This window comes from Xanthomonas sp. Leaf148 (assembly GCF_001423585.1).
In the GTDB taxonomy this organism is placed as follows: domain Bacteria; phylum Pseudomonadota; class Gammaproteobacteria; order Xanthomonadales; family Xanthomonadaceae; genus Xanthomonas.
This window is the reverse complement of record NZ_LMOP01000009.1, coordinates 115,344-230,686: the sequence shown is the minus strand read 5'-3', so window position 1 is coordinate 230,686 and position 115,343 is coordinate 115,344. Positions and strand designations below refer to the sequence as shown.

Here is a 115,343-nt window from a genome sequence, read left to right as displayed (position 1 = left end):
ACCTTTTCCAGATCGGCACTGACTTTTTCGGCCTTGCCGGACTGGATCGGGAACACGCCCACCGACATGCCCGACAACCAGTCCACGTCGAAAATCTGCACGGTGCGCAGGTAGTTTTCGAGTTCGGCGCGGGTGCCGCCAAGGGTGATCACGTTGCGCGCGTTGTCGGTGCCGACGATGGCGTTGGGCCGTGCGTACGGCTCCAGCACCTTCTTCATTTCGCTGGCGGAAATGAACTTCAGCGGCACCACGCGCACTTCGAAACCGCGTGCGGCAGACGGCGATGCGGTGCTGGGCGCGACGGTGCCGGCCAGCGCCTGGTCGGCCGGCACGATGTTGTAGCGGCCACCGCTGAACACCATGCGCGCGTTGTTCCAGCCCAACACCATTTCCAGCAGGTTCAAGGCCTGCGCCGGCGAAACCGGATTGGGCGTGGCCAGGGTCACGGTGCCCTGCACGCCGGGCGCGATGACGTAGTTCTGGCCGAGCATGTCGCCCAGGATCGCCTTGACCACCGCCTGTACCGACTCGCCTTCGAAGTTGAAGGTGGCGCTGCCGCTGCTGGCCATGCCCAGCGTGGGCGACGGCGACGCCGCGGCGCTCTGGTTGATCATGGTGCCGCTGCCGCGCCGGATCACCGGGCTGGGCTTGGCGCTGGCGGCGGCATTGCCGTCGGCGCGTTGGTCGGCAACGGTCTGGGTGGCGCCGGCAGCGCCGACTTGTGGGTCCAGGCGCGCGTCGCGGCGCACGTCCGGCGGCGGAGTGGTGGCGCAACCGGCCAACAGGCCAATCAGCAGGGACACGGGAAACAGGCGCGGCGTCATGCGTTCACTCATTGGGTCTGACCGGGGGTAGAGCCGCTCTGGCGCTGCTGTTGCAGCTGGCGGCGTCGGGCTTCGATACGTTCGCGGATGGCACGCATCTGATCGTCGGAGGGGCGTGGAGCTTCCTGCGCGCCATCGCTGCGCTGCGGCGGCACCGTCGGCGGGGCTTGCCCGCCAGGTTGTTGCGCCGGCGGGGTGGCAGGCTGCGGCTGCGGCGGTTGCGCGACCGCGGCGGCATCGGGCGACGGCGGCACCGGCGGCAATGGCGGGAGCGTGCCCGGCGCACCACGCGCGGCGGCATTGGCGGTCGGCGGTTGACCGCCCTGGCCGTTGAACACGTGCAGCTCCAACGTCTGGGTGCCGCCGGGGCCTTCGATGGTGGCACTGCGTGGCTGCAGGGCCAGCAAGCGCCAGCCCTTGACCGCGTCGCCGCCGAGCTGCACGCGCACCGAATCCTGCGGGTCCAGGGTCAGCGTGGCCATCTTGAAGTTCTCGGTCAGCAGCACGCCGGTCAGGCGCACCGTCGAGGCCGCGCCGCTACCATCGGTGCCGGACAGGAAGAACGGATGCGGCAGGCGGTCTTCGGCGAATGCGGGATGCGCGGCGATCTCCGAATATTTTTCGAAGGCGCCCAACCGCTCCGGAGCAGGCGCCGGTAGCGTGGGCAGGCGCTGCACCAGTGCTGGGTCGTCCGGCAGCAGTTCCACCCGCTTGCCTAAGCCAGCCACGGCCAGGATGCACACCAGCAGTGCCCAGCCGACCACGGTGGCCAGCAACCAGGTGCGCAAACCGATCAGGTCAAGGCGCATTGCTGGCCTCCCCGGCGGCCGCGGCGGCAGGCGCGGCATCGGTGTTCAACGGCGCAGCGCTGGCGCCGGGCCGCAGATAGCCGGCCAGCTCGAACGCAATGTCGAGGCCGTTGCCGCTTTCGTTGGGCGAGAGTTGGTAGCGCTGCGCCATCACGTTGAGGTTGTCCACGAACAGCCGCGGAGTGCCGTTTTCCAGGCTGTACAACACCGAAGCCAGTTCCGGCGTGCCGCAGCGCAAGCGTACCTGCACCGCCACGCGGGTGAAGCGGTCCTTACTCTCCGGCTGCAGCGGCGAGCGGTTGCTGATGGCACAGCTGCGGTTGCCGGGGCTGGCTTCCACCACTGCGCGTTCCAGCCGCTGCACCAATCCGGCCGAGGCCAGCTCGGCGGAGGTTTCCGGCAAAAAGCCCGGGCGGCTTTCCAGCGTCTGCCGCGCCTGGCGCAGCCGCTGACTGACCTGCGGCGCCTGCTGCAATTGCACCCGCACGCGCAGCTCGCGCTCGCGCAGCGATTGCAGCTCGTCCTGCATGGCGATCATCGGCTGGGTGAACCACGGGTGCACCAGCACCAGGTACGCCACGCCGAGCACCAGCAGCAGCAGACCCAAAGCGATCCAGCGATCGCGCTTAACGCTGCGTGGCATCGGCCGCCTCCTTCGCATCGGGGCCAGCCAGTTCGGCGGTGATGGTGAAACGGTCGACGTTGCGACCGGCATCGCTCTGCAGCACGCCGGTCAGCGACGGCGTGCGCCATAGCGGCGAACCTTCCAGGCGACGCACCAGCGAGGAGGCTTCGTTGCTCAAACCGATCAGCTGCAATTGCCCGCCTTCGACCGAGAATTTTTCCAGATAGGTGCCGCCCGGCAGACGCCGGCTCAACTCGTCCCAGATTTCCACCGAGGTCGGGCGCGTGGCGCGTTGCTTCTGGAAGAAGGTAGCGCCTTCGACCAGATCCATCAGCTGCTGGCGTTCGGCAGCCACCTGGCGCGCGCGCGCGGCATTGGCCTGCACCTGCGCGCGCAGATCGTCGGCGGCCTGGCGGCGATTATCCAGCAGCAACCAACCGGCCACAGCCAGCAACACCACCGCGGTGGCGGTGAGCAGCAGGTTCCAGCGTTGCATCGGGTCGCTACGTCGCAGCCGGCGTGCCGGCGGCAGCAGGTTCACCCCCAACGGGGCGCCCTGCGCATCGGCCACATCGATGCCGGACAGCGCGTTGGTCCAGGCATCGGGCACACCGGCCGGGCCATCGATCATGCGCCGTGGCACCACGACCAGTTCCGCATCCAGTTGGCCGTCTTCGCGCACATCGAGCACGCGTGCGTCGAAATACACCTGGTCGGCGGTGAACGGGGTTTGCCGGTCGATTTCGAAACGCGCTACATCCTGCAGCCGCGCGGCGGCCGCTGCCGGCAGCCGCAACGGCCGCCGCAATGCATGCGCCGACGGCAACAGCCAATGCCGCGGCAGACCATCCAGCGCAGTCGGCAGCACGCCATTGACTTCCTGCGGCTGCACCGGCCACGGCAGGCTGGCGATCGCCTCACGGCTCTGATCGCGTTGACGCAGCAACTGCAACGTGTCGCCATCGAGCTGCAACAACAGGCGCGCCTGCGACAGGCCCAATTGCCATTGCCAGCGCTGCGGCAGCCACGCCAGCAGCGATTGCTGCCACCAACGCCAGAAGCCTCCGGCTCCCGGCATGGCGCGTACGCCGATACGACCCAAGGTGTCCCGCCATGCGGTCATTGCACTGCTGCTCCCTCTTCCCAACGCAACACGGTGTAGGCCGATCCCGGTACTGCGGACGCGCTTGTCGACACGACCGCCCGCAACACAGCCTCGCGTCCCTGACTTAGTCGCGCCCGGCTCTCGATACTATAAGTGTCAGACCCACCGACCGTCGCCTCGCTGCCCGGCAAACCCAGCGGCGCGTCACGCTGCGCCAGCAGTTGCCGCGCATCCAGGCCCATTGCAGTCAACACCGGGCCGGGTGCAAAACGCGCTTCGGGCCGCGAGCGGCCGCTGTACAAGGTGATGTTGGGCAGCAACTTGCGATACAACTCGCTGTCCATGCCCAGCACCAGGCGCAGTTCGCCCAACGTTTCGAACGGGCTGTCCTTTGCGCCATAGGGCAAGCCGGCATCGGCGTAATCGCGGTCTTCTGCGCCACCGCCGGGCTGGCTCAGCGAGTCGCCATCGCGCCAATCGACGATGGCACCAGCAATGCGCGTATCGCGGCCTTGTTCGCCGCCCACAGCACGCACCAGCCCGGCCAACAGCGCCGGCTCGGCCATGTTCAGATCCACCTTGCCGCTTTCGTCAGTGATACGGATCTCCACCGTGGCATCGTCCATCTGCCAACGATACCGTCGGCCATCTGCGCGCCAGCGTGCCTGGGTATCGGCGCTCTGCAAGCGGGACAGTGCGTATTCCAGGCCAGCGCGTGCGTATTCCTGCGCCTGCGCGCCATTGCGCAGCATAGTGCCTTGCAAGGCTTCCACGCGCGCGGTGAGCGCAAACGCGCCGATCATCGCGGTGAGCAAGGCGATCAACCACAACACCAGCACCAAGGCAGCGCCACGTATCCGGCTCATTGCCCCGCTCCGGGGTTGCTGGATTGCGGCAACGCCACGACCAGCGGCGGCCATGCAGCGTCGCCACTACGAATCTCGATCCGCACCAGCAGCGGCAGGCGGTCGTGCCATTCCCACTGCGGCAACCAGGCGCTCAGGCGGCCGTTCTGCGGATCCATGCCACGGTAACGAAAGCTCACCTGCTGCACGCCTTGCGCCAGCGGCTCCGGCGGCAATTTGGTGCCTTCTTCGATCGATTTGCCCGATTGCAGCATGGTCAACGCAATCTGCAAGGTGCGTTGCTCGCCATCGCCGACCACCGACAACTCGTGCAGATACGGGCCACCGCGTCCCAGATAATCCGGCACATCGGCGGCAAAGCGCATGCGCTGCGGTTCGCCGACAAACAACATCGGTTGCTGGCTTTGCGGGTCGATGCTCATTGCCAGCGGCAATGCAGCAGCCAACCGGCGGCGCAGGAATTCTTCCACCGCACGCACACGCTCGCTGCGCTGGGCAATCGCCTCGCCGCGCTGACTCACCGCGCTGGCCGAGCGCAATGTGGCGAAGGCCAAGGCCAGCCCGCCGACCAACAGCATCGTGGCCAGCAGCACTTCGATCAGGGTGAAACCGGCGCTGCGCGAACGGATCACAGCGCGCTGTCCTGTGCGGTGGCAGCCACCAGGCGCAAGGTGCGCCATTGCAGCATTTGATTGGGCGCCTCGCCCCAACGCACCACCAGGGTCAGTTGCAGCAATTTGTGCGCGCCAGGGGCCACCGGCGCCTGCGGATTACGCCGCGGTTCGTCGTAAGGGCGCACATCCATCGACCAACGGAAATGCCCGGCTTCGAACGTGCCTTGTTGTTGCTCGGGCACCAGCGGTTTGTCCATGCCTTGCAACGCCAGCAGCGATTGCGCGTGCAAGGTCGCACGCGTGCTGTCATCGGCCGCGCGCACCTGACGTGCCGCACCGGACAACGACCCCAGCAACAGGCTCAATGCCAGGGCGAGCAAGGCAAAAGCGACGATTACCTCGATCAGGGTGTAACCACGTTGCCGCTTCATGGCGCAGGCGTCCGCAGTGGGCCGGAACGCACTTCGCCGGTGATCCAGCCCACGTCCACGCGCCAGCGCGCGTCCTTGACCTGCAGATCGATGCGACCGCCCGTGGACGCCCCATCGGGGAAGAACTGGATGGCGCCCTGATCTTCCCGCGACTGCACCTGACGCGCGCCGGTGAAGCGCACCTGCAGCGACGACGGCAGGTCGCCGTGATGGCCGCCGGGCGCTTCCCAACGGCGCTGCAGCGGGTCGATCAGAAAGCGTTGCGGGGTGCCGGTGGCAATCGCCTGGGTGCGCGTATAGCGCAGTTGCGAAGCGATCGCCTTGCCGGCGGTGCGCAGCCGCATGCCATCAATGCCGCCGTTCAATGCGGCGGCGGCCAGCACACCGGCCATCGCGATCAACGCGATGACCAGCAGCATTTCGAGCAGCGAGCTGCCACGCGTGCGGGTACGGCCAGGACCGACTCCATGCGGATGACGCAACGGCTGACACGCAACGCGCATGGCGAGGACTTATTGGTACTTGATGTCCGAGTCGTAGCTGCTGCCGCCGGGGCGACCATCCTTGCCCAGGCTGATCAGATCGAACGGCTGACCATCGCCCGGCGCGCGGTACTCGATGGTGTGACCCCACGGGTCGTTAAGCTCCACCGCCTTGGCGTACGGGCCCAGCCAGCCACTGCTGCCGCCGGGCTGGGTCACCAGGTCATCGAGCTTGCTCGGCAACTTGCCGGTGTCGAGCTGAAAATTTTCGATCTTGCCGGCCAGGGTCTGGATCTGCGACTTGGCCAGATTGGCCTTGCCGCGATCGGCGCCACCAAGCACGCGGCTGCCGACCAAGGTGAGCACCGCGCCGATCAGCACGATGACGATGATGATTTCCAGCAAGCTCATGCCGGCCTGGCCTGCGCGCGACGGACTACGGGTGATGGAACGCTTGATCATGAACGATTTCCTTGCACGTCGATGAAGGATGCTGCCGCCACTAGATGACACGGCGGCCATTGCATTGGTTCCCGCGTAGGTGTCGTGCGGTCACCGGAACGTTGTTGTGAAGACGCCGCCTAATGAAAAGCGCCGCGTGCCGTTAATGGAGTGTACGAGCGATGCATGCCGATGCCGAGTCCCGCTTGCGCCCGCCTTGCAGCTGCGCAGGCGTGTTGCTCGCGCGCTCAACCGATCGCATTGGTGAGGTCATACAGCGGTACCAGTACCGAAATGATGACAAGCCCCACCACTGAGGCCAGGACCAGCGTGATCAGCGGTACCAATGCAGCCAGCGCACGGTCGATGGCTTGTGCAGTTTCCAGCTCGAAGGTGTCAGCGGTCTTGAGCAACATCGTGTCCAACGCGCCGGATTCTTCGCCCACCTGGATCATCTGCAGGGCCAATCGCGGAAAGCGCTTGCCGCGCGCCAGCGATATCGCCAGGCCATGCCCATTCTTGACATCGTCGGCAGCGTTGGCGACATCCTCGACCAACGCCAGATTGGACATCACGTTGCGCGCGATGCCGATCGCGGCAAGCAACGGCACGCCGTTGCGCAACAAGGTGCCCAACGTGCGCGTCAGCCGGGCGGTTTCCAGCCGCGCGATCAGGCTGCCGACCACTTTCTGGCGCAGCAACCATTCGTCCAGCGCTGCACGGAAGGCGGCATTGCGACGCTTGCGATCCAGCCACAACCCGAGCACAGCCGGCACCACGATCAGCACAAGCCACCAGTCGCGCACCAGCAGGCCCACACTCAACACCGCCTGGGTGAACCAGGGCAGCGCGACATCCAGGCTTTCGTACATCTGCGCGAACTGCGGCACCACGTAGCCCAGCAAAAACAACAAGGCGCACCCGACCACCGCCAGCAGAATCGCCGGGTAGATCAACGCATTGATCACCTTGCCCTTGAGCGCGCGGCTGCGCTCCAGGTAATCGGCCAACCGTTGCAAGGTGTCCTGCATGCTGCCGCCGGCTTCGCCGGCACGCACCATGTTGATGTACAGCTTGGAGAACAGCCCATGCTGACGTTCCAACGCGGACGACAGCGGCGCACCGCCGCGCACGGTGTCGCGGATGTCGCCGATGACGCGCCGGCTTTTTTCGTCTTCCGGCAGATCCATCAGGATCGACAACGCGCGATCCAGTGGTTGCCCGGCCCCAATCAAGGTGGCCAGCTGCTGGGTGAATTGCACCAGCGCGGCATTGTCGAACGGCTTCTTGCGCAGCAACATGCGCAGCGATGGCGAATCGCTTTCGCCGGTGGCCAGCCGCGTTTCCACCGGCAGATGGCCCTGCTCCTGCAGACGCAGCGCCACCTCGGCATCGCTACCCGCTTCCATCTGGCCGTCGAGCATTTCGCCGTGGGCGTCGAGCGCTTTGTAGCGGTAGAGCGGCATCAGGAACGGCCGGAGCCGGGGACCCGGGACCGGGGACCCGGGGAAAGCGGCGTACCGCAGCACTGGAATCCAGCAGCACGTCGGTCGGCGCATACGACAGCGACGACCAAGCACTTGCCTTGGCTGTTCCCGGGTCCCCGATCCCGGGTCCCCGGTCCCGACCACCCGGTCACTTCACCGATCATGCATCCTCCGTCACGCGCAGGACTTCTTCGATGGTGGTTTCGCCGCGCAAGGCCTTGGACAGGCCGTCTTCGTACATGGTGCGCATGCCGGCCTTGCGGGCGAGTTGTTCGATCTCGCCCATGCCGGCACGGCGCATCACCGCGCGCCGCAATTCGTCGTTCATCACCAGGAATTCGACGATGGTGGTACGGCCCAGATAGCCGGTCGGCGCGGCCGCCGAGGCACGCGGGCGATACAGGAAGATCTCGCCCTCCGGCTGCAGGCGACGCAGGTTGAAACGTTCGATTTCTTCCGGCGATGCGGGGTAGCGTTCGGCGTTGGCCAGGTCGAGTTTGCGCACCAGGCGCTGCGCCAGAATGCCGTTGATGGTGGAGGTGAGCAGGTAATCCTCCACGCCCATATCCAGCAAACGGGTGATGCCGCCGGCGGCGTTGTTGGTGTGCAGCGTGGACAGCACCAGATGGCCGGTGAGCGCGGACTGGATCGCAATGCGCGCGGTTTCCAGATCGCGCATTTCGCCGATCATGATGATGTCCGGGTCCTGACGCACGATGCTGCGCAGCGCATTGGCAAAATCCAGCCCGATCTGCGGCTTGGCCTGGATCTGATTGATGCCTTCGATCTGGTATTCCACCGGGTCTTCGACAGTGATGATCTTGACGTCGGAGGTATTGAGCTGACTCAGCGCGGTGTACAGCGTGGTGGTCTTGCCCGAGCCGGTGGGGCCGGTGACCAGCATGATGCCGTGCGGTTGTTCGAGCACCTTACGGAACTGCGGCAGAAAGTCTTCGGTAAAGCCCAGCTTGTAGAAGTCGAACACCACCGTTTCGCGATCGAGCAGGCGCATCACCACGCTCTCGCCGTGCGCGGTGGGCACGGTGCTGACGCGCAGATCCAGCTCCTTGCCCTGCACGCGCAACATGATGCGACCGTCCTGCGGCAGGCGGCGCTCGGCGATATTGAGCTTGGCCATGATCTTGATGCGACTGATCACCGCAGCGGTGAGTTTGGCCGGTGGGCTTTCGCCTTCCACCAGCACGCCATCAACGCGGTAACGCACCTTGAGGCGACTTTCGAACGGTTCGATATGGATGTCCGAGGCGCGCAATTCCACCGCGTGCTGGATCACCAGATTCACCAGACGAATCACCGGCGCTTCGGAGGCCAGATCGCGCAGCGCTTCGATGTCGTCGCTGCTGTTGGCATCGCCATCGGCGGTTTCGACGATGGTGCCCATTGCACTGCGGCCCTGGCCATACCAGCGTTCGATCAGATCGTCGATCTCCGAACGCAGGCCGACCTGCAGGAACAATGCACAGCCGGTGGCAAGACGCACCGCATCAATGGCGTAATCGTCGTATGGATCGGCGATCCACAAATCCAGCCGGCCATCGTGTTCGCCCACCGGGCACAGATGAAATTGTTTGAGAAAGCGCAGCGACAAGCCCTGCACGTCGGGCAGCATTTCCGGCGGGGTATCGCCGAGTTGGCGTGCATCCACCAACGGCAGGCCGAGCACATCGGCGCAGGTCTCTGCATGATCGCGTTCGGACACCAGGCCCAGGCGGCCGAGCAGGGCCAACAAGCCCATGCCGGATTCGGCCTGTAACTGGCGCGCGCGCAGCAGGTCGGAGTCCTTCAGACGACGGCGTTCAAGCAATGCTTCGACGATGCGCGTTTCCGCACTTCGATGCTCAATTGGATCGACGGCAACCGCGTTCACACTCGTCTCCACTGGTTCGGCGCCGACTGTAGCAGTTTGCCGCGACGATCAACCGCACGCATCTGAATCGTCCTGAAAAACAATGCCCCCGGTGATTAGCCGGGGGCATTGGTCACACTATTTCAGCACTTACTGTCGTGCAACGAGGGTCAGCTTCGCGTAATCGGATGCACCCACCAACTTGATGTAGTACGTGCCTGCCTTGGGGGCAGTGAAGCGGACGGTTTCGCTGTTGCCCGGACGCGTCGACTTGGCATCGAAACTGGTGGCGCTGGGCTCGGCTTCATAGCTGACGTACACCGACACATCGCCGGTACCGCCGTAGGTCATGAAGCTCAGCACCGCACCGGCCTTGGCTTCGAAGCTGTACAGCGTGGAGCTGCCGAAGGTGCCGCTCAGGCCGGTCAGCGGCGCCTTGTTGGTCAACGCGACGGCGGTCGGTGCGCAGGACTCGGTGGCCGGATCGCACGGCTCCACCAACACTGCTTCCAGCGCGGCCTTGGCGTCGACGATGCCGCTGCCGATCGGGGTGCTGGCCGGCGGGGTCACCGGGAAACGGCGGCTGGTCTGCTTGAGCAACGCTTCGACCGCAGCCGGGGTCAGCGGGCCGTCGCCCAGACCGATCGCCGCGCTCTGCACCAGCGCCACGACGCCAGCCACATGCGGGGACGCCATCGAGGTTCCGCCCATGCCCATGTAGCTATAGCTACCCGAGGTCGGCGTGGTCGCACCGTCGTAGCCGGCCTGCCAGATATAGCCGCCCGGATTGCCGTCCACACTGCCACCGCCGCCCGGGCCGGACAAATCGACCTTGCTGCCGTAGTTGGAGTAGTAAGTGATGCCACCGGTGATGCGGGTGGCACCGACGGTGACGGTGTTGTTGCAGCTGGCCGGCGAATGGTTGGCCGCGTCATCGCCGTCATTGCCGGCAGCGACCACGACAGTGGTGCCGCGCGCCACCGCACCGTTGATCGCCAGCTGGGTGGCCGAATCGCAGGCCCCACCGCCGCCCAGGCTCATGTTGATCACTTCGGCCGGGTTGGTGTTGGCGGGGACGCCTTCGACCGTGCCGCCGGATGCCCACACGATGGCGTCGGCGATGTCGGAGGTATAACCGCCGCAACGGCCGAGCACGCGTACCGGCAGGATGGACGACTTGGGTGCGACGCCGGCCATGCCGATGCCGTTATTGGTCGCTTCGGCCACGGTGCCCGAGACATGGGTGCCGTGCCAGGAGCTTTCCTGCGCCACCGAGCCGGTGTAGCAGACGTTGTCGGCTTCTTCCCAGTCGCCGTAATCCAGTGCACCGGGGACGCGGGCATCGGTCGGACGACGCGAGACTTCGGCATCGCTGATGAAGTCATAGCCCTGCAGCAGGTTGCCGGCAAAATCGGGATGGCCCGGCAGGATGCCGGTGTCCAGCACTGCCACCACCACACCGGCGCCCTGCGACAGATCCCATGCGGCCGGCGCATTGATACCGCCGCTGGGGTTGCTCAGGTGCCACTGGTACTGCGCATACAGCGGGTCGTTGGGAACCAGCTGCGGGCTCACATCGGTGGCGGCAACGCTTTTCTTGATCTCGACCGGACGCAGCATGCGATCGATCTGCACGTCGGCCACCGACGGATCGTTCTTCAGCTCGACCACCACCTTGTCCACCTGCGCGGCGGTCAACGTGCTGGACAGCTTGATCAGGTCCGAGCCGATACCGAGCTTGCGCACATACGTCGCCTTGGCGGCGGCTGCGCTGCTACGTGCGCCGTTACTGGCGCCGACGCGGCCGACAGCGGCCTGCACGGCATTGAGCTTGCTGCTGCGATCGGTCGCAGCGGCACTGTTGTCCTTGTAGCGCACGATCAGGCGGCTACTGAATTGGGCGCCGGCCGAAGCGGACTGGGTCGGTTCCTTGACCAGCAGTTTCGGTGCGGCTGCCAGGGTGCCGGATGCACCAAGGGCCATCATCAGGATGGCGCCGGTCAGCGGGGTGAGGCGGAAGGTCTTGTCGATCACGGTGAAATCCTCTTCGTGTTTTTCGTGAATCAGGCTTGGAACGGGGTCGACAACGCCGCGCAGCCGTGAGCCGGCCTGCGGCAGTTGATCGATCGCTCCTGGTACGGCCATCACTCCATGCGAATCCGTTGGCTGGCCTAGCCACGGTCCTTGCCCGCCCCCTCAGGCCTTACCGCGGCGGCGCACATCGGCGCCACCGCGTTTGATGCAACTGCGTACGCTGTTGCTGAGGGTTACCAGCCGAAACCGGCACCCACGCCGATCGAGCTGTCATCGCCGCTCAACGCACCGCCCACGGTCAACGTGGCGCGCGGGCTGATCGCACGCTGGTAGCCCACCGACAACGCAGACTCGCCGTTCTGGAAACCGACGCCGGCACCGACGCGGTTCTGCGAGGCGATACCGGCCACGCTGGCAGACATGTTCAACATTGCCGAGCTCATCGCGCCCTGACGATCCAGGCGACGGTTCTGCCGACGCAGACGGTCTTCGATATCGCCCTGATAGCTTTCGAAGCTGTCGGCCATCGCGCTGTAGCGGCTGTCGGTGTAGCTGTTGGCCGTAGCAATACCGCCATCCAACTGGCCCTTGTTCACCGCATCGGTGGCGCGCGTACCGGCCGCCACATTGGCCACCTGCCGCTCGCCGCCGACACTGCCCACCGACACCGTGTTGGCGCGGTCGGCGATCGAGCCCTGACCCAACGCGACCGCACCCTGTGCACTGGCACGTGCGCCCTGGCCGATAGCGGTACCGGATGCGGCGCTGACCTGCGCGCCCTCGCCCATCGCCACCGCATTGGTGGCCACCGCTGCAATCTGCGTGTTGGCGCCGACCGCCGTACTGCCGTCGGCATTGACGCGCGCATTGCTGCCGATGGCGGTGTCGTTGGGGCCGTGCGCGTAAGCGCTGCCGCCAATCGCCGTGCCGGTGACGTGGTTAGCCACTGCCGCCGTGCCCACCGCCGTCGAGGTTGCCGCCGGGGTGATGCTGCCGACCACCGCTGCCGTCGGCGTGCCTTGCACGCCGGCAGTCGCAGTGGCGGTGCTGACGTTGCTTGCCGCATCGCTAGCAGCAGGTGCAGCGACAGCCGGCACCGTGGCGGTCCGCAGCGATGCCGTGGTGCTGGCAACCGCAGTGCCACCACGTGCATCCAGTTGGGTGACCTTGGTGTCCAGCGCGGTCAATGCCGCGCCCACGTTGTTGTAGCTGGCGCCTTGAATCACGTAGGTCGGCGCAACGAAGACGCCTTGCGCGCCGATCGCCGCACCGCCACCAAGGAAGCTGGCGGCATTGCTGAGCGACTGGAACAACTGACCGCCGTTGATGGCATCGGTGCTGGCATCGGCAATCGCGCCGGCGCCCACGTTGACGATGCGACGCGTTGCCGGACCACCGCGGCCATTGCCGCTACCCACCGACACCGTATTGGCCTCGTAGGTGCGCGAACCCGAGCCCAACGCCACCGAATCGGCGCCGGTTGCACCGGCATTGGCACCCAACGCCACGCTGTTGACCGCACTCTGGCGGACGAAAGAGTTGTAGCCCAGCGCCACGCTCTTCTCGCCAATGGCATTGGTCTGTTGACCCATCGCAGTGCTGTTCATGCCACTGGCGCTGCTGTCCACGCCTACCGCACTGGCACCAGTGCCGGTGGCGCTGCTGCCGGAAGCAATGGCGACACTGCGTGCACCACTGGCAGTGGCACCCGCACCTGCGGCGGTCGCGCGATCACCGGTTGCCACGGCTACGCCGGCGCCGGTGGTCTTGACCATGCCGCTGGTGGTCTGCACATCGGCCGCCAATGCATCCAGCTGCCCCTTGTTGACCGCATCGCTGGAGGTCTGGCCGTCGCTGACGTTGACGATGCGACGCGTTGCCGGACCACCGCGACCATTGCCGCTACCCACCGACACCGTATTGGCGTCGTAGGTGCGCGAGCCCGAGCCCAAGGCGACCGAATCGGCACCGCTGGCACCGGCATTCGCACCCAGGGCCACCGCATTGCTGCCGCTTTCGCGCACGAAGGAGTTGTAGCCCAGCGCCACACCATTTTCGCCGATGGAATTGGTCTGACGGCCCATCGCGGTGCTGTTCACGCCGCTGGCGCTGCTGTCCACACCCATCGCGCTTGCACCGGTCGCCGACGCGCTGCTGCCGGAAGCGATGGCAACACTGCGTGCACCCGTGGCAACAGCACCGGAGCCGGCAGCCGTGCTGCGCTCGCCGGTTGCGGTGGCCACTGTATCGCCGGTGGTCTTGAACTTGCTGCTGGTGTTCTGCACATCGGCCGACACCGCATCCAGCTGACCCTTGTTGACCGCATCGGTCGCGGTCTGGCCATCGCTGACATTGACGATGCGACGCGTCGCCGGACCACCGCGGCCATTGCCGCTGCCGATCGACACCGTGTCGGCTTCATAGGTGCGCGAACCCGAGCCTAATGCCACCGAATCGGCACCGGTTGCGCCGGCGTTGGCACCCAGCGCCACACCGTTGACCGCGCTCTGGCGGACGAACGAGTTGTAGCCCACCGAGACCGCGTTTTCGCCGATCACATTGACCTGACGACCGACACCGGTGCTGTTGATGCCGGTAGCCGATGCATCCACGCCGATCACGCTGGCGCCGACCGCATCGGCGCGGCTGTTGCCACCCAGTGCCAGCGTGTTGTTGGCCAACGCCGCAGCGCTTTGGCCCAACGCGGTGGCATTGGTGCCGTCCGCATACGAGTTCCAGCCGATCGCGGTGGTGTAGTCCGCGGTTGCCCACGCACCCGCACCGAAGGCGGCCGCGCCGGTTCCCGAGGCACGCGCCGGGATGAAGCCGAAGAACGTGCTGCCACCGACCGCAACGCTTTCGTCGCCGGTGGCTTCGCTGAACTCACCCACGGCCACCGCGCTGGCGCCGGAGGCCAGCGATGCAGCACCAACGGCGGTGCTGTAATCGCTGGACGCCACCGCGCCGTAACCCAGTGCCGACGACAGCCGGCCGCTGGATTCGCTGTAGCCGCCAAATGCCGCGCTGCCGACGTTGGACGCCGCGCTGCGGAAGCCCGCAGCGGTGGCCTGGTTGTCCGATGCCACTGCCTCGCTGCCGAGCGCGGTGGTGTAGGTGGAGCTTGCCTGCGCGCCAGCGCCATTTGCGGTGGCGCCGATAGCGCTGGCCTGTGCATTGCTGCCGAATGCGCTGCTGTTTTCGGCCAACGCCTGCGCGTTGCTGCCGACCGCTGCGGCACTGGTGCCGCTCGCCAGCGCATTCAAGCCGACTGCGGTGGCCGCATCGGCCACTGCCTGTGCACCTGCGCCCAATGCAGTGGTGCCGTTGGCGGTGGCGTTGGCGCCCTCGCCTGCAGCCAATGCGTTATCGCCTGCGACGTACGCACCGGCATCGCTGTCGTCGCTGCCGCTGGCCTGGAAGTACTTGCTGGTGGTTGCACCGGCTTCGGCAACCGCATTGAGCTGATCCAGATTCACCGCATCGGTGCCCTGGGTGCCGGCCGCCACGTTGGTGATCTGACGCTCGTTGCCGGCGCTGCCGACGGACACCGCAAAGTCGCGATCGGCCACCGAATCGGCGCCCAATGCCACGCTGCTTTCGCCGGTGGATTCGGCAAAGTTACCCAGCGCGGTGCTGTTGAGGCCCGGTGCCCATGCAGCACCACCCACGGCGGTGGAGAAATCGCCGGAAGCTTCGGTCGGCAACAGGCCGAGCAAGGCGCCGCCGACCGACACGCTGTTGTAACCGCTGGCCACACTGCCCTGGCCGGCTGCAACGCTGTAGGCGCCAGTGGCGGTGGCATCGCTGCCCACGGCGACCGTGTTGGAGCCGCTGGCGGTGCTGAAGTTACCCAAGGCGGTGCTGTTGAAACCGCTCGCGGTGGAATACCCACCGACGGCGGTGGCGTAATTGGCCGTCGCCTGTGCGCCGAAGCCCAGTGCTGCGGCGGTGGTGCCATCGGCGACGCTTTCTGCGCCAATTGCCGTGGCCGATTCGCCGCTGGCGCTGGCGAAGTAACCCATCGCGGTGGATTCGCTGCCCTGTGCCTCGCTCAGCGCACCAACCGCCAGCGAGCCATCGCCATAGGCGCCTGCCGCTGCACCGAGCGCGGTGCTCTGCGCGCCGGCTGCTTCGCTCTCGCCACCCACGGCCACGGCATAGTCGCCGCTGGCCTGGCTGAAGGCGCCGTTGGACACGCTGCCGAAGCCGCTGGCTGCTGCGTTGTAACCGGCCGCATTGGCGTACTGCGCCGTTGCGTTGGCGCCGCTGCCGATGGCAACTGCACCGATCGCGGTGGCATTGCTGCTGGCACCGAACGCGCTGCTGTAGTCGCCTTCGGCGGTGGCATTGGAACCGGCCGCCGTTGCATCTTCGCCCTGTGCGACGGCAGTGCCGTCGCCGGTGCCTGCATACAGGCGCGCGGTGGTTTCGGCGGTGCCGGCCACTGCGTTGAGCTGATCCAGATTCACCGCATCGGTGCCTTCGGTACCGGCAGCGACATTGGTGATTTGACGTTCGCCGCCAACGGTACCCACGGAAACCGTGTTGGCGCGATCGGCAACAGCGTTCACGCCAAGCGCAACGCTGTTGTTCACCGCAACTTGCGCACCATCGCCGATCGCAACGCTATCGGTGCCTTCGACGAAGGTGTTGGCACCCAGCGCGAGCGAACGATCGCCGTAAGCATTGGCCTGCGACCCAATCGCAACTGCACGATTGCCGCCGGTGAACGCGGTATCGCCGATGGCAATCGAAGCATCGCCACCTGCGGCCGAGGTGATGCCAACTGCCACGCTGCCTCTGCCATACGCGGTGCTTTCCGCACCGATCGCGGTGCTGGTGTCGCCGAACGCCACGCTGGCAAACCCCAGCGCCGTGGATTCAAGCCCGTTGCCGATGCTTTCGAAACCGACCGCAGTCGCACCGCGGCCGAAGGCCACGCTGGTGCTGCCAAGTGCGGTGCCGTAGAAGCCCGACGCGGTGCTGTCTGCGCCCAGCGCAGTGGCATAACGGTCGCTGGCGATGCTGTTGAAACCCACCGCCGTGGCGTTGTTGAAGTTCGCAACTGCACCGCTGCCCACGGCAGTGGTGTTGATGTCCGATGCAATGCTGCTGGAACCCAGCGCAGTGCTGTAATCGGCAAGCGCTGATGCATTGGACCCTGCCGCGACGCTGTCCACGCCTTCGGCAACTGCAGCGCCCTCACCGGTGGCGACGAACGTGCGCGCGGTGGTGGAGGCGACATCGGAGACGGCGGTGAGCTGACCGAGATTCACTGCATCGGTGGCTTCGGTACCGGCAGCAACGCTGGTGATCTGACGCTCTGCGCCGGCCGCGCCGACCGACACGGTGTCGGCGCGCGTGGCGACCGAATTGGCGCCCAGCGCCACCGAGTTGGCGCCGCGTGCGGTGCTGTAGTAGCCCAGCGCCGTGCTCAGCTCACCGCTGGCCCAGGATTCAGGACCGACCGCGGTTGCGCCTTCGCCCGGTGCGTAGGCGAAGTAACCCACTGCCGTGGCTTCGGTGCCCGACGCCTCGCTCAACGTGCCGACAGCGGTGGTGTAGGTGCCCGATGCGATCGCACCGGCGCCGAGCGCAGTGGACGCTTCGCCGCTGGCCTGGGTCTGCACGAAGAAGCCCAGTCCGGGAATCAGATCCACCGGGCCGCCCACAGCCGTGCTGCTGGTGCCGCTGGCGCTGGTCTGGGTGCCGACGGCAGTGGCGTAATCGCCACCGGCGTTGGCCACTGCACCGAATGCCGATGCCTGCGCACCGGCGGCATACGCGCCGACGCCGAACGAGGACGCCGCGAAACCGTCGGCATTGGCGCTGGCGCCGACCGCCGTTCCGCCAACGCCGGCGCTGGTGGCACCGGTGGTGACCGGCACACCGCCATTGGTGATCAACGGCTGGCCATCTTCGTTGACCGCAGCGCCGCCCACAGCCACGCTGGCCGGGCCATTGGCCTGCGCGTTATGGCCGAACGCTGCGCTGTTCTGGCCGGAGGCCAGTGCATTGGCGCCCACGGCCGTCGCGTTCTCGGCGGTGGCATTGGCGCCGGTGCCGAGCGCGGTGGTTGCGGTACCGATCGCATTGGCGGCATCGCCTGCGGCCAGTGCGCTATTGCCATCGACATAGGCGCCGACGCTGTCGTCGCCCGGGCTTGCCTTGAAGAACAGCGCAGTGTCTTCGGCCACATCGGCCACGTCGCGCAGCTGCGCCACGTTGACCGCATCGGTGGCGTTGATGCCGGCACCGACGTTGGTGATGCGACGCGTTGCCGGGCCGCCGCGACCATTACCGCTACCGACCGACACCACGTCGTCTTCGTGAGTACGTGAGCCTGCGCCCAGCGCCACCGAATTGGCACCGGTGACGCCGGCATTGGCGCCCAGCGCCACACCGTTTTCGGCGGCCTGGCGCACAAAACTGTTGTAGCCGATGGCCACGGCGTTTTCGCCGATGGCGTTGGTCTGGCGTCCGATCGCGCTGCTATTCACACCGCTGGCGCTGCTGTCGGCACCGGTAGCGACCGCGCCGGTGGCGCTGGCCGTGCTGCCGGCACCGATGGCGGTCGCCTTGGCGGCAGGTGCAGAGGCACCGCGGCCGACTTCGACCGATTGCGCGTTGGCGGGGAGTGGCGTGACGAATCCGGCGCCGCCGAGCGCCAGGGTGATGGCGGCGGCCAATGCCAGGCTTTGGCGGCGGTCGATGAGCGAGGCTGGAGCAACGGCTCCGGTGCTGTCACCGCTGGCCAATTCCGAGGCCACGGCCCACACACCCAATGACTTGTTCCAGACCTTGCGATAAATCCGATTCATCGACGCACTACTCCTGAGTTGTTGGGACTGGTTTTTGGCGAGCGCCCACCCTCGGAAGGCCTTTCGGCCACGCGATTCCCCGTGGTTGTGCGCCTATGGGCCTTGCGGCGATGGACGGCTTGCGCCTGCACCCTGGATAGTCAAAAAGTGAACGCTACCCAACCATAGAACTGCGCGAAGTGTTAACAGTCGTCAAATCCGGCGTCAAGTTTTTGACAGAAAGCGAAGATAAGAGTGCTTTTCGTCACACTTCTGCTTGCTTTTATTAGATTTTTGATAATTCTTTGGAAAACAGCGACCTAGATCATGTCTCTCAAGACATTTCAAAGCTGAATAGCCATGTCTTTTGCGGACAAAAAAACCCGCTGGCGAGACGCCAACGGGCTTGGTTGCGCAAAAACACACCAGGAGAAGGTCAGATGGCCGGTCAGTCCGCTGCGTGTCGGCCGCGGTTGTCCGGCAGCTTCGCCGCTAGCAGCGCTGGATCCGTTTGCGCCAAGGAAATGACGACCGCGCCCTGCATCGATGCCAGGCGTCGACTCATTGGCGCTCCAGCAGGCTCACGCCGTCGAAGATGGCGCCATCACGTTTGAGCACGTAGGTACCTGCGCGCGGCGCGGTAAACTGCACCCGCTGGCTCGTGCCGCTACGTATTGGAGTCGTTGTCGTTGTCGTTGTCGTCGGCGCTGGGCACTGGGCACTGGGCACTGGGCACGCGGCCCAGTGCGCCATACAGCGACGCCTTGCCCACTGCAAACGACGCTGAGAAAGCTCAGTCACTGGCCTGCGGACGACCGGAGCGTGAACACATCCGCGTCCCCGGCCGCAGTGGACGCCCAGCGCTGGATCGTGCCGTTTTGCAGGACTTGGGCATCCTGCCTGCAGTTCAGATCATCGGCGTCGCAACCCCGCATCGCACGCGTCACCGCCGGTGCCGACCATTGCCGTCATGAGCGCGTCGACCGCCTTGGCACCGTCACCGATCGCGTTGGACACAACACCGGCGGCCTCGGTGGTTTGCTCGTTGCTGCCGACAACAAAGCCGAGCGCGTCGTAGTCGCACACCGTTGCAACCCCGCTAACCACCACTGCAGACGTATCGATCGCCATCGCATTGCGCCCCAATGCTGTGGCATCGCGCGCCAATGCCGGGCTGCCCGCTCCCAGCGCGCTGGCGCCATCGGCAAGCGCATTGCTTGCTGCCCCAAGAGCAATGACATCGCGCGCGTCGACGAATGGAAGTACGCCGGTGTCGTCTTCGGCCGGCATCGCCGCGCTGGACGAGAGCGCCGGCTCCACTGCACTGGCAACCGAACCCGTCGACGCGTCAGCGACAGCCGGTCACTGCGCACACAGACGTTAGCCATCGACCACGCTGTACGGCGTCGTCGGACTACGCGCCTGCGCCATTGCGGTGAATGTGATGGCACTGCCCGCCAGCACTATGCAGATGGCAGCGACCAGGCCGCGGCACACAGGCAGACGGCCCCGCGCCGGCATGTTCGAGATAATCGAATAATGCATCGCTTTACCGGAGAGCGGCCACCCTCGGCATTTTCGATACTCTTCATTTAACACTTACTTTTCAGCATTTCCGGGCGCGTGATAACCGACCACCGCACACCTGATTTCCGTGCGTCACGCCGAGGCTTTATCGAGCGCAGCAGCTCCCCTTCACCGAGATTTACCTTGAAAAATAAGCGCCACCGAGTACTTGGCAGACGTACCGCTTACACTAAAGACGTAACGCTAGATGAGTTTATTGAAAACCCGAACAACTAAATACGGAGCGCATCACGCACGCAAAAAACCTTTGATGCGAATAACTAGCAACTCTCAACTTTACTTCAAGCAAACCTTATTTTCTTTACGAAACCTGGTCGCAACTGCACAGCCAAGGCGGCATGACCAGGCGCGACACTGTGTCGATCGGCGAGTTACTGGGCCGCGTTGCCGTAACGCACCGCCCGGAACACATGGATGGACCGACCCGTACGCGCCAGCAGCCGGCCAGAACGCACGGGTTAAACGCCTCTTTCAGCGACAGCATCGCAGCACCGGTGCATGGCGACGCGCGATGCAACCCAATCCATCCAGACCGTCGCGCAGACACCTTGCGACGAGGTGGCATCAGACCGTGGGCACAAACGAAAACGGCCGTGTGCATCGCTGCACACGGCCGTCAGGGAGACGCGTGACGCGCGCTTAGCGCACGCGGCTCCGGATCACCTCACTCAACCGCACCACACCCGCGCATTACGGAACATCCGCAGCCATGGCGAGTCGTCGCCCCAGTCGGCCGGATGCCAACTCAGGTTTGCCGTGCGCGGCGTGCGCTCGGGATGCGGCATCAGGATGGTGGCGCGGCCATCGGTGCTGGTCAGCCCGGTGATGCCGTCCGGCGACCCGTTCGGGTTGAGCGGGTACTGCGATGCCACCGCGCCGTTGCCATCGATGAAACGCAGCGCCACGCGTGCGGCGGCCTGGTCCACGGCAGTCTCGAACTCCGCACGGCCTTCGCCATGCGCCACCGCCACCGGAATCCGCGAGCCCGCCATGCCGCGCAGGAAGATCGACGGCGACTCCACCACTTCCAGCAGCGCGGTGCGCGCTTCGAACTGCTCGCTGCGATTACGCAGGAAACGCGGCCAATGCCCGGCACCGGGAATGATGTCCTTGAGCTGGCTGAGCATCTGGCAGCCGTTGCACACACCCAGCGCGAACGTATCGCTACGTGCGAAAAACGCGGCAAACGCATCGCGCAACGCGGTGCGCTCCAGGATCGAGGTGGCCCAGCCGCGGCCGGCGCCCAGCACGTCGCCGTAGCTGAAACCGCCACAGGCGGCGAAGCCGGAAAATTGCGCCAGATCCACGCGCCCTTCGATCAGGTCGCTCATGTGCACATCGAATGCACTGAAGCCAGCACGTTCGAAGTTGTAGGCCATTTCGATCTGCCCGTTGACGCCCTGCTCGCGCAGGATCGCCACCTTGGGCCGCGCGCCGGTGGCCACGAACGGCGCGGCCACATCCTCGGACGGGTCGAACACCAACGTGGGACGCAGCCCGGGCGCCTGGAAATCGCGCGCCAGCGCGCGCTCTTCGTCGGCACTGTCGGGGTTGTCGCGCAGCTTCTGCATGGCGTGGGTCACCGACCACCACGCATCGAACAACTCCTCCCAACGCCATTCCGCCAGCACCCGCCCCTGCCCGCTCACCCGCACGCGCGGCGCGCCGGTGGGACGCGCGATACGCTGCGCGCACTCGGTCAGTGCATGGCGTTCGACCAGATCCGCAAACGCAGCGCGATCTTCGCTGGCGATCTGCACCACCGCACCGAGTTCTTCATTGAACAGGCTGCGGAACGCGTCGTCGCCCCAGGCATCCAGCGTGATATCCAGGCCCTGGCGCGAGGCAAAGGCCATCTCGCACAGCGCCGCAAACGCACCGCCATCGCTGCGATCGTGATACGCCAGCAACAGGCCGCTTTCGCGCGCATCGCGGATCAATTCGAAAAAACTGCGCAGCCGTTGTGCGTCCTCCAGATCCGGCACGTCGCCGCCGAACGCCGGCAAGGCCGCATCGTCGGCATACACCTGCGCCAACACCGACCCACCCAGGCGCTGCTTGCCGCCGCCCAGCCCGATCAACCACAGTTCGCTTTCTTCATCGTTGCGCAACAACGGCGTCAGCTGCGTCCGCACATCGCCGACCGGCGCGAAGGCGCTGATGATCAGCGACACAGGTGAAACACTTTTGTGGGTTTCACCGGGACCCGGGACCGGGGACCCGGGACCGGGGAAAGCGCCCTCTTCGGTGAGACCCGGCAAGGCGGCAGCTTGCTCTTCCCGGGTCCCCGGTCCCGGGTCCCCGGTCCCGGCCACAAGCCACTGCGCCTGCATCGACAGCGAGTCCTTGCCCACCGGCACGCTCAGCTCCAGCGCGGGGCACAGTTCCATGCCGATCGCACGTACCGCGTCGTACAACAAGGCGTCTTCGCCAGCGTGGCCGGCGGCGGCCATCCAGTTGGCCGACAGCTTGATGCTGTCCAGCGACTGCACCGGAGCAGCGCACAGATTGGTGATCGCTTCGCCCACCGCCATGCGCGCGGACGCGGCAGCGTTCAACAGCGCCAGCGGCGTGCGCTCGCCGATCGACATCGCCTCGCCGGAAAACGTCTCGAACCCGGCCAGGGTGATCGCGCAGTCAGCCAGCGGCAGCTGCCACGGGCCGATCATCTGTTCGCGCGCGGTCAAGCCACCCACGCTGCGGTCGCCGATGGTGACCAGAAAGCTCTTGGACGCCACCGTGGGATGCGCCAGCACGCGCAAACCGGCCTGCTGCAGATCCAGCGTCGCCGTCTGCAACACCGGCCACTGTGGTGCCGGCGGATGCACCGCATCGCGATGCATCTTCGGCGCCTTGCCGAAAAGCACGTCCATGGGCAGGTCGATGGGGAGCTGGGAATCGGGATTGGAGAATCGGGAATGGTTTGAAGCAGCAGCGTCGGCAACCGGCGTGGCGCCGTTGCCATTCCCGATTCCCGATTCCCGATTCCCGGCGTCAAGGACGCCGTATCCCACCACCAGCCGCTCCTCGGCCGTGGCGATGCCGACGGCGGCGAACGGGCAGCGTTCGCGGGCGCAGATCGCGGCAAACTCCTGCAGACGCACCTGCGGCACGCCCAGCACGTAGCGTTCCTGCGATTCGTTGCACCACAGTTCCAGCGGCGACAACGACGGGTCGTCGCTGAGCACGCGGCCCAGGTCGATGATGCCGCCCACGCCGGAGTCATGCAGCAGCTCGGGAATCGCGTTGGACAGGCCGCCTGCACCTACGTCGTGGAACCAGCGGATCGGGTTGTCGATGCCCAGCGCCACGCAGCGGTCGATGACCTCCTGGCAGCGGCGCTCCATTTCCGGGTTCTCGCGCTGCACGCTGGCAAAATCCAGCGCCTCGGCGCTATCGCCGGCGGCCACTGAACTGGCCGCACCGCCGCCCAGGCCGATCAGCATCGCCGGGCCGCCCAGCACGATCACCGCATCGCCTGGCTGCAGGCGCAGCTTTTCGACCTGATTGCGATCGATCGCGCCCAGGCCGCCGGCCAGCATGATCGGCTTGTCGTAGGCGCGGGTCAGGCCCGGGCCTTCGGCCAGTTCGAAGCTGCGGAAATACCCGAGCAGATTCGGCCGGCCGAATTCGTTGTTGAATGCGGCGCCGCCCAGCGGGCCGTCGAGCATGATGTCCAGGGCCGGAGCCATGCGCGGGTTCAGCGCGCGCGGCGCTTCCCACGGCTGAGGCAGGGTCGGAATACGCAGGTGCGACACCGTGAAACCGGTCAGGCCAGCCTTGGGCTTGCCGCCGCGTCCGGTGGCGCCTTCGTCGCGGATCTCGCCACCGGCACCGGTGGCCGCACCGGGAAACGGCGCGATCGCGGTCGGGTGATTATGCGTTTCCACCTTAATGGCGAATGCCGACGGCAGCACCGCTTCACTGCGGTACTGGCCGGTGGCCGGATCCGGGCGATAGCGCGCGGCCGGCACGCCTTCCACCACCGCCGCATTGTCGCTATAGGCCGACAACGTGTTTTGCGGGGTCTGCTGGTGGGTGTGCTTGATCATGCGGAACAGCGAGCGTTCCTGCGGCTTGCCGTCGATGGTCCAGCTGGCGTTGAAGATCTTGTGCCGGCAGTGCTCGGAATTGGCCTGCGCAAACATCATCAGCTCGACATCGGCCGGGTCGCGCCCCAGTTCGGCGAAGCGCTCGCGCAGGTAGTCGATCTCGTCCTGCGCCAGGGCCAGGCCCAGGTCGCGGTTGGCCTGCTCCAGCCCATCCAGCGGCACGCGCTGCAGATGGCCCGGGTCGGGCACGTTGAATAGCGCCTCGGCGGCGGCGGCCGAGCCGAGCAGCGATTGCGTCATCGGGTCGTGCAGCAGCTTGGCCACGGCGGCCCTGGTAGCTGCGTCGTCCGGCCAACCGACCAGATCGATGCGGGTGCCGCGCTCTACGCGCTGGATCGGCTGCCCGGCACCGCGCACCAGTTCGGTGGCCTTGCTCGACCACGGCGACAGCGTGCCCAGACGCGGCACCACGTAATGCGAGGACGCCTGTTCGTCGCGCGGCGCGGGGTCCGCTTCGGCCTGCAGGATCCGCTGCAAGGTGGCCTGATCGGGCGACTGCCCGGCCTCGGCGCGGATGAAATACACGTGCCAGGCGCCGGTAATGCGCAGCGCGGGGACGAGGGTTTGCAGGCGGGTTTCGAGCCGAGCGCGGCGGAACGGCGAAAGGGCGGAAGCGCCCTCGAGGACCATCATGTCCGGGGAACCGTGTCAGAAACGGGGCCGATCATTGTAGCGGAGGTTGGTCGGTGCGGGCCGGGATTGGGGATTGGGGATTGGGGATTGGGGATTGGGGATTGGGGATTGGGGATTGGGATCTGTGGTCTGTGGTCTGTGGTCTGTGGTCTGTGGTCTGTGGTCTGGGTCTGGGTCTGGGTCTGGGTCTGGGTAGTTGGAAGTCGGCTTCCAGGCTGGATGCTTGCCTGGCATCGCTCCAGTCAGCCACTGACCACTGCCTTTTTCCGCACGGCAATGCCGCTAAAACGACGAAGGGCCGGATGCATGCGCATCCAGCCCTTCCTCAAGCGTGTCCCGTCGTGGCGACGCGCCTTACCGGCGCGCCACTACTGCCAGACTCACATATTCCAGCTTAGCGGCTGCCACCGGCGGTGGTGACGGCGCGCTTTTCCAACGCTTCGCGCAGCTGCGCCGGCGGCAGGTAACCACCCAGCTGGGTGCCGTCGGGCGCAAAGATCGCCGGGGTGCCGTTGACGCCAAGACGCTGACCCAGCGTGTATTCCATCGACACCGGGTTCTTGCAGTCCTTGGCATTGACTGGCTGGCCCGACTTGGCCGCCGTCAAGGCCTGCTTGCGGTCGGCCGCGCACCACACGGCGATCATTTCCTTGTGGTCCTGGCTACCCAGGCCCATGCGCGGGAAGGCCAGATATTCGACCGCGATGCCCTGCTTGTTGAGCTCGCCGATCTCGCTGTGCAGCTTGCGGCAGTAGCCGCATTCCACGTCGGTGAACACGGTGACGGTGTACTTGGGGTTGGCCGGTGCGAACACGATGCGGTCGGCCTTGGGCACGGTGTCCAGCTGCTTGCGGCGGTACGCCAGCAGGCCCGGGCTAGCGGCAAACTGCTTGTTCTGGATGTCGAACGGCTGCGCCTGGATCAGATAACGGCCGTCATCGCTGACGTACAGCACCTGTCCACCGACCACCACCTCGCGGAACCCGGGGAACGGCGCGGCGCCGATGTAATCCGGCTTGAAGTCCGGATCCAGTGCCTTGAGGGCGGCGCCGACGCGCTGATCCACATTGCCAGTCGCGGCGGCGGGGGCAGCGGCGGCTGGCTTGGCGCCGGCGGCGCTTGCCGCAGGCTGCGACGATTGTGCGCAGGCGGTAAGGCTGAGCGCGCCCAGCAGCGCGGCGATAACAAGACGATACATTCACGCATCCAGTGGAATCGGGGTGATTGGATTCTCGCACAGGGCGGATGAAGCCAGGCAGCGGCCGCGACAGTTTGTTCGTTCGCCGGCCGGTGGGTTCGTGGCGCCTCCAGTGCAGACGAGCGGATTGTTGCGCTTGGCACTGCCAAGTCAGCGTTTGGCGCATTGAAGCGGGATTGGGTGCGGCGGGATTTCCGGTGAAGGCCGTCGCGCCCGGGTGCGCTCCTACGTGTGTGATCCATGGCGCTGCGAGGTCAGACGTAGGGCTTTGTTACGCCTGGTGCTGCCAAGGCAGCGCTTGGAGAGCACCGGAGCGGGATTGGGTGCGGCGGGTTTTCCCGGCCAACGGCCTCGCGCCCGGGTGCGCTCCTACGTGCGTGATCCATGGCGCTGCGAGGTCAGACGTAGGGCTTGTCACGCTGGTGCTGCCAAGGCAGCGCTTGGAGAGCACCGGAGCGGGATTGGGTGCGGCGGGTTTTTCCTGGCCAACGGCCTCGCGCCCGGGTGCGCTCCTACGTATGTGATCGGGTGTGCCTTTGCATGTTGTCCTGAGTGTGGTTTGCCACGATCCGTGAGCTGGCCGCCACGCTGGCGAGCAGCATCAGGCGCGGTATGCGACTGCCCTTGGGGGCGCCAAACCCTTAGGCGCGATACGGCAAGGCACGCGCTGGCGATAGGTGGCCGATCACCACCGTGGCGCCTCGCAATATGCGCGGCACGCTCTATGCTGTGGCGATGTCAGCCAGCAGTCCCGCCGAACGTCGCCAACTCACCCAACAGCTGCCGCCGGTGCAGGCGGCCGATGCCGCCGCCATCGAGCGCTTTCTGGATCGCTTGTGGGCCGAGCAAGGTGTGGCGCGGCAGACGCTGGACAGTTACCGGCGCGATCTGGAAGGCTTGGCACGCTGGCGCGATGGTGCCGGCGGCGGCTTGCTGGGCATCGATCGTTCGGTGTTGTTCGATTACCTGCGCTGGCGGACCGAGGCCAGATATTCGCCGCGCAGCAATGCCCGGCTGTTGTCGACCTTGCGCGCCTTCTACGGCCTGTGCCTGCGCGATGGCGTGCGCAGCGATGACCCCACCGCCCTGCTGGATCCACCCCGATTGCCGCGCTCGCTGCCCAAGGCGCTGACCGAAACCCAGATCGAGGCCTTGCTGGCGGCGCCGGATATCCAGACACCGCTTGGCCTGCGCGACCGCGCCATGCTCGAGTTGATGTACGCCGCGGGGCTGCGTGTCAGCGAGTTGGTCAATCTGCCGGCGGTGGGCGTCAATCTGCGCCAGGGCGTGCTGCGCGTGACCGGCAAGGGCAGCAAGGAACGCCTGGTGCCGCTGGGCGAAGAGTCGCAGCATTGGCTGGAGCGCTATCTGCACGAGGCACGCCCGTTGCTGGCCGATCACAAGGCCGTGGCGGCGGTGGACGGCCAGGTGCCGCTATTCATCGATGCAGCACGCCAGCCGCCCAGCCGTCAGCACTTCTGGGCCTTGGTCAAACGCTATGCGGCGGTGGCCGGCATCGACCCGGCAACGGTCAGCCCGCACGGCCTGCGACACAGTTTTGCGACCCACCTGCTCAACCATGGTGCAGACCTGCGCGCGCTGCAGATGCTGCTGGGCCACAGCTCGCTGTCGACCACCCAGATCTACACGTTGGTGGCCAGGCAGCACCTGCAGAAGCTGCATGCCACGCATCACCCACGCGGTTAACGAACGTTGCCGGCAGACCCATCGCGCGCGCCCACGACACATCCATCCGCACACATCACACACGTAGGAGCGCACCCGGGCGCGACGCCGTAGCCGAGAAACCCGCCGCATCCAAGGGCGCCCCGAAACGCAGGCGCGACGTGGTAACGCGAGACGTGCCAATCCGCACATCTGCCGAAGAACCTCCACCGCACCGGCAACAGCATCAAAGCCAACTCCAAACACCGGCCGCAGCCGTTCTGCCGTTACCACAGCCAGCATCGGCCGCCGCGTGTTCGATACGCCGTGCTGCTGGACATCAAGACGCCGCGACTGGATGGGTTGGAAGTGTTACTGCACCGCGGCGTTGCCGGATCGCTGGCGCCAGCTATGCTCGCGCCATGACGTCGATCGCCGCATCCGATTCCCCACGGCCAGCTGCCTTGTTGCACTGGCGGCTGCTGTCCATGTGCTACGACGCCTGGCCAGTGCTGGCGCTGTGGATGCTGATTTCCTCAGGCTTCACGCTCGGCTTCACCCTGGCCGGGCATCCCGCACGCGAAAACATCGCACCGTTCAGTGCCTGGCAGTGGCTGCTTTGGCTGTGCTGCTGGGCCGCCGCCGGCGGGTACGCCACGGTGAGCTGGCGACGCGGCGGCCAGACTCTGGGCATGCGTCCGTGGCGGCTACGGTTGGTCGGCCCGCAAGCCTCCTGGCGCGCACTGTGGATCCGCTATGCGGTGGGCACGCTGTCGTTGGCCCTGGGCGGACTCGGATTCTGGTGGGCGTTGGTTGATCGCGATCGGCTGACTTGGCACGACCGCGCAAGCGCAACCAGATTGCAGCGAATGGTCAGACCAAAACCCTAAAAGCTACGGCGCGCAGCACCATGCTGGCGCGGCCTGTGCTTGGTGTGGCATGGACCACTCGTACGCTCAGGGTCTGACTGCGCCCGTCCGCACCCACCTAAGCATTCTCGCTACGCTTTCCTAGCAATTCCGATGTCAGCGGGCACAGCGTGGTACCGAATGTCACACGCAGCGTCATGCCACAACGCCTCATTCGCAGGGAACGATGATCACGCAACTGACACCAGGCCACTGCGATGTTTTGAGCCACTAGCCTGATAGTTGAATGTGGAGTAGGCGGCGACGGACCGGACTGTGCGAGTCCTGCTAATCGCGGTCGCATTACAGCCGCATGGACGGCGCAAGAGTGTGAATCTCAGTGTCCGCGCTCATCCTTTTTGGATGCGCCCTTCGAAATCGCGCGATAATCTTTGAAGGTGCTCTCCAGCACGCTACCGAACAGGTAAAGCGCCAGGAGCATGGGCGCTACCATCAGCACATAGGCCACAGCCCAGGGTAGCTCGAAAGGCAAGCGCGTCAGGCCCAGAGCGTCCGCAATCATCATCTGCGACATCACTGGCAGTTGCTGCCATACCAGCTGGGTCTTGTAGTTGACCTCCGGATCGTGCGCCAAGCGCAGACAGAACGCGGTCAGCGCCGCATACGTCACGCACATCGCCAATCCGGTCAGACTCAGCCGGCGCACCTCAACTACTTCGCCGCCGGAACAACCACGCCGACACGCCCAGCATCACCATCGGGGGCAGTGCGTAGGCGATTCGGTAATCCAGCTTGAGCGCGCCCGCCATACGGCCGAAGAACAGCTGCAGCAGCCAGAAGCCGAGGGCGAACAAGATGCCCAAAAACAGGCGCTTACCCAGGCCGCCGCTGCGCAGCGAACCAAACGAGAACGGAATCGCCGCCATGCATAACGCCAACACGTTGAGCGGGTAGAACCAACGGCTCCAGTACTGATCTTCGTAATCGCGCGCGTCCAGTCCGTTGCGGCGACGGTATTCGATGCTCTGCTCCAGCTCGTGCGCCGAGAGATTGCGCGGCTTGGCCAATCCGGCCGCCAGCGCCGCAGGACTCAGTTGCGATTGCCATGGCAGCTCGGGGAAGGTTTCGCGCTGCACCGAACGTTCCTGGAAGGTATCGCGACGCACCTGGCGCAAGGTCCAGCGGCCATCGCGGTGCTCGGCCACGGAGGCGTAGGTCAGCTGTTGCAGCCTGCCGTTGGCATCCAGGTGATACAGCCGCACATCGTGCAGATCGAGCGCGGTGCCGCCGCCGTCGAGCAGCTTTTCTTCGCCGCTGAGCGCATTGAGGAAGGTGTCGCCTTCGCGTGCCCACAGGCCCGAATAGCGCGAGGACGCCATGCTGTTGTTGTAGCGGGCACTGGCCTTGAGGGTGTCGGCCTGGTTCTGCGCCCATGGCCCGACGGTTTCGCCGCTGATCACCATGCTCGCGGTCAACAGCGCCATCGCTGCCACCACCGAGGCGGACATGCGCTTGCGCGACACGCCCAGCGCGCGCAAGGCGGTCAATTCGGATGTGGCCGCCAGCTGCCCCAGGCCCATCAGGGCACCGATCACTGCGGCGGTGGGGAACAAGGTGTAAGCGCGACGCGGCACGGTGTAGGCCACAAAGGCCACCGCGTGACCGAAGCTGTAGCTGCCTTGGCCGATGTTCTTGGCCTCGCTGGCGAAGGCATTGACCAGGTCCAGACCCAGCAGCACCGCCCAGGTCAGCAGCACGGTGAACAACACCACGCGACCGACGTACCAATCATGGACCCGCGGGGTCAGCCTCATGCGTTCGCCCTCGGCCGACGCACGCGGCCATCGCGTGCATACGCCCAGACCGCCACCGCCAGCAGCGGCAGCGTCAGCCACCACAAGCCCAGCGCAGCCGGGGTCTTGCCGTTGGCGATCCACTGGGTGCCGACGATCATCAGATTGGTGCCCACCATGTAGGCCAGGAACGCCAGCATGATCCGGCCGTAGCGCTGCTGCCGTGGCGCGCTGCGCGACAGCGGCAGGGTCAGCAACGCGAAGGCCAGCGCCAGCAAGGGCGGCGCCAGGCGCTCGTGCAACTGCGCACGCGCAGCCGGACGCTCATCGGACAGCAGCTGCGTGGTCCACATCACTTCCGGGTCGTTGGCGTCGTGGGTCCGGGTGCGATCGGGCAAGGCCACGTCGTTGCTGGCGAACTTCATCAAGCGGTAGTCCAGGGTGTCGCCGGCGGCCGGGCCTTCGATGCGGTAGCCGTCCTCCAGACGCAGGTAACGGTCGGTCTTGCCTTCGAAGAACATCGCGCCGCGCTGGGCAGTGACCACGTCGATGCGGTCGTCCTTCTGGCGCTGCATGAAGACCTTGCCCAGGCCCTTGCCATCGGCGGAGATGGTGGTCAGGTAGACCACGCCACCGCCGGACAGCGGGGTGAACTTGCCCGACTCCAGGCCGGCCATCAGCACGCTGCGGTTGGCGTCTTCCAGCATGGTTTCGGCGGTGCGGCTGGCCCAGGGACCTAGCCACAGCGAGCACAGCCCGATGATGATCACCACCGGCACCACCAGCATCAGCATCGGCCGCAACATGCGCCTGGGGCCGACGCCAATGGCGGTAATCACCGCCATTTCTGAATCGCGGTACAGCCGCGCCAGCGCCAATAACAGGCCCAGCATCAGCGCCAGCGGCAGGATGATCGGCAGATAGGCCACGAATTGCAGGCCCACCTGAGACAGCAGCAAGCGCGCTGGGATGCGGCCATCGGCGATATTGCCGAGGATATCCACCAGCACACCGCCGACGCTGACGACCAGCAGCACGATCAAGGTGGCCAGGAAGCTCTGGGTGAAATCGCTAAGCAGATATCGATCGAGCTTCGGCATAGGGTGGGCTTGTTTTAAACTCTCGGATTCGTTCGCGGCGCCGCCAGCCTAATCAGGTTGGCGTAAACAGTCCGCGATTGTACGGATTTGCCTACGGAATCTGATCAATGGCCCTGCAATTCACCCTGAACCAAGACGCGCCGGCAAGCGCCGCCGTCGACTGCATCGTGGTTGGCGTGTTCGCCGACAAGACCCTGTCGCCCGCCGCGCAGGCGCTGGACAGCGCCAGCCAGGGCCGCCTGACGGCCCTGGTGACACGCGGCGACGTGGTTGCCAAGACCGGCAGCACCACCCTGGTCCACGACCTGCCCGGCGTGACCGCCCCGCGCGTGTTGGTGGTCGGGCTGGGCGAGACCGCCAAGTTCGGCGTGGCGCCTTACCTCAAGGCCATCGGCGATGCGACCCGCGCGCTGAAGACCGGCGCCGTCGGCACCGCCCTGCTCACCCTCGCCGAACTGCCGGTCAAGGCCCGCGACGCGGCCTGGAATGTCCGCCAGGCAGTCATCGTCAGCGACCATGCGGCGTATCGCTACACCGCCACGCTGGGCAAGAAGAAGGTCGACGAGACCGGCCTGACCACCCTGGCGATCGCTGGCGAGGACGCCCGCGCGCTGGCGGTGGGCATTGCGACCGCCGAGGGCGTGGAGTTCGCCCGCGAGCTGGGCAATCTGCCGCCCAACTACTGCACCCCGGCCTACCTGGCCGACACCGCGGCCGCATTTGCCGGCAAGTACGCCGGTGCCGAAGCCGAGATCCTGGACGAGGCGCAGATGGAAGCGCTGGGCATGGGCTCGCTGCTGTCGGTGGCGCGCGGCTCGGCCAACCGCCCGCGCCTGATCGTGCTGAAGTGGAATGGCGGCGGCGACGCGCGGCCGTATGTGCTGGTCGGCAAGGGCATCACCTTCGATACCGGCGGCGTCAATCTCAAGACGCAGGGCGGCATCGAGGAAATGAAGTACGACATGTGCGGTGGCGCCAACGTCATCGGCACCTTCGTGGCCACGGTCAAGGCCGAGCTGCCGATCAATCTGGTGGTGGTGGTGCCGGCGGTGGAAAACGCCATCGACGGCAATGCCTATCGTCCGTCGGACGTGATCACCAGCATGTCCGGCAAGACCATCGAAGTGGGCAATACCGATGCCGAAGGCCGCCTGATCCTGTGCGATGCGCTGACCTACGCCGAGCGCTTCAACCCCGAAGCGCTGGTGGACGTGGCCACGCTGACCGGCGCCTGCATGGTGGCCCTGGGCCACCAGACCGCCGGCCTGATGAGCAAGCACGACGACCTGGCCAACGAACTGCTGGCCGCTGGCGAACACGTGTTCGACCGCGCCTGGCGCCTGCCCTTGTGGGACGAGTACCAGGGCCTGCTGGATTCCACCTTTGCCGACGTCTACAACATCGGCGGTCGCTGGGGCGGCGCGATCACCGCGGGCTGCTTCCTGTCGCGCTTCACCGAAAACCAGCGCTGGGCGCATCTGGACATCGCCGGCGTGGCTAGCGACGAAGGCAAGCGCGGCATGGCCACCGGTCGCCCGGTCGGCCTGTTGACGCAGTGGTTGCTGGATCGCGCAGCCTGATGTCGCCGCGCGCCGCGCTGGCCCTGATCGCCGGGTTCACCCTGGCGGACGGGGCCACCTGCGCGCTGCCCGGCTGGACCGGCACTGGCAGCGATCTGCTGCGGTTTGCGCTATTGCTGGCGCTGATCTTTATCTGGCTGGCGGCCGACAGCCGCCGGCAAGGCTTTCACCGCCCGATGTGGATCAACATCGGGATGGTGCTGGCCTGGCTGGTGTTCATCCCCATCTATCTGTATCGCTCGCGGCCGGTGGGCCGGCGCCTGCGCGCAATGGGCGGCTTCGTGCTGGCGATACTGGCCTCCGGCCTGCTGTTCATGCTCGGCGTGTTTATCGCTGAATCCGTTTTCCCTTACGTTTCGTGACCTTCCCATGCCCCGTGCCGATTTCTACCTGATCGCCAAACCGCGCTTCCTCGACGAACCGCTGCGGCTGGTCTGCGAGCTGGCGCGCAAGGCCAACGACGCCAACCTGTCCACGCTGATTTTGGCGCGCGATGCCGCGCAGGCCGAGGCGCTGGATGACCTGTTGTGGGCGTTCGACGACGAAGCCTATGTGCCGCACCAGATCGCCGGCACCGATGAGGAAGACGAACTGGCGCCGGTGCTGATCGCCACGCCGGAGTTCGCCGCGCCCTCGCGCCCGCTGGTGATCAACTTGCGCGACGACCCGTACCTGGGCGCCTGCGACCGCGTGCTGGAAGTGGTGCCCGCCGACCCCGCCGCCCGCGAACCGCTGCGCGAACGCTGGAAACAGTACAAGGCCATGGGCCTGGAACTGACCAAATACGATATGTGAGTGGGGCGGGGATTGGAGAGTGGGGATTGGTAAAAGCGGATTTTTTGCGCATCCCAAGACTGCACCCAACGACGAATCCCGAATCGCCGATCTTCGCTCCACAACACCACCGCCGACGTTGATGAGTGGATTGCCAGTGATTCTCGCCGGCCCCATGACGCAACCAATCCCGAATCCCGAATCAACGAATCCCCGCCCCACTATGACCACCCTCGCCTCCAGCTACGAACCCTCTTCCTTCGAATCGCGCCTGTACGCGCAGTGGGAGGCGGCCGGTTACTTCGTGCCGTCCGGCAAGGGCGAGCCGTACACCGTGTTGCTGCCGCCGCCCAATGTCACCGGCACGCTGCACATGGGCCACGCGTTTCAGCAGACGCTGATGGATGCGCTGGTGCGCTATCACCGCATGCGCGGCTTCGACACGCTGTGGCAGGTGGGCACCGACCACGCCGGTATCGCCACCGAGATGGTGGTGTCGCGCAATCTGGCGCTGGAAGGCAACGGCGAAACGCGCGACTCGCTCGGGCGCGACGGTTTCATCGCCAAGGTGTGGGAATGGAAGGCCGAATCCGGCGACATCATCGAGCGCCAGATGCGTCGCCTGGGCACCTCCAGCGATTGGTCGCGCAGCACCTTCACCATGGACCCGCAACCGTCGGCAGCGGTCAACGAAGCCTTCGTGCGCTGGTACGAGCAGGGCCTGATCTATCGCGGCCAGCGGCTGGTCAACTGGGACCCGGTACTGAAGACCGCCATCTCCGACCTGGAAGTGGAAAACGTCGAAGAAGACGGTTTTTTGTGGTCGATTCGCTACCCGCTGGCCGATGGCGTGACCTACGAACACGTCGAGCACGATGCCGACGGCAATGAGACTCTGCGCGAAACCCGCGATTACTTGGTGGTAGCCACCACGCGCCCGGAAACCATGCTGGGCGACACCGCAGTGATGGTGCACCCGGACGATGCGCGCTACGCCACGCTGCATAACGCGCGCATCGTGCTGCCGCTGACCGGCCGGCAAGTGCCGGTAATCACCGACGATTATGTCGACCGCGCCTTCGGTACCGGCGTGGTCAAGGTCACGCCTGCGCATGATTTCAACGACTATCAGGTGGGTGTTCGCCACGACTTGCCGTTGATCAATATCTTGACCAAAGAAGCAAAAATCGTAAGCAATTCGGCTGCCGATTGGCACATGAATCAGACGACATCTAATCCCGCTGAAAACAGCGGGCGCGTTTTTGATGTTGTCGATATGGCCGGGGATATCGGAATACCAGAAAAATACTGGGGTCTTGATCGCTACGACGCACGCAAGCTGGTGTTGTCGGAGCTGGAAGAGTTGGGCCTGTTGGTCGAAACCAAGCCGCACAAACTGCAGGTACCACGCGGCGACCGCACCGGTCAGGTGATCGAGCCGTATCTCACCGACCAGTGGTTCGTGAAGATGGACGCGCTGGCCAAGCGTGGCCTGGAGCTTGTCGAAAGCGGCCAGATCAAATTCGTGCCGCCGAACTGGATCAACACCTATCGCCATTGGATGGAGAACATCCAGGATTGGTGCATCAGCCGTCAGCTGTGGTGGGGGCATCGCATTCCGGCGTGGTTCGACGACGCAGGCAAGTGCTATGTCGGCCACGACGAAGCCGAGGTGCGTGCGAAACACGGCCTGGGCGCAGAGATCGCGTTGCATCAGGACAGCGACGTGCTGGAAACCTGGTTTTCTTCGCAGCTGTGGCCATTCTCCACGCTGGGTTGGCCTGATGCCGACGCGATGGCCGAGCGCGGTTTCGAGCGCTATCTGCCCTCCAGCGTGCTGGTCACCGGCTTCGACATCATCTTCTTCTGGGTGGCGCGCATGATCATGGCCACCGACAGCTTCACCGGACAGGTGCCGTTCCGTGATGTCTACATCACCGGCCTGATCCGCGATGCGCAGGGCCAGAAGATGTCCAAGTCCAAGGGCAATGTGCTCGACCCGCTGGACATCATCGACGGCATCAGCATCGAGGACCTGGTCGCCAAGCGCACCAGCGGGCTGATGCAACCGCGGATGGCCGAGAAGATCGAAAAAGCCACGCGTCGCGAATTTCCGGACGGCATCATCGCCCATGGTGCGGATGCGCTGCGCTTTACCATCGCCGCACTCGCCACCCACGGCCGTGACATCAAGTTCGACCTGGGCCGCGCCGAGGGTTACAAGAATTTCTGCAACAAGCTGTGGAACGCCACGCGCTTTGTCCTGATGAACACCGAAGGCGCGCGCTTTGCCGGTGTGCCGCAACCGCGTACCGAAGCGGAGAAGTGGATTCTCGCGCGGCTGGACAAGGTCACTGCGGAAACGCATGCGCATTACGCCAACTACCGCTTCGACCTGTTGACGCAGTCGTTGTACGAATTCGCCTGGAATGCGTTCTGCGATTGGTTCGTCGAGCTGGCAAAGCCTGCGCTCAACGGTGCAGTGCAGGACAACGACGCTGCTGCCAGCACGCGCCACACCCTGCTGTACGTGCTCGAATCGCTGCTGCGCCTGCTGCACCCGCTCACCCCGTTCGTCACCGAAGAGCTGTGGCAACAGGTCGCTCCGCGCCTGGGCATCACCACCGCGACGATCTCCCTGCAGACGTTCCCGCAAGTCGGCGACGTGGACACCAGCAGCTACGCCAGCGCAGACGCCGATGTCGAATGGTTGAAGTCGATGGTGTCGGCCTTGCGGCGCGTACGCAGCGAGTTGAACGTGCCGCCCTCAAAGCAGGTGCAGCTGCTGCTGCAGGCCGGCAGCGCCGACGACCGCACGCGCGTATCGCGCTTCGCATCGCAGCTGGCGTTCTTGCTCAAGCTCGAAGCCATCGACTGGCTGGACGCGGGCCAGGACACCCCGCCGGCCGCTGCCGCCATCGTGGGCGAACTCACCCTGCTGGTACCGCTGGAAGGCCTGGTCGACATGGAGGCCGAGCGCACCCGTCTGGACAAGGAGATCAAGCGCGTGGAAAGCGAGATCGGCAAGTGCAACGGCAAACTCGGCAATGCCACCTTCGTGCAGAACGCACCGGCGGCGGTCGTCGAGCAAGAGCGTGCGCGCTTGAACGATTGGACTGTGCAATTGACGGGTCTGCGGGAACAACGCGCCAAGATCTGACATAGCGGAACGTCTAGATGCGCTGCAGCTGCACGGTTACGCGCCGTGCAAAGGGCGATTCGACGGTAGCAATTGACCTGGCACGTATCGCTCAGCTCGATGAAGCACGAACTGCTTTAACGGTGTACACCGACCATCGTGACCGGCCCTTGCCCGCTCACCGTCGCGGGACCTTTGGCGGCATGGATGCCGCCAAAGAGCTTATATGGACGTACTTGCAGCGTGTCCCGCGATGGTGGGCGGGCAAGGGCCCTGCAGCGAACCCGCAGCTCAATCGTCGTAGCCTTGGCTCACTCGCAACCTCAAGCTGACATGAGCGCGGCTCACAATTTCGGCGCGGCATGCTCCAGCTAGTCGAGGGCGCGATGCCCTCACCGCTTACGGGACACGCCGTGAATCCGTCCATGGAGGCTCCGTAGCGGCATCCATGCCGCCACAGGGTCCCGCAAGCGGCAAGGACACCGCACCATGACGTTGGTCGGCACTTGGACGAGGAGCAGTTTCTGCGAGGTCATGCCGGGGGCTGCTGCGGGTTGCTGCGTTATCGCGATCGATTGTGGGCGCAGACCTTAGAGATAGAGCTAAAACGCCTCCTGGGTGCGCAGAGCGGCGTTCTGCAGCGCTCACCCATGCGCACCGACCTGCACGGCTGGCCCTTGCCCGCGCACCGTCGCGGGACCTTTGGCGGCATGGATGCCGCCAAAGAGCTTACATGGACGTACTTGCAGCGTGTCCCGCGATGGTGGGCGGGCAAGGGCCCTGCAGCGCCCCCGCAGACCAGACGCCTTGCACATCATCCATCTGCAGCAATCGCTTGCAGACGCCAGGAACTACGTAACGGCACCCTGCCTGGTGCCACACGCAAGCAGACTCCCCCAAGGACTCGCCGCAAGTTATTTCGACTCAAGCACCGCATCGGGCATCATGGAGCGATGAAGATCTATCTCGTTGGCGGCGCAGTCCGCGATGCCTTGCTTGGCCAACCCGCCGGCGACCGCGACTGGGTGGTGGTTGGCGCCGACCAGGCGCAGATGCAGGCACAGGGTTTCAAACCGGTGGGCAAGGACTTCCCGGTGTTTCTGCATCCGCGCAGCGGCGAGGAATATGCATTGGCCCGCACCGAGCGCAAATCCGGGCGCGGCTACCGCGGGTTTGTGGTGGATGCCGATCCGTCGGTGACGCTGGAAGAAGACCTGCTGCGCCGCGACTTCACCATCAACGCGATGGCGCGCGACGAAGACACTGGCACATTGGTCGACCCGTACGGCGGCGCCCGCGATCTGCAAGCGCGCGTGCTGCGCCACGTAGGCCCGGCCTTTGTCGAAGACCCCGTGCGCGTCTTGCGCGCCGCGCGCTTCATGGCACGGCTGGCACCACTGGGGTTCAGCATCGCACCGGAGACTGCCGCACTGATGCGCGAGATGGCCGCCAGCGGCGAGCTGGACAGCCTGGTGCCCGAACGCGTGTGGCAGGAACTGCGTCGTGCGCTGACGTGCGCACAGCCCTCTGCGTTTTTGCGCACGTTGCACGACACCGATGCGCTGCGCGTCATCCTGCCGGAAATCGATGCGCTGTATGGCGTCCCTCAACGTGCCGAATTTCATCCGGAAGTGGATACTGGCATCCATCAAGAAATGGTCAGCGACATGGCTGCGCGGCTGGCACCTGGCGATGCGCTGATCGGCTTTGCCGCGTTGACCCACGACCTGGGCAAGGCGCTGACACCGCCGGACGAATGGCCGCGCCATGTGATGCACGAACAGCGCGGCGTTGCGCCGCTGCAGGCGCTGTGCGAACGGCTCAAGGTGCCGCAAGACTATCGCCAGCTCGCCGTCACCGCCTGCCGCGAGCACCTCAACGCGCATCGTCTGGCGGAACTGCGCGACCGCACAGTGCACGAGCTGCTGGTGCGCTGTGATGCATTTCGTCGGCCGGAACGTATCGCGCAACTGGCGCTGGTCTGCGAGGCCGACAAGCGCGGCAGGCTCGGCAGCGAGGACGCCGCATACCCGCAAGGCGCCGAACTCCAACGTCTGCATGCGGCCGCCCTGGCGATCAACGCACGCGACCTGGCCGCCGAAGGCTTGCAAGGCCCGCAAGTCGGCGAGGCCCTGACGAAGGCGCGCATTGCGGCGATTGCACAGGCGCGTGTATCTGGCCGAGGCGAATCCGCCAATCATGGCGGCTATTTTCAGACGTAAGTATCAGTTTTCAAACCTTCTCACGGATAGCATCGGAAAGCGGCAGCATCTGCACGCAATTACTCAAGGATCAATACATCTAGTATTCGTGCCGAAATTTCATGTTTGCCGCACCGTAAATGTCGCATCTCACTTCAAGACAAAGGATCTGCTCATGAGCGAAGAGACTGGGAACAATCTGGTGGACTATTGGCGTAATCATGCCGGCGATGACAATCCCGCCGGTCCGTTGTTCGTCAGCGGTGCCTATGCGGAGGCCGACATCGTGTGCGAGGCAGCCGCGGTCACCGAGCAGTGCGGTACGATTTGTACAGGGTCAGCCACCTTCCAGTGCTGTTGAGGCGGCATGGTCTCCGGCCAGCAAGGCGGTGACTTTGGCACGTCGCTGGATTGCCTGATTTCGTCACCCCTAGAGAAACTGGCAGTCCAGCTCACCCAGGTTGTCGCACTTCAACAGGTGGAACGCGAGGCCATCCTCACTGCAACGCGTCAAGCACTGTTGGCGGTACTCCACGGTAAACTTACCCGTCTGTTGTTGCTGGAACTGAATGCCGCCCGGGTGAATGCCCGACTCGATGGCGATAGCGCTGAAGAGCGTTGGACCGCATTCCAGCAACTGACTTGCAAGCCGGATTACTGGCAGTCATTGGCTCCGCATTATCCCGGGCTGGCAGAACGCGTCGATACTTTAGTTTCACATCGCTGCGCCGCAGCGCTCATGTTTGCGAACCGATGGTGCAACGACCGGCATCTGTTGCCGTCCCTACTGCATGCCACTTGCGGTTTGCTGCTAGAAGTCACTTTTGGAGCGGGCGACAGCCATTGCGGTGGGCAGAGCGTGGTGCTGGTACGTTGCACTGGTGGTCCCCTGGCCTACAAACCTAGGTCGGTCGCAATCGATTTGGCACTTGCACAATTTGTCCAAGCGCTAGGCGAGAAAATTGCAACCAACATGCACGTACCCCACGCCATCGACTGCGGTCACTACGGCTGGGTGGAATTCGTCACTCATCGGCAAGCAGACACACCTTCCGCGCAGCGGGATTTCTATCGCGCCAGCGGCCACTGGCTGGCGGTCATGCGGTTACTTGCAGGCACCGATCTGCACGCAGGCAACCTCATCGCACATGGGTCCGCACCGACCATCATCGACTGCGAGACACTTTTTACACCGCGTCTGCCCGCCCCTGCGTCAGGTCTTGGCGAAGCGGCGGATCGTGTTGCCGCCACCATCGCAGGCACCGCTGCCAACATCGGGATGCTGCCTAGCCGCGCCACCGGGCTTGGATGGCGTGGTGCGGATCATTCTGCACTGGGCTCAATACCCGGCCAACAGCCAGAGATAGCTCGACCTGAAATGATCGATGCAGGCACGGACAAGGCACGCATCGGGCTTGGCGAGACACGCGGAACGCTTGAGACACAGAATCTCCCGAATGCGCGCCCTGAGCTTGCACGCTATTGGCCGGACGTGTTGGCCGGCTTTGGTGAAATGACGCAGCTACTTCAAGAAATGGATGCCCGTGCTGCATTAGGACCGCATTTGGAAGGATTCGCGGGCTGCGTCGTTCGCTTCGTCGCGCGGCCGACCGAAACCTATGCAGAAATCGGCCGCATGCTTTGGCATCCAGTGTCGCTGCATAATCCCGAACAGGCACGCCAGCGTGCCTACTCATTGATGCTGCGCATGGCCGACAATATGGGATCTGTGCCCAAGGATTCAGATGTCCTCAACGCCGAGATCGACGATCTGCTAAGCGGTGACATCCCCTACTTCTCCGCGACTACCGACGATGGCTGCCTAGCAGGCCCAGGAAATACCCGCTGGAAGATCGCTGATAACCTGATCGCCAACGCACTGGCCGATTGGCGCAATGCCGACATCGCACTTGAGCGTGAAGTGATCCAGGCGTCGCTCATCAGTGCATTCGTCAACGATGGCTGGATGCCGGAAGACCGCTCGTTACTGCCCGCGGTACCTAAACAGGATGACGCCGAGCAAAGGCGGCGGCAGCAACTCTGCGTGCTCATGCGTCAGCTGGTCGGGAATGCGGTCATCGGCAAGGACGGCAGCATTGCGTGGCTGGCACCGGTACTGGCAGCCAACGGCTGGTCGGTGCAGCCGCTCGGACCAGACGTTTACAACGGTATTGCCGGCATGGCGATGTTGCTCGCGGCCTACCGCAGGGAATCTGCCGAAGGCCGTGCCGATCCGGTCGATGGCATCGAGCAGTGCCTGCAAGCGTGCATCACCACGATGATTATGGGTGATGCAAAACGGAGCCGGCTCATGCGCGATGGAATCCGCTTCCGCCCACTGCCGCCTGGCGGGTACATCGGACTGGGGTCGCAGCTTTGGGCATATCTAGTGCTTGCGGATTTCGGTATCGAAGCGGCCCTGGACCATGCGATAGCGCTTGCGCAGGAGCTTCCGGATGCAGCACAGGCCGACCAGGTCTTCGATATCCTGACCGGCTGCGCCGGTGCGATCGTTCCAATGCTTGCGTTGGCCAGACATACTCAAGACCAGCGTCATCTTGAAACGGCCGTAATGCTCGGCAACCGAATATGCGAAGCGGGAACGCGCGATGGTGAAGCCATGCACTGGGTCCACACCCGTTGGCCCGAAGGTGTCGGCGGCTTCGCCCATGGTGTAACAGGAATCGGCTGGGCGCTGACCAAGCTTGCACAAGCCACCGGGTGCCAGCTGCATACCGAATGCGCGCAGGCAGCGTTCGCCTTCGAGGATGGCCTCTACGACCATGCGCATCGTAACTGGCGCGATCTACGCATGCTGGCTGGAAATCCAACCGCCGCTGCGTGGTGTCACGGTGCGGTAGGAATCGGCCTTGCACACGCAGACCTTGATCCACAGTTGACACATACGCGGACCCGCGAAGTCCTGCGCATCGCCACTGACGCAACACGCCGCCAAGGGCTGGGATGGAATCACTGCGCCTGCCACGGTGATCTTGGCGCATGGGAATTGTTCGATACAGCCGCGCGTCTGCAACCGGCGAAACACCGTGAAATGGCGACCGAATTACTGGGCAGCGTGCTGACCAGTATTGAAGAACATGGCGCATGCTGCGGACTACTGCGCGACACCCTATCCCCCGGCTTGATGCCTGGCCTGGGTGGAATCGCCTATCAGTTGCTCAGGGCGCATCCGCAGCATCGCGTGCCATCGATTCTGCTACAGGGAGGACTGGGGATTTAACGTCTATGGCACACGAACCCGGACAGATTCAGAGCCCCTACTGGCGTATCGCAGATGACGCTTCCTCCCAGGACTTGGGAGCGATCCTAGTGCGACTCACCAGAGCGATCCGACCCGTCGTTGGTATCGCTCGCCAAGCTGCGCCAACTGCCATGCGTCTGCTTGTCGCCAGCCAGCTGTTGTCGGCAGCAGCTTCGGTATGGGGATTGCTACTGCTCAGACAGGTGTTGACGGTACTGCTCTCTGGCGTTTCTGCAGCAGATTGGGGGGCGCAGCTCCTGCCTGTCGGTGCCTTATTGCTGCTCGCGCATTTGCTAAAAGTCGGTGCACACGCCGCCAGTCTGTCCGCACAAGCGCAGTTGGTGCCCAAGGTACGGCACCTGGCTGACGACCAGATTCTGGCTGCAAGCCTATCTATTGATCTGGCCGCATTCGACGATCCTCATTTTTTCGATCGTATGCAACGCGCGCGCGACCGCGGCGCGCTGCATATCGAGCGTGTGACCGTCTGCTTGTCGGAAGCGTTGTCGGCGCTACTGTCGGTTGTCGCCGCCTCGCTCGCCTTGCTGTGGCTGCATCCGCTGCTGCTTCTCGCCATGTCGATGGCCTTCATCCCGGAGGGATGGGCCGCGCTTGCCGCGGCAAGGCTGCACTATTCAGGAATGGACAAGACGATCGCGCTGACCAGGCATGCGCGGATGATCTCCGAGCTTGCCACATCGCGCGATGCAGCGGCGGAGATTCGCGCATGCCAGGCACAGGGCTATGTCCTCGATCAACATCGGCGCAGTGCGATTCCGTTACAAGAGCATTTGACTACCCAGGCAACCCTGGAAGCACGAACGCTATTGCGGGGCCGCCTGCTATCGGCAGTTGGATTGCTACTCACCTTCGGTTGCCTCGCCGCGATGCTGCATGCTGGCTGGTTGAATCTGGCGTTAGCCGGCACTGCCGTCGTCGCCATCCAGGTCACAACCAGTGCATTCGCTCAGTGCCTGCGCATGCTGCACGAGATCTCGGAACGCGCGCTCTATGTAGACGATTATCACGAATTTCTTGCATTGGCGATGGCAAACCACACCATTGGTGGCAGCGTGATGCCCGCCCTACAACCGAATGAGATCGTGCTGGAGGATGTCGGATTCCGCTATCCTGGGATGAGTGAACGTGTTGCACTGAACGACATCTCGTTGTGTATTCAAGCAGGACAGACGGTTGCATTGGTTGGCGAAAATGGCTCCGGAAAAACTACTCTGGCCAAGTTGATCGCAGGACTCTATAGACCAACCAGCGGCACGATCCGCTGGGATGGCTTCGAACTCCACCAACTTCAGATAGATGCGTTACGCGAACGGGTAAGTATCGTCCCGCAGCATCCACTGCGCTGGCCAGGCACCGTTCGCGAAAACGTCCGCCTAGGCCAGCCTTCACGTCACGACCCCATGGATGAAGACCTGCATCGGGCAGCCGCACGCGCTCAAGCGATTGACGTGATAGGGGAATTGCCCGGCGGCTGGAACTGCCTTTTGTCGCGCGAGTTCATTGGTGGCCATGATCTATCAAGTGGTCAATGGCAGCGACTTGCAGTAGCGCGCGGCATTTTTCGCGATGCGCCCCTGGTGATCTGGGACGAACCCACTGCACCTCTTGATGCAAAGGCCGAACATGTCGTCTTTCAGTCTTTGCGCGAACTTGGCCGCGGGCGCACTGTGGTGCTTATTACCCATCGTCTGGCCAGCGTGCGTGAAGCGGACCGGATCTTCTTCCTGAAAGAAGGCCAATTAATCGAGCAGGGCACTCACACGGAACTGATGCACTACGGCCGCGCCTATGCAGAGCTCTATCGTCTGCAGACACAACATAACGGCACCAATGGCTGAAAGCGCCGACACCGAACGAAGCGGCGGCGCTCCAGCAGCCGCTCCGGCGGTAACGCTTACATCTTGAAATTCAGGCTCAGCATGAAGGAGCGGCCGTTTTTGTAGATGTAGTACGGCTGGTTCTTGTTGCCGATGTAGCTGAAGTAGGTTTCGTCCAGCAGGTTGGTGGCTTCCAGCGCCACGCGCAGCCGCTCGGTGGCCTGATAGCCGAACGATGCATCCACCTGAGTGAACGCATCGGTCATCTGCTGGCCATTGAGGCGACCGATCTGGGTGAAGTACTCCGAGCGCCAGCCCAGATTGACGCGCGCACTCCACTTGCCCTGCTCGTAGTACGGGCTGATGTTGTAGGCGTTGCGTGAGTTGTACGGCAGGCTGTAATCGCCGTCGGTGTTGGAATCGGAGTACGTGTAGTTGGCGACCAGACCGAAACCGTTGCCGAAGTTGTGCTGCAGATTGAGCGCCACGCCCTGCACCTTGGCGTCACCGGCGTTGGTCGGCACCGAGGTCTGATACGTACCCGACCCACCGGTGGCGTTATTGAAAAACACGCGGTCCTGCACCGTGGTCAGGATGTAGTTGGAGATATCGCGCGAGAAGAACTCGCCGCTGAGCAGGCTGCTGTCGGAGAAGTACCACTCCACCGACGCACCGAGATTGGTCGACTCGTAAGGACTCAACCCGGGGTTGCCGGTGGACGCGGTCAACGTGGTGTCATCGGTGGCAACGTACGGCGTCATGTTGGTGTAGCGCGGCCGCGCGATGACCTTGGAAGCGGCAAAGCGCAGCATCAAATCATCGCGCAGGTCGTAGGCGATATTGAAAGCCGGCAACCACTTGCCGTAACTGCTGAGAAAGTTCACCGGCGTGTAGCTGCCGCCCGGCGCATAGCTGAAACCATCGGTGGAATCGCGCGTATGCACGTAGCGCACGCCGATGTTGCCGCGATAGCGCTCGCCGGAGAAGTTGGCCTGCAGGAACCAGGCGCGATTCTGTTCTTCGATGCTGTAGTTGCCGGCGTAGCTGATCGGCAAGCCGTCATCGCCCTCCAGGCCACCGATGTACCGACCGATGGCACCGCGATTGATGGTGGACCAGCGCTGCATGTCGGCGCTGGTCGACAGTCCGTCCAGATAGCCGGACGGCGTGGTGCCCGGCGAGAAATCCGCCAGTGTGCTGCCGTCGTTCGGGTTCCAGGTGCGGCTGTACGACGATTGCCCGGTAGCGTGATTAGTGAGCTTGATGCCGGTCATGATCTGCGTAAACGGGCCCCACTCCACCGCATGGTCGAAGTCCAGCTGCAGGTAACGCTCTTTGTCGTACTGCGGGCTATGGCTGGCCGAGGCGTTATTGAGCTGCATCGCCGCTGCGTTGGTGGGGTCGGTGCTGTAGTCCATCGCGGTGCGGCGACCGTCGATGTTGTAGCTGTAGCCGGCAAGATTGCGGAACTGGATGCCGTAGATGCGCTCGGCACCGCCTTGCGAGCTGGTGTAGCCAACCTGGCTCGATGCATTCCAGCCATCGCCATGCCAGTCGGCACGCAAGTGGATGCTGCCGGTGGTGACGTCGCTGTTGCGCAGATAACCGTCGAGGAACGTGGTGGACTGATCGCCAAACGTGCCCGAGGTGGCTACGCCGTTTTCAAAGCCCAGTGCTTGCGCGTCGCCAGGATTGGAGCCCCAGTAGCCGTAACGGCTTTGATTATAGTTGTCGAAACTTTCCTTGACGTACAGACCGGTCAGGTTGAGCTCGAAGTCGGCGTCGGGTTTCCACTGCAGCGCTGCACTGATGCCATCGCGTTTGCGCGTCTGCTGAAACAACGCAGTGTTGATCGAGGTGGGGAACACGCCGGTGTTGTTGCCAACCACTGCAGGCGGAAACGCCGCGCCGGCCACGTTGTCGTAACCGAAGATTTCCACACCATCGCGGCGCAGCACGCGCTGGGAATGCATCACCGAGGTGAGCACACCCAGGGTTTCATCCTGGTTCTTCCAGCTGTACAGCGCCGAAGCGTTGGGCTTGCCTTCCTCGGACCGGTCGTTGTAACCGTAGCTCACCGTGCCGGTCAACGTATTGCGCTCCAGATCCAGCGGTTTGCGCGTATGTACGATCACCGTGCCGCCAATGGACCCTTCGTCGATACGCGCTTCCGGCGTCTTATAGACCTCCATCAGCCCCACGACTTCTGGCGCGAGCGTGCTGTAGTTGAACGAGCGGCTGTCCGGGTCGTTGGGGTCGCCACCCCAGCTTGTCGATGCGATGGTCTGGCCATTGAGCAGCACGCGATTAAGTGCCGGGTCGGTACCAAGGATGCTGACCTTTTCGCCTTCGCCGAACTGGCGGTCGACGGTGATGCCGGACAACCGCGACAGCGATTCGGCGACGTTGGTGTCCGGGAACTTGCCGATGTCTTCGGCGCTGATCGCATCGACGATCGCATCGGCATTGCGCTTGACGTTGAGCGCCTTGCCCAGGCTGGCCTGGTAGCCCACCACCTTGATTTCGTCCAGGGTGGAGACCGACGGGTTGGCTGGCGCCTGTTCCTGCGATGGCGCAGCGACGGGCTGTTGTTGTGCGGGCGCAGGTTCGGATTTTTGCTGCGCGAAAGCGGGAAGCGCCAGTACGCCACTCATTGCGGCCCCACCAATCAGCAAGCCGCGCACCGCCGCGCTCAATCGCGCGCGTTGCTGCCAATGCCTGGCTGCAGCAGCACTCAAGGAAGCGCTACGTGACTGCGCTGAATTGGCTTCAACAGCCGTCGTAAAGCGCGATTTAGAAGGGGCCTGCGATGCTGCGCAGAGATGATGGCGCACGTCGATTGACTGCGCGGCGGGTTGGCTTGTTGCGGAAACAGACAACGGGAACAGACGGGGAAACAGCATTACATTGACCTCGTGGCGGATACGTCAGGTCGCAACCGATGGGTTGCACTAAAGCGCGCTGCGCGCGCCATGCTGCGGTCCGTCCCCTGTGCCGGATCGCGAGCGGCGATCCGCGCGGCTCGATACAGCGCACGGATCGAAAGGCCAGGCCGATGCACGGCTGGCCACAGTGATGTGATCGAGTGAAACAGGCTCCTGTTCGCTGACAACGTTATCAACGAAGGTGCCTTCCGCAAGTTGCACTGTCAACCCGACATCAGAATTACCGGGTTTTGTGCGGAATGCGCTATTTCTGCTGCCGATTACGGAATGACAGCGTGATCGCTATCGCAGTCTGGGCATCAACCGATGCAGACCAATGCGCCCGCGAGCCGACGCTAAAAGGCTGCGCAACGAAATGATGCAATGCAGAGTGCTGCGTTGGTGCAGTTGAACTAAGCGCATCGTTACTGATGCAACGCACGTGATCTCTGCTCGCGCGCAGGCACGGTGTTGCGCGATGGGAAGAGCGATCTCTGCGACATGACGACACGCCCACTCCAATACGGCATCGGCCTCGTTAGCCGCACTGTGGCCAGAAGGTGTCATCCCAGCCCGCACGCCATACTTCGTATAGAGCATAGCAACGCGATCAAAAACGACGCGTTGCGTGTCTCACTCAAGCTCTACGCATCGCTGGGTGCGCAACCACTGCGCCGCCGCGTCGATGGCATCGTCCTGCAGCGCAAGCACGACATCCGGATGCAGTGCGCCGTCCAGTTGCCGTGCATTGCGGTCTTGCGTGGCACTGCTGGCAATGGCAAGCACGCCACCGCCGGGCAGATCAACCGCGCGATTGCTGGTGGTCTGCCCCGCACTCGGCTGGCCGAAACTGCGCGTTGCCGGGCGGCCACGCATCGCGATGGCGACCATCTCGCCCGAGCTTGCCGTGTGTGGCCCGATCAGGACGGCCACCGCGCGCTCGGTTTGCGACGCATGCGCACCGGCAGCCGGCCTCGCATGCCAGGGTGTCTGCCTGCCCGTTGAGTCGACGAAGTACCCGAGTAACTCGTCACCCAGCAACGGTTGCAGCCCGTTGACCATCGGCCACATCGTGCCGCCGGTGTTCTGTCGCAGATCCACGATCCATCCGCAGCGCGCCTGCGATGCCTTGCTATCCAGCGCGGCGGCAAGGGCGCGTTGATAGGCGCCCCTGACATCACTGGACGAGGTCATCAGGCCGGTCACCTCGACATAGCCCACATCCGGCTGCAGCAAGCGTGCCTGCACTGCGGGTCGCTCGGCGGCGCGCGCCTCCATCTGGCGCAGCGCGGTGGGGCGTATCAGGAAGCTGTGGCCGTCAGCGAGCTCGGCGATCAGCGCGTCAATGGCGGCATACGCGTCAGATTCGCGCATGCTTGCGGCCTGTGCGCGCAGCTGTGGCTCGCGGGTGGCCCAGTCAATCCGGGTGCGCTGTAATGCGTGGTCACGGATGGCCGGGATGGCGATATCGAAAATCGCAGACGCCGATGCGGCATCAACGGTGGCTTGCGCCATCAGCCGCAAGCCGGTCACCTCCACAGCACCATCCCCTCGTAGCACCACGCCGACTGCCAATCGACTTGCTTCAGAGGGAATCTGCATCGCAATGCGACGGCGTGCCTGAGCACTGCCACTCACCCGATCAGCCTGCGAGGTTTCAAATGCCAGGACCTTGCCCTGCGCATCGACTGCGCGCATCCACAGGTTTGCACCCTGCATCGCTCGGGAGGCGTGGAGACGGCCGTCCAGCGCCAGTGACTGACCACGCAGCGGGACGGCATCGAGTTGCACAGCGACTGCACCAAACGCAGCCGTGCGCTTGGCGCCAGCAGTCAGACGCAGCCGTGCACCCTCGGGCGTCTGCTCATCACCGTGGGCCGCATCAAGCTGATAATCCGCCCCGCCGGCGACCAGTTGCCAACTGGCTGCGGCTGCAGTTGCGTGCGCGACGCAAAGTAGACAGGCCGCCAACCACCACCGCTTCCATGCGTTTCTCATCGGCAACACCGTAGTCCCTGAGTCAGCCGCGAGTCTAGCAGCGGCCCCTTGCCCGCTCACACCGCACTGCCACGTCCGCATCGGCGACGATGACGCATCTGCTGCGCCGCCAAAGGCGGAGCTACAACCAGACGTTCCGGACTGGCGGCATGGAAGGGATCACCTAACTGTCACGAGAGCGACTGGTCCACGCAATGCTTGCGACATGCATGCCGCCACAAACCTCGGCATTGCACACGGATACGCGACACGTCGCGGCCATCTGCGATCCCATCGGCCGCACTTACCTCATAGCACGCCGCACCAAATGTGCTGACGCCCTCAGTCGCGCTGCCCGCCAACCCAGGTGCCCAGCACCCGCACATCCGCATCCACCAGCACCAGGTCGGCCTGGTAGCCGGGTGCGATGCGTCCCAGGCGGTCGCCCAGGCCGATGCATTGCGCGGGATAGGTCGAGGCCATGCGTGCGGCTTCGGCCAGATCCACGCCCAGCCACTGCACGCTGTTGCGCACCGCGGTGGCCATGTCCAGGGCGGAGCCGGCGAGTGCGCCGTCGGCGTTGCGTACCACGCCGTCCACGGCGGTGATGGTTTCGCCGTACAGATCGAAGCTGGGGCTGTCGGCGCCGACCATCGGCATGGCGTCGGTGACCAGCAGCACCTTGCCACGCGGTTTGGCTGCCAGCACCACGCGCAGGCTGGCCGGGTGCACGTGCACGCCATCGACGATGACGCCGCACCACACCTGCGGGTCTTCCAGTGCGGCACCGACGGCGTTGGGCTCGCGCCCGGCCAGTTGCGACATGGCGTTGTAGACGTGCGTAAAGCCGCTCACGCCAGCGGCAATGCCATCGCGCGCCTGCTCGTAAGTGGCCGCAGTGTGGCCGGCGAATACGATCGCCCCTCCGGCCACGAATGCGCGGATGTCATCCAGCGGCACGCGCTCGGGCGCGAGCGTGATCAGGGTGACGCCATTGTCCAGCGAGGTGTCGACGGCGATTTCGTGCGCGTCCGGCAGACGAAATTTGTGCGCATCGTGGGTGCCCTTGCGCGCGGGGCTCAGGTACGGGCCTTCCAGATGGATGCCGAGCACGCCGGGCACGCCTTGTGCGATGGCCGCACGGGTGGCGTCGATCGCTTCGGCCATCACCTGCGCGGTATCGCTGATCAGCGTCGGCAGCATGCCGGTGGTGCCGAAGCGGCGATGCGCTGCGGCAATCTTGGCCAGTGCCTGCGGGTCGCGTGCGTTGTTGAACAACACCCCGCCGCCACCATTGACCTGGATGTCGATGAAGCCCGGCAACAAGGTGGCGCCGCCCAACTCCACGCGCGTGTGCGCCTGTGCAACGCGCACGTCGTCGGCCGGCACGACCGCCTGGATCTGCGCACCATCCAGCAGCACGACCAGGCCCTCTTGCAGGCCGTCATCGGTAAGTACGCGTGCGTTGCACAATGCCTGAGTGCGGGAAGCATCCATGTTCAAACGGTTTCCGTAACCTTGTTCAAATGCGGCGGTAAATCAGGATTGTGGCCACGCTGCAGCGCCAGCGCATTGATGGCGCGATAGAAGCTCTGCACGGTCAGCAGCGGCGCGCACGCCGGATGCGCGGCATCGGCAAGCGGCAGATCGCCATCGGGCGCAGCCAGCCACACCTGCGCGCCACGCGCACGGAATTCTTCGGCCAGTGCACGCGTACCGGCACCGGTTTCGTCGGGCTGCGCAAAGACCAGCACCGGAAAGCCCGGGCCGACCAAGGCCATCGGCCCGTGTTTGACCTCGGCCGAGCTATAGGCTTCGGCATGCAGGCCGCAGGTTTCCTTGAACTTCAATGCCGCTTCCTGTGCCGCGCCCAGACCCAGGCCGCGGCCGAGCACGAACAGATTATGCGCGGGCGTCAAACCGGTAGTCAGTGCAGACCAATCGGCCTGCCAGGCGCTGCGCAGTTGTTGCGGCAACGCGTCCACTGCGGCGAGCAAGGCCGGGTCGTTCTTCCACACTGCGCCCAGGTGCAGCACCGCAGCGAGCGAGGCGAGGTAGCTCTTGGTGGCGGCGACACTTTTTTCCGGGCCGGCGCCGAGCGGAATCACCACATCGGCCAGCTGCGCCAGCGGCGAATCTTCCACATTGACCAGAGCGACCACGCGCGCACCGGCGGCCTTGGCAGCTTCGGCATTGCGCAGCAGGTCGGGGCTTTTCCCCGATTGCGAAATCACGATATACAGCGCGCCACGCAGTTGCAGCGGCGCGGCATACACCGAGCCCACCGATGGCGATGCCGAGGCAGTGACGATGCCCAGCTGCGTCTCGAACAGGTACTTGGCATATGTCGCGGCGTGATCGGAGCTACCGCGCGCGCAGGTCACCACGAACGGCGGCGGGTTGTCGCGCAACGACTGCGCAAGCGCAGCGATGGTGTCGGCGTTACGCGCGAACTGTGCGGCGACCACGTCGGCGGTTTGCGCCGCCTCGCGGAACATCAAGGTGTCGGTTTCCTGGGGGAGAGTCATCGGTACTCAGGCGGATTCGGGGGGAAGGGATTTGGCGGCCGGTGTCTGCGCCGGTGCGGTGGAACCGCGCACCACCAGCTGTGGCACGAAGCCGCGGTTCTGCAATTGCGCCGGCTGGTCGTCGTAGGCATCGCTGCGCAGCTGGCTGATCAACAAGCGTGCGGCGTGCCGCGCGATGTCTTCGGTGGCCTGCTTTGCGGTGGTCAACGCCGGCCAGGACTGCCGAGAGAACGGGCTGTCTTCGAAGCCGGCGATCGACAACTGATACGGCACATTCATGCCGGTGGACTTGGCCGCGGCCAGCACGCCGGCGGCGATTTCGTCATTGCTGCCGAAGATCGCAGTCGGCGGCTCGCGCAGCGACAGCAACCGGCGCGCACCACGGAAGCCATCGTCGAAGGTGTAATCGCCGGGAATCACCAGGTGCTTGTCCAGCGGGATGCCGTAGTCCTTCAACGCCGCTTCGTAGCCGGCGTAGCGCTCGCCGCTGGAGCGATGCTGCGGGCCACCCCACAAAAAGCCGATGCGTTGATGACCAAGCTGGATCAGATGCTCGGTGATTTCATATGCGGCATCGCGGTCGTCGATATACACGCACGGGCCGTCGCCGGGATCTTCGGTGGACGCGATGATGCGCACGCTCTTGATGCCGCGCGCGGCCAGGCCGGCGAGCAGTTCGGGGCGCTCGGACATCGGCGCGGTCAACACCACACCGGCCAGACGCGAGCGCTGCACCCATTCGGCCAGTTCTTCGGCCAGCAACGGCGAAGTGGAATCGCAGGGATGGATCTGCAGGCCAAAGCCGGTTTCGCGGCAGGCGGCCAGCACGCCGTTCTGGATGCCGATGATGTGATACGGGTTGGGGTTGTCGTAGACCAGCCCGATCACGAACGGCGTGCCGCTACGCAGATTGCGTGCGGACGGATCGGGTTCGTAATCGAGATCAGCGATGGCGCGCAGCACGCGCGCACGCGTGGCCTGCATCACCGATGGCTCGTTGTTGATCACCCGCGACACGGTCTTCAACGAGACCTTGGCGCGCTCGGCGACGTCTTTGATAGTGGGCCTGCGCATGGAAGTGCCTTGTTCGTCGGAACGCATCATGCCGCGTCGCTCACTTAGCCTGGGCCGGCAGGCCCACGCGATGACCGCGCAGCGAATAAAACAGGATGTACAGATAGCACGGCACCATCAGCGCAGCGAACACGCCCTGGAAGTCGTAATGCTGCTTGAGAATGGCGAACAGCTGCGGAATGATCGCGCCGCCGGCAATGCCCATCACCAGCAGCGCCGAGCCGATCTCGGTAAAGCGGCCGAGCCCGCGAATGGCCAGCGGAAAGATCGCCGGCCACATCATGGCGTTGGCGAATCCGAGTGCAGCCACGAAGGCCACCGACACATAGCCATGGGTGAACAACGCACCCAGCGAGAACACCACACCCAGCACCGCCGAGATGCTCAGGTAACGCGCCTGCGAAATGACTGCCGGGATCAATACCAGGCCAGCGATGTAGCCCAGCAGCATCGCGCCCAGCGTGTAGGAGGTGAACAGCTTGGTGCTGTCCAGCGGCAGGTTGAAGCCATGCCCGTAGGTGCCGATGGCATCGCCGGCCATCACTTCCACGCCCACATAGACGAACAGGCACAGCACGCCCAGCCACAGATGCGGGAACTGGAAGATGCTGGATTTCTGCACGCCGGCAGCACCAGGCGTTGCGTTGGCTTCGGAGGCCTTGAGTTCCGGCAGCGGCGAGAACAGCACGCCGATGGCCAGCACCAACAGCACGCCGGACATCACCAGATACGGTGCGTGGATCTTGGCGGCAAACGCAGTGAGCAAGGTTTCCTTGGTCGCGGCATCGGCGCTGGCCACCTGTGCGGACAGATCGCCGATCCCGTGCAGCACCAGCGAGCCGATCAGGATCGGCGCCAGGATGCCGGCGATCTTGTTGCAGATGCCCATCAGCGCGATGCGGCGTGCGGCGCTTTCGATCGGCCCCAGGATGCTGATGTAGGGGTTGATCGCAGTCTGCAGCAAGGCCAGGCCGCTACCGATCACGAACAGCCCGCCCAATGCGCCCGGATACCAGCGCTGCGTGGCGAACTGGCCGAACGCGGCCGCGCCCACCGCCATTACCACCAGGCTCAAGGCCAGGCCTTTCTTCATACCGGTGCGCTTGAGAATCCACGACGACGGCAGCGCCAGAAAGAAGTACGACAGGTAGAACACCATCAGCACCAGGAACGCGTTGACCTCGTTGAGGTCGAACGCCAGCCGCACGAAGGTGATCAGCGGCCCGTTGATCCAGGTGAAAAAGCCGATGATGAAAAACAGCACGCCGACGATGGCGATCGAGACAACGGGATTTGCGGGCCTGGCGGTAGTCATGGATCGGCTGGCTCTGAGGTTGTCGTAAGGAATGCCGTTAGCGTCAGCGGCGCAGTTCGGCGACGAAGTCGTAGAAGTCGTTATGGCAATAGGTATCGGTCAATTCGATTGCGCTGCCGTCGCGGGTGTAGCCCACGCGCACCACGTGCAGAATCGCCTCGCCGGTTTTCATGCGCAGATGTTCGGCCAGACGCGCCGGCAGATTGATCGCGCGGAAGTACTGCAATGCGCGCACCACCGGTGTGCCCTGCGCATCCAGATAGCTGTAGAGCGAATCGCCCACCTGCTGCGGGTCGGCGACGATACGCTGCGGCAACACCGCGTGCTCGTAGGCCATGACGCGGTCGTCGGCGCTGCGCAGGCGCGTCAGCGAGGCCACCGCCGCATCCGGCGACAAGCCCAGCCGCAGGATTTCTTCGCCATGCGCCGGGCGCAGACGCCGCTCCAGCCAGCGCGTGCCGGGCTCATAGCCCTTGATGCGCAGCGTTTCGCTGAAACTGGTTAGACCACTGAGTTGGTGCTGGATCTGGGTGGTGACAAAGGTGCCGGCCCCCTGGCGACGCGAGACCAGGCCTTGTTCGACCAGCACATCGACCGCCTGCCGCAGGGTGACCCGCGAGATCTGCAGGCGCTCGCACAGCTGGCGCTCGGCCGGCAGCGCTTCGCCGGCCTTCCACTGACCGCCACGGATGGCATCGGTGAGCTTGCCGGCCAGCTGCAGATACAGCGGGGTTGGCGCGGACGCGTCCAGGTGCAGGTCGTCCAGTCGCTTGTCGGCGTCCGCCTTGGCCTTGACCATCGTTAGTCCCGCCCGCCCGAATTCGATAGGTCCAATATAGTACCAATCGACGGCGACGCACCAGCCCTGTGCTGTGTCGGCGCGAGTGGACTGGTCTGGCGGGCGTTGGGGTGGCCTGCCGGTGTATCTGCGGATTGGCCGATGAATGTCGGCGCAGCGAGGACTGGTCCGCATCGGACGGGGCGTCCTATCGGCAGCGGCCCTGGCAAGGCGCGGTGGCGACCGGCCGATCTGTGGCCGGGTAGATCAGACCAATTTCGTCGGTGCCGAGGTCAGTAGCCGAGCAGTTCCGTTGCGCAAGTCGAAGCATTGGGCCATGCCCAACTGCAGTAACCCGGCCCAACGGCAAAGGCGTCAGGCATCTGCGCTACAGCTGCCCCTGATCGACACGCACCAGCCAACGCTCCGGCGTCTGGACGAAGCCGAGCAGTTGCAGGCCCAACTGCAGCGCGGTGTCGTTGCCGGGCTCGACCTGAGTGCGCCACTGCCAGCGGCCATCGTGCTGCAGGCGCAGCTCGGCGCTGAGGTTGACGCCTTCGGGCAGGCCGCCATCGGGCGCCAGTGCCAGCACCACCGCATCGTCCACGCAGCGCGGGCTGCCACGCAGACGCAGCGGCAGCAGCCCGGCGGCTTCGCCACCGGCGTTAGGCAGCACTTGCGCGGCCACATCGCCGCCCGCTTGCGTGCAGCGTGTGGCGTCGAAAACCGCATGTACCTCGCGCAGGTCGATCGACAGGTCCAGCAAGGCCACCCCACCCGGCTTGCGCAGCAACAGGCGACCGTTGGCCTGCTGCACACCCTGCCGCACGCCTTGCAACGCCACCAGCTGCGCGGTGGCCGAGCGCAGCTGCACCTGGCGTTGCCCGCGCAACAAGGGCAGCGGACGCAGACGCACGCCGACATCGCCCACGTCCATGCTGGTCCAGGTCACGCCACGCAGGGTGCCATTCCAGATCGAGCCCTGCGCTTCCAGCGCGGCAAACGGCAGCGTGTCGATCGGCAGCACCCACCGCAGCGGTAAGGTGGCGATGACGCAGATGACCAGCAACACGCTGCCCAGCAGCAACCAACGCACTGCCCTCATAGCGCGATACCCGAGAACGTGCAGCGCACCTGCAGTTGCCCGTCGCGGCGGCTGATTTCAAGCGCCGAAGGCGTCAGACCGTGGCGTTGGCGCAGCTGTTCCAGCCAGGCGAACAAGACGGGGCTGGTGACGGTGTCGATCTGCAATGCGAGTGTTCCCGTAGGACTGCGCTGTTGGTGGGTGATGGTGATAGTCGCATCGCGCGCGCTTTGCGCAATGCGCGCCAGCGGAATGGCGGCCACGGTACTGCCGGCTTGCGCTGCACGCGCAATGAGCAGCGCCTCCGCAGCATGGTCATAGCGTGCCCGCGCGCTGCTGTGCCAATGCCGCAGCGGCACCAGTAGCGCATACCAGCCGATGAATGCAGAGATGGCGACCATCATGACCGACAGCATGAGGCGCTCGCGTGGTGCGCGGCTCTGCCACCACACCGGCATGCGTTGCAGCGTACTCATTGCGGCGGCTCCAGTTCCAATGCGGTGGCGAGTCTGTCGTCGCGGGGCTGGCCTGCGCCTGCGCGCACCTGCCAACCGGCGCGACTGAGCTGGACGGAGAAGTGCTCCAGTTGCGCGGCGTCGCTGTGCAGCAAGGTGACACGCAGCGGACCCTGTTGCTGGTAAGCGAGCGCGTCCAGTTCTGCGCCCGGCACTGCTTCGACTGCAGCGAACAGTGCGGCCAGTTGCGGTGCGAATGCGTTCTGCGAGGCGGCGGTTTGCCGGGCTGTGTCTGCGCCGGGCGTCATGACATTCTTACCCATCAACTGTGCGCTGCGCCGCTGCAGGAGCTGCGCGCCGATCTCGTATCGCAGGCTCTGCGCCACCAGCAGAAACACAGGCGACAGCACCAGCAGCGCAAGCAACCACGCAAGCGTGCGTGCGCTCAGCTGTGCACGCTGGCGCGTTGGCGCGGCGAAACTTTGCTGGCGCAGATTGATCGGCGCGGTGGCGGCATGCCGCGCAAACTGCGCGATGGCGTGCGTTGGGTCCGGATCCGGCGGCAGTGCCGGTGCGACCGGGAGTGTTGCGATCAGCACCTGCGCAAGCTGCGGCTCCAGGCTGCAGGCGATGCGTGTACCACGCACCACCAAGCGGCCATCCCAGTACAGCAGCGTCGGCGGCTGATCCGCCGTCGCGTCGGGCAGCAGCAGACAGTCTGGCACCACGGCATCGGGCACGAGGCCCAGGGCTGCTGCACGGTCTAGCCACTGCCGCATCACCGACGCATCCACTGCGGCGACCAAGCGCATGCCATCGCTCTCTGCATGGTCGGCGATCACCACATGCAGCGCCTGCACATCGCCCGCCAGATGCTCGGCCAGCTGCAGCCGCGCCGCAGCCAGCGACTGCGCGACGCTGCGCCCAGGCAAGGCCATCCAGCGCAGATGCACGTCCACGCCTGGCACCACCAGCACGGTCTGCGTTGTTTGCGCGGGGCGCTCATTCAACGCGTCCTGCGCCAGCACATGGCCGTGTGCATCTACGCGTACGGTGATGGGCTGCGTTGTGGCATCGGCCGGCAACAACACCAGGGTGCTACTCATTCGTCGGGGCTCCATTGGCGTGCCACCAACCGCACACGGCCGGCAGGGTCCTGTTGCAGCAATGCCTCCAGCAGAACCTGCGCACCGGCATGGTCCACCTGGCTGTAGAGGGAAAAATAGGACGTGCGTAATGCGATCTGCTGAAACACCGCGTCGGGCAATTGCGCCTGCATCAGTGCAGGTTGCTTCCAGAACGCCGCTGCATCGCGCCAACCGCCGACCGGCCGTGCGGCGATGATGCGGCGTGCCGCCGGCAACTCCACGGCGCCTTCGGTCAAGGCCACCAGCACCGGTGCATCTGCGGCGCGCAGCGTATTGATGTTGATCGGCGACAACCGCCCTTCGGGCAGTGCACACACATAGGGCTGCAGCTGCGCGACGAGCGCCGGCGTGTAACCGGCGATGGCGCGCAGCTCGCTGACGCCCGCCAACAAGGTCGCGCCAGTGCGCAGCGGCACCGGCGCTTGCAGATAGCGGTCGTCTTCCGCACCTTGCGCGCCCGGCTGTGTATCGCTATCGATCCAGTCCACTAGCGCATCGGTCAGCGCCTGTGACTGTTGCGGCGCGATGCCCAACGCTTCCAGCAAGGCCAGATACTGGTTAGCGCCATCGTCGCTGCGTTGCCATTGCTCGGGTGCACCCATCACCACGCTATTGAGGTTGAAGCAGCCGCCGCGATCGCGCAGCCGCACGCTCACCATCCCATCGTCCAACGGGAAGGTGATCGGCTGGTCGTTCCAGCCGCCCTCCAGCGTGGTGCGCAACGGGTCGCGACTGGCCAACGCCTGCAAGCGTTGCCGCGCGACGGTTTCGCTGCCCAGCGCATACCACTGCGCCTGCGTCATCGCCTCTGCGTTACCGCTGCGGCGCAGGCCAAAGCGCAGGTCGTTCAAGACCGCCACCATCAGCAGCGTCATCACCGCCACCAGCAACAACACCGTCAGTAACGCGACGCCGCGTTGTTGCGCAGGCGCCTGCAGCGTCTTCATGCGCGTCCCTCCGGCAGCAGGAACAGCTGACGCACGCGGCCCCATTGTTCCAGATCCAGTTCCAGCGACAGCGCATCCGGCAGTGCTTCCAGCCCGCCGCTCCAGCCATCGCTCCACTGCGCGCGGTAGTGAAACGCCACCTCGGCCGAGCGCACCCCGCGCAGCAGCACTTGCGGCGCCCCGGCCGCCGCGCCATCCAGCGCCGGCCGCGCACTGCGCTCCAGGCGTCCATCGACGATGCGGTATTCGACATATTGCAGCGACGCACGTGGCGCCTGATCCGGATTGCTCCAGCCACGCCGAACAAAGCCGAACAACGGCCCTTGCGTTCCGGGCGCACGCGCAACGAACGCAGTGCGCGCGGCGCTGCCATCGCTGTTGCGGGTGCGGCGTACCGCAGCCTGTTGCAGATCGCTGCGCAGCAGGCCATGGGCCAGTTGAAGATCGCGCACCTGCTGCAGGCGCGCACGCACCGCATCGCGCTGATCGATGCTTTGCCGCATCACCACCACTGCGGCGCTGGCCACCAGCGCGAAGACCGCCAGCGCCACCAGCAGTTCGATCAAGGTGAAGCCCTGCATGCGGCGCGTATGGCTCATTGCACACTCCGCAACGTGCTCAGGGTGGCGATCTGCTGCGCTTGCCCTGCGGCGCGCACGCGCACCTCGATACGCACCATGCCGGCACTTGCCGGCACCGCCTGGCGCTGCCAGTCCCAACCACGGCCACCCAGCGTCTCCTGGCCTTGCGCAGGCGCCACTGCGGCGTTGGCCGGCGCCAGCATCGCCTGGATCGCCTGGTTTTCTGCAACCAACGCAGCCAACATGCGTTCTTCCAGCACCACCGCGGTGCGCGTGCTCTCGCCCGACAGATTCAACAAGCCGACCACGGCCACGCCGAAGATGGCCAAGGCGACCATCAACTCAAGCAGCGAAAATCCGGCACAGGCGCGGTGGTTATCGATGCGGCGCATCGACCTGCACCACACCGGCGGCATCCACCGTCACCTGTACCTGTTGCTGCCCATCGGCCAGCGCGATGCGTTGCGGCGTGGCCGCACCGGTCGGGTCGAAGCGAACGCTCAGCTGAGTGCCGCCAGCCGGAAACTGCGCCTGCACGCCGGCCGGCCAGCGCGTTGCGGCGAACGGCGTCTCGTCCAGTGCCACCCAGCGCTGTTGCGCCTGACGACGGACTGCATAACCACCCGCATCGATGGTCACCTCGACCATGCGCAGGCTTAGTATCGCTTCGTCGCGGGCATTGGCCAGCGCGCTGGCCAGCATGTCCGCCTGATCGTGCAGACCCTGACGCGTGTCCGGCAAGGTCATCACCACCAGGGTGCTGGCAAGCGCAGTGATCACCAGTACCGCCAACAGCTCGAGCAGGGTGAAGCCGCGCATGCGTGCGCGCCCGCCGCGTAACGACGCGCGTTGCTCGCTGGGTGACGCAGTCAGCACAGCAGCACCTCAGCGCCAATTGCCGATGTCGGCATTATCGGCATCGCCACCTTCGGCTCCGTCGGCACCGAACGAGTAGACGTCGAAACCGCCGTTTCGGCCCGGGCGACGGAACTGATACGCGTGGCCCCATGGGTCTTCAGGCAACCGACGGATGTAACCGCCCTGCCGATAGCGCTCCGGCCGGGTCAGGCCGCTCGGCGGGTTGAGCAAGGCCTGCAAGCCCTGCTCGGTGGTCGGATAGGTCAGGTTGTCCAGGCGGTAGGTTTCCAGCGCCTGCTCCAGCACCGCGACATCGGCGCGCGCCTTTTCGACCATGGCGCGGTCCTGGCTGGGCATCACGTTGATCATCACCACGGTGGCCAGCAGGCCGATGATGACGATCACCACCATCAACTCGACCAGGGTAAAACCGCGCACGCCACTGCGAGAGACAGGCGAGCCGGCGAGTGCACGACATTGGGAGGACTGCATGTGGATCTCCGAAGAAAGCGGCCGCGCTCAGCCAAGCGCGAGGGTGTTGAATTGCAGGATGGGCAACAGGATCGACAGCACGATCACCGCCACTACGCCGCCGAGCAGCACAATGATGGCCGGCTCCAGCAGACTCATCGCCGCGGTGGTGAAGGATTCGAACTCGCGCTCCAGATAATCGGCAGCGCGTTCCAGCATCGGCGCCAGGCGTCCGCTGTTTTCGCCGCTGGACGCCATGTACAGCAGCGTGGGCGGAAACACGCCGGCGCGCTTCATCGCCGCGGCCAGGCTGCCACCCTCGCGGATGGCGGTGACCATGCTGTCGGTGGCCAGCCGCAATGCGCGGTTGTCGACCGTGCGTACGGCGATCATCAGGCCTTCCATCAGCGGCAGGCCGCTGTTGACCATGATCGCCAAAGTGCGCGCCATGCGCGCGGCGTGCAGGTCGCGGATCAGCCGGCCAAGCAAAGGCGCGCGCAAGAGTGCGCGATCCGCAGCCAGCCGCAACGCCGGGCGTTTGAGCAACCGCAACGCGGCGATGACCGCAATCACCAGCGCAACCAGTAACGGAATGCCGGCATGCAGCAGGAAGTTCGACACCGCGATCACCGCGCGCGTGAGCCATGGCAAGGCGCGGCCCATCGAATCGAACTGGTCCACCACCTTGGGCACGACAAAGGTCATCAACACGATCACCACCGCACCGGCCGTCAACGCCAACGCGGCCGGGTAGACCAAGGCGGACTGCAGCTTGCTGCGCACCTGCGCCTGTCGCTCGAGCAGATCGGCCAACCGTTCAAGCACCTGCGGCAACGCGCCAGCGCTTTCGCCTGCGGCCACCATGGCGCGATAAAGCGGCGGAAATGCCTTGCCCTGGCGTGCCATCGCATCGGATAGGCGAAAGCCTTCGACCACCAAGCCATGCGTCTGGCTGGTGACGCGGCGTACGCCACGACGTTCGGATTGCGTGCCGATGGTGCGCAAGGCTTCTTCCAACGGCGCGGTTTCCACCAGCGTCGACAGCTGGCGCGTGAACAACACCAGATCCTTGCCGCTGAAGCGTGCCGCATGCACGGCGGTCGATGCAGCTGCTGCGGCAGCGATGCGCACCGGCACCCATTGGCGCTGCTCCAGCTGGGCGCGCGCACTGTGCACGCTGTCGGCGCTGATCACGCCCTGGCGGCTGCGCCCCTGCAGATCGAGCACGGTGTAATCAAACCGCGGCATGCGCATCGTCCTGCTGGCGGGTGACGCGCAAGGCTTCTTCCAGCGTGGTGAGCCCCTGCAGCACCGCTGCGCGTGCGGCATCGCCCAACCGCGGCGCGCGTGCGAACGCGACTGCCGCCAGCGCATCTTCGTCGGCGTTGTCGCCGATCAGGCGGCGCAGCGCATCGTCCACCGCAATGGCTTCGTAAATGCCCACGCGCCCTGCATAGCCGCTGTGATGGCACACCGCGCAGCCCACCGCTGCATAGACGGTTGCACCGTCATCGTCGTCGACCGCAAGCAGCTGCCGCGCGGCTGCATCCAGTGGCCGCGGCGTGCAGCACTGCGGACACAGCCGCCGCACCAGCCGCTGCGCCAGAATCAGGCGCAGGCTCGATGCCAGCAGGAAAGGTTCGATCCCCATGTCGCGCAGACGCGTGACCGCGCCCACCGCATCGTTGGTGTGCACGGTGGACAGCACCAGGTGGCCGGTGAGGCTGGCCTGCACCGCGATCTGCGCGGTCTCGGCATCGCGGATCTCGCCGATCATCACCACGTCCGGGTCCTGGCGCAGGATGGCGCGCAAGCCGGCGGCGAAGGTCATGCCCACACGCGCGTTGACCTGGGTCTGGCCGACCCCGTCGATGGCGTATTCCACCGGGTCTTCGATGGTGAGGATATTGCGCGAGCCATCGTTGAGCAGGCTCAACGCGGCGTACAGGGTGGTGGTCTTGCCCGAGCCGGTGGGGCCGGTCACCAGCACGATGCCGTTGGGCACCTGCAATGCGCGCTGCACGGTGTGCATCACTGCCGCGGGCATGCCCAACTGGGTCAACGACAAGCTGCCTTGCTCCTTGTCCAGGATACGCAGCACCACACGCTCGCTGTTGCGCGTGGGCAAGGTGGACACGCGCACGTCCAACGCCTTTGCGCCCATCACCAGCGACACCCGGCCGTCCTGGGGGACACGTTTTTCGGCGATATCCAGGCGGGCCATCACCTTGACGCGCGACACCAGCAGCGGTGCGATGCGTCCGGGCAACGTAGCCGCTTCGCGCATCACTCCATCCACGCGCAGGCGCACGCGCAGTCGCGATTCGTAGGATTCCAGATGCACGTCGGACGCGCCCAGGCGCGCGGCTTCGGCAATGATGCCGTTGATCAGGCGGATGATCGGCGCATCGTCCTGGCTGTCGAGCAGATCGGCGGTGGGAATATCGTCGATCAATGCATCCAGGCTTCCATGCAGATCCAGCGCCTCGACCTGCACGCCCTGCTCCATGCCAGCATCGGCATAGATCTCCGACACATGCCGGTCGAACACCGCCGGTGCCAGCGTGCGCACCTGCAACGGCATGCCCAGCGCACGACGCAACTCGATCAAGGCGTGCACATCGGCACCATCACGCAGCCCGATCTGTGCAATGTCGTCGGCACCGAGCAGCACCACGCCGTGGCGCTTGGCGAACGCATAGGAAATGCTGGCGTGCGCAGTGCTCATGGCATCAGCGCTGCACGGGGCGTGCGCTGGGTGCAGGCGTGGCTGCAGGTGCCGGCGCCACCGGCGATGGCCCGGCCGGCAACTGCGGCGGCTGCGCGCGCAGGTAATCGCGTACCAGGGCATCGAGCGCCGCTTCCGGGTCGCCGTCGGCCAGCTGGCGGTCGCGTAGATAGCTGTAGCGTGGTGCGGTCATGCGCTGCGCATCGGCCGCATCGCGAATGATGGTGGGGCGGATGAAGACCATCAGGTTGGTCTTGTCGCGGTTGCGCGACTTGTGCCGGAACAGTGCGCCCAGGCCAGGCACGTCGCCCAGCAATGGCACCTTTTCCACGGTCTGGCGGTCGTTTTGATCCAGCAGTCCACCGAGCGCGACGATGGCGCCGTTTTCCACCACCACCCGCGTTTCGATCTGGCGTTTATTGAAGACCAGCTCCGACGACTGCGCGCTCACCGGCCCGGCAATGGCCGAGACTTCCTGTTTGATCGCCAGCGTAATGCCGCCGCCGGTATTGATCTGCGGGCGCACTTCCAGCTCCACGCCCACGTCCTGGCGCTGGATGGTGCGGAACGGGTTGTCGTTGGCCGCGCCCAGCACTTCGCCCGTGGTGATCGGCACTTCCTGGCCCACCAAAATACGCGCCTGTTCGTTGTCCAACGTCATGATCGACGGCGTGGACAACAGATTGGAGCCGGTATCGCTCTTGACCGCATCGATGATCATGCCGAACACCGCATCGTTGCTTTGCCCGGCCAGGCCGATCAGGCCGCCGCTCAACCCCAGCAGCGATTGCGCGGCCACATTGCGCGCCTGTTCCAGTACCGAATCGTCATCGTCATTGCCGCTGCGCGTACCGGCCGCTGCGGCGGCAAGCGGCACGATGCCCGGCGATGCACCGCTGTACTGCGTGGCGATCAATGGCACGGTGCCATTGCGACCAGCCAGCAGCAGCTGCACGCCCAAGCGCTTGGCCGCGGTGTCGGAAATCTCCACCACGATCGCCTCCACCAGCACCTGCTCGCGATGCACGTCCAGCTGGCGGATGACATCCATCAAGGCGCGCTGGGTTTCCGGGTCGGCGTTGATGATCAAGGCATTGGAGCCGGGGTAGCGCACGATTACCGGGCGCTTGCCGGCGGCTGGCGCAATCACCTGGGTCTGTGCGGTGCCAGCGGCTGCCACATCCACGGCAGTGGAGCGCGTGTCCTGCCCGGCTTGCGCCTCATTGCCCGGCGTCTGCCCGACCAACTGTTGCAGCACCGGCAACAGCTGCTCGGCGCTGGCGTGTTGCAACCGCACCACGCTGACATCGCCGCGACGCTCAGCGCGCCCGTCCAGATCCATCGCGGTGCGCACCACGCGCTGCACCAGCGCCGGGTCGCCACGCACGATCAACGAATTACTGCTGTCTACCGGCAACACCGACAACACCGCGCTGCGTTCGCCTGCCTGGCCGAATAGCGAGGTCAATGTGCGTGCCAGCTCCTGCGCAGAACTATTGCGCAAGGTCACCGTGTCGATGGCCGCACGGTCGGTATCGATCTGCGCCACCAGCCCGCGAATGCGGCGCAGGTTGTCGGCGTAATCGGCAATCAGCAAGCTATTGCCCTGCGGCAGCGCCATGATCACACCGCCCCGCCCGATCAGCGGCTTGAGGATTTCTGCGGCGCTACGCGCATCCACGCGCTGCAGCGTAAACACCTGCGTGGCAAAACCCAGATTGCCGCTGGCGGCACTGCCCGGCTGTTGCGCAGCGGTGTCGTCGGGAATGATGCGATACGTCGACGGACCACTGGACACCGCAATCAAGCCGTTGGCGCGCAATACCGCCAGCAGCATGCCGAGCAGATCGGCTTCGCTCATCGCCTGCGCGCGCGCCACGTTCACCGTGCCCTGCACGCGCGTATCCACGATGAAAGTGATGCCGGTAGCGCGCGAGACATCCTGGATGAAGGCACGCAGGTCCACGTCCTGCAGCCGTACGGCAGGCGCATCGGCGGCCTGCAGCGAGACCACCGGTGCGACGGCACACATGCACAGCAACGCGGCCGACAACAGCCATAAGGGGCGAACAGCGGTCATTGCGGGCGCTTCAAGGTCATGGTGTGGGTCTGGCCGTCGCGGCGATAGGTCAGCGTGGCCGCCTGGCCATCGCGTAGTTCGTCCTTCAACTCGCGCAGGTGTTCTGCATCGAGCGTGCGGCCGTTGATCTGGGTCAGCACATCGCCTGCTGCCAGCCCGGCCTGGCGCAACAACGCACCATCGCCACGCGGCATGATGGTGAAACCGCTGCCGTCCGCGCTTGCGCGCAGCCCGGCGCTGCTCAGCAGCTGTTGCGGGTCGACCGCGGTTGCGCCTGCTGCTGCCGTCGCATTGCCTACGTTCGACATCACGCCGGATGCGCTGCCTGCTGCCGCCGTGTTCGCTGACGATGGCGTTGTTGCAAGCGCCGGCGCTGCCGCATCGCGCAGTGCCAGGCGGCGCACGCCGCTGCCGGTGCGCAACAGCACATGGTCAGCAGCGACCGCTTGCAACACCACGCCGGGCATCACCGTATCGCCGACGCGGTAGGCACCTTGCCGGCCATCGCCAAGACTCAGGTAGGCCGCTGCCTGCGCAGCACCCGCGCGCACACCGTGCAGCACCACACCGTCGCTATTGCTAGTGCTGTCGGCAACGCTGCGATAGAACACGTCGCGGCGTAATGCAGACAGGTCGGATGCCGTGGCAGCGCTCGGCGGTGCATGACCCACCGGACCGACCGGCGTCATCACCAACCACAGCAATCGCAGCCCTTGCAATGCCAGCAACGCGACCAGCGCACAGACCAGTGCCGTGCGTGCGGCATGCGACGACATGACGGTGGTCAACGGGGGCAAGGCGCGGTGCAAAGCGGACATCCGTCTCAGGATTGCGATCGGATGACAGAATGCGGCAGCAATGTGTCAGTTCGAAGAAATCGATGACACAAGCCGACACACCCCGACATGCGGCAAAACGCAAACGCCCGCCATGCGAAGCACAGCGGGCGTTTGCGTTTCTGCAGACGTCTGAGGGATCAGAAACGCGCTGTCACACTGATGTCATAGCTGATGCCGGGCTGGTAGGTGTACAGATCCACCCGGTTGCTGCCCACGCGCTGGAACTCCTGGTATTTGGTCTTGAGCAGATTGCGCGCGGCAAAGTTCACCGACAGCGTATCGCCCGACCACACCAGGCCCTTCTTGATCACCAGATCCAGCGATGTACCCGGCTTGTCGATGTAGTCCGGCTGACCCGGACGACCGCGTGCAGAAATGCGCTCGCCCACGTAGTTGGCGATCAAGGTCGCCTGGCTATGCGTGCTCTCGCTTTCCACACCGATCTGCAGGTTGGCGATATCGTCCGATTGCCCCTGCAGTGCCGACCCGTCGCGAATGAACAGGTTGGCCTGCACCGGTGCACTGAAGCCGAACGGCTGCACGGTATCGCCGGCACTCGCGCTCACCTCGGACTTGGTGCGCGTGTAGTTGCCGGACACGAACAGGCGCTTGTCGCCCCACCAATCGGCCGCGACCGGCACGTCCAGATACTTCTTGGCTTCCAGCTCGATGCCGTACAGCGTGGCCTTGGGCGCATTGATGAAACTCTGCACGATGCCGCCGCCGGGTGCATCGTTGACGATGGCTTCGATCGGCTTGTCGATGTCCTTGTAGAACGCACCGACGGTGACGTACTGGCCCGGCTCGAAGAACCATTCGTAGCGCGCATCCAGATTGACCAGTTCGCTGTCGATCAGGAACGGGTTGCCGAAGAACTGGCGGTCGATATCCGGGTCCAGATACTGCTGCGGTGCCATTTCGCGGAATTGCGGCCGCGCAATCGTCTTGGACGCACCGAAGCGCAGCTGCTGGTTGTCGGCAAAGTTCCAGGTCACCGTGGCCGATGGCAACGCATAGCTGTTCTGCAACGGCGCCACGCTGTCCTGGCGTGCACCGCTGAAGATGTCGTACGGATGCACCGCCTGGGTGGCGTCTTCGTAACGCACGCCAACGGTGGCACGCAGGGTCGGCACGATTTCGCCTTCGGCCTGCAGATACGCCGCCTTGACCTTCAACGTCGCGTCGTACGCGGCCGCACCGAAACTGCCGGTGGTTTCGCGTAAGCGCAGCAGATCGTTACTGAGGTTGTAGTCGGAGATCAGGTAATCCACGCGCTGATACTGGTTCAAGAACGGCAACGGGCCGTCCAGCGCCAGAAAGCGGAACTCGCGGCTCCATGCAGTGCGGTCGTTATCCAGATAGGCCAAGCCGCCCTTGATGGTGAGGTCGTGTTCGATCGGCAGCCGCCAGGTCACATCCACGCCGCCACTGGCGACTTTGTCATCGACCTTGCTGAAGCGTGTGTAGTTCTGCACGCGCGAGGCGTCGTGCGCCCAATAGCCATCGAGCAACTCGTAACGGATGCCGGTTTCGTACGGCACATCGCGGCTGGCGTTGGCCACCGCGGCACGCCACTCGATCTTGAGATCGTCGTATTCGCCAAACGCATGCGAGCCAAGCAGCTGGTTGTTGATCAACTGACGCGCATACCACTCGGTGTTGTCGTCGCGCACATCGAACCCGGCCAGTTCGTCGCGGCCGGCGCGGCTGCGCGCCACCTTCAAGGTGTCGTGCACATACAAGGTGGTCCAGCCGATCTTGTGGCGGCCATATTCCCAGCCCAGGCCGAGCATGCCATTGGTGCGCACGTTGTTGCGTGTGGTCGCAAAGTCGTAGTTGGAATTGAACTCCACGCTGTCGCCGACAAAGATGCCGTCCTGCTGCTTGCCGGTACGCGTGCGCCACTCGTTGTCGTAGCTGGCCACGGCCAGAATGCCCAGCTTGGCCTCGCCGATGTCCATGCTGTAGCCGGCGCTGCCGCCGACATTGACGTCCGGGTCGATGCTGTCCTTCTCCTGCAGCACATACAGGTTGGCATTGTTCATGCTGCGGCCGATGCGGCGGATGTCCTCGCGCGAAAAACTGCCCAGGTCCACGCGCCGCCCGGTGCGGATCGCATCGCGCAACGCGGCAGGCTGCTTGCGCGTGCCATCGTCATAGCCCCACTCGTCATCGCCGGAGCCGTAGTAGGTCAGGCCCTTCTCGCCGGTACTGACGCTATTGGCGCCGCCGCCTACGGTGAGCGACAGAAACGGTTTGTCCGGCACCGTCATCGATTGCAGATCGATCACGCCGCCGCCGAATTCGCCCGGATAATCGGCCGAATACGTCTTTTGCACGGTCACGCTTTGCAGCACATCGCTGGGAAACAGATCCAGCGGCACCACGCGCTGCATCGGCTCCGGGCTGGGCAGTGGCGAGCCGTTGAACAAGGCCGACGAATAGCGCTCGCCCAGGCCGCGTACGTAGACGTATTTGCCGCGCGACAAGCTCAATCCGGTGACACGCGTCAGCGCCACCGCAGCGCTGCTGTCGCCGGTGCGCTCCATGTCCTCGCGGGTGATGAACGAGGCCACTTCAGAGGTTTGCAGCATCGGCTCGGGAATATATTCGCCGCGCACCACGACCTGGTCGAGTTGCTTGGGCGCAATGGCAGCAGCGCTGGCACTGCTGCTACCGCCAGCGGCATCGCTGCTGGTCGACTGCGCCATGGCGGCGCCGGACAGCAGCAAGGTGGAAATGGAAAGAGACAGGCCCGTCCGCGAAAGACGGGCAACAGCGAAGGTTCGCATCGTGGGAGCCCTGACAACAGAAAGATGAAGCTGGACGCATCGCACGGCGACGCGATGGCCGCCGTGCGATGCCGTGCCTCAGCAGGGGCGATCGGCGGTCAGCCCGCAGGTCCAGCCCTGCCACCAGGTGTCGTTGGCATCACGCACGCCACCGATGTAGTTCACCTGCTGGAAGAAGCTGCTCACGCCGTTCAAGCCCTGAAACGCCGGCACTGCAGTTTCGTTGGCGCCATTGATGAAGGTGTTCTGCAGCGTGGACACGCCGTTGGCCACATTGTTGGTACCGGCGGCGAACTGGCTGGCCGCACGCGGGTCGCTGCCGAACGCGGTCGGGCAGGCGAAGAACACCGAGTTGAACGTCCCCACGGTATCGGTATCGGCCAGGTTGAAGCACACCAGACCATCGCCGGTGCCACCGGCCGGACGGGTGAATACCGAGTTGTAGAACGCGGCCTGCGTGCCCTGGTTGAGCATGATCGCCGCACCCGTGCGGGCATTTCCCACGTAAGTGAAGTTGGCGACCTTCGGGCGCGAATACGGCTGGCGACGCAGGCTGCTCCACTCGTTCATACGGTCGCCGCCGCCAGCACGCTGGACCACGATGCCGAACTGCAATGCGCCGCTCCAACCGGCATCGGTATCCAGCGAATCGTCGTCGGCGCCGGTGATGACCACGTGGCTACCGTTGACCGTACCGCCAAACCATTCGATCCCGTCGTCGGAGCTGTTGTGGATCTGTACGTAGTCCAGACGCGTGCCGCTGCCCACGCCGGCCAGGGTGATGCCCTGCAGCTCGTTGTTGGGCGAGATTTCGAAACCCGAATACATCACGCGCAGGTAGCGCATCGAGCCGCTGTTATCGGTGGCGCTATTGCCGCCGTAGAACGCGTTGGTGCCTTCGACCTGCGCCTGACATTCCGGCGTGCCCGACACGGTGGCGCCCGGGCAGTTGTTGATCGCTGCACGGCCCAGCACCACGATGCCGCCCCACAGGCCGATGGTGTTGGCGCTGACCGTGCCATCCAGCGCCTGACGTGCAGTGAAGACGATCGGCGCAGTTGCGCTGCCTTCGGCAAAAATCTGCGAACCACGATTGACCACGATGTAGTCGCTACCCGCCGAGCCATACAAGGTGACGCCCGGCTCGATGGTCAACACGCCCTGCGTGCTGCCGGCCGCCGGCGCGATGGCGTTGCCGCCACGATCGGTGCCGACGTTGACGCGGCCGCTGATCGAATACGCGGTGCCGGCGCGCGCGGGCACCACCAGATTGCCGGTAATGGTCTCCGGCAACTGGCAGGCGCGCAGCGTGTTGCTGGCAATGGTGCCGACGTTGGAAAAACCGGTCGGGCAATCCGCAGCCGGGCCGGTCGGCGTCGGTGTCGGAGCCGGGGTTGGTGCAGGCGTGGGCGCCGGGGTCGGCGCCGGTGCGGGCGGAAACGCGCCCTCGCCAGGCGAAGCGACACGGTCGGCACCGCCACCGCAGGCAGACAACGCCAGTGCGGTGCTAAAGGTCATGAGAAGTGTCTTACTGCTGTTGCGAACGGACATGCGGCTGATCTCCAGGTCAAAGGGTCCGGTATGAAGAGGAGTCGTCAAGAATTGGTTGCGTTCCGCTCACTGCAGTGGCGAGCACGTTCAAGATCCCCGTCACCTTTATAGGGGCCGTCTGTTGCATTTGTCTTACCACGACACATTTGACACATAGTTGCCACACGTTGGCATGCACTGTGGCGGGATGACATTCACCGATATCCCCAGCGCCTTGGCCGACTGGATAGTGGCGCAGGCCTTGGCCGGCCAACCGCCCGAGCACGCGCTGCAACCGCTGCTGGATCGTGGCTGGAACATGCAGGACGCCATCGATGCAGTCGAAGCGCTGGTGCGTGCGCACATCCAGCAGCACGCGCAGACACATGGATTGCCGATGCCGGTGCGGGTGCCGGCGCTGCTGCAGGACAGCGATGCGTCGCTATTGGATCTGGGCGATCGGCAGGTGCGCGTGTTGATGCGCATGCAGTTGCCACGCGTGATGGTGCTGGGTGGTTTTTTATCCGATGCCGAATGCGATGCAGTGATCGCCCTCGCGCAGCCGCGCCTTGCGCGCTCGCGTACCGTAGATAATGCCAATGGCGCACATGTGGTGCATGCCGCACGCACCAGCGACAGCATGTGCCTGCAACTCGGACAGGATGCACTCTGCCAACGCATCGAAGCGCGTATCGCCCGTCTGCTCGACCGGCCGGTGGATCACGGCGAAGGCTTGCAGGTCTTGCGCTACACCACCGGCGCCGAATATCAGCCGCACTACGATTACTTCGACCCCGACGCAGCCGGCACGCCGGTGTTGCTGCAAGCCGGCGGGCAACGCGTCGCCTCGTTGGTGATGTACCTCAACACGCCCGACCGCGGCGGGGCCACGCGCTTTCCCGATGTGCAGCTGGACATCGCCGCGATCAAGGGCAACGCGGTGTTCTTCAGCTACGACCGCCCGCACCCGATGACGCGCAGCCTGCATGCCGGCGCGCCAGTCCTGGCCGGCGAAAAGTGGGTGGCGACCAAGTGGCTGCGCGAGCGCGCGGCGTGCCTGCCGGACTGATTGAGCAACGCGCCCAGCAACTAGTAGCTTCGTCGCCCGACGCAGCGCCCGGTGCGCCCATGCGGTGCGCACCGCTTCCCGTCATGCCACCCGCTCCAGCACGCCGCTAGAGACGTGCATCACATATGTTATAATATTGCATTAGCTGACACATGGGGTGATCAGCTCCTCCCGCATCGGTGTCGTTCGATCCATGAAGATCCATATTCTCGTGGCGGCAGTGGCTGCCGTCCTGTTTGTCGCCGAGTCGCGTGCGCAGTCGTCGGATTCGGCGCTGACGCTCGGCAAGGTCGATGTCCACCAGCATGGCGAAGGCCAACTCACCGCACATCAGGTGCTGACCTCGGTGGATGTGCTGGGCGCCGACCAGATCGAAGACAAGAACGTGTCCTACAGTTGGGAGCTGCTCGGGCAGATGCCGGGCATCCAGCTCACCGAAACCCGGCAAGGCGCCGAGTCGGGCAAGGTCAGCTTTCGCGCGTTCAATGGCGAGGGCTACCTCAATGCCATCAAGACGCTGATCGATGGCATCCCCAGCAACGTCAACAGCGGCAACCAGCGCTTCATCGACATGCTGTTCCCGCTGGAAATCAGCTACATCGAGGTGGTGCGCGGCACCAACGATCCGCGCTACGGGTTGCACAATATCGGTGGCAACATCAATTTCGGCACCCGTCAGGGCGGCAATTACACCGATGCGCGTCTGACCTACGGCAGCTTCAATACCCGCGATGCGCAGCTGGCCGTGGGCCGCGAGCGCGACGGGTTTGCGCAGAACTATTTCATCGGCGTGCAGTCCTCCGATGGCTACCGCGATCACGACACCTCCAGCAAATATTCGTTGGGCGGCAAATGGTTCTACGGCAACCTCGACGACGGCATGCGCATCGGCCTGACCGCCCGCGTCTATCACAACGAAGCCGACGAACCCGGCTTCATGACCGCAGCGGAAATGCGGGCCGACCGTCGCAGCTCGGACCTGCGCAACCGCAACGACGGCGACGACCGCGACATGCGTCAGGTCGGCATCCACATGGATCTGAAGCTGGCCGAGAACCTGTTTCTGGGCACCAAGCTGTACTACAACCGTTATCTGGACGACCGCCAGGTGACTTTCAGCGACCTGCCCACCGGCAATGCACCACGCCAGCGCCGCAGCTGGGACGAGACGCAGATCGGCATGCTCAACACGCTGACCTGGCGCAGCAGCGACACGCTCACCCTGGAAGGCGGCGTCAACTACGAGCATCAGGACAACGCCTATCGACGCGAACGCTTCCGCTATGCCGAGCCCACCAACTTCAACGCCACGCCGGCGCGCATCCAGAACGACGACCGCCATACCTTCGACAACTGGGGCGCCTACGTGCAGGCGATCTATCAGCCCATCGAGGCGCTGAAGATCGTGCCGGCCTACCGCGTGGATCGCTTCGATGGCGACACCCAACTGCCGGGCGGCGTGCGTGCACCGCTGCAGCGCTACGGCACCATCGAGCAGCCCAAACTGAGCCTGGTCTACGCCTTCACCCCGACCACCAACGTCTATGCCAACTGGGGCCGTACTTTCCAGGTACTGACCGGGTCCACCGCACCGGCCTACCTCACCGCCGGGCAACCGGACGTGCGCCCGTCCACCAATACCGGCATGGAGCTGGGCATGAAATTCAGCCCGTTCCACGGAAGCCAGGCGCGCATCGCGGTGTGGCAGCAGGACGCGGCCAACGAAGTTTCCAACATGCCCGCCACCGGCACCACCGTCACCCTGGGCAAGACACGCCGGCGCGGCGTGGACGCGCAGATCAATGCACAGCTGGGCGACAAGTGGACGCTATGGGCATCGCACGCGTATCAGGAAGCGAAGATCGAACGCGACGACCGCGATGCCAGCGTGTCGCTGGTCGGCCGCGAGGTGGCGGCAACGCCGCGTTACATCAGCAACATCGGCGTCGAGTACCGGCCAACCGATGCGCTGCGCTTGGGGATGCAGGGCCGTGCGCAAGGCGATTATTATCTGGAAGAACGCAATGTAGCCGGCAAATACGGTGGCTTTGCCACCCTGGATCTCACCGCCAGATACACCATCAATCCTGCCTGGAGCGTGGATCTGCAGGTCCGCAATGCCACCGGTCGCGAGTATGCCTACGTGTGGTACGACAGTTTCTTCTGGACTCAAGCGCAGCCGATGTTTTCGCCAGCGGCAGGACGCCAGCTCTATCTCGGCTTGAACATGAAGCTGTAACTCCAGCATCCGCAAGCCGGGACCAGTACCTCCTTCGGCGATGACGGCATGACTGCTGCGCAACGCAGCAGCCATGCGCCGGATCTGCAGTTTCAGCCACTGCAGTCGGCTCCTGCAGTGATTCAGTGCTTGCGGCCATGCCAACGCATCAATGCGCGGTCAGAAGCAACACCGTTCCGTTGCCGATAACGCTGCACGCGTGACTGCGTTTGCATTCGCATGCCCAACACGTGCACGCAACTCAACGCCGCGCAAACAGCCGCTGATCGATCCGCAACATCACAAAGCGCAGCGGCGTCCATGCCAGGCACAGGCCGGCAACGATACCTAGCGTGTCGGCCAGCGCATCGTATGGGTCGGCGCTTCGATTGGTCGTCAGTGCGCCCTGCGCGATCTCGATGCCGATTCCCAAGGCCACCAAGCCGATGGCTGCAACGACCTGCGCGCGACGGGTGGCAAACAACTGCACCGCACCCCAGCACAACAATGCAAAGGTCAAAAAATGCTCGGCCTTGTCGCTGTTATCCGGCAGCTCCGGAATCTCCGGCGGCGGCCCCAGACAGACCGCAATCACCACCACGATCGCAGCGATCCACAACCCCACCCACAATCGCGGCCGATGAAACGGGCGCAGCGTCTGCGTTACAGCCGCCATGTGAGATCGCCGGCCAGAAATGCGGGCGCAATATCCACATCGCGCGCGAAGCCCATCACCTGGAACCGCTCGCCCATCTCGCTGGGCAAGGTCAGCCGCTTGATCTGCTCGCGCAGACGCATGCGCCCCACTTCATCGGTGCGCGTATCGGCCTGCGTCAGCAACGCGTCCAGGCCGTTGCCCAGCAGGAAACTCGCCTGCGTGCAGTAACCCGCCAGCTCAAAACCGGCACCGGTACCGGCCTCCGCCAGCGCGGTGAAATCCACCGACGCGGTCAGATCCTGCAGGCCGGGCCAGCGATATAGGTCCTCATGCATGCGATGGCGATAGAACGCACGCAAAGTGCCATCCTCGCGCTGCGCGCGATAGAACTCGCCGCGCGGATAACCGTAGTCGACGAACACCATCGCACCGCGCTTCAGGCCGCCGGCCACCGCCTGGATCCAGTACGGCAGCTGCGGCAGCAACTCGGAGCGATAGCCATCGGCGAAGGGCTGATCGAGATAGCGCTCCAGATGCCGCACTGCCGCGCTCAACAACGCATCGGCCGGCTGCTCGCCACGCGCAAATTGCTGCTGCGCATCGAGCACCACGGTTTCTTCGTAGACCTCGCCCTCACGGATTGCAAAGCGCGGCGTGGGCAGCGCATCGATCACCTCGTTGGCGAACAGCACGCCGTCCCAATCGTCCGGGAACGGGCCATCCAGCCATTCGACCAGATCGAATACCGGCGGTATCAGGCTGCGCCCCAGGCGCTCGCGCTGACGCTCGCGCAGGTCCGCACTGGGTTCGAGAATCGCGTAACGCTCGGGCAATGCATCCAGCTCCAGCAGCCGCTTGAGCATGACTTCGGCAAATGCGCCACTGCCGCCCCCCACTTCCAGCATGCGCGCCTGCGGCCCCAGCTGCTGCAGCACCGGTGCCAGCGCACCGGACACGGTGGCCGCAAACAACGGGCCGAGCTCGGGCGCGGTGACGAAGTCGCCGGCTTCACCGAACTTGCTCGACCCGGCGCTGTAATAGCCAAGGCCCGGTGCATACAACGCCAGCTCCATGAAACGCGAAAACGGGATCGCACCGCCGGCGGCCTGGATTTCGGCGCGCACATGCGCAGCCAGTCGGTCGCTGTGCGCCAGCGCGTCCGAATCGGGGGTGGGGAGGTCGGCGTGCATGCGGGCACCGGTTGCGGGGACAATGCACAGGATAGCCGAGCCCTTTGCAACGCCGAGCGAGTACGTCATGACAGACAGTTCCAAGGTGGTGTTGATCACTGGCGCAGGCCGCCGCATCGGCGCGCAGATCGCCACCACGCTGCACGCCGCCGGCTACCGCGTTGCCCTGCATGCGCATCAGTCCGCCGACGCGCTGCGCGCACGCGTGGCCGAGTTGTGCGCGCAGCGCGCAGGCAGCGCGCAGGCCTTGCACGCGGATCTGCGCCTGCCGCACGCACCGGCGCAACTGGTCGCCGCGTGCATCGACGCGTTCGGCCGCCTGGATGGCGTGGTCAACAACGCCTCGGCGTTTTACCCCACCGCAGTGGGCGAAGCCACGCCGGCGCAGTGGGACGAGCTGTTCGCGGTCAATGCACGCGCACCATTCTTCATTGCCCAGGCCGCTGCTGCGCAGCTGCGCCAGCACCGCGGCGCCATCGTCAACCTCACCGACCTGCATGCACAGCAGCCGATGCGCAACCACCCGCTATACGGTGCCTCCAAGAGCGCGCTGGAGATGCTGACCCGCTCGCTGGCGCTGGAGCTGGCACCGCAGGTCCGCGTCAACGCCGTCGCGCCCGGCGCCATTCTGTGGCCGGAAGAAGGCAAATCATCCGACGCCAAGCAGGCGCTGCTCGCCCGCACGCCGCTGGCGCGCATCGGCACGCCGGAAGAAATCGCCGAGGCGGTGCGTTGGTTGCTGGACGATGCCAGCTTCATCACTGGCCAGACCTTGCATGTGGATGGCGGCCGTCAGCTCAGCTGAGAGCATCTAGCAATACGACTGTGCTCACCGCCAGGCGCGCGGCCGATGCTCGGTGCGGTAGTGCCACTCGTACATTGCGGTTCTGAGTGCGCCGCCCACACCTGTCTGACGACTACTCGCTACGTTGTTTCAGCCGCTCTAGAGCGGACGTCGCACGAGCGCACGCGCTACGTGAGGCGCATCGTCAGCGATCGGCGTGCGAAGCGCATAGGCCGATCTGCGCCGAACTGACATCTCTTCACCACGACATTGCAGCACGACCAGCCGCACTGCACAGCTGCGCTACTGCGCGGCACTCAGCGCAGGCGCATCCAGCTGCACTGTCGCAAATGCGCTGCCGTACTGCGGATGCGCCTGCCACAGCGCAGCAAGCGTGCGTCCGCTCAGCGGGTCGACAAAGTCCGCCGCGATATCGGCCAGCGGCTTGAGCACAAAGGCATGCTTGAGCTCGGGACGCGGGATGCGTAGATGCCCGGGGCCTTCGACAATGCAATCGCCGAAAAACACCACGTCCACATCCAGCGTACGGTCGCTGAAACGCGGCCCGCTGCGATCGCGACCATGCGCGTCTTCCAGCGCATGCAGCCACTGGTCGAGGGCATGCAGGTCCAGATCGGTCTGCAAGGCCACAGCGTTGTTGACGAAGTCCGGCCCATCGAAGCCCACCGCCGGCGTGCGATACGCCGGGGAGACGTCGAGCTGGCCGAAGCGCGCGCGCAAGGCAGCGACGGCCAAGCGCAGGTAGTGAGTCGGCTGGACATTGCTGCCGAGGCTGAGTAGCACGGTGGTCATACGGTATTCGCGCATGCGGCCGGCGTCAGCGTCAACTGTTGCTGCGCGCTGCAGGTACATCAGCGCACGCGCAGCGCGCGTGCGTGCGTGGCTCAGGCCATTTCCAGCGCATGCGCTACCGCGCGAAATACACGGCGCATTTCCAGCGGTTTGCGCAACACGTGCACCGGGATGTCGGGCGGAAAATGCGCACGCTGCAGCGGCGCGCCGACGTCTTCCAGCACGATCGCCGGACCCTGGTAGCCCAGCTCCTGCATGCTCAGCAGCACGCTCACCGCCGACAGCAAGATGATGTCGCTGTCGATGATCACCAGATCCGGCATCGCGTGCTGCTGCACCAGTTGCAGCGCAGCGGCGCCATCGGTGGCCAGCTGCGGCTGATAGCCCTGGCTGGACAGCGCATTACCCAGCAACGACAGCCGCGTGGCTTCGCCATCCACCAGCAGAATGCGCTGCCCCTGGCCCAGCGCCAGCGGCGGTTCGGTATCGGCAATGCTCACCGAGGCCGCGCGCATCGGCACGATCATGTCGAAGCGCGTGCCTTCGCCCAGCCGGCTGTCGACCTGGATGTTGCCACCGTAGCTTTCCACGATGCGCTTGCACGAAATCAGGCCCAACCCGGTGCCATCGGCCTTGGTCGTGAAAAAAGGACTGAACAGGCGAGCACGCGTTTCATCGGTCATGCCCACGCCGGTGTCGGCCACGCTCATACGCACGCGTGTGGCATCAAAGCGATCGGCCGACAGCACCAGGGTGCCGCCGCCGGGCATCGCCTGGATCGCGTTCAAGCCCAGGTTGAGCAAGCACTGCTGCAATTCGGTGTAGTTGGCTTCGATGGTCAGATCCGAGGCGATCATGTCCATCTGCAGCCGCACGCCATCGGGCAGGCTGCTCCGCAGCAGCATCTGCACCGCCTGGAACAGTTTGGCGATGGACACTTGCTCGCGCGGCTTGTTGGAGCCACGCACGAACGACAGCATCGACTCGGCCATGTCATGCCCGCGCCGGCCGCATTCGGCCACCACATTGGCCAGCTGACGCAGCTGCGGGTCGTCGGTCCGCCCGGCCAGCAGGTCGGGCACGATCAGCAGCGGCTGCAGGATGTTGCGCAGATCGTGGCTCAGGCCGGCCGCCAGCATCGCCAGGCTTTCCAGTCGCTGCGCACGCATCAGCTCGCTTTCCACACGCTGGCGCTCGAGCTCCGCACGCGCCTCGCGGATGGCGCGCATCACCGCGCTCGGCAGCCGCGTGGGGTTGTGCTTGATGATGTAGTCGTTGGCACCGTCCTGCAGCGCCTTGACCGCGGTCTCCTCCCCCATGGTACCGGAGACGAAGATGAAGGGGGTGGCGCCGTTCTGACGCACCAGGCGCAGTGCCTGGTAGCCGGAAAATCCGGGCATGCTCAGATCCGACAACACGATGTCCGGCTGAAACGCCTCCAGCGCGCTGCGCAGCGATGGCTCGCTGTCCACGCGCTCGAACGCCGCATCGATGCCGGCATCGAGCAACTGATCGGACAACAGCTCGGCATCTTCCGGTGAATCTTCCACCAGAAGGATCTTCAGCTGCTCCAGTTTGCCACCCTCATGCGGCATGGGTCAGTCCAGCTCCGGTGCCTGATTGATCACCGCCCAGAACGTGCCGAGCGTCTTGACCGCAGTAAAGAACTGATCGACATCCACCGGCTTGACCACGTAGGCATTGACGCCCAGGTCCCAGCTGCGGGCAAGGTCGCTCTCTTCGCGCGAAGACGACAGGATCACCACCGGAAGGCGCTTGAGTGCCTCATCGTTGCGCACCTGCTTGAGCACTTCCAGCCCATCCAGGCGCGGCATCTTGATGTCCAGCAGCAGCACCGCCGGCAGGCCTTCCTCGCGGTTGGCATAGGCGCCGCGGCGCAGCAGGTAATCCATGGCTTCCACGCCGTCTTCGACGTGCACGATGGGGTTGGCAAGACGGGCGTCGCGCAGGGCGTCGACTGCCATCTCGGCATCGGCCGGGCTGTCTTCTGCCAGAAGAATGGTACGGATGGCGGTCATACACTGAACTCTTGATTGGGCGCTTCAAGCGCGGGAGGAAGCTCGAAATAAAACGTGGCGCCTTCATCGACGACGCCTTCAGCCCAAATACGGCCGCCATGACGCGCCAACACACGCCGCACGCTGGCCAGACCGATGCCGGTGCCAGCGTATTCGCTGGCCTTGTGCAAGCGCTGGAACACGCCGAACAACTTGCCGCTGTACTCCATGTCGAAGCCCGCGCCATTGTCGCGCACGCTGAACTGATGGCCGCCGTCGGCCATCGGCGTGTAGCTGACCTCGATCCTGGCCACCTCGCGCTTGGCGCTGTACTTGACCGCGTTGCCCAGCAGATTCATCCACAGCTGGCGCATCATGTTTTCGTCGGCCACCAGCACCGGCAACGGCGCGACATGCCAGTCCACACGGTGGCCGGTATTTTCGCTCTGCACGTTGGAATCCAGGATCGCACGCGTCTCGGCCACCAGCGATTGCATATCCACCGCCTGCAGCCGCAACGCGCTGCGACCCAGGCGCGAATACACCAGCAGGTCGTCGATCAGCGACGCCATGCGCCGCGCCGAGGAGCTGATCACTTCCATGTAGTGACGCGATTTTTCGTCCGCCGCATCGCCAAGATGGCGCGCCAGCTTGTCCGAAAAACCGGCCACGTGGCGCAACGGCGCGCGCAGGTCGTGCGATACCGAATAGCTGAAGGCTTCCAGTTCGCGGTTGACCTCAGACACCTGCTCCACCTTGCCCTCCATCTGCCGGTTGAGCTCCTGGATGCGCAGTTGCGAGGCCTTTTGCAGGCTGATGTCGCTGACCGTCATCAGTACCACGTCTTCGTCGACGGTGTCGGGCAGCGGCATGCGGCGGGCGTTGATCAGCATGGTGCGCAACACGCCATCGGCGGCGCGCTGCTCATGCTCGAAGTCCCACAGCTCGCGGCCACGCAGCAATACGTCGGCCAGGCGCTGATGGAACAGCGGATCGCGCCAGACCCCCTCGCCCACATCTTCCAGCGCCATCAATTCGTTGCCGCGCTCCTCCAGGCCGTACAACTCGGCGAAGGCGGGGTTGTGCAGCACGATGCGTTGATTGGTATCCAGCAACACGATCGGCTCGCGCACAGTCTGCAGCACCGAACTGGCACGGCCGCTGGCACGCAAATATTCCTGCTCGGCGGCGAGACGGCGGCGGATCTGCCGCTGCAGCAACCAGATCACTGTCGCCAGCAAGAGCAACTGCACGGCCAGCGCGGCCCAGCTCAGCACCGCGTAGTGCAGGCGCTCGGTGTCCGCGCGCGCGTTGCGCAGGGTCAGCAACCGGCCCTCGGCACCCTGCAACTCATCGATCAGCACACGGATCGGGTTGTTCAAGGTCATATCGTCGATCAGCGCGCGAATCTGTGCCTGCCCGGTGGTCACCGCAATCCGCTCGGCCAGCAACAGCCGACGCTCGATGGTGCTCTGGATACGCCCCATGCGCACTTGCTGCGCCGGGTTGTCCTTGGTCAGTTCGATCAATCGCTCGACCGCAGCCAGCGACTCGCGACGGCCACGCCGCATGCGTTCCAGCAACGCCGGGCGCTCCACGCCGTGCGAGCGCATCAACGCGGCCGATTCGGTATCGCGCATTGCCGCTTCCAACCGCTGCGCGGTCTCCTGCACTTCCTGGCTATGCGACACCCACACTGCCGCCTGATTGGCGTTGCGCGCCATCTGCTGCAGCAGCAACGACGGCACCACCACAATGAGGCACACGGCAACCGCCAATAAGGGCAGGCGCCAGCGATCCCATCTGTCTGCTTGGACCGTTGTCTGCATTGCTAGGTCTGTATCCGTTCGCTGCACGTGCCTAAAGACGCGTCGGTATTGTCTCCGATCACACCCCAAGCGAGATGAATGATTCAGCCCATGACACCGCCATCGTGACATAGCTGAATGGGCATATCATAAGTGCAGCAAAGGTGAAAATGGCGCGAGAAGGCCGCCGTTTGTCGGCGCCGTGGTGACCGATGGGCCCTGGGCGAGCCCAACGGGGCGCACCACACCACTACTGAGCAGCTGCATGCCTACGTTCGATCCTGAGCGCTGCCACGCATAGACGCTCACCTGATGCGATCGCGCGTCGATAGGTACGGATCCCCGCCACTACCGAAGGCATCGCCATCCACATCAGAAGACGGCAAGGTCCGCTGCAATGATCCCAAGTCGACGGCATGATCGGATACCAATCAATGCGTCGCCGTAGACAGTGACCGAAGCGTCGATGTCCGTCACCGGCACACAGAGCATCTAACGACGACAAGCTACGCCAACAAAGTAGCCAACAAAACGTAGCGAGCAGATGCTGGGCAGTAAAGCGAATCAGCGCCTGCCAGCACCGCACAGCAAGCCACCGTTCCAGCGCTGATCGCGCGAGCATGCCGACAAGTGGCTTCCCTGACGACGCACAAAAAAAAGCGCACTCCGTAGAGTGCGCCTCGTGCCCGGTTCAACTGCCTCGCCGCAGCTGGCCCAGCATTCGCTGCCGCTGCAATTACATCTTCGCAGCGACGACCTTCAGGCCGGTCGACTTGACGCTCTTGACGCCTTCGATGCCCTTGGCAACAGCCACGGCCTTGTCGTGCTCAGCCTGGGTCGCAACCGAACCGGTCAACATCACGATACCGTTCTTGGTCTCGACCTTGACGTCGGTGCCAGACACGTTGTCAGTGGCGAGCAGATCGGCCTTGACCTTGGTGGTGATCCAGGTATCGGTGACCGGCTTCTTGGATTCATTCATGCCGGCGGCGTGGTCCTTGTGCGCGCCCATGTCCTGCGGCGCAGCAAATGCCTGCGAAGCACCCAGGGTCAGACCGAGCGACAACGACAGCGCCAACAGCTTGCGTGCATGCATCATGTTCTTCATTCGAATCACTCCCGTTGAATGTGGCTGCAGCTTGCGGCGGCGGTCGTCGCGTACACGTGACCGTTGCATGCAGAGGTTGTGAACCCCGCGCACACGGGTGGGTGCAATACCATGCAGATTCCCTCGTTCGTTGCGATGAACCGTTTTCAATGGCTAAACCGTTCAATCTGGCCGTCGTCGGCTACGGCTATGTCGGCCACACCTTCCATGCGCCGCTGATCGCCAGCACGCCGGGCCTGCGCTTGCACAGCGTGGTGTCGTCCAAACCGCAACAGGCGCAAGCCGATTTCCCGGAGATCAGCGTCGTTGCCGACCTCGACAGTGCCCTGGCCGACCCGGCACTCGACGCCGTTGTGCTTGCCACACCCAATCAGACCCATGCGCCATTCGCATTGCAGGCACTGGCTGCGGGCAAGCACGTATTGGTCGATAAACCCTTTGCGCTGGATGCCGCGCAGGCGCGTGCCATGGTCGACGCTGCCGCGGCAGCCGGCCGCGTCATCAGCGTGTTCCAGAATCGACGGTGGGACGCAGACTTTCTGACCGTGCGCCGCCTGATCGACGAAGGCCAACTGGGCGAGGTGGTGGAGTTTCATTCGCACTTCGACCGTTATCGGCCGCAGGTCCGCGACCGCTGGCGCGAAAGCGATATCCCGGGCGCAGGCCTGTGGTACGACCTGGGCCCGCACCTGCTCGACCAGGCATTGCAACTGTTCGGCGCACCGCAGGCGATCGCTGCGGATTTGCAGCGCCAGCGCAGCCAGGCGCGCAGCGACGATTATTTTCACGTCACCCTGCATTACCCGCGGCTGCGGGTGATCCTGCATGCCGGCTCGCTGGTCGCCGACAACCGCCTGCGGTTTGCCGTGCACGGCACGCGCGGCAGTTATCTCAAGCACGGCCTGGACACGCAGGAAGACCAGCTGCGCGCCGGGCGTCGTCCTGGCACGGTTGGCTGGGGCGTGGACCCATTACCGGGCACGCTCACCCGCGTGGACGAAGAGGGCCGCGTACACACCCATCAACCCGACAACCTGCCCGGCGATTATCGGCAATGCTATGCCGCCTTCCGCGATGCGTTGGCAGGCAACGGCCCGGCACCGGTCGATGGCGCAGACGCGGTGCAACTCATGCGCTTGCTGGAACTGGCGCAGCACAGCGCTGCGACCGGACAGGTGCAATGGCTGGATGGTGAGCGCACGCTCCGATGACGCAGGCATCGGCTGCTTGCGCAGTTAAAGCGTGCAGCCGATGCAGGAAAATGTCTGGCCATCGTGCACTGCCGCTTAAAGGCGTGCCATGCGCGTGATGCATGCATGCGCAGCGTCGCTGCATCGATCTGGCGCACCGCGCCGTAGTTCTTAGCTGCCGAACACGCGCTACATCAGGCACGCAGACCGAAGTAAAACCGTGGCCGCTGAGGGTCGAGCGACCCACATCGTGAGCAGCATCGCCCACGCGTAGAACGCGTACGCGGATCGAGCGAATTCCAATCGAGCAACGACCGCGCCGCCGTTCGGCAACCGCGGCCGTGTCAGCGACGCGCTTACGCGTCCTTGCTGCCGATCGCCGGCGCTGCAGCGGTGGTGGTCTTCACTGCATGCCCACCGAACTGGTTGCGCATTGCCGCCAGCAATTTGTCGGTGAACGAATCCTTGTCGCGCGAACGCAACCGCTCCATCAGCGACAACGTGATGATGGGTGCAGACACTTCCAGGTCGATCGCCTCAGCCACCGTCCAGCGGCCCTCGCCCGAGTCGGCTACGAACGGCGCGATACCGGACATGGTCGGGTTGTGTTGCAGCGCATCGGCAGTCAGGTCCAGCAACCACGAACGCACCACGCTCCCGTCGCGCCAGATCTCCGAGACCTGGTGCAAATCCAGCGCAAAATCGGTCTTGTGCTGCATCAGTGCGAAGCCTTCGGCGTAGGCCTGCATCATTCCGTACTCGATGCCGTTGTGGACCATCTTGGTGAAGTGGCCAGCACCGCTCGGGCCCACCCGCCCCCAGCCCTTGTCCGCCGCAGGCGCCAGCGTGGCCAGGATCGGATGCAGCGTGGTCACTGCGGACTCTTCGCCGCCAACCATCAGGCTATAGCCTTCTTTCAGGCCCCAGACGCCACCGCTGGTGCCGCAGTCGACGAATGCAATACCGCTTTCCTGCAGTTGCGCCGCGCGACGTTGCGAATCCTTGTAATACGAATTGCCGCCATCAATGACGATGTCGCCGGCCTGCAACAACGGCAGCAGTTGTGCCAGCGTGTCGTCGACGATCTTGCCTGCCGGCACCATCAGCCACACCACGCGCGGGCTCGGCAGCGCAGACACCAGCGCTGCCAACGCATCGGCAGTGACAATGCCCTTGGCCTGTGCGCTGCTACGCGCGCTATCGCCGGGATCGTAGCCGTGCACACGATGCCCGCCGTGCACCAGACGCTCGGCCATGTTGGCGCCCATGCGGCCCAAACCCACCATACCCAGTTCCATAACCACTCCTCAATGATCTGATCAGTGCAGGGTGCCACGCCGGGCGTACGCCGGCGTGGCGGAATTTTCAATGGATTGTTCCGTGACGGTGCTGGCGCCGCACTGTTGCAGCTGCCAATCGATCCATCGCCAGTACAAGGTGGTGCGCAGATTGTGCAAGGTCAGGTCGATCGCATATGGGGTGCGCGGGTTGCGATCGAGCAGGCGCGCGACGTGATAGCCGATCGGCTTGGTGCCTTTGGGATGCACATACACCAGAAAGCCTTGGTAGAACGGATCGTCCAGCAACGTCTGCAGTTCCTGCAGCCGCGCCTGCTGCTGCGGATCAAGCGTTGCCCGCAACGCCGCGTCGCGCTCGTACAGCAACCGCTCGAACCGTCGCTTGCCGGGCCCATGCAGCTGCCTGGAGAGTTCCCAAATCTGCCGGTTGATCGTGTCGTAATGCGCAAAGCCGCCGTGCCGCGCCAACGCCTGCGCCGCCGCATCGCTGACATCCACCACCACGAAGTTTTCGGCCTGGTTATGGATATCGTCCAGATACGCCTTGTCGAACACATGCGCGATGAAGCCTGGCGCACCGACAAACGCCTGGCGCCCCAGTTGCGCGGTCTTCACCGCTTTACCGTCGGCAAAAAATTCGCCGGCGTGTGCGCCAAGCAGAATGCTGTCGGTGTCGTGCAAGGTCAAAAATGTACCGATCGACAGTTCGCCCGGCGTAAATACCTGATCGAATCCGGCATCGCCATACAGTTCGCGCTGCGTGGCGAGCTGGGCCACCTGCCGCCCAACGCCGCATTCGGAACGCACCTGTCCGCGATAGAACGCGTCCAGCGCCTGCGCATTGCTGCCGCGTGGCTGATAGCCGCGGCCAAAGCTCTTGAATCCACTCCAGCCCTGCGCAGCGGCGCCACGCCAGCCGAAGCCGATCCAGCCCAGTTGCAACGCAGAAAACCGGTAATGCGGATTGTCTTGCAGTTGGGTGACGGCGCGCCGTGTGGCGGCGCCAATGTCGAATCCGTAGGCGCATTGGGTAGCGGAATCGTCCAACAGTGCTGTCAGCGCTACGCCGCGTTGCTGCGCGTCCCAGCCCGCCGGCAATGTGATCTGCAGATCGCCCGCTGCGCGCGCCTGCGCAAGCGAGGCCCGCGTACAGGGCGCGCCGCGCTGGATGATTGGCGCACTGATCGACGCACTGTTGATGCTCCAACCCAATCGCCGTAATAACGCTTCCACGCAATCGGGTGCGGCCGTGCTGGCCGTTTGACTTGGTGCAGCAGCGGCCACGTGCAGCAGCTGCAGACCGCACAGCGCCACTGCACAGAACAGCGTAGCCACGCGGCGCCACGCGACGTGCCGCACGCGTGTGTGCGCTGCAGGCGTGGATCGCACCGCCCAGCGTCTGCTCTGCACCTGGAATGCACTCATCGAGCGGAGAAGTGGATTGGCAGCACAGCGCTGCTCCTGGACCAAAACAAAGCCCCGGCAGGACCGGGGCTCATGACATTCACTGCATCACGCTCAGCGACGTTCGCAGACGCGCTCGACCTGGCGATTGCCGTTAGCTTGCTGGCGGTTGCCCTGGATGGTGCGGCCTGCCGCGCCACCGGCAACCGCGCCTGCCACGGTGGCGAGCTTCTTGCCGTTACCGCCGCCAACCTGGTTACCAAGCAGACCGCCGATGGCTGCGCCGGCAAGCGTGCCGCCGATGCGATTCGGGTCGGTGGAATTCTTCTGCACCTCGACGTTCTTGCAGCGCACGCGCGTACCGTCATTGAACCTGCGGCCTTCGTCTGCCGTGGTGTAACGGTGCTGCGAGTAGTTCTGCGCTTGCGCGAAGGTGCTCGTCGCCATCAGAGCGATCAGGGACATACCCATCAGGGAATTGCGCATTTTCATCGTACGTCTCCATCGTTCTCGCCCATTCGGCGAGCCATGGCTGCACTCTGGCCACTGGGTCGAGAACACAACGTGAAGCGCAAAACCCTCTATTCAGGCTTTGGAGCGGTGCGTGAATCGCGCGTCACGGTTGAGTGGCGGGTCCACTCTGCGGCACGTTGGCCGGCGCTGGTGGCGGGTCCTGCGCTTCGACCGGCAACGGTGCGACGGGCGGCTGCTCGACCGTGGTTGGGCTCGGTGCTGCAGCGGTTGGCGCACCAGGCGCGCTGACCGCCGGTGTCGGCGCCGCGGCGGGCGGTGCGGCTGGTGCCGCCGGCGGGTGCGGGGCTGCCGGTACCGGCGCAGGCATCGCGGCGGCAGCAGCAGGCGCCGCTTCGGTCACCTTGGGCAGATAGGAGTTCAGTCGTTCGAAAAAGCGCTTGTAGAAGGCCGCGTCCTGCACCGTGGTGCTGGACACGCGCACCAGCGAGTCGCCACTGCTACCCACCGGCAACGACAACGAGCCGAGCACGCCCACACCCACGCTGGCCGAGGTGGAGCTCTTCTTCAATGCGTATCGATCCTGCAGCGCGCTGACGAAGATCTGCGCCTTGCCACCGTCCTGCGTGGCGCAGGAAATCCGTAGATTGAGCTGCTCGCTCTGGTCGGCTTCCTTCAGCTGGAAGTTCTTGCTGCCTTCCACCGCCGCGGCATCGGCACGCGTCACGGCGTAGCCCTGACTCAACAGCACGCGCCGTGCGGCTTCGCAGGCCTGTGGCGAGCTGGCCGCCACGCTGCGCGAATACGTATCGTCGGAATTGAACGACTCGCGCATCAGCATGGTGTCGCCCTTGCTGCCGCCGCAGCCCACCAAGGTTGCCAACGCGCCAAGCAGCGCGCCACGCGCGATCAGGGAAGTACACGACATGAGAAGACTCCGGCATCCAAAACCGGGCAAAGCATAGCTGCAACCGATGTGCGCGCGGCGTCGTGTTGCCGGCTCAGGGCATCGGCGGTTCATCCGCTGGCAGTTGCAGGTCGACCTGCAGGCGGCTGCCATCGGCACCGATCCGCTCGGCGCGCAGGTAGTGATGCGCACGTACCGTTGCCAGCGCCACCGGCGCGCGACAGGGCTCGCCCCACAGGCTCAGATTGAAACCCTGCACCTGCAGCCAGCTGGTCAGGCGGTCCCACAGCGGCTGCTCGGCGCGCAGCATCAGGTCCAGATCCGCCGGGCCTTGCGGCACCAGCGCAGGCGATTGCAGCCAACGCGCATAACTGCCGTGCACTACCACCGGCACGCCAAGCGCCTGCACGGCCTGCAGCAGCTGCGCCGCCTGCTGTACATCCAAGCGGGCGCGGCAGTGCTGAAAGATCAGCGCGTACTCGTGGCTGCGATTGCTGGCGGTGCCTGCATGGTCCAACCCAGCCGCAGCACGCGAATAACACAACACCCGCTCGTCATGCAGTGTGAACAGGCTGCCGAGGATCCGGCCCAACTCCCAGGCCTGCGGGATCATGTGCCCGCCCACACGCACATTCTCGACCATGGCCACGCCGAATGCGCCCGGACGCAACTGCCGCCGCAACGCGTGAAACACCGCGCGTATGCCTGCCAGATACCCCGCGTAGTCGGCGCTGGCATACAGCTGCCCAGCCACGGACGCACCGCGCCACTGGCAACCGAAATACGGCACGTTGGTCAGGCACAGATCGATCGGCGCAGCCGGCGCGGTCTGCACCAGGCTACCGACCACGATCGGCGCATCCACGCCGTGCCGTTGCAGCCGCGTGCGTGCCAGCTGCGCACGCGCCTCGTCGATCTCCATGCCGTGCGCGTTGCGGCCTTCAATGGCCGCAGCCAGCAACGTACTGCCGAACCCGCAGAACGGGTCGAACACCTGCTCGCCCGGCTGGCTGAAATGGCGCACGAACGGCCGCATCTGATTGACCCAACCACAGTCGCGCCCGTTGAGCGGGTCGCGCGCACGCAGGTCGTCGGGGAGTGCCCAGGCCGCATCATCGGCTGCCGGCGTCCACCAGCTGCGCTGATCGAACTCATCCATCTGCTGCGTCCCATAGCACATCGGCATCCGGGTCCCATCCCGCGCACAACCGGCCGTTGGCGAAGAACACCAGCTTGTACACATCGCCGGTGGCATGGCGCGCGTGCATCGCCGCGTAATCGGCGCTTTCGAACACTACTTGCATGCCATCGTCGCTGCGCATCCGCACATTCCAGAAGTAATACCCTTCCGTCATGCCGTCCAGCTGCCAACGCGACCACCACGGCTGCTGCATGCACTCGGCCAGCAGATGCTCCACACCGATGCGGTGCTGCTCGATGTAACGCAACGTGCCGTTGTTGCGATACGCATCATCCAGCCGCGACAACTCGCGGAAGATCACCTGACCTGCGCCGCAGCTGCGCGCCCACGCGATATACCGCGCGATCTCCTCGGCGCTGCACACCCCGCCCCGTTGCACGATGCACACCAGCCGCACCGGCAGACGTGCAGCAATGCGACGTGCGGTCTGCACGAACGTCGTGGCATCGGCGATGGGCTCGTCCGCGCGGAAGCGCATGATCGCGTCGTTATGCGCCTGCAACGGGTGGTGACGCGACAGCTCGATCCAGGACACGCCGAAATCGACCAGCGCATCGAGCAGACGCTCAGCGTGCGCTCGCGCCAGGCCTGCACCATTGCTGTACAGCACGCGCTGCTCGACGCGCGGGCCATTGGGCGTGGTCGCCAAGGTGTGCAGCAAGGTCAGCAGCCACTGCGCGTCGTCGGTCATTTCCAGGCCCGACAGCGAATACGACAACGGCACCGCATGCAGCAGCTGCAGTGCGCTGCGCAACTGCGCGAAATAGTCCGGGCCCGGACGCAGCATCGACCCCGCCAGACCGCCCGCGTGCTGCCGCAGATTCTCCGAACAAAACCCACAACGCGCCGAACAGGGCCGCACCGAGGCGTACGGCGTCAACGTGATCGGCAGCGCAACCCGATAGCGGCGTGCGCCGATCTGCAACGCATGCCATCGGTTGCTGTCGTCCTGCAGCGGCACGCGCCGCTGCAGGTTGGGCGCCGTGGCGCGCAACTGCGCCAACAGCGGTGAGGCAGGCAGCAGCGGCACAGCATCGATGGAAGCGGGCATCGGCATGCCTGCGTGCAACCCGTCAGCGCCGGGCGGCATCGGCACGCTCGCGTACCTGCTGCAACGTCCATTCCTGCTGCATCGCGCCGTTTTCCCACACCGTCACCAACGCATCGTCGCTGTCGGTGCTGGCGGCTACCTCGTCGAGCAACGCACTGCGGTAACTGCCATCGCGACGGTCGCGCAGCAGGGTCAGCCGGCCGCGCTTGCTCTGCTTGCCCTGGTCGGTGATCGGGTCCTTGTAGACGTCGATCCACTGCCCATCTACACGCACTGCCGAGCACTTCAACGCAAACTTCTGCGTATCGCGGTCCACCTTCTGCAGCAATGCACCACCCATACCGAAGGCGACGTTGTCGGCGGCATAACCGGCTGCAGTGATGCGCTCCAGAATGGCGCGCAACGACTGCGGATTGATGCCGTCACCCTGGATCACGCGCACATGGTTGAGCACCTTGTAGCCCTTGCCGTTGACCTGATGCCCAAAGGCCTCGTCCAGCAATAGCAGGCACTGTTCGACCACATCCACCGGGTCGCCGGAATCGGGGCGGATCACCACCGTCGCGCCGGAGGCGATGATCTCTTCCCGCAAGGTGGTGCCCCAATGCTCGCGAATGGCGCGATAGATGTCGTAGCTGTCGGACACCACGGCCACGATGGAACCCGGGTGCGCGAATTGCGTGAGCATGTTGCGGTACGCATCCACCTCGCGCTCGCGGCCCCAACTGGTGATGGTGCTGTGTTCGGCGGCGGGAATCGAAAACCCCGCAACCGGCGTGTGGTAATGCGCGCGTGCCAGCAGCAAGGCAGACAGGGTATCGGTGCCGAGGAAGTTCACCAGATGCGCGGCGCCACCGAGGGCCGCCGAGCCCAGACTGGACACACCGCGCGCACCAAAGTCGTGCAGTTTGAAAGGCAACTGGCCTTCTGGATCGTCGCTGGTGCGCTCCAGGTAATCGCGCACGATCTGCTTCACCTGCCAGCTCACCGTGGCCACCGTCACCGGGTACCACACGCGCAGCAACAAGGTTTCCAGATACGACGGCACCCAGAACGCCTTGGCGTCGGTGGATTCGATCGTCATCAACACGTTGTGCGTCGGCACCACCTCACCTTCGGGCACCGCACGGATACGGATCGGCAACTGCCCGCCAAGGCGGTCGACGATATCGCGCCAGCCGACTTCGTTGAACGGCTCGCCATGCGCGGCCAGCAAGGCCTTGGCATCGTCGATGTCGGCGTGGGTCACCGGACGGTTGATGGCTTCTTTCAGGATCGACTGCAGACCGAAGAACACGGTCTGGTCGTACACGCCGCCGCGCGATTCGACATAGAAAAACGAGGCATCGGTGCCGGGCGGATACTGCAGCCAGTGGCTGGCCTTGTAGCTATCGGTATTGAGCAGCAGGTTATCGAGGTAATGCATGACGGAAGCTCCTTCGCGTCGGGAAAACCAGCGGTCTGTCCGCCGGTGGGAGGTCGTGATTCAAGCAAGACGCATCGACGTGACCGACGCCGGTCGGCAGCGGCACGCAGGCGATGACGTCGCGCTCAGCCACGACCCAGGAAGAATTCAAGAATATGCAGGTGGTCTTCGTACAGGCGCGGGCCCATCGCCATGACTTCGGCAATCGGAATCCAGCGCGCCTTGTCGGCATCGTCGCCACCGCGCACCGCGGGCAACTCACCGGCCGGAAATTCGAAATGGAATGCGTGGGTAATGGTGCGCCCGCGCAGGCTGCGCTCGGGGTGATCGAAGACCTGGCGTCCGCGCAACGAACCCTTGAGCACCGGCACAGGGACCTTGAGCCGTGTTTCCTCGCGCAGCTCGCGCAAGCAGCTGTCCAGCAGCCCTTCTTCCTGGGCAACGAAACCGCCCGGCAGTGCCCATAACCCCTTGCCCGGCTCGGCGCGCCGCCGCACCAGCAGCACGTGCCCGGAATGCACCACCACTGCATCGGTGGTCACGAAGGTCGGTGCATACGGCGCATCCTTCCAGGCCGCGCGGTACTGCTCGATGAAGCGGTATTCCGCCACCAGTTGCGCGTAGCTGGGCGAATTGCGGCGGAACGCTTCCAGCATCTCGTACACCGGCGCCGGCACATTGCCGCGTAGCATCAGCAACCCGCCATGAAAACCGATGTCGCCAGCCTCGAACAGATAACGGCGCAACTCGGTGGCCGACAACGTGGCGGTATGTTGCACGTCTTCCAGCGGCCACTGCGGAAACTCACGCAGGTAATAACTGCTGGCGTCCTTGTCCATGCCGATCAGGCCGATGCGCGCATCGAGCGTGCCACCATCGGCGTGCACCACTTCGGCAACCTGGCGCTGCACTTCGGCAATCCACAGGCTTTCGTTATACAGATGGTCGCGCAACGGACGCAGGATCAAACGCTCGCTCTCGCCCGGCAATGCGGACTCGATCATCACTGCGCGTTCGGCAACGGTCCAGGGGTTGCGGATGGTGCGTGGTGTGTCGGCCGAGCCGATCAACACAATGAGCTTGCTCGCTTTGCCCAGCGCGTGGCGGGCGACGGCAGCGTGGCCGTTATGAAAGGGCTCGAAACGCCCGATAAACACAAGATAGTCGTACTGTGCTGCCATGAGAATCCCTCACGGTTGAGTGGTCAGTCAGCGGTCTCTCCGCTGGCTTGCTGCAAATGCTACGCCGATAGATGGCCGCGTCAAGCGTGTTTGTTCAATCGCGCGCCGACACACTATGTCATGCACGCGGACTAGACTTGGCGGCTGGCCATTCCGGAATCCATCGCATGCCACAGCAGTCCCTTCGCGCTGTCTCTCGGCCATTGCTCGCTGTCATCGCCGTGCTGTGCATGACGCTGTCTGCATGGGCTGCACCTGCACCTGCGCCATTGCGGGTGATGTCGTTCAACGTGCGTGTACCGGTAGACACCGACGGCGACAAGCGCTGGTCGGTAAGACGCACGGCCATGGTCGCGCTGATCAAGCACACCCATCCCGATGTCTTCGGCACCCAGGAGTTGGTGCAGGATCAGGCGCAGTATCTGGCGTCGCAGTTGCCTGCTTACCGCTGGTTCGGCAAGGGCCGCCGCGCCGATGGCAGCGATGAGCATATGGGCGTGTTCTACGATAGCCACGCGCTGTCGGTCGTGGAATCGGGCGATTTCTGGCTGTCCGACACCCCCGACGTGCCCGGCAGCAGCAGCTGGAACACCGACCTGCCGCGCATGGTCACCTGGGCCTTGTTCGAGCGCCGCAGCGACAAGCACCGTTTTTATCTGTTGAACACCCATCTGCCGCATCGCGACCAGGATGAGGCAGCGCGCGAACAAGGTGCGCGCATGATCCTGTCGCGTATCGCAAGCTTGCCGGCAGATGTTCCGGTGGTGCTGACCGGCGATTTCAACAGCGATCCCGATCAGGGCACCTACCGCACGCTCACCGCAACGCTTAAGGACGCACGCGCCAATGTGGCGACGCCGCAAGGTCCCGAAAAAACGTTCCAGGACTTCAGCACCCGCCCGACCCGGCGCATCGACTGGATCCTGTTTCGCGGCCTGACACCGACACGCTTCGCTACGCTGGATCATCGCCCCGGTGGGGTGTTGCCATCCGACCATTACCCGGTGCTTGCCGAATTCGCCTGGCCGCGTTGATCGCGCCGGCAAAGTGAGACTGTCACGATGCCGGCCTGTCTGACGGTACGCAGGTCAGTCGCGCTGCAGACAATCGACCAGCGCTTGCAGGATGGTCGACGACGCAGACGCGTGAGGCAGCACGATCGAAAGTTGCCGAGGTGCCCAGGCTTCATCCAAGGGCACCGTGCCCAGCTGATCGCGCACGCATGAGCGCTGCACTGCGGCGTTCGGAAGAATTGCCATGCCCATGCCTTGCGCGAGCATGCGGCACAACGCGTCGATCCCTTGTACCTTTGCACGCATGCGCACCTGCGCGCCGGCCCGGTTCATTTGCACGCGCAGATGCCGTTGCAAGGCGCTGTCGCCAGCCAGCCCCAGCATGTCCATTCCCGCGAGCTCGCTCAATCGCAACGTCGAGGCGCCGGCCAGTGGATGAGTGGCAGCCATCACCAGCACCAGCCGATCCTCACGGAACGGCAGCACCTGCAGCCCACTGACGTCGGCATGGCCTGCGACCACGGCGATGTCGGCGCGCTCCTCGCGCACCGCATCGGCCGCCTCGTCGCTCCCCTGCTCGGTCAGCGCCAGATCCAGCTGTGGATGTGCGATGAGAAACTCCGCCAGCCGTTCGGGCAGCCATGCCGACAGCGCCGCAGTATTGGCCGCCAGCCGCAGCGTCACCTGCCCGCCGCCACCATAGCCGCCCAGCTCCAGCTGCAACGCCTCGGTCTGGCGTTGCAATTGCCGTGCGTGCCGCAGCAACACGCCACCGGCCGGGGTCAGGCTGACACCGCGGCGCCCGCGTTCCAGCAGGGCGGCGCCCACTTGCACCTCCAGCGCGCGAATCCGTGCGCTGGCAGCCGCCAACGACAACGCCGCGCGTTGCGCACCGGCAGTGATGCTGCCCGCCTCGACCACCGCAATGAACAACCGTAAATCCACAAATTCCAGATGCATGACCGCTCCCCAAGCACGTGTACGTCAATCGAAGTGCACTCGCCGCCGACGAAGCCGGTCAGCCCATTGATCCTTCCACGGTGGGCATCTTATGCCTCAGCCTTCGTCTCAACCGAAGCCTGCATCAAACAATCACGCATTGTGTGGCGCAAAACACGCCCGGATCCTTGCCTGCATGCAGACCTTGCACACCCACTGGTATCTGATCGCAGGCATTTTTTTGCTGGCTGGCTGGGTCAAGGGCGTTGCCGGGATGGGCTTGCCGACTGTTGCAATGGGGCTGCTGGGTCTTTGGTTGACGCCTGCCGAGGCAGCGGCATTACTCGCACTGCCTTCGCTGGTGACGAATGTGCAGCAAGCCTGGGGGCCAGACACGCCAACCCTGCTGCGACGTCTGTGGCCATTGCTGGCAACCGTGACACTCGGCACCTGGCTGAGCGCGGGGGTGCTGACAGGCGCTGATCCCACTCTAGTCCGCGCCGGGTTGGGCGTGCTGCTGGCGCTGTATGCCTTGCTTGGGCTGGCGCGCCGACACTGGACGATGCAGGCGCATCACGAACGCTGGGCAGGACCGTTGGCCGGACTATCCACCGGTCTGTTGAGTGGCGCCACCGGAGTGTTCGTGCTGCCATCGCTGCCCTACCTCACCGCACTGCAACTGCCGCGCGAGCTGTTGATCCGGTCTCTTGGCTGGTGCTTCGGAGTGGCGACGCTGGCGCTGGCCAGTGCCCTTGCCTGGCACGGCGCGCTTCCCGGCACGGCGATCGCTCCGTCGATATGGGCGCTGCTGCCCACCGCCATCGGCATGTCGCTGGGCGCCTGGGTGCGCAATCGCATTTCCGCCGATACGTTTCGGCGCTTTTTTTTCGCCACGTTGCTGGTGCTCGGCCTGCAAGGCGTTTGGCAGGCATTGGCGTAAAGCCACGTCGGAGGCAATGAAGCCTTGCACGACACACCGGCACGGCAGCCAGCCAATCGATTAGCTGTCAAACCCGCCTGCGGTGCCGTGCCCGATATGCAAGGGGTGGCCAACAAAAACGCCACCGCAGTGCGGTGGCGTTTTTTACTTCAACCCAATGCTGTCGCCAGGTGCTCAGCGAACGATCAGTCAGCCCAACGTCCCGGCGCTGTCGACTGCGGCAGCACCTGCGCCGACAGCGGCTGATCCTGCACGAGCAGGCCCAGCGCATCGGCGAGAATCGCGGCAGATTCGTGCAGCAGCGGATCGGGACGCTTTTCCGCCGCCTTCTCGCGTGCCGTGTCCTTGACGATGTCACGCTCGTTGCCGGTCAGGCCGTCGTCGCTGTCATCGGCAAGCGGATCCAGCGGCAAGCCCAGCTGCTTGCGCACCTGCTGGCGATCCTTGCGCTGCTGGTCCTGCTTCTGACGCTCGGCAACACGCTCGGCTTCGTTCAACGAGATGTACTTCTTGGCCTTCTCGTCGCGGAACTGCTTGACGTCCTCTTCCCACCACTGGAATTCCTTGTCGGTAGCGATGCGCGCAGTGTGCAGCGTCTGCAACTTGGGCAGCAGCGGCGCGAAGTTGCCGTACTGGGTGTGCGGCGCGGCAGCGATACGCGTCCACGGCAGCGCGTTGTCGTAGGTGCTTTCGCCGAACTCGGTGGCATCCACGCTGGCCGGGAACGCGATATCCGGCACCACGCCCTTGTGCTGCGTGCTGGAGCCGCTGACACGGAAGAACTGCGCAATCGTCAGCTTGACCTGTCCATAACGCTGCCCTTCGGCAGCCGGCCAACGGTCCAGATCGACGATGTTCTGCACGGTGCCCTTGCCGAAGCTGGTTTCACCGATCACCAGGCCGCGACCGTAATCCTGGATCGCACCGGCAAAGATTTCCGATGCCGAGGCCGAGCCACGGTTGATCAACACGCCCAGCGGACCATCCCAGGCGACCTTGGGATTGCTGTCGCCATTGACGGTCACGCGGCCGCCGGATTCGCGCACTTGCACCACGGGGCCCTGCTCGATGAACAGGCCGGTGAGTTCGATCGCTTCGTCCAGCGAACCGCCACCGTTGTTGCGCAGGTCCAGCACCACGCCGTCGACCTTGTCGGTCTTGAAGCCAGCCAGCAGCTTGGCGACGTCGCGCGTTGCGGACGCGTAATCGGTCGCGTTACGGCGGCGGCCTTCGAAATCCTGATAGAAGCCCGGCAGCTTGATGATGCCGATGCGGCGTTCCGGTTCGCTGCCCTTGGCCGGCAGGGTGATCGTCTCGCCCTTGGCCGCCTGTTCGGCCAGACGCACCTTCTGACGGGTCAGGGTCACCATGCGGTGCTTGCCGTCGATGCCCGACTCGGCCGGAATGTACTCCAGGCGCACCTGGGTATCCTTGCTGCCGCGGATCTTGGCCACCACATCGTCGATGCGCCAGCCGATCACATCTTCGATCGCGCCGGACTTGGCCTGCCCCACGCCGACGATGCGATCGCCCGGCTTGAGCGTGCCATCCACCGCCGCCGGACCACCCGGGATCACCTCGCGGATCACCACCATGTCGTCCTGCTTCTGCAGCTGCGCGCCGATACCTTCCAGCGACAGCGACATCTGCTGGTTGAACGTCTCGGCAGTGCGCGGAGTGAAGTAATCGGTGTGCGGGTCGACTGCGTTGGTGTACGCGTTGACGAAGGACTGGAACACATTCTCGCCGGTCAGCTGCTTCACCGAATCGGCGAGCGCGGCGTAGCGCTTGTCCAGGGTCTTTCGGATCTCATCAGGCTTCTTGCCGGCCAGCTTCAGGCGCAGCCAGTCGTTCATCACCGACTGCCGCCACAGCACATCCAGTTGTTTGTCGTCCGACGCCCACGGCACGTCCTTGCGGTCGTACTCGAACTTGTCGCTACCGTTGAAATCGAAGTCCTGCTTGAGCAGGTCGCGCGCGTATTTGACGCGCTGATCGACGCGCTTTTTGTAGACCGCAAACACCTGAAACGCCGGCTCCAGGTTGCCGCCGCGCAGCGCGTCGCCCACGCCGGCCTGCAGCGGCGCAAAGCCATCGATGTCGGCCTGGGTAAAGAACTGTTTGCCGCCATCCAGCGATTCCAGATAGCGCTTGAAGACGTCCTTGGACATCCCCTCGTCCAGCGTCCGCGGGCGGTAGGCATAACGACTGTCGGATAGCAGGCCGTAGACAAGTTTGGTCGCCGTCGCCTGATCGGGCGTGGCGGCGGCCGGCAGCGCTGTATCGGCGCGTGCGAGCAAGGCCATCGGAGTGGTCAACACCAGCGCCAGCAGGCCGGCCTTCATGGACGCAGAAACGTTGTAGGTCATCGAATGGCTCTCGGCACAAGGCCGACGAAAGAAAGGCGGTGAACGGATCAGACAGCATGACAGTGCCCAAAGTTGCTGGCGTTGTCATCCGCTGGCTGAATCAGCCTAGCGCCGGGCCTGTATCGGATTGTGAACGCGGCCGTACCTTGCGCCGCAAGCCCGACAGCCGGAGACGACACGGCCCCGTGCAATACACAGGGCCGGCGATGAAACGGAGGGTTGGGCGCCACCAGGACGACACCGTCGCAAGCGAGCGCCCTGATGACTTCGCAGCTTCGGGTGCAACTGCGGTCACCTGCTGCGCTGTCCGGGCGAGTCGAGCGCCCGGTGTTACTCAGGCAGCGACGCCGGCGCCGGCAGCCTGCCGATCGGCGTGATACGACGAGCGCACCATCGGGCCGGAGGCCACGTGGCTGAAGCCCAGTGCGTTGCCGTAGTCTTCCAGCGCCTTGTATTCCTCCGGCGTCCAGTAGCGCATTACCGGGTGATGGTGCGGGGTCGGCTGCAGGTACTGACCGATCGTGATCATGTCCACATCGTGCGCACGCAGATCGCGCAAGGTGGCCTGCACCTGCTCCATCGTTTCACCCAGGCCGAGCATGATGCCGGACTTGGTGGCGATGGACGGATGCTGCGCCTTGAAGCGCTGCAGCAGGGTCAGCGACCACTGGTAATCCGCGCCGGGGCGCACGTTCGGATATAGGTCCGGCACGGTTTCGATGTTGTGGTTGAACACGTCCGGCGGGCTCAGCGCCAGAATTTCCAGCGCACGGTCCATGCGGCCCTTGCCGCGGAAATCAGGGGTCAGGATCTCGATACGGGTCTTGGGCGAACTGGCCCGGATGGCCGTGATGCAGTCCACAAAGTGCTGGGCACCGCCGTCGCGCAGATCGTCGCGGTCAACGCTGGTCACCACCACATACTTCAGGCCCATATCTGCCACCGTGGTGGCCAGGCTTGCCGGCTCGCTGGCGTCCGGCGGCTTGGGCCGGCCGTGCGCCACATCGCAGAACGAGCACCGCCGCGTGCACACCTCGCCCAGAATCATGAAGGTCGCGGTGCCATGGCTGAAGCACTCGTGGATGTTCGGGCAGCTGGCCTCTTCGCACACCGTGACCAGACGGTTTTCGCGCAACTTGGCCTTGAGGTTCTGCACCGCGTTGCCGGACGGAATCCGCACGCGGATCCACGACGGTTTACGCAGTACCGGCGCGTCCACAAACTGCACCGGCGAGCGGTTGATCTTGTCGCCACCGATCTGCTTGACGCCGGTCTGCAGCGGCGCAGGCGCGGCGGTGTCGCCGGAGACGACCTGCAAGGGGATGGAACGGGCGATAGGCTGGGTCATGACGGTACGGGCGCTCAGGCCGGAAGCGAAAGGTCGGGCATTGCGGAGGCGGGGTGCAGCGTCAGGCCGAACTGGCGGGCCAGCTGATCGAGCAGCACTGCCTTGACGGCGTTCATCCCTGAGGGGCCGCCCAAGTCTAGCACCGAGGTCACCTGCAGGCCCTCGTAGCCGCACGGGTTGATGCGGTGGAACGGCTCCAGGTCCATGGCCACGTTGAACGACAACCCATGGAAGGTGCAGCCGCGCCGCACCCGGATACCAAGCGCGGCAATCTTGGCGTCACCGACGTACACGCCCGGCGCGCCATCGCGGCGTTCGGCCACGATATTCCACTCGTCCAGCGTGTCGATCAGTGCCTGCTCGATCTTGCACACGTAATCGCGCACGCCAATCTTGAGCCGGCGCAGATCCAGCAGCGGATAGACCACCAGCTGGCCAGGGCCGTGATAGGTCACCTGACCGCCACGATCCACCTGCAGCACCGGAATGTCGCCGGGTGCCAGCACGTGCTCCGGTTTGCCGGCCTGGCCCAGCGTGAACACTGGCGCATGTTCGACCACCCACACCTCGTCGGCGGTGTGCACGTCACGCGCATCGGTGAAACGCTGCATTGCACGCCACACCGGCAGATAGTCCTGCTGCCCGAGGTCGCGCAACGGTGCGGGCGGGATCGAGGCAGCGAGCACCGCAGGTTCGGCCGCTAAAGCGTCCACTTCACTTCCGGGTGATCGCGCAGTGCCTGATGCGCCGCGTCGAACTGCTCCCGGCTCTCGGCACGGAAGCCGATCTTGACCGAGACGTATTTGCCGCTGGAAGAGTGCTTCCAGCTGATGCTTTCCTGCAGCAGCTCCACGCCGGTGGCAGCGAGCAGACGTGGCAATTCGGTTTCCAGACCGCGCTCGGCTGCGCCCATAGCGCTGAGCTCGAAGGTACCGGGAAACTGGAAGCCGTGATCGGGGTTGTCGGTGCTGATATCCATCGCCCCATTATCGGGCCGGTGGAGGGCAAACCCAAGTGTGCGTTCCCCGAAACGATAAGCGGAGCCACGTGCATGGCACGGGCTCCGCTCGTCCCGCCAGACAGTGAGCGACTGGCGGGGTTGTTCAACGATGGCGTTCGACAGCGAAGCGAGACATCCGCTAAATCAGACTGCGCCCGAAGGCCAGATGCGCGCGCGGCGCACCTGGATTTTTAACGCTCGCCTGACTTTCTGACACAGCCGAACACATCCGGCCGAGGCCTGTGCTTACTTGGACAGTTCCAGCATGGCCGACGACACCCAGCCACGGTTCCCCATCTCGTCTTCGACTTCCCACATGACGCCTTCCTTGGTGCCGGTGGGATACAGCATCATGCCCGGCTCCAGCGTGCGCACTGCTGCGCCGGAGCCCTTGGCGTTAGCCAACAGACGCCCTGCGCGGGTCACGGTGACCGCCTGCTGGGTGTTGGACGCCGCCGCATTGCCGGACAGCCCGCCCAGCTGGGTGACGATGTCGGTATAGGCCTGCAGATACGCCAGCGTGATGACCTGGCCAATTTCGGTATTGGCATAACCGCCAACGCCAGCCGCGCCTAAACCGCCGCCAGTGAACAGGCCGCCCGCCCCGCCCCAGCCCATGTCGGTCTTCTTGGCGTTACCTTCGGCCATGGCGACCTGTTCGGAGGAGCGCACATCGGTGACGGTCAGCGCTACGTCAGCAGTCTTCTTGGTGAAATTCAACCCTCCCACCAGAGCGCCTGCATTACCGCCCACCAGGCCGCCCAGCAAACCTGCAACCGCACTGCCGCCAGCATTGCTGTTCTGCGAAATGAGGTCTGGCGTCATCACATAGTCGGCCGCGCGGATCTGACCTTTACCGATGTTGGAACGCGCACGCAGATCGCCACTGGCCGCCATCTCGCGCTCGCGCTGCGATGCAGCCATGCCCGCGCCGCGGTCCACCAGGGTGAAGCAGCGTGACTTGTTGACAAACACCTTGATCAACTTGGATGGCGCCGGCAGCTGCTGCCCCGTCCACCAGTTGACTGCGTCTTCCGGCTCGATGACCGACAGGCTGCCCAGCGGCTTGGTGCACACCGGGATCTCCGCAACGCCTTGTTTGCGTTGGTCCTGCGCGGAGCCCTTGCCCTTGAAGGCATCCTTGAAGCCGGCCGATGCCGGCGCGCTGACGCTAGCCAATGCAATGCCCAGCACGCCGGACAGTACAGCTGCGCTCACAGAAATCGTCTTGCTCATGTTTATTCCCCCTGACACCTGCGCTGCCGTCGGCGAACGCGATCCGTTGGTGATGAAATGGCCTGTGAGGGCCGCCGTTCCTTGGGGCTTCTTTCCCCGGGGGCGGATCATATGCTATTCGCGCGCGCTTTTCATCGCTACCAGGTCGCAGTGTCGGCATGTCTCAGACAGAACGGACCGCTGCCTGGGATAGCGTCGCCCAAGTGCAGCCCTCGGGGCATCATGACCGGTACGTTCACGCGGCGCAGCCGCTGGCGCAGGCACCTTTGCACCATCCCGTCCCTCCTACTCCCCCAGGCCTTCCATGCTCCGACCGCGCGCGTTGTCTGCTGCCTTGCTGCTCTCTCTCACCGGGCTGTCGATGCCGGCCATCGCTGCGGATCAGTGCGATTCCAGCCGACTGGGGCGCACGCCGCCAGCGGTCAATTTCCGGGTCGACAACGATTTGTTCGGCGGGGAGGACCAGGACCAGGGATATTCCAACGGTGCGGTGCTGACGCTGGTCTCGCCCAACCTGGTCGACTACACCGACGACCCGTGCCTGCCGCGCACCGCGCGCTGGGTCAACAGCTACCTGGAGCGGCTGCACCCAGGCGAGTTCGATCAGCAGAACATGGTGTTTTCGATCGGCCAGGCAATCTTTACGCCGACCGATTACACCCGTCGCGACGTGATCCCGGAGGACCGCCCGTATGCGGGCATCCTGTTGGCGAGCTTCGGCTACAACGCGCGCAACGATGCGCACCTGCGGACCACGCAGCTGCAGATTGGCGTGGTCGGCCCGTGGGCCCTTGCCGAGGAGGCGCAGGATGCGATCCACGATGCGCTGGGCGACGAGAAATTCCAGGGTTGGGACAATCAGCTGCATAACGAGCCGCTGATCAATCTGGTGCACGAACGTATGCGCCGGTGGCCGGCCGATGCCAGCGGCAACGCCGATGGATTCGGTTGGGATTTCATCTCGCACTGGGGCGGGGCGGTCGGCAACATGGCCACGCATCTGAACGCCGGTGGCGAAGCGCGTTTTGGCTGGAAACTGCCGGACGACTTCGGCAGCACCCCCACCCGCCCGGCGGGCGAAAACACTGCGCCGAGCCGGCTGGGACGTTCCAGTGGCTGGTCGAGCCATCTGTTCGTGACCACCGACGCGCGCTGGGTGATCCGCGATATCACCCTGGACGGCAACACCTTCCGCAACAGCCACAGCGTGGACAAGCGCCCGTTCGTGGGCGATGTCGGCTACGGCCTGGCCGTGATGTACGGCCGGTGGAAGTTCGCCCTCGCCCGCTACCACCGCACCCGCGAATTCGAGACCCAACGCGAAACCCCGGTGTACGGCAGCTTCACGATCAGTCGGATGCTTTGAGGGCTGGGATTGGGGAGTCGGGATTGGGGATTCGTTAGAGCGGGCTGCTGGGGCTTTGCGATGGTCGGCAGCCTGATCGAGAGCGGGGATTGGAGAGTTGGGACTGGGGATTCGCCGAAGCGGGCCGCTGGGGATTTGCACCTGCTTTTGCTCTTGCCAATCTCGAATCCCTAATCACCGCCAACAAAAAGCCAGCTTTTTTGGTTGAACCATTCGGATTGCTGCCGCATCCACATAGCCAGCTTCTCGTTTAAGCAGATGCGTCTGGTCAGGGATTAGGGAGTCAGGATTGGGATTAGTCCGAGCGGCTGCGGTTGCGTTGCATCTGCTCTGGCTGTTGCGAATCCCGAATGCCAAATCCCTAATCCCAGAAACAAAAAGCCGGCTTTCGCCGGCTTTTTGCTGCACTTATTCCGATTCCCACCACATCCAGAACGAATCCCAGAGGCGCTTGAAGAAGCCGCCCTCCTCCACCGCGTTGATGGCGACCAGCGGGGCCTGGGCGATGATCTTGCCGTCGAGGCTGACCTTCACGGTGCCGACCTGCTGGCCCTTCTTGATGGGCGCTTCGAGATTCTTGGCCACGTCCATGCTGGGCTTGAGGTCGTTGTAGCGGCCGCGTTGCAGGCTGACCAGCAATGGCTGCGCCACGCCCAGCTGCACTTCGTCCTGCTCGCCCTTCCAGACCTTCTGCTTGGTCACGACCTTGCCGGGCGCGTACAGGCTGTGGGTTTCGAAGAAGCGGAACCCCCAGTTGAGCAGAGCCAGGCTGTCAGTGGCGCGTTGTTCTTCAGAGGTGTCGCCCATGACCACCGCGATCAGGCGCTGGTCGCCGCGCTTGGCCGAGCTCAGCAGGCAGTAGCCGGCCTCGGAGGTGTGGCCGGTCTTGATGCCGTCCACCGCCGGGTCGCGCCACAGCAGCCGGTTACGGTTGCTCTGCTTGATGGTGCCGACCTGGAATTCCTTGATCTTGTTGTAGGCGTAGGTTTCCGGGTAATCGCGCACCATCGCGCGGCCCAGCATCGCCAGGTCGTAGGCGGTGGAATGATGGCCTTCGGCACTCAACCCATGCGCATTGACGAAGTACGAATTCTTCATGCCGATCTTGGCGGCGTAGCTGTTCATCAGCGAGGCGAAGGCTTCTTCGCTACCGGCCACATGCTCGGCCAGCGCAATCGCGGCATCGTTGCCGGACTGGATGGCCATGCCCTTTTCCATGTCTTCCAGACGCGCGGTCTGGTTGACCGGGAAGCCGCTATAGCTGCCATCGGTGCCGGCGCCGCCCTCGCGCCAGGCGCGCTCGCTCATCATGACCTGGTCGTCGCGCTTGACCTTGCCGTTCTTGATTTCCGCGGCCACCACGTAGGACGTCATCACCTTGGTGATGCTGGCCGGTGCCAACTGCTGATGGATGTTGTCGCCGGCGAGCACCTGCCCGGTGGCGTAGTCCATCAGGATCCAGGATTTGGACACGGCCGGCGCGGGTGCGGGCGGAACCGGCAGTGCAGCCGGCGCGGCAGCCACAGCGGGAGTCGGCTGCGGCGCAGGTGTCTGGGCGCAGACCAGGCCGAAGGCGAACGTGGCCACGGCAGCGGCGGCGAAGCGGAATTTCATTGAAGAACGACTCCTGACGGGCCCGAAGGCTGGGTAATACGAAATTGTAAGGTGCGATGAAGATTCAAGCGACGCGCGCAGGGACCGGCGCGCCTCCACAGTTCAGCGTGACTGCTGGCGTACCGCGCGGGACGCGCGCCGCACCGACGCCGCAGCGCGCCTAGCGGAACCACGCTGTCGCGCGGTTGGACGCAAGCGCCGTGTATCAGACCCGCTCGCTGGATGGCGGCTAACCACGGCATAACGGTCTGTGCTCAGTTGGCGACGATCTGCGGACGTCCAAAGCCCAGGCCGGCAATCCGCTGGGAAATCTCCGATGCGTTTGCGTGGTCGCGTGCGTTGACGCGCAAGCGCCACAGGGTGCGGCCACCGCTGACGATGTCGCTGACGCTGGCACCGGCGATACCGGCCGAGGCCAGCTGCGACAGCGCGCGGTTGGCATTTTCGCGGCTGGCGAAGCTGGCGACCTGCAACAGGATGTCGCCCAGCGCAGCCTCGGCCACGCTGGGTGCCTTGGCCGGCATCGGATCGGGCTTGAGCGGACGCGCAGCCACGCTTTCCGATGCCTTGACCACGGCAACGGCGACCGGTGCGGCGGCAGCTGTGGTTGTCGCGCCGGTCGGTCGCTGCACGGCAGCGGCAGGCTTGCCGGTGGCCACACGCACGCCCTGCGTCTTCATCCAGGCATCGAAGTTGTCGGCATTGCCGGGCTGGCGCGAATCGGCCACGCGATAGCGCCAACGCTCGCCGGCCGCAGTGACCGGTGCTGCAGCAATCGCTACTGCAGACGTGACAACCGCTGTGCCCGCGCCTGTCGTCACCGTGCGCGGCGGAACCGTGCGCGTGGGCAGACGCTGCACCAGACCATCGATCTGGCTGCTGCCCGACGCCGGCCGCGCGGTGGCAACCGCCGTCGTGACCGGCACCTGGCCACGATTGCGCTTGGCCAGCAGGTTGCCGTTATCGGCTTCGGTCAGCCCGCGCACTTCGACATTGCCGGTGCCTCTGCCGGTGATGCCGAGCTTGACCGCGGCGGCGTAGCTGAGGTCGATCACGCGGCCATCGTGAAACGGGCCGCGGTCGTTGACGCGCACCACCACCGAATCGCCGGTGTCGGTATTGGTCACCAGCGCGAAACTGGGCAGCGGCAACGTCTTGTGCGCAGCGGTGAAGGCGTACATGTCGTAGACCTCCTTGTTGGAGGTGAGCCGGCCATGGAATTTGCTGCCGTAATACGAGGCGGTGCCGCGTTCGACATAGTCGCCCGGGTCGTCCATCACCACGTAACGCTTGCCCAGCACTTCATAGGGCGAGCGATTGCCGACCGCCGAGCGCGGCTCGTTGGTGACCAGCGGTTCGGGGATGCAGGCCACGTTGGGCACGTGGTCGGGCGTGGTGTCCTTGACGCCGGGTTTGTACAGGCCGCCGGCGGTGTAGTCGCCGCGCGTGGACGGGTCTTCCTTGGCGGCCGCATACGGCGAGGTCGACGGGCATCCGGTGGCGACGTACGCCGGCCCCTTGCCGTCGATCTTGACGCCCTTGATGGCGCCGCCGCCCTTGGCAGCGACGCTTTTCTTCGGTGCGCTGCTACAGGCCGCCAGGCCGAGCATCAGCGCCATCGGGATCAGCCACTTGGGGCCTGTCATGCTGTTCATGCCGGGGGTAACTCCTTGCCGGCGATGGCCTCGGACAACTGGAACACGGCCATCGCATACATCTTGGAAATGTTGTATCGGGTGATCGCGTAGAAGTTCTGGAAGCCCAGCCAGTACTGCTTGCCGTTGGCGTCGTCCAGGCTGATCGGCGTGGCGGTGCTACCCGCCACCACCGGCGCGCCAGGGTGATACCCGCGCGCAGACAGATCGGCCAGCGTGTACACCGGCGACCAGTCGGTGGGATTGAATTCTTCGCGGCCGGCAGCCAGCGTGGCCGGCACGGCGACTTCACCGCCGCGCACCCAGCCGCCCTTCTTGACGAAGTAATTGGCGATCGAGGCGAACACGTCGTTGTAATCGGTGAACAGATTGCGCTTGCCATCCGCATCGCCATCGACACCGAACTGGCGGTAGCTGGAAGGCATGAACTGGCCCATGCCCATCGCGCCGGCGTAGCTGCCGATCAGGCTGGTGACGTCGAGTTGCTCTTCCTTGCCGAGCGCGAACAATTGGCCGAGTTCATCGCGGAAAAACAGCTCGCGACGCACTTCGCGCTCGAGCTTGGCCGGGTCGCCGCTGCGCGGGTAGCGGAACGCCAGCGTGTACAGCGCATCCAACACGCGGTACTTGCCGGCATTGCTGCCGTAACTGGTTTCCACCCCGATGATGGCCACGATCACCTGCGCCGGCACGCCGGTGGCGGCTTCGACCTTGCTCAGCTCGGCGCGGTGCTCGGCCAGGAATTTGCGGCCCCCATCGATGCGTGCCTGGGTGATGAACATCGGCCGGTATTCGTTCCATGGCTTGACCCGCTCGGCCGGGCGCGACATCGCGGTGACGATGGCGTCCTTGAATTGCGCTTGCGCCAGCACCGCTTCGATCTGTGCGGCGTCGATGCCGTATTTGGCGGCGGTGTCGCGCACGAAGTTGGCACGTGCGATCTCGAACGGCACCGGAGTCAGATCGACCGGCGGTAGTGCAGGCGCTTCGGCGGCGGCACTTGCAGGCGCGACCGGAGCCACGGGCGGCTTGGCCGGAGGCGCACTGGCAGCCGGCGGCGGGGACGGAGGGCTGGGCTGGGTCGCGCAGGCGACAAGGCCGAGGGTGAGCAGGCAGGTCAGAGTGCGTCGAATCATCGGCCGAGGGTAACAGACATCAGATGAACTTCTGGCAATAAGACCATGAAACGAAAAGACTTTAGCCAAAGTCAAGGTCTGCCGCAGCAGGTGGGGCAGTTTGGTGGCTGGGGAATCGGGATTGGGAGCGGCGGCTGGCAGGAGCGGGAGTCCGGCCACAGGGCGCGCTAGCGCGATATGCACCACTGGCATGTGGGTGCCGCGCTAACAACTGGGTGCTCGACGGTGATTGCGATCAGCTGATCGCGGGCGAGATCGCCGCGCTGATGTCAGTGACGCGAAGGCGGCCGTTGCCCCCTTGGAAAGAACCGAAGACAGCTAGCCGGCTTGGCAGCTCATGGGACATCAAAGCCCACTGCCAGGCGGCTGCATCGACTGAGCAGCCGTGGCAGAAAACCAGGCGCGGCCGCTAGGATCGGCCGCGCCTGTAGCCTCACAGCGCCGGGAAGTGCGGTGCGCTCGAGCAGGTCGGTATGCCGCCGCCGACTTGCACCGGCGCAGTGGTGACACCGCTCCCGGTCGGAGTCAGCGCGCTGTTGCTCAGCCCGATCTGCGCGTTGCTCGCATTGACCGATGTGTTGCTGGTCGCCACGTTGGCCAGCACCAGATCAAGCCGCGTCTGCGCATCGTAGCCACGCAGAATCCAGCCCTTGCCGCCGGCATCGTTCGCACTGCGCAGCCCGTCGACGACGATGTCGTGGAAGGTCGGTTTGGTGCCGCTGCTCCCGCCGGCATAGAACGGGTTGATCACCAGCGGGCTGGTCACGCCGTAGAGGCACGTGTTGCGATACGTAACCAGGCTGACCGGCCCACCCTTGACGATGCTGGTCTTGATGCGCAACCCGTTGTTGTCGGTGCTGCGATTGCCTGCATCGTCGGTGGACACCAGCGCGTTGTTGTCGACCAGCACATTGCTGACGCCAGACATCACTTCGCTGCCGATGGAGATGCCATGCGTGCCGTAGCAACGCGTATTGCGCACGGTGATGTTGGCCGACTTGGAAGCGATGGTCTTGATCGCCACGCAATCGTCGCCGCCCATCACATCGTTGTCGTGGAGAGTGGCATTGACCACGCTGTCCAGATCCAGGCCATCGGTGTTGGGACTGGTGGCCGGTGACTTCACCCGCACGCCCCAGATGGTCAGGCCATCAACGATATGCGCGAAGAAATGGAAGTACGCCGCGTTGATCAGATTGATGTCGTACAGCGTAAACGCCGTTGAATTCTGCACCTTGATCAGATCCGGGCTGTTCTGCACCAGGCCGGCCGCCTTGGCGTCTTCGCCCAATTGCCACCAGGTGGTGCTCTTGCCCAGCATGGTCAGATCGCCGCGGCCATCGATGGTGCCCTGACGCCCGCCGATGCGGATGCCCATGACGCCCGACTTGGCGCCCTTGACGCTGATCAGCGGCGCACAGCCGCCACTCTTGGAACCGGCCACGCCGCAGCCGCTGCCGTAGTCGGCCGGATTGCGTGAGCCGTACAAGGTGACGCCCTGGTCGACCACCAGCGTGACGCCACTGGGAATGGTCAGCGGGCCAGTCAGAAACGCGTTGCCACTGCCGCTGGTCAACAGCACGCTGCCGTTTTTACAGGCATTGAGCGCGGCCTGGATGGTCTTGGTATCAGGCGGCGAGCGCTCCAATGCATCATCGAATTGACGCCCGCTCGGCGTCAGGCCGGCCTTCAAGGAGGGCGGACACGTGGGCGGAATTGCCGGTTGCGCGACAGCGCGGGCATCGCCCGTGGCGAAGGTGACAGCGCTGGCCTGCGTGGCAAGCATCAGACAAACACCGCCGATGGCGGCGGTTAGCAATTTCATGGAAACAGGCACCCGAAAGAGGAATGGCGCGCGCCTGCATAGGCAACGCGACGCGGCCGCCATCACTGCAGCGGCATAGCGGACTCTACGGAGCACACATCGCACATGCAGAACGCGAGCGAACCGGATGCCGCCCGAGCGAAGCCACCCTACGTCGAGGTGTCGTCATTGCAACGCAGCGCGCAAAAACGCGATGCCATCGCTACATTGCCGACGCGGTGACACACGCGTGTCGCATCAGTCGGCGTTGCAATGCGGAGCATGCCGCTTGCGCGTGGGTTGACGCGATGCAACGCGCCAACGGCATGACGCTATGCGTCAGTACCCGTGCACCGGCCGGTGCGCCTTCACTGCCATCACCAGGCCCAATCCGGCCAGCAACGACACCGCCGAGGTGCCGCCGTAACTCATCAAGGGCATGGGCACGCCGACCACCGGCAGCAGGCCGGAGATCATGCCGCCGTTGACCAGCACGTAGACGAAGAACGCCAGACCGGTGGCGCCAGCGACCAGGCGCGAATAGGTGTCGCGCGCCTGCGAGGCGATCCACAGGCAGCGGCCGATGACGATGAGATACAGCGTCAGTACGGTGGCCACGCCGATCCAGCCGAATTCTTCGCTGAGCACCGAGAACGCAAAGTCGGTGGTCTGTTCGGGAATGAAGTTCAGATGCGATTGCGAGCCCAACCCCCAGCCCTTGCCATCCAACCCGCCAGAGCCAATCGCGATCTTGGACTGGATGATGTTCCAGCCGGCGCCGAGCGCGTCGTTCTCGGGGTTGAGGAACATCATGATGCGGTCCTTCTGGTACGGCCGCAGCAGCCAGAACCAGGCGATCGGCGCCGCCGCCGCCACGCCGCCCAGACCCACGGCTACCCACCACCACGGCAGGCCGGCCAGCAGCAGCACGAACACGCCGCTGGCGGCGATCAGCACGCCGGTCCCGAAGTCCGGCTGCAACATGATCAACGCGGTGGGCACGCCGATGATCATGCAGGTGACCAACACGGTGGAGATACGCGGCGGCAACGGCATGCGGTGCAGATACCAGGCCGCCATCATCGGCAGGCTGATCTTGAGCAGCTCGGCCGGCTGCAGATAGAACACTTTCAGATCCAGCCACTGCCGGCCGTATTTGCCGGTGCCTAGCGCGAACACCGCCAGCAGCGGCAGCATCGACAAGCCATACACCCACGGGGTCCAGGCGCGCAGGCGCAGCACCGACATGCGCGAGATGCCCCACATCGCGGCCACGCCGATGACGAAGCGGATGCCTTGCGCCATCACCAGATGATCGCCGTTGGCCGTGCCGCCGGCGCTCTTGAGCACCGACAGGCCGATCACCATCAACGCGCCCAGCGCCAGGCACAGCACCCAGTCCAGGCTGCGCGTAAAACGCGCGGCCATGTCCGCCAACCAGCGCAGGATGTCACTCAATGATCGGTCTCCTGCACCGCATCCGGCACATCCGGTATCACCGGCTGCGCGGGCGTGCTGGGATCCAGCGCAACGGCGGCCTGGCCGATCACCACCGGCAATTCTTCCAGCGTGGCGGCAGCCGCATCGCCGGCCGCACGTGCATCGGTGGCGCCGGCTTCGAACTGGTTGACGCCAACGGCGGTCATGCCGAGTTCGCTGTCCAGCGGCAGGATGCCCGCAGGCATCTTGCCCAGCAGCCAGGCGTCGAAAATCTTGCGCGCAATCGGCGCTGCCGAGCTGGTACCAAAACCACCGCCCTCCACCGCCACCGCCACCGCAATGACCGGGTTGTCGGCCGGCGCAAAGCCGACGAACAGACCACGGTGGCGCAGGTGCATCGGCAGGCTGCGCGGGTCCACGGCGGCCACGCCCTTGCGGCTGACCACCTGCGCGGTGCCGGTCTTGCCGGCCATCTGGTAGGGCGCGCCGGGCGTGATGGCGTAGCCGGTACCGCCCGGGCGCATGGTGTCCATCATGCCCTCGCGCACCACCTGCAGATGCGCCGGATTCGGGCTGACCGGCTTGCCCGGCGGCTGGATCATCGGCTGCCAGGGGTGATCGAAGCCGGTGCGTTCTTCCAGCACCAGATGCGGGCGCAGCAGCAGGCCGCTGGCGATCGCCGAGACGCCGCGCACCAGCTGTAACGGAGTCACCTTCCAGTCGCCCTGGCCAATGGCGATGTTGACGGTGTCGCCGGGGTACCAACGCTCCTTGCGGCTCTTGTACTTGTAGGCCGGCGACGGCAGAATGCCGCCGATTTCGCCCAACAGATCCACCCCGGTGGGCGCCCCGAAGCCGTATCCGCCCATGTAATGGTCGAAGCGCTCGACCCCCATGTCCACCGCCAGGCGGTAGTAGTAGGTATTGACCGACTGGGCGATGGATTTGCGCAGATCGGTCCAGCCGTGGCCGCCACGGTGCGAGTCGCCCCAGCCGCGGCTGACGCCGGGCAGATAGAACATGCCGGTGGACAACACCCGGTCTTCCGGCCGGCGCAGGCCGCTATCCAGGCCGGCCAGGGCGATCAGCGGCTTGAGCGTGGAGCCCGGCGCCACGCCACCGAGCACCAGCCGGTTGAACTGCGGACGCGACGGGTTGTCGTTGAGCATCTTGAAATCGGTATGCGAGATGCCGTTGACGAACAGATTGGGGTTGTAGCTGGGCAGGCTGACCATGCCCAGGATCTCGCCGGTGCGCGGGTCCATCGCAATGGCTGCACCTTCGTGTTCGCCGAACGCCGCCACCATTGCGCGCTGCAGATCGGCATCCACCGACAGCCGCAGATCCGCACCCGACTGCGGCGCGACCCGGCCGACGGTGCGGATCGCCCGCCCCTGCACGTTGGTCTCGACCTGCTCGTAGCCGACCTGCCCGCGCAGGTCCTGTTCGTAATAGCGCTCCAGGCCGGACTTGCCCATATGGGTGAGCGCAGCGTTGCCCTCGCCCAGCACCGCCAGATCTTTTTCGTCGATGCGGCCGACGTAGCCGATGATGTGCGCGAACAACGGCCCATACGGGTAGCGCCGGGTCAGATACGGCTCCAGCTCCACGCCGGGGAAGCGCCAGCGCTCCACCGCAAAGCGCGCCATCTCTTCATCGCTCATGCGCAGTTTGAGGGTGACCGGCAGGAAGCTGCGGCGCGCGCGGCGCTCACGGTTGAAGCGCTCCAGATCCTCCGGCGCGATCGGGATCACCTTGCCCAGCGCGGCCAGCATGGCGCCCATGTCGGCGACCTTGTCCGGGGTCACGTCCAGCCGGAACGCCGGCACGTTTTCGGCCAGCAACCGACCGGTGCGGTCGTAGATCATGCCGCGCCCGGGCACCACCGGTTTGGGCTTGATGCGGTTGGCTTCCGAGCGGGTGGCGTAGACCTCGTGGTCGAGCACCTGCAGCTTGAAATACCACCCGCCCAGGCCGACCAGGCAGATCACCACCATCACAAACCCCAGCACCGCCCGGCGGCGGAACTGCTCGGCCTCGGCATGCGGGTTCTTGGGTTGGCGCCGACCGTGCATGGGCTACTTCTTGCCCCGCTTGCCCAGGCGCGCCGCATCCAGCAACACGAACAGCGGCGGCCACAGCGCCATGCCCAGCAGCGGCGCCCACCAGTAACTCCACGGCAGGGTCGGCTCGCCGATCGCCAGATGCACCGCCGAAGACACGATGCGGTCGTTGAGCAGCAGCCCGCCGATCGCCAGCGCCTGCTGCGACACCGGGAAAAACCGCATCCGCGCGCGGAAGCGCTGCAGGATGAAGGTCATGATCACCAGCCGCAGCGCCTGCTCGCCCAGCAGCCCGCCGTACAGCAGATCGGCCAGCACGCCGGCCACGAAGGCCACACCCAGCCCCACCCGATCCGGCTCCTCGATCACCCAGTAAGCCAGCACCAGCGCCACCCAGTACGGGCGCAGCGGCTGCACCACCTCCGGCAACGGCAGCAGACCCAGCACCAGCGCGATGAGCAGGCTCACTGGCAGGATCCAGGTGTTGCGCATGCGGGTCATTGGTCCGTCTCCGGTGGAGACGGACGGGAATCGGGATTCGGGAGTCGGGAATCGGCAGGAGCGGTGCCTTGCGGCGGCGGCGCATCGCTCGCACGGCCAGCTGGCGACTGCGTGCCGTTGCCATTCCTCGTTCCGGCTGCCCGCAAGCCCTGCGGCGAAGCAGGACGCGAATCAGGCATCGGGATGTTGGATGCATTCGACGCCGTCGCGCGCGCGGGCGTGCTGGCCGGGCGACCGGACGCTGGCGCACTGGACGGCTGCGTGCCGGGCGCGGCAGGTGTCGGCGCGGACTGGGTGCCCTGAGCGCTGCCGGTGCCGGTGCCCGATGCTGCGCCCGCCGTCGGGCGTGCGGTATCCATCGCCGCGTCGGACACTCCGCTCGCTGGCGTGCGTGGCGTTGCGATCACCGGCGCGTTTGCTGGCGCCGCAGCGGCAGGTGCCACAGCGCCATTGCCATTGACGTTGCCATTCCCCATTCCCGATTCCCCATTCCCGATTCCCGGCACCACCCGCAGCGGCTTGCCGGCGCGCAACAACAGCACGTCTCGGCCGCGGTCGAGTTTGGCGGCCGGGGTCAGCTCGCCGACCAGGAAGGCGTGGGTGTCGTCGGGATGCAGCTCGGAGACCTTGCCCACAGGGAAGCCGGCCGGGAAGCGGCCGCCCAGGCCGGAGGTGACGATCTCGTCGCCCACCTGCACGCCGGCGCTCAGCGGGATGTCGCGCAATTCGAGCCGGTCGCCGCGGCCGTAGACAATCAGACGCACGCCGTTGCGCGCCACGCTGACCGGCACCGCGTGGTCTGGGTCGGTCAGCAGCAAGACGGTCGAATGTAGCGGGGTCACTTCGATCACCTGGCCCATCAGGCCGCCGGCATCGATCACCGCTTGGCCCATCAGCACGCCATCGCGGCTGCCGGCGTCCAGCAGCAAGCGCTGGCGGGTCGGGTCCAGGTCGATATCCAGGATCGGCGCCAGCTGCACGTCCAGGCCACGGCGCTCGGCCACGTTGAGCAGCTCGCGCAACTGGGCGTTATCCAGCGCAGCGGTCTGCAGCCGGGTCAGGCGGGCGTTGGCGACCAGCAGCTGATTGCGCAGGTCGCGGGTTTCTTCCACCAGTTGCGCGTGCGTTGCGGCGTTGTCGCGCACCTGCGACCCGATGCGTCCCGGCAATCCGGCCACTGCCCAGATCGGCTGGATCAGCAGATTGGCCTGCATTCGCACCTGGCTCAGCCAGCTGCCGCGGCTATCGAGCGCGATCAACGTGATCGCCAGCACCAGATAGACCAGCAGCCGCAGCGTGGAGGTGACTTCGCCCGGACGGGAGGCGACGGGAGGACCGGCGTAGGAGGGCACTTTCAGGGCCGGGAATGGGGAGTCGGGAATGGGGAATCGGTGGGCAATGTGCTGCCCACGGAAGGGCTAAGGGATATGCGGACGGGAATGCGCAGTGACCACGCAAAGCCGGAGGCGGGGAGCCGCACGACGATTCCCCATTCCCGATTCCCCATTCCCAGCTCCATTATTCCGGCGCGAAGAACTCGTTGCCGTGCATGTCCACCAGCTCCAGCGCGCGACCGCCGCCGCGGGCCACACAGGTGAGCGGATCGTCGGCCACCTGCACGTGCAGGCCGGTTTCTTCGGAGATCAGACGGTCCAGGTCGCGCAGCAGCGCGCCGCCACCAGTGAGCACGATGCCGCGCTCGGCGACGTCGGCGCACAGTTCCGGCGGGGTCTGCTCCAGCGCCAGCTTCACTGCGGAGATGATGCCCGACAACGGCTCATGCAGCGCTTCGAGCACTTCGTTGGAGTTGATCTTGATCATCTTCGGCACGCCTTCGGCGAGGTTACGGCCGGAGATTTCCATCTCCTGCACCTCGTCCTGCGGGTAGGCGCAGCCGATCTGCAACTTGATGCGCTCGGCCGTGGCTTCGCCGATCAACATGCCGTGGTTGCGACGCACGTAGTTGGTGATCGACTCATCGAAGCGGTCGCCGCCCACGCGCACCGACTGCGAGTAGACGATGCCGTTGAGCGAGATCACCGCCACTTCGGTGGTGCCGCCGCCGATGTCGATGACCATCGAGCCACGCGCTTCGGTCACCGGCATGCCGGCCCCGATGGCAGCGGCCATGGGTTCTTCGATCAGATACACGTCGCGCGCACCAGCCTCTTCCGCAGATTCCTTGATCGCGCGGCGCTCCACCTGGGTGGAACCGGCCGGCACGCACACCAGCACGCGTGGGCTGGGGCGCAGGAAGCGCGACTTGTGCACCTTCTTGATGAAGTGCTTCAGCATTGCTTCGGTGTAGGTGAAATCGGCGATGACGCCGTCTTTCATCGGGCGGATGGTGGTGATGTGGCCGGGGGTACGACCGAGCATCTGCTTGGCCTCCGCGCCGACGGCAGCCACCGAGCGCGTCCCGCCGATTGCGCGGTCCTGACGCACCGCAACCACCGATGGCTCGTTCAGCACGATGCCCTGTCCGCGCACGTAGATCAGCGTATTGGCCGTGCCCAGATCGATGGACAGGTCGTTGGAGAACATGCCGCGCAGTTTCTTGAACATCGAGGGAGTTGTTCCTGGGTAAGTCGCGTGCCCGCCGCCAGACTGGCGAAATTTTGGGCAGAAAACGAAGTCCACTAGCCTAGCAATCCCCCCCGGTGCGGGCAAGGAAAAATCGGTGTTTCCGGCCCGGTTTTCATGTGGCGGTCACGCCGGGCATGGCACGCGGTTGTGGCTCTGATCGGTCGCAGCCGTTACCCTTTGCGCCGCGGCGTTGGCGCCGTCCCGCCGCCATGCCGGCAACTGGCGGGTATTTCCTTACGCAAAGGCCTGACTCGATGTCCGCACTGATCTGTGGTTCCCTCGCCTACGACACC

88 protein-coding genes and 1 other RNA gene (2 of these 89 cut by a window edge) are annotated in these 115,343 nt (G+C 64.9%); 19 read left to right on the top strand and 70 right to left on the bottom strand.

The features are described from left to right. From gspD (ASF90_RS13245) to ASF90_RS13165, 16 genes are all read right to left on the bottom strand, one after another. A protein-coding gene (gene gspD, locus ASF90_RS13245) for a type II secretion system secretin GspD (RefSeq protein ID WP_055850797.1) crosses the window boundary here: on the bottom strand, nucleotides 1-836 show its 5' end (the start). 1,507 nt of this gene lie to the left of the window's left edge; the window shows 836 of its 2,343 coding nt (coding positions 1-836); it begins with the start codon at nucleotides 834-836; its stop codon lies off the left edge, out of view. Beyond that, a complete protein-coding gene (gene xpsN, locus ASF90_RS13240; protein WP_055850794.1) occupies nucleotides 833-1,633 on the bottom strand; it encodes a type II secretion system protein XpsN in 801 nt (266 codons plus the stop codon). Before xpsN ends, gspD (ASF90_RS13245) begins: the two co-directional genes overlap by 4 nt. After that, nucleotides 1,623-2,276: a type II secretion system protein GspM gene (gene gspM, locus ASF90_RS13235; protein ID WP_055850791.1), complete on the bottom strand. Its 654-nt coding sequence runs from the start codon at nucleotides 2,274-2,276 to the stop codon at nucleotides 1,623-1,625. Before gspM (ASF90_RS13235) ends, xpsN begins: the two co-directional genes overlap by 11 nt. Further along, nucleotides 2,260-3,381 (bottom strand): PilN domain-containing protein, encoded by a 1,122-nt coding sequence (locus ASF90_RS13230; RefSeq protein WP_055850789.1) that lies wholly within the window; start codon nucleotides 3,379-3,381, stop codon nucleotides 2,260-2,262. The genes gspM (ASF90_RS13235) and ASF90_RS13230 overlap by 17 nt, the downstream gene beginning before the upstream one ends. After that, the gene (locus ASF90_RS13225) at nucleotides 3,378-4,229 is read right to left on the bottom strand and encodes a type II secretion system protein GspK (RefSeq protein ID WP_055850786.1); all 852 of its coding nucleotides are present in this window, start codon (nucleotides 4,227-4,229) and stop codon (nucleotides 3,378-3,380) included. The genes ASF90_RS13230 and ASF90_RS13225 overlap by 4 nt, the downstream gene beginning before the upstream one ends. Next, nucleotides 4,226-4,861, bottom strand: a complete 636-nt coding sequence (locus tag ASF90_RS13220; protein WP_055850783.1) for a type II secretion system protein J — start codon at nucleotides 4,859-4,861, stop codon at nucleotides 4,226-4,228. Before ASF90_RS13220 ends, ASF90_RS13225 begins: the two co-directional genes overlap by 4 nt. Beyond that, the gene (locus tag ASF90_RS13215; RefSeq protein WP_055850781.1) at nucleotides 4,858-5,274 is read right to left on the bottom strand and encodes a prepilin-type N-terminal cleavage/methylation domain-containing protein; all 417 of its coding nucleotides are present in this window, start codon (nucleotides 5,272-5,274) and stop codon (nucleotides 4,858-4,860) included. Before ASF90_RS13215 ends, ASF90_RS13220 begins: the two co-directional genes overlap by 4 nt. Continuing rightward, nucleotides 5,271-5,777 (bottom strand): GspH/FimT family pseudopilin, encoded by a 507-nt coding sequence (locus tag ASF90_RS13210; protein WP_055850779.1) that lies wholly within the window; start codon nucleotides 5,775-5,777, stop codon nucleotides 5,271-5,273. Before ASF90_RS13210 ends, ASF90_RS13215 begins: the two co-directional genes overlap by 4 nt. 9 nt (nucleotides 5,778-5,786) lie before the next feature. After that, the gene (gene gspG, locus ASF90_RS13205) at nucleotides 5,787-6,218 is read right to left on the bottom strand and encodes a type II secretion system major pseudopilin GspG (protein WP_055850775.1); all 432 of its coding nucleotides are present in this window, start codon (nucleotides 6,216-6,218) and stop codon (nucleotides 5,787-5,789) included. A 227-nt stretch (nucleotides 6,219-6,445) separates the two neighbouring features. Then, nucleotides 6,446-7,663, bottom strand: coding sequence for a type II secretion system F family protein (locus ASF90_RS13200; RefSeq protein ID WP_055850772.1), 1,218 nt, complete (start codon nucleotides 7,661-7,663; stop codon nucleotides 6,446-6,448). Nucleotides 7,664-7,844: 181 nt separating this feature from the next. After that, the gene (gene gspE / locus ASF90_RS13195; RefSeq protein WP_055850769.1) at nucleotides 7,845-9,572 is read right to left on the bottom strand and encodes a type II secretion system ATPase GspE; all 1,728 of its coding nucleotides are present in this window, start codon (nucleotides 9,570-9,572) and stop codon (nucleotides 7,845-7,847) included. A 129-nt stretch (nucleotides 9,573-9,701) separates the two neighbouring features. After that, nucleotides 9,702-11,585: a S8 family serine peptidase gene (locus tag ASF90_RS13190; protein ID WP_055851420.1), complete on the bottom strand. Its 1,884-nt coding sequence runs from the start codon at nucleotides 11,583-11,585 to the stop codon at nucleotides 9,702-9,704. 233 nt (nucleotides 11,586-11,818) lie between these two features. Next, a complete protein-coding gene (locus ASF90_RS13185) occupies nucleotides 11,819-18,406 on the bottom strand; it encodes an ESPR-type extended signal peptide-containing protein (protein ID WP_055850766.1) in 6,588 nt (2,195 codons plus the stop codon). Nucleotides 18,407-19,297: 891 nt separating this feature from the next. Then, nucleotides 19,298-19,705, bottom strand: a complete 408-nt coding sequence (locus tag ASF90_RS13175) for a hypothetical protein (protein WP_115560420.1) — start codon at nucleotides 19,703-19,705, stop codon at nucleotides 19,298-19,300. Between the two features lie 935 nt (nucleotides 19,706-20,640). After that, entirely contained in the window at nucleotides 20,641-24,717 is a 4,077-nt protein-coding gene (gene purL, locus ASF90_RS13170) for a phosphoribosylformylglycinamidine synthase (RefSeq protein ID WP_055850761.1), read from the bottom strand. A 394-nt stretch (nucleotides 24,718-25,111) separates the two neighbouring features. Continuing rightward, nucleotides 25,112-25,915 (bottom strand): DsbC family protein, encoded by an 804-nt coding sequence (locus ASF90_RS13165; RefSeq protein WP_055850758.1) that lies wholly within the window; start codon nucleotides 25,913-25,915, stop codon nucleotides 25,112-25,114. Between the two features lie 735 nt (nucleotides 25,916-26,650). On the opposite strand from ASF90_RS13165, the gene xerD reads away from it, so the two are divergent. Continuing rightward, on the top strand, nucleotides 26,651-27,622 hold the full coding sequence (gene xerD, locus ASF90_RS13160) for a site-specific tyrosine recombinase XerD (protein ID WP_055851414.1): 972 nt from the start codon (nucleotides 26,651-26,653) through the stop codon (nucleotides 27,620-27,622). A gap of 380 nt (nucleotides 27,623-28,002) precedes the next feature. Beyond that, nucleotides 28,003-28,470, top strand: coding sequence for an RDD family protein (locus tag ASF90_RS13155; RefSeq protein WP_055850755.1), 468 nt, complete (start codon nucleotides 28,003-28,005; stop codon nucleotides 28,468-28,470). A 355-nt stretch (nucleotides 28,471-28,825) separates the two neighbouring features. Here the strand turns inward: ASF90_RS13155 and ASF90_RS13150 are convergent, their stop codons facing one another. The 3 genes from ASF90_RS13150 to lptF are packed head-to-tail and all read right to left on the bottom strand — an operon-like array spanning nucleotide 28,826 to nucleotide 31,342. Then, a complete protein-coding gene (locus tag ASF90_RS13150; protein ID WP_055850752.1) occupies nucleotides 28,826-29,125 on the bottom strand; it encodes a hypothetical protein in 300 nt (99 codons plus the stop codon). 31 nt (nucleotides 29,126-29,156) lie between these two features. Further along, nucleotides 29,157-30,263: an LPS export ABC transporter permease LptG gene (gene lptG, locus ASF90_RS13145; protein ID WP_055850750.1), complete on the bottom strand. Its 1,107-nt coding sequence runs from the start codon at nucleotides 30,261-30,263 to the stop codon at nucleotides 29,157-29,159. Continuing rightward, nucleotides 30,260-31,342, bottom strand: coding sequence for an LPS export ABC transporter permease LptF (gene lptF, locus ASF90_RS13140; RefSeq protein WP_055850748.1), 1,083 nt, complete (start codon nucleotides 31,340-31,342; stop codon nucleotides 30,260-30,262). The genes lptG and lptF overlap by 4 nt, the downstream gene beginning before the upstream one ends. A 107-nt stretch (nucleotides 31,343-31,449) precedes the next feature. Here lptF and ASF90_RS13135 point away from each other — a divergent pair, with 107 nt between their 5' ends. From ASF90_RS13135 to ASF90_RS13100, 8 genes are all read left to right on the top strand, one after another. Beyond that, nucleotides 31,450-32,922, top strand: coding sequence for a leucyl aminopeptidase (locus tag ASF90_RS13135; RefSeq protein ID WP_055850746.1), 1,473 nt, complete (start codon nucleotides 31,450-31,452; stop codon nucleotides 32,920-32,922). Continuing rightward, nucleotides 32,922-33,284, top strand: a complete 363-nt coding sequence (locus ASF90_RS13130; protein WP_055850743.1) for a hypothetical protein — start codon at nucleotides 32,922-32,924, stop codon at nucleotides 33,282-33,284. The genes ASF90_RS13135 and ASF90_RS13130 overlap by 1 nt, the downstream gene beginning before the upstream one ends. Before the next feature lie 7 nt (nucleotides 33,285-33,291). Continuing rightward, nucleotides 33,292-33,717, top strand: a complete 426-nt coding sequence (locus ASF90_RS13125) for a DNA polymerase III subunit chi (RefSeq protein ID WP_055850740.1) — start codon at nucleotides 33,292-33,294, stop codon at nucleotides 33,715-33,717. A gap of 202 nt (nucleotides 33,718-33,919) precedes the next feature. Further along, nucleotides 33,920-36,856 carry a valine--tRNA ligase gene (locus tag ASF90_RS13120; protein ID WP_055850738.1) on the top strand — a complete coding sequence of 979 codons (2,937 nt, stop codon included), beginning with the start codon at nucleotides 33,920-33,922 and terminating at the stop codon, nucleotides 36,854-36,856. A gap of 932 nt (nucleotides 36,857-37,788) precedes the next feature. Further along, the gene (locus tag ASF90_RS13115; RefSeq protein WP_055850735.1) at nucleotides 37,789-39,057 is read left to right on the top strand and encodes a multifunctional CCA addition/repair protein; all 1,269 of its coding nucleotides are present in this window, start codon (nucleotides 37,789-37,791) and stop codon (nucleotides 39,055-39,057) included. A gap of 154 nt (nucleotides 39,058-39,211) precedes the next feature. Next, on the top strand, nucleotides 39,212-39,397 hold the full coding sequence (locus tag ASF90_RS13110) for a DUF6229 family protein (protein WP_055850733.1): 186 nt from the start codon (nucleotides 39,212-39,214) through the stop codon (nucleotides 39,395-39,397). A 6-nt stretch (nucleotides 39,398-39,403) separates the two neighbouring features. Then, nucleotides 39,404-42,277 carry a type 2 lanthipeptide synthetase LanM family protein gene (locus ASF90_RS13105; RefSeq protein ID WP_055850730.1) on the top strand — a complete coding sequence of 958 codons (2,874 nt, stop codon included), beginning with the start codon at nucleotides 39,404-39,406 and terminating at the stop codon, nucleotides 42,275-42,277. Nucleotides 42,278-42,429: 152 nt separating this feature from the next. Beyond that, on the top strand, nucleotides 42,430-44,157 hold the full coding sequence (locus ASF90_RS13100; RefSeq protein ID WP_201782831.1) for an ATP-binding cassette domain-containing protein: 1,728 nt from the start codon (nucleotides 42,430-42,432) through the stop codon (nucleotides 44,155-44,157). 56 nt (nucleotides 44,158-44,213) lie between these two features. Here the strand turns inward: ASF90_RS13100 and ASF90_RS13095 are convergent, their stop codons facing one another. From ASF90_RS13095 to ASF90_RS12995, 21 genes are all read right to left on the bottom strand, one after another. Then, nucleotides 44,214-46,790, bottom strand: coding sequence for a TonB-dependent receptor (locus ASF90_RS13095; protein WP_055851409.1), 2,577 nt, complete (start codon nucleotides 46,788-46,790; stop codon nucleotides 44,214-44,216). Between the two features lie 903 nt (nucleotides 46,791-47,693). Then, complete coding sequence (locus tag ASF90_RS13090) at nucleotides 47,694-48,758, bottom strand: S41 family peptidase (protein ID WP_236699269.1); 1,065 nt, start codon at nucleotides 48,756-48,758, stop codon at nucleotides 47,694-47,696. Nucleotides 48,759-49,379: 621 nt separating this feature from the next. Continuing rightward, on the bottom strand, nucleotides 49,380-50,534 hold the full coding sequence (gene nagA, locus ASF90_RS13085) for an N-acetylglucosamine-6-phosphate deacetylase (protein ID WP_055850725.1): 1,155 nt from the start codon (nucleotides 50,532-50,534) through the stop codon (nucleotides 49,380-49,382). A gap of 2 nt (nucleotides 50,535-50,536) precedes the next feature. Continuing rightward, on the bottom strand, nucleotides 50,537-51,565 hold the full coding sequence (locus ASF90_RS13080; protein WP_055850722.1) for an SIS domain-containing protein: 1,029 nt from the start codon (nucleotides 51,563-51,565) through the stop codon (nucleotides 50,537-50,539). A 6-nt stretch (nucleotides 51,566-51,571) separates the two neighbouring features. Beyond that, nucleotides 51,572-52,639, bottom strand: a complete 1,068-nt coding sequence (locus ASF90_RS13075; protein ID WP_055851407.1) for a LacI family DNA-binding transcriptional regulator — start codon at nucleotides 52,637-52,639, stop codon at nucleotides 51,572-51,574. A gap of 40 nt (nucleotides 52,640-52,679) precedes the next feature. Next, nucleotides 52,680-53,954, bottom strand: a complete 1,275-nt coding sequence (locus ASF90_RS13070; protein ID WP_055850720.1) for a sugar MFS transporter — start codon at nucleotides 53,952-53,954, stop codon at nucleotides 52,680-52,682. A 43-nt stretch (nucleotides 53,955-53,997) separates the two neighbouring features. Continuing rightward, nucleotides 53,998-54,720 (bottom strand): GntR family transcriptional regulator, encoded by a 723-nt coding sequence (locus ASF90_RS13065; RefSeq protein ID WP_181113212.1) that lies wholly within the window; start codon nucleotides 54,718-54,720, stop codon nucleotides 53,998-54,000. 400 nt (nucleotides 54,721-55,120) lie between these two features. Continuing rightward, entirely contained in the window at nucleotides 55,121-55,837 is a 717-nt protein-coding gene (gene gspN / locus ASF90_RS13060) for a type II secretion system protein N (protein WP_055850717.1), read from the bottom strand. Continuing rightward, nucleotides 55,834-56,292: a type II secretion system protein GspM gene (gene gspM, locus ASF90_RS13055; RefSeq protein ID WP_055850715.1), complete on the bottom strand. Its 459-nt coding sequence runs from the start codon at nucleotides 56,290-56,292 to the stop codon at nucleotides 55,834-55,836. Before gspM (ASF90_RS13055) ends, gspN begins: the two co-directional genes overlap by 4 nt. Next, nucleotides 56,289-57,377: a type II secretion system protein GspL gene (gspL, locus tag ASF90_RS13050; RefSeq protein WP_055850714.1), complete on the bottom strand. Its 1,089-nt coding sequence runs from the start codon at nucleotides 57,375-57,377 to the stop codon at nucleotides 56,289-56,291. Before gspL ends, gspM (ASF90_RS13055) begins: the two co-directional genes overlap by 4 nt. Beyond that, complete coding sequence (gspK, locus tag ASF90_RS13045; protein ID WP_055850711.1) at nucleotides 57,374-58,366, bottom strand: type II secretion system minor pseudopilin GspK; 993 nt, start codon at nucleotides 58,364-58,366, stop codon at nucleotides 57,374-57,376. The genes gspL and gspK overlap by 4 nt, the downstream gene beginning before the upstream one ends. Further along, on the bottom strand, nucleotides 58,363-58,965 hold the full coding sequence (gene gspJ, locus ASF90_RS13040; protein ID WP_055850709.1) for a type II secretion system minor pseudopilin GspJ: 603 nt from the start codon (nucleotides 58,963-58,965) through the stop codon (nucleotides 58,363-58,365). Before gspJ ends, gspK begins: the two co-directional genes overlap by 4 nt. After that, nucleotides 58,962-59,339, bottom strand: a complete 378-nt coding sequence (gene gspI, locus ASF90_RS13035) for a type II secretion system minor pseudopilin GspI (protein WP_055850707.1) — start codon at nucleotides 59,337-59,339, stop codon at nucleotides 58,962-58,964. Before gspI ends, gspJ begins: the two co-directional genes overlap by 4 nt. Continuing rightward, nucleotides 59,323-59,766: a GspH/FimT family pseudopilin gene (locus ASF90_RS13030; protein WP_055851404.1), complete on the bottom strand. Its 444-nt coding sequence runs from the start codon at nucleotides 59,764-59,766 to the stop codon at nucleotides 59,323-59,325. The genes gspI and ASF90_RS13030 overlap by 17 nt, the downstream gene beginning before the upstream one ends. A 66-nt stretch (nucleotides 59,767-59,832) precedes the next feature. Continuing rightward, nucleotides 59,833-60,297 carry a type II secretion system major pseudopilin GspG gene (gene gspG / locus ASF90_RS13025; protein WP_055850704.1) on the bottom strand — a complete coding sequence of 155 codons (465 nt, stop codon included), beginning with the start codon at nucleotides 60,295-60,297 and terminating at the stop codon, nucleotides 59,833-59,835. 27 nt (nucleotides 60,298-60,324) lie between these two features. Continuing rightward, the gene (gspF, locus tag ASF90_RS13020; RefSeq protein WP_055851401.1) at nucleotides 60,325-61,524 is read right to left on the bottom strand and encodes a type II secretion system inner membrane protein GspF; all 1,200 of its coding nucleotides are present in this window, start codon (nucleotides 61,522-61,524) and stop codon (nucleotides 60,325-60,327) included. Beyond that, nucleotides 61,511-63,004: a type II secretion system ATPase GspE gene (gene gspE, locus ASF90_RS13015; protein WP_055850701.1), complete on the bottom strand. Its 1,494-nt coding sequence runs from the start codon at nucleotides 63,002-63,004 to the stop codon at nucleotides 61,511-61,513. Before gspE (ASF90_RS13015) ends, gspF begins: the two co-directional genes overlap by 14 nt. Nucleotides 63,005-63,008: 4 nt before the next feature. Then, nucleotides 63,009-65,084 carry a type II secretion system secretin GspD gene (gspD, locus tag ASF90_RS13010; protein WP_055850698.1) on the bottom strand — a complete coding sequence of 692 codons (2,076 nt, stop codon included), beginning with the start codon at nucleotides 65,082-65,084 and terminating at the stop codon, nucleotides 63,009-63,011. Beyond that, entirely contained in the window at nucleotides 65,081-65,902 is an 822-nt protein-coding gene (locus ASF90_RS13005) for a type II secretion system protein N (protein ID WP_055850695.1), read from the bottom strand. Before ASF90_RS13005 ends, gspD (ASF90_RS13010) begins: the two co-directional genes overlap by 4 nt. Before the next feature lie 158 nt (nucleotides 65,903-66,060). Further along, nucleotides 66,061-68,715: a TonB-dependent receptor gene (locus ASF90_RS13000; protein ID WP_055850693.1), complete on the bottom strand. Its 2,655-nt coding sequence runs from the start codon at nucleotides 68,713-68,715 to the stop codon at nucleotides 66,061-66,063. Nucleotides 68,716-68,793: 78 nt separating this feature from the next. Beyond that, a complete protein-coding gene (locus ASF90_RS12995; protein WP_055850690.1) occupies nucleotides 68,794-70,266 on the bottom strand; it encodes a hypothetical protein in 1,473 nt (490 codons plus the stop codon). Nucleotides 70,267-70,453: 187 nt separating this feature from the next. On the opposite strand from ASF90_RS12995, the gene ASF90_RS12990 reads away from it, so the two are divergent. Beyond that, nucleotides 70,454-71,314, top strand: a complete 861-nt coding sequence (locus ASF90_RS12990) for a 2OG-Fe(II) oxygenase (RefSeq protein ID WP_055850687.1) — start codon at nucleotides 70,454-70,456, stop codon at nucleotides 71,312-71,314. 193 nt (nucleotides 71,315-71,507) lie between these two features. Further along, the gene (locus ASF90_RS12985; RefSeq protein WP_055850684.1) at nucleotides 71,508-73,553 is read left to right on the top strand and encodes a TonB-dependent receptor; all 2,046 of its coding nucleotides are present in this window, start codon (nucleotides 71,508-71,510) and stop codon (nucleotides 73,551-73,553) included. A gap of 241 nt (nucleotides 73,554-73,794) precedes the next feature. On the opposite strand, the gene ASF90_RS12980 is transcribed toward ASF90_RS12985, so the two are convergent. Both ASF90_RS12980 and ASF90_RS12975 read right to left on the bottom strand, forming a co-directional pair. Further along, a complete protein-coding gene (locus ASF90_RS12980) occupies nucleotides 73,795-74,208 on the bottom strand; it encodes a VanZ family protein (RefSeq protein ID WP_055850681.1) in 414 nt (137 codons plus the stop codon). Then, entirely contained in the window at nucleotides 74,196-75,449 is a 1,254-nt protein-coding gene (locus tag ASF90_RS12975; protein WP_193552554.1) for a class I SAM-dependent methyltransferase, read from the bottom strand. The genes ASF90_RS12980 and ASF90_RS12975 overlap by 13 nt, the downstream gene beginning before the upstream one ends. Between ASF90_RS12975 and ASF90_RS12970 the strand changes: the two genes are divergently transcribed. Continuing rightward, the gene (locus ASF90_RS12970) at nucleotides 75,448-76,185 is read left to right on the top strand and encodes a pteridine reductase (RefSeq protein WP_055850677.1); all 738 of its coding nucleotides are present in this window, start codon (nucleotides 75,448-75,450) and stop codon (nucleotides 76,183-76,185) included. The genes ASF90_RS12975 and ASF90_RS12970 overlap by 2 nt on opposite strands. A 59-nt stretch (nucleotides 76,186-76,244) precedes the next feature. Further along, nucleotides 76,245-76,320: non-coding RNA, sX9 sRNA (locus tag ASF90_RS22340), on the top strand. Between the two features lie 147 nt (nucleotides 76,321-76,467). Here ASF90_RS22340 and folK read toward each other — a convergent pair. The 5 genes from folK to ASF90_RS12945 all read right to left on the bottom strand — a co-directional run bounded on the left by folK (nucleotide 76,468) and on the right by ASF90_RS12945 (nucleotide 81,911). Next, a complete protein-coding gene (folK, locus tag ASF90_RS12965; protein ID WP_055851398.1) occupies nucleotides 76,468-76,977 on the bottom strand; it encodes a 2-amino-4-hydroxy-6-hydroxymethyldihydropteridine diphosphokinase in 510 nt (169 codons plus the stop codon). 92 nt (nucleotides 76,978-77,069) lie between these two features. Next, complete coding sequence (locus ASF90_RS12960; RefSeq protein WP_055850675.1) at nucleotides 77,070-78,572, bottom strand: hybrid sensor histidine kinase/response regulator; 1,503 nt, start codon at nucleotides 78,570-78,572, stop codon at nucleotides 77,070-77,072. A gap of 3 nt (nucleotides 78,573-78,575) precedes the next feature. Next, nucleotides 78,576-79,016, bottom strand: coding sequence for a response regulator (locus ASF90_RS12955; RefSeq protein ID WP_055850673.1), 441 nt, complete (start codon nucleotides 79,014-79,016; stop codon nucleotides 78,576-78,578). Next, entirely contained in the window at nucleotides 79,013-80,824 is a 1,812-nt protein-coding gene (locus ASF90_RS12950) for an ATP-binding protein (protein ID WP_055850670.1), read from the bottom strand. The genes ASF90_RS12955 and ASF90_RS12950 overlap by 4 nt, the downstream gene beginning before the upstream one ends. Nucleotides 80,825-81,539: 715 nt before the next feature. Beyond that, a complete protein-coding gene (locus ASF90_RS12945) occupies nucleotides 81,540-81,911 on the bottom strand; it encodes a BON domain-containing protein (RefSeq protein ID WP_055850667.1) in 372 nt (123 codons plus the stop codon). A 149-nt stretch (nucleotides 81,912-82,060) separates the two neighbouring features. Between ASF90_RS12945 and ASF90_RS12940 the strand changes: the two genes are divergently transcribed. Continuing rightward, a complete protein-coding gene (locus tag ASF90_RS12940) occupies nucleotides 82,061-83,122 on the top strand; it encodes an oxidoreductase (RefSeq protein ID WP_055850664.1) in 1,062 nt (353 codons plus the stop codon). A gap of 335 nt (nucleotides 83,123-83,457) precedes the next feature. Here ASF90_RS12940 and gnd read toward each other — a convergent pair whose 3' ends face one another. From gnd to ASF90_RS12900, 8 genes are all read right to left on the bottom strand, one after another. Further along, nucleotides 83,458-84,399 (bottom strand): phosphogluconate dehydrogenase (NAD(+)-dependent, decarboxylating), encoded by a 942-nt coding sequence (gene gnd, locus ASF90_RS12935; protein WP_055850661.1) that lies wholly within the window; start codon nucleotides 84,397-84,399, stop codon nucleotides 83,458-83,460. A 21-nt stretch (nucleotides 84,400-84,420) separates the two neighbouring features. Then, nucleotides 84,421-85,824, bottom strand: a complete 1,404-nt coding sequence (locus ASF90_RS12930; protein WP_236699268.1) for a hypothetical protein — start codon at nucleotides 85,822-85,824, stop codon at nucleotides 84,421-84,423. A 93-nt stretch (nucleotides 85,825-85,917) separates the two neighbouring features. Beyond that, on the bottom strand, nucleotides 85,918-86,295 hold the full coding sequence (locus ASF90_RS12925; protein ID WP_055850660.1) for a glycine zipper 2TM domain-containing protein: 378 nt from the start codon (nucleotides 86,293-86,295) through the stop codon (nucleotides 85,918-85,920). Between the two features lie 124 nt (nucleotides 86,296-86,419). Continuing rightward, the gene (locus ASF90_RS12920; protein ID WP_055850657.1) at nucleotides 86,420-87,202 is read right to left on the bottom strand and encodes a DUF2242 domain-containing protein; all 783 of its coding nucleotides are present in this window, start codon (nucleotides 87,200-87,202) and stop codon (nucleotides 86,420-86,422) included. 73 nt (nucleotides 87,203-87,275) lie between these two features. Further along, nucleotides 87,276-88,340, bottom strand: a complete 1,065-nt coding sequence (locus ASF90_RS12915) for a DNA methyltransferase (RefSeq protein ID WP_055850655.1) — start codon at nucleotides 88,338-88,340, stop codon at nucleotides 87,276-87,278. Continuing rightward, complete coding sequence (locus ASF90_RS12910; RefSeq protein ID WP_055851390.1) at nucleotides 88,333-89,433, bottom strand: hypothetical protein; 1,101 nt, start codon at nucleotides 89,431-89,433, stop codon at nucleotides 88,333-88,335. The genes ASF90_RS12915 and ASF90_RS12910 overlap by 8 nt, the downstream gene beginning before the upstream one ends. 22 nt (nucleotides 89,434-89,455) lie before the next feature. After that, nucleotides 89,456-90,859, bottom strand: coding sequence for a nicotinate phosphoribosyltransferase (locus ASF90_RS12905; protein WP_055850652.1), 1,404 nt, complete (start codon nucleotides 90,857-90,859; stop codon nucleotides 89,456-89,458). A 125-nt stretch (nucleotides 90,860-90,984) separates the two neighbouring features. Next, the gene (locus ASF90_RS12900; protein WP_055850650.1) at nucleotides 90,985-92,040 is read right to left on the bottom strand and encodes a bifunctional nicotinamide-nucleotide adenylyltransferase/Nudix hydroxylase; all 1,056 of its coding nucleotides are present in this window, start codon (nucleotides 92,038-92,040) and stop codon (nucleotides 90,985-90,987) included. 167 nt (nucleotides 92,041-92,207) lie between these two features. Here ASF90_RS12900 and ASF90_RS12895 point away from each other — a divergent pair, with 167 nt between their 5' ends. Beyond that, entirely contained in the window at nucleotides 92,208-93,074 is an 867-nt protein-coding gene (locus ASF90_RS12895; protein WP_055850647.1) for an endonuclease/exonuclease/phosphatase family protein, read from the top strand. 54 nt (nucleotides 93,075-93,128) lie between these two features. Here the strand turns inward: ASF90_RS12895 and ASF90_RS12890 are convergent, their stop codons facing one another. Beyond that, complete coding sequence (locus ASF90_RS12890; protein WP_055850645.1) at nucleotides 93,129-94,013, bottom strand: LysR substrate-binding domain-containing protein; 885 nt, start codon at nucleotides 94,011-94,013, stop codon at nucleotides 93,129-93,131. Nucleotides 94,014-94,188: 175 nt separating this feature from the next. Between ASF90_RS12890 and ASF90_RS12885 the strand changes: the two genes are divergently transcribed. Further along, complete coding sequence (locus ASF90_RS12885) at nucleotides 94,189-94,932, top strand: sulfite exporter TauE/SafE family protein (protein ID WP_055850643.1); 744 nt, start codon at nucleotides 94,189-94,191, stop codon at nucleotides 94,930-94,932. A gap of 185 nt (nucleotides 94,933-95,117) precedes the next feature. Here the strand turns inward: ASF90_RS12885 and ASF90_RS12880 are convergent, their stop codons facing one another. The 5 genes from ASF90_RS12880 to ASF90_RS12860 all read right to left on the bottom strand — a co-directional run bounded on the left by ASF90_RS12880 (nucleotide 95,118) and on the right by ASF90_RS12860 (nucleotide 100,885). Continuing rightward, nucleotides 95,118-97,277, bottom strand: a complete 2,160-nt coding sequence (locus tag ASF90_RS12880) for a carboxy terminal-processing peptidase (protein ID WP_193552426.1) — start codon at nucleotides 97,275-97,277, stop codon at nucleotides 95,118-95,120. Between the two features lie 358 nt (nucleotides 97,278-97,635). Further along, nucleotides 97,636-98,649, bottom strand: coding sequence for a lipoyl synthase (gene lipA, locus ASF90_RS12875; RefSeq protein ID WP_055850638.1), 1,014 nt, complete (start codon nucleotides 98,647-98,649; stop codon nucleotides 97,636-97,638). Nucleotides 98,650-98,663: 14 nt separating this feature from the next. Continuing rightward, a complete protein-coding gene (lipB, locus tag ASF90_RS12870; RefSeq protein WP_055850636.1) occupies nucleotides 98,664-99,362 on the bottom strand; it encodes a lipoyl(octanoyl) transferase LipB in 699 nt (232 codons plus the stop codon). Next, nucleotides 99,350-99,628 carry a YbeD family protein gene (locus tag ASF90_RS12865; RefSeq protein WP_055850635.1) on the bottom strand — a complete coding sequence of 93 codons (279 nt, stop codon included), beginning with the start codon at nucleotides 99,626-99,628 and terminating at the stop codon, nucleotides 99,350-99,352. The genes lipB and ASF90_RS12865 overlap by 13 nt, the downstream gene beginning before the upstream one ends. A gap of 267 nt (nucleotides 99,629-99,895) precedes the next feature. Beyond that, complete coding sequence (locus ASF90_RS12860) at nucleotides 99,896-100,885, bottom strand: CsgG/HfaB family protein (protein WP_055850633.1); 990 nt, start codon at nucleotides 100,883-100,885, stop codon at nucleotides 99,896-99,898. Between the two features lie 304 nt (nucleotides 100,886-101,189). Here ASF90_RS12860 and ASF90_RS12855 point away from each other — a divergent pair, with 304 nt between their 5' ends. Beyond that, complete coding sequence (locus ASF90_RS12855; protein WP_055850630.1) at nucleotides 101,190-102,251, top strand: lipid A deacylase LpxR family protein; 1,062 nt, start codon at nucleotides 101,190-101,192, stop codon at nucleotides 102,249-102,251. A gap of 408 nt (nucleotides 102,252-102,659) precedes the next feature. Here the strand turns inward: ASF90_RS12855 and ASF90_RS12850 are convergent, their stop codons facing one another. From ASF90_RS12850 to ASF90_RS12810, 9 genes are all read right to left on the bottom strand, one after another. Further along, on the bottom strand, nucleotides 102,660-103,865 hold the full coding sequence (locus ASF90_RS12850) for a D-alanyl-D-alanine carboxypeptidase family protein (protein ID WP_055850627.1): 1,206 nt from the start codon (nucleotides 103,863-103,865) through the stop codon (nucleotides 102,660-102,662). Between the two features lie 254 nt (nucleotides 103,866-104,119). Further along, nucleotides 104,120-105,520: a septal ring lytic transglycosylase RlpA family protein gene (locus ASF90_RS12845; protein ID WP_055850623.1), complete on the bottom strand. Its 1,401-nt coding sequence runs from the start codon at nucleotides 105,518-105,520 to the stop codon at nucleotides 104,120-104,122. Then, nucleotides 105,517-106,656, bottom strand: coding sequence for a lytic murein transglycosylase B (mltB, locus tag ASF90_RS12840; protein WP_055850620.1), 1,140 nt, complete (start codon nucleotides 106,654-106,656; stop codon nucleotides 105,517-105,519). The genes ASF90_RS12845 and mltB overlap by 4 nt, the downstream gene beginning before the upstream one ends. A gap of 433 nt (nucleotides 106,657-107,089) precedes the next feature. Further along, entirely contained in the window at nucleotides 107,090-108,481 is a 1,392-nt protein-coding gene (locus ASF90_RS12835; protein ID WP_055850617.1) for a glycosyl hydrolase family 28 protein, read from the bottom strand. A gap of 318 nt (nucleotides 108,482-108,799) precedes the next feature. Beyond that, entirely contained in the window at nucleotides 108,800-109,918 is a 1,119-nt protein-coding gene (gene rodA, locus ASF90_RS12830) for a rod shape-determining protein RodA (protein ID WP_055850614.1), read from the bottom strand. After that, complete coding sequence (mrdA, locus tag ASF90_RS12825; RefSeq protein ID WP_055850609.1) at nucleotides 109,915-111,975, bottom strand: penicillin-binding protein 2; 2,061 nt, start codon at nucleotides 111,973-111,975, stop codon at nucleotides 109,915-109,917. The genes rodA and mrdA overlap by 4 nt, the downstream gene beginning before the upstream one ends. A gap of 3 nt (nucleotides 111,976-111,978) precedes the next feature. Beyond that, nucleotides 111,979-112,464 (bottom strand): rod shape-determining protein MreD, encoded by a 486-nt coding sequence (mreD, locus tag ASF90_RS12820; RefSeq protein WP_055850608.1) that lies wholly within the window; start codon nucleotides 112,462-112,464, stop codon nucleotides 111,979-111,981. Beyond that, nucleotides 112,461-113,816 carry a rod shape-determining protein MreC gene (mreC, locus tag ASF90_RS12815; protein ID WP_055850606.1) on the bottom strand — a complete coding sequence of 452 codons (1,356 nt, stop codon included), beginning with the start codon at nucleotides 113,814-113,816 and terminating at the stop codon, nucleotides 112,461-112,463. The genes mreD and mreC overlap by 4 nt, the downstream gene beginning before the upstream one ends. Before the next feature lie 166 nt (nucleotides 113,817-113,982). Continuing rightward, a complete protein-coding gene (locus ASF90_RS12810) occupies nucleotides 113,983-115,029 on the bottom strand; it encodes a rod shape-determining protein (protein ID WP_006452025.1) in 1,047 nt (348 codons plus the stop codon). A gap of 275 nt (nucleotides 115,030-115,304) precedes the next feature. Between ASF90_RS12810 and ASF90_RS12805 the strand changes: the two genes are divergently transcribed. Further along, on the top strand, nucleotides 115,305-115,343 hold the start of the coding sequence (locus ASF90_RS12805) for a carbohydrate kinase family protein (RefSeq protein ID WP_005990298.1). The gene runs 894 nt beyond the window's last position; 39 of the gene's 933 nt are visible here — the first part of the coding sequence; it begins with the start codon at nucleotides 115,305-115,307; its stop codon lies off the right edge, out of view.

Coding starts and splice junctions, on each gene's coding strand:
- ASF90_RS13130 (WP_055850743.1), top strand. CDS start 32,922: ATGTCGCCGCGCGCCGCGCTGGCCCTGATCGCCGGGTTCACCCTGGCG.
- ASF90_RS13075 (WP_055851407.1), bottom strand. CDS start 52,639: ATGCGCAGGCCCACTATCAAAGACGTCGCCGAGCGCGCCAAGGTCTCG.
- lipA (WP_055850638.1), bottom strand. CDS start 98,649: ATGACCCAGCCTATCGCCCGTTCCATCCCCTTGCAGGTCGTCTCCGGC.
- ASF90_RS13080 (WP_055850722.1), bottom strand. CDS start 51,565: ATGACTCTCCCCCAGGAAACCGACACCTTGATGTTCCGCGAGGCGGCG.
- gspL (WP_055850714.1), bottom strand. CDS start 57,377: ATGAGTAGCACCCTGGTGTTGTTGCCGGCCGATGCCACAACGCAGCCC.
- ASF90_RS12940 (WP_055850664.1), top strand. CDS start 82,061: ATGGCTAAACCGTTCAATCTGGCCGTCGTCGGCTACGGCTATGTCGGC.
- ASF90_RS12985 (WP_055850684.1), top strand. CDS start 71,508: ATGAAGATCCATATTCTCGTGGCGGCAGTGGCTGCCGTCCTGTTTGTC.
- ASF90_RS13105 (WP_055850730.1), top strand. CDS start 39,404: ATGGTCTCCGGCCAGCAAGGCGGTGACTTTGGCACGTCGCTGGATTGC.
- ASF90_RS13155 (WP_055850755.1), top strand. CDS start 28,003: ATGACGTCGATCGCCGCATCCGATTCCCCACGGCCAGCTGCCTTGTTG.
- ASF90_RS12970 (WP_055850677.1), top strand. CDS start 75,448: ATGACAGACAGTTCCAAGGTGGTGTTGATCACTGGCGCAGGCCGCCGC.
- gspE (WP_055850701.1), bottom strand. CDS start 63,004: ATGAGCACTGCGCACGCCAGCATTTCCTATGCGTTCGCCAAGCGCCAC.
- gspM (WP_055850791.1), bottom strand. CDS start 2,276: ATGCCACGCAGCGTTAAGCGCGATCGCTGGATCGCTTTGGGTCTGCTG.
- ASF90_RS13120 (WP_055850738.1), top strand. CDS start 33,920: ATGACCACCCTCGCCTCCAGCTACGAACCCTCTTCCTTCGAATCGCGC.
- ASF90_RS12930 (WP_236699268.1), bottom strand. CDS start 85,824: ATGAGTGCATTCCAGGTGCAGAGCAGACGCTGGGCGGTGCGATCCACG.
- ASF90_RS13135 (WP_055850746.1), top strand. CDS start 31,450: ATGGCCCTGCAATTCACCCTGAACCAAGACGCGCCGGCAAGCGCCGCC.
- ASF90_RS13100 (WP_201782831.1), top strand. CDS start 42,430: ATGCGTCTGCTTGTCGCCAGCCAGCTGTTGTCGGCAGCAGCTTCGGTA.
- lptF (WP_055850748.1), bottom strand. CDS start 31,342: ATGCCGAAGCTCGATCGATATCTGCTTAGCGATTTCACCCAGAGCTTC.
- ASF90_RS13215 (WP_055850781.1), bottom strand. CDS start 5,274: ATGAAGCGGCAACGTGGTTACACCCTGATCGAGGTAATCGTCGCTTTT.
- ASF90_RS13070 (WP_055850720.1), bottom strand. CDS start 53,954: ATGACTACCGCCAGGCCCGCAAATCCCGTTGTCTCGATCGCCATCGTC.
- purL (WP_055850761.1), bottom strand. CDS start 24,717: ATGATGGTCCTCGAGGGCGCTTCCGCCCTTTCGCCGTTCCGCCGCGCT.
- ASF90_RS13090 (WP_236699269.1), bottom strand. CDS start 48,758: ATGCGCGCAGTCGATGCGCAGGGCAAGGTCCTGGCATTTGAAACCTCG.
- ASF90_RS12960 (WP_055850675.1), bottom strand. CDS start 78,572: ATGCCGCATGAGGGTGGCAAACTGGAGCAGCTGAAGATCCTTCTGGTG.
- ASF90_RS13125 (WP_055850740.1), top strand. CDS start 33,292: ATGCCCCGTGCCGATTTCTACCTGATCGCCAAACCGCGCTTCCTCGAC.
- nagA (WP_055850725.1), bottom strand. CDS start 50,534: ATGGATGCTTCCCGCACTCAGGCATTGTGCAACGCACGCGTACTTACC.
- gspG (WP_055850775.1), bottom strand. CDS start 6,218: ATGATCAAGCGTTCCATCACCCGTAGTCCGTCGCGCGCAGGCCAGGCC.
- ASF90_RS13110 (WP_055850733.1), top strand. CDS start 39,212: ATGAGCGAAGAGACTGGGAACAATCTGGTGGACTATTGGCGTAATCAT.
- ASF90_RS12850 (WP_055850627.1), bottom strand. CDS start 103,865: ATGAAATTCCGCTTCGCCGCCGCTGCCGTGGCCACGTTCGCCTTCGGC.
- ASF90_RS12855 (WP_055850630.1), top strand. CDS start 101,190: ATGCTCCGACCGCGCGCGTTGTCTGCTGCCTTGCTGCTCTCTCTCACC.
- ASF90_RS12890 (WP_055850645.1), bottom strand. CDS start 94,013: ATGCATCTGGAATTTGTGGATTTACGGTTGTTCATTGCGGTGGTCGAG.
- mltB (WP_055850620.1), bottom strand. CDS start 106,656: ATGATTCGACGCACTCTGACCTGCCTGCTCACCCTCGGCCTTGTCGCC.
- ASF90_RS12915 (WP_055850655.1), bottom strand. CDS start 88,340: ATGGATGAGTTCGATCAGCGCAGCTGGTGGACGCCGGCAGCCGATGAT.
- ASF90_RS13165 (WP_055850758.1), bottom strand. CDS start 25,915: ATGTATCGTCTTGTTATCGCCGCGCTGCTGGGCGCGCTCAGCCTTACC.
- gspM (WP_055850715.1), bottom strand. CDS start 56,292: ATGAGTACGCTGCAACGCATGCCGGTGTGGTGGCAGAGCCGCGCACCA.
- ASF90_RS12995 (WP_055850690.1), bottom strand. CDS start 70,266: ATGTCCGTTCGCAACAGCAGTAAGACACTTCTCATGACCTTTAGCACC.
- ASF90_RS12955 (WP_055850673.1), bottom strand. CDS start 79,016: ATGACCGCCATCCGTACCATTCTTCTGGCAGAAGACAGCCCGGCCGAT.
- gspK (WP_055850711.1), bottom strand. CDS start 58,366: ATGAAGACGCTGCAGGCGCCTGCGCAACAACGCGGCGTCGCGTTACTG.
- ASF90_RS12865 (WP_055850635.1), bottom strand. CDS start 99,628: ATGGATATCAGCACCGACAACCCCGATCACGGCTTCCAGTTTCCCGGT.
- ASF90_RS13000 (WP_055850693.1), bottom strand. CDS start 68,715: ATGCGAACCTTCGCTGTTGCCCGTCTTTCGCGGACGGGCCTGTCTCTT.
- ASF90_RS13030 (WP_055851404.1), bottom strand. CDS start 59,766: ATGCGCGGCTTCACCCTGCTCGAGCTGTTGGCGGTACTGGTGATCACT.
- ASF90_RS13115 (WP_055850735.1), top strand. CDS start 37,789: ATGAAGATCTATCTCGTTGGCGGCGCAGTCCGCGATGCCTTGCTTGGC.
- gspJ (WP_055850709.1), bottom strand. CDS start 58,965: ATGAGCCATACGCGCCGCATGCAGGGCTTCACCTTGATCGAACTGCTG.
- ASF90_RS12880 (WP_193552426.1), bottom strand. CDS start 97,277: ATGAAGGCCGGCCTGCTGGCGCTGGTGTTGACCACTCCGATGGCCTTG.
- ASF90_RS12885 (WP_055850643.1), top strand. CDS start 94,189: ATGCAGACCTTGCACACCCACTGGTATCTGATCGCAGGCATTTTTTTG.
- gnd (WP_055850661.1), bottom strand. CDS start 84,399: ATGGAACTGGGTATGGTGGGTTTGGGCCGCATGGGCGCCAACATGGCC.
- ASF90_RS12860 (WP_055850633.1), bottom strand. CDS start 100,885: ATGAGCAAGACGATTTCTGTGAGCGCAGCTGTACTGTCCGGCGTGCTG.
- ASF90_RS12975 (WP_193552554.1), bottom strand. CDS start 75,449: ATGACGTACTCGCTCGGCGTTGCAAAGGGCTCGGCTATCCTGTGCATT.
- mrdA (WP_055850609.1), bottom strand. CDS start 111,975: ATGCACGGTCGGCGCCAACCCAAGAACCCGCATGCCGAGGCCGAGCAG.
- ASF90_RS12920 (WP_055850657.1), bottom strand. CDS start 87,202: ATGTCGTGTACTTCCCTGATCGCGCGTGGCGCGCTGCTTGGCGCGTTG.
- ASF90_RS12905 (WP_055850652.1), bottom strand. CDS start 90,859: ATGCATTACCTCGATAACCTGCTGCTCAATACCGATAGCTACAAGGCC.
- xerD (WP_055851414.1), top strand. CDS start 26,651: ATGTCAGCCAGCAGTCCCGCCGAACGTCGCCAACTCACCCAACAGCTG.
- ASF90_RS13150 (WP_055850752.1), bottom strand. CDS start 29,125: ATGTGCGTGACGTATGCGGCGCTGACCGCGTTCTGTCTGCGCTTGGCG.
- ASF90_RS12810 (WP_006452025.1), bottom strand. CDS start 115,029: ATGTTCAAGAAACTGCGCGGCATGTTCTCCAACGACCTGTCCATCGAT.
- ASF90_RS13210 (WP_055850779.1), bottom strand. CDS start 5,777: ATGCGCGTTGCGTGTCAGCCGTTGCGTCATCCGCATGGAGTCGGTCCT.
- xpsN (WP_055850794.1), bottom strand. CDS start 1,633: ATGCGCCTTGACCTGATCGGTTTGCGCACCTGGTTGCTGGCCACCGTG.
- ASF90_RS12980 (WP_055850681.1), bottom strand. CDS start 74,208: ATGGCGGCTGTAACGCAGACGCTGCGCCCGTTTCATCGGCCGCGATTG.
- ASF90_RS13095 (WP_055851409.1), bottom strand. CDS start 46,790: ATGAGTGGCGTACTGGCGCTTCCCGCTTTCGCGCAGCAAAAATCCGAA.
- gspG (WP_055850704.1), bottom strand. CDS start 60,297: ATGCAGTCCTCCCAATGTCGTGCACTCGCCGGCTCGCCTGTCTCTCGC.
- ASF90_RS12910 (WP_055851390.1), bottom strand. CDS start 89,433: ATGCCCGCTTCCATCGATGCTGTGCCGCTGCTGCCTGCCTCACCGCTG.
- ASF90_RS12990 (WP_055850687.1), top strand. CDS start 70,454: ATGACATTCACCGATATCCCCAGCGCCTTGGCCGACTGGATAGTGGCG.
- ASF90_RS12895 (WP_055850647.1), top strand. CDS start 92,208: ATGCCACAGCAGTCCCTTCGCGCTGTCTCTCGGCCATTGCTCGCTGTC.
- gspD (WP_055850698.1), bottom strand. CDS start 65,084: ATGACCGCTGTTCGCCCCTTATGGCTGTTGTCGGCCGCGTTGCTGTGC.
- gspN (WP_055850717.1), bottom strand. CDS start 55,837: ATGAGGGCAGTGCGTTGGTTGCTGCTGGGCAGCGTGTTGCTGGTCATC.
- ASF90_RS12900 (WP_055850650.1), bottom strand. CDS start 92,040: ATGGCAGCACAGTACGACTATCTTGTGTTTATCGGGCGTTTCGAGCCC.
- ASF90_RS12925 (WP_055850660.1), bottom strand. CDS start 86,295: ATGAAAATGCGCAATTCCCTGATGGGTATGTCCCTGATCGCTCTGATG.
- ASF90_RS12945 (WP_055850667.1), bottom strand. CDS start 81,911: ATGAAGAACATGATGCATGCACGCAAGCTGTTGGCGCTGTCGTTGTCG.
- ASF90_RS13200 (WP_055850772.1), bottom strand. CDS start 7,663: ATGCCGCTCTACCGCTACAAAGCGCTCGACGCCCACGGCGAAATGCTC.
- ASF90_RS13005 (WP_055850695.1), bottom strand. CDS start 65,902: ATGTCCGCTTTGCACCGCGCCTTGCCCCCGTTGACCACCGTCATGTCG.
- folK (WP_055851398.1), bottom strand. CDS start 76,977: ATGACCACCGTGCTACTCAGCCTCGGCAGCAATGTCCAGCCGACTCAC.
- ASF90_RS13185 (WP_055850766.1), bottom strand. CDS start 18,406: ATGAATCGGATTTATCGCAAGGTCTGGAACAAGTCATTGGGTGTGTGG.
- mreD (WP_055850608.1), bottom strand. CDS start 112,464: ATGACCCGCATGCGCAACACCTGGATCCTGCCAGTGAGCCTGCTCATC.
- ASF90_RS12950 (WP_055850670.1), bottom strand. CDS start 80,824: ATGCAGACAACGGTCCAAGCAGACAGATGGGATCGCTGGCGCCTGCCC.
- gspI (WP_055850707.1), bottom strand. CDS start 59,339: ATGCGCCGCATCGATAACCACCGCGCCTGTGCCGGATTTTCGCTGCTT.
- ASF90_RS13230 (WP_055850789.1), bottom strand. CDS start 3,381: ATGACCGCATGGCGGGACACCTTGGGTCGTATCGGCGTACGCGCCATG.
- lptG (WP_055850750.1), bottom strand. CDS start 30,263: ATGAGGCTGACCCCGCGGGTCCATGATTGGTACGTCGGTCGCGTGGTG.
- ASF90_RS12845 (WP_055850623.1), bottom strand. CDS start 105,520: ATGAACAGCATGACAGGCCCCAAGTGGCTGATCCCGATGGCGCTGATG.
- gspF (WP_055851401.1), bottom strand. CDS start 61,524: ATGCCGCGGTTTGATTACACCGTGCTCGATCTGCAGGGGCGCAGCCGC.
- ASF90_RS12835 (WP_055850617.1), bottom strand. CDS start 108,481: ATGAAATTGCTAACCGCCGCCATCGGCGGTGTTTGTCTGATGCTTGCC.
- ASF90_RS13225 (WP_055850786.1), bottom strand. CDS start 4,229: ATGAGCCGGATACGTGGCGCTGCCTTGGTGCTGGTGTTGTGGTTGATC.